This is a genomic window from Gluconobacter sp. Dm-44 (assembly GCF_018256175.1).
GTDB classification, from domain to species: Bacteria; Pseudomonadota; Alphaproteobacteria; order Acetobacterales; family Acetobacteraceae; genus Gluconobacter; species Gluconobacter cadivus.
This window is the reverse complement of sequence record NZ_JAERLZ010000001.1, coordinates 574,604-663,204: the sequence shown is the minus strand read 5'-3', so window position 1 is coordinate 663,204 and position 88,601 is coordinate 574,604. Positions and strand designations below refer to the sequence as shown.

The 88,601-nt window shown below is 59.8% G+C and carries 87 protein-coding genes, 2 tRNA genes and 1 pseudogene (1 of these 90 cut by a window edge); 47 read left to right on the top strand and 43 right to left on the bottom strand.

Going from position 1 to position 88,601, the window contains the following annotated elements; all coding sequences use genetic code 11:
• A partial coding sequence (locus JK213_RS03075) for a TonB-dependent siderophore receptor (protein ID WP_211571270.1) occupies nt 1-1,606 on the top strand: 1,606 nt, incomplete at its 5' end.
• Here JK213_RS03075 and JK213_RS03070 read toward each other — a convergent pair.
• The 5 genes from JK213_RS03070 to JK213_RS03050 all read right to left on the bottom strand — a co-directional run bounded on the left by JK213_RS03070 (nt 1,596) and on the right by JK213_RS03050 (nt 6,202).
• On the bottom strand, nt 1,596-2,972 hold the full coding sequence (locus JK213_RS03070; RefSeq protein ID WP_194261770.1) for a HAMP domain-containing sensor histidine kinase: 1,377 nt from the start codon (nt 2,970-2,972) through the stop codon (nt 1,596-1,598). The two genes, JK213_RS03075 and JK213_RS03070, sit on opposite strands and share 11 nt — an antisense overlap.
• Before the next feature lies 1 nt (nt 2,973).
• Nucleotides 2,974-3,675, bottom strand: a complete 702-nt coding sequence (locus tag JK213_RS03065; RefSeq protein ID WP_194261771.1) for a response regulator transcription factor — start codon at nt 3,673-3,675, stop codon at nt 2,974-2,976.
• 135 nt (nt 3,676-3,810) lie between these two features.
• Entirely contained in the window at nt 3,811-4,707 is an 897-nt protein-coding gene (gene yghU, locus JK213_RS03060) for a glutathione-dependent disulfide-bond oxidoreductase (RefSeq protein WP_194261772.1), read from the bottom strand.
• Entirely contained in the window at nt 4,704-5,423 is a 720-nt protein-coding gene (locus JK213_RS03055; protein WP_194261773.1) for a glutathione S-transferase family protein, read from the bottom strand. The genes yghU and JK213_RS03055 overlap by 4 nt, the downstream gene beginning before the upstream one ends.
• Before the next feature lie 101 nt (nt 5,424-5,524).
• On the bottom strand, nt 5,525-6,202 hold the full coding sequence (locus JK213_RS03050) for a peroxiredoxin-like family protein (RefSeq protein WP_194261774.1): 678 nt from the start codon (nt 6,200-6,202) through the stop codon (nt 5,525-5,527).
• Nucleotides 6,203-6,632: 430 nt separating this feature from the next.
• Between JK213_RS03050 and JK213_RS03045 the strand changes: the two genes are divergently transcribed.
• The 5 genes and pseudogenes from JK213_RS03045 (at nt 6,633) to JK213_RS03025 (ending at nt 12,341) form a co-directional block, all read left to right on the top strand.
• Nucleotides 6,633-7,529 (top strand): LysR family transcriptional regulator, encoded by an 897-nt coding sequence (locus tag JK213_RS03045; RefSeq protein ID WP_194261775.1) that lies wholly within the window; start codon nt 6,633-6,635, stop codon nt 7,527-7,529.
• Between the two features lie 174 nt (nt 7,530-7,703).
• Nucleotides 7,704-7,886: pseudogene (locus tag JK213_RS03040) on the top strand (transposase); the annotation flags it as partial.
• Nucleotides 7,887-8,211: 325 nt separating this feature from the next.
• On the top strand, nt 8,212-8,604 hold the full coding sequence (locus JK213_RS03035) for a hypothetical protein (RefSeq protein WP_194261776.1): 393 nt from the start codon (nt 8,212-8,214) through the stop codon (nt 8,602-8,604).
• A gap of 69 nt (nt 8,605-8,673) precedes the next feature.
• Nucleotides 8,674-10,986 (top strand): TonB-dependent receptor domain-containing protein, encoded by a 2,313-nt coding sequence (locus JK213_RS03030; protein WP_228125393.1) that lies wholly within the window; start codon nt 8,674-8,676, stop codon nt 10,984-10,986.
• Between the two features lie 8 nt (nt 10,987-10,994).
• The gene (locus JK213_RS03025) at nt 10,995-12,341 is read left to right on the top strand and encodes a PepSY domain-containing protein (RefSeq protein ID WP_194261778.1); all 1,347 of its coding nucleotides are present in this window, start codon (nt 10,995-10,997) and stop codon (nt 12,339-12,341) included.
• On the opposite strand, the gene JK213_RS03020 is transcribed toward JK213_RS03025, so the two are convergent.
• From JK213_RS03020 to JK213_RS02970, 11 genes are all read right to left on the bottom strand, one after another.
• Complete coding sequence (locus tag JK213_RS03020) at nt 12,342-13,001, bottom strand: SCO family protein (protein WP_194261779.1); 660 nt, start codon at nt 12,999-13,001, stop codon at nt 12,342-12,344. It abuts the gene before it with no gap.
• 269 nt (nt 13,002-13,270) lie between these two features.
• On the bottom strand, nt 13,271-14,368 hold the full coding sequence (locus JK213_RS03015; protein WP_194261780.1) for an AI-2E family transporter: 1,098 nt from the start codon (nt 14,366-14,368) through the stop codon (nt 13,271-13,273).
• A 927-nt stretch (nt 14,369-15,295) separates the two neighbouring features.
• Nucleotides 15,296-15,634 (bottom strand): transposase, encoded by a 339-nt coding sequence (locus JK213_RS16155; protein WP_211571275.1) that lies wholly within the window; start codon nt 15,632-15,634, stop codon nt 15,296-15,298.
• Nucleotides 15,635-15,726: 92 nt separating this feature from the next.
• Complete coding sequence (locus JK213_RS16150; RefSeq protein ID WP_408872057.1) at nt 15,727-15,852, bottom strand: transposase; 126 nt, start codon at nt 15,850-15,852, stop codon at nt 15,727-15,729.
• 86 nt (nt 15,853-15,938) lie between these two features.
• Nucleotides 15,939-16,682 carry a site-specific integrase gene (locus JK213_RS03000; RefSeq protein ID WP_228125395.1) on the bottom strand — a complete coding sequence of 248 codons (744 nt, stop codon included), beginning with the start codon at nt 16,680-16,682 and terminating at the stop codon, nt 15,939-15,941.
• Nucleotides 16,683-16,804: 122 nt separating this feature from the next.
• Nucleotides 16,805-16,880: transfer RNA gene (locus tag JK213_RS02995), tRNA-Glu, on the bottom strand.
• Between the two features lie 41 nt (nt 16,881-16,921).
• Nucleotides 16,922-18,721 (bottom strand): single-stranded-DNA-specific exonuclease RecJ, encoded by a 1,800-nt coding sequence (gene recJ, locus JK213_RS02990; protein WP_194261781.1) that lies wholly within the window; start codon nt 18,719-18,721, stop codon nt 16,922-16,924.
• A 10-nt stretch (nt 18,722-18,731) separates the two neighbouring features.
• Nucleotides 18,732-19,733, bottom strand: a complete 1,002-nt coding sequence (gene glpX, locus JK213_RS02985; protein WP_194261782.1) for a class II fructose-bisphosphatase — start codon at nt 19,731-19,733, stop codon at nt 18,732-18,734.
• Complete coding sequence (locus tag JK213_RS02980) at nt 19,730-21,019, bottom strand: homoserine dehydrogenase (RefSeq protein ID WP_194261783.1); 1,290 nt, start codon at nt 21,017-21,019, stop codon at nt 19,730-19,732. Before JK213_RS02980 ends, glpX begins: the two co-directional genes overlap by 4 nt.
• Complete coding sequence (locus JK213_RS02975; protein ID WP_194261784.1) at nt 21,016-22,242, bottom strand: LL-diaminopimelate aminotransferase; 1,227 nt, start codon at nt 22,240-22,242, stop codon at nt 21,016-21,018. Before JK213_RS02975 ends, JK213_RS02980 begins: the two co-directional genes overlap by 4 nt.
• 123 nt (nt 22,243-22,365) lie before the next feature.
• Nucleotides 22,366-23,361, bottom strand: a complete 996-nt coding sequence (locus JK213_RS02970) for a hypothetical protein (RefSeq protein WP_194261785.1) — start codon at nt 23,359-23,361, stop codon at nt 22,366-22,368.
• Nucleotides 23,362-23,526: 165 nt separating this feature from the next.
• Between JK213_RS02970 and JK213_RS02965 the strand changes: the two genes are divergently transcribed.
• Together JK213_RS02965 and JK213_RS02960 are read left to right on the top strand one after the other, a co-directional pair.
• Nucleotides 23,527-24,204 (top strand): ATP-dependent Clp protease proteolytic subunit, encoded by a 678-nt coding sequence (locus JK213_RS02965; protein ID WP_194261786.1) that lies wholly within the window; start codon nt 23,527-23,529, stop codon nt 24,202-24,204.
• Nucleotides 24,205-24,258: 54 nt separating this feature from the next.
• The gene (locus JK213_RS02960) at nt 24,259-25,233 is read left to right on the top strand and encodes a ferritin-like domain-containing protein (protein ID WP_194261787.1); all 975 of its coding nucleotides are present in this window, start codon (nt 24,259-24,261) and stop codon (nt 25,231-25,233) included.
• Nucleotides 25,234-25,298: 65 nt separating this feature from the next.
• Here the strand turns inward: JK213_RS02960 and recA are convergent, their stop codons facing one another.
• From recA to JK213_RS02925, 7 genes are all read right to left on the bottom strand, one after another.
• A complete protein-coding gene (gene recA, locus JK213_RS02955) occupies nt 25,299-26,336 on the bottom strand; it encodes a recombinase RecA (RefSeq protein WP_194261788.1) in 1,038 nt (345 codons plus the stop codon).
• Between the two features lie 204 nt (nt 26,337-26,540).
• Nucleotides 26,541-27,617, bottom strand: coding sequence for a flagellar biosynthesis protein FlhB (locus tag JK213_RS02950; protein ID WP_194261789.1), 1,077 nt, complete (start codon nt 27,615-27,617; stop codon nt 26,541-26,543).
• Nucleotides 27,618-27,620: 3 nt separating this feature from the next.
• A complete protein-coding gene (locus JK213_RS02945; protein ID WP_322783029.1) occupies nt 27,621-28,475 on the bottom strand; it encodes a flagellar biosynthetic protein FliR in 855 nt (284 codons plus the stop codon).
• A 59-nt stretch (nt 28,476-28,534) separates the two neighbouring features.
• Nucleotides 28,535-28,807 carry a flagellar biosynthetic protein FliQ gene (locus tag JK213_RS02940; RefSeq protein WP_194261790.1) on the bottom strand — a complete coding sequence of 91 codons (273 nt, stop codon included), beginning with the start codon at nt 28,805-28,807 and terminating at the stop codon, nt 28,535-28,537.
• 2 nt (nt 28,808-28,809) lie between these two features.
• Nucleotides 28,810-29,157: a flagellar hook-basal body complex protein FliE gene (gene fliE / locus JK213_RS02935; protein ID WP_194261791.1), complete on the bottom strand. Its 348-nt coding sequence runs from the start codon at nt 29,155-29,157 to the stop codon at nt 28,810-28,812.
• 5 nt (nt 29,158-29,162) lie between these two features.
• Nucleotides 29,163-29,570, bottom strand: coding sequence for a flagellar basal body rod protein FlgC (gene flgC / locus JK213_RS02930; protein WP_194261792.1), 408 nt, complete (start codon nt 29,568-29,570; stop codon nt 29,163-29,165).
• A 13-nt stretch (nt 29,571-29,583) separates the two neighbouring features.
• Complete coding sequence (locus JK213_RS02925; protein WP_099286187.1) at nt 29,584-29,976, bottom strand: flagellar basal body protein; 393 nt, start codon at nt 29,974-29,976, stop codon at nt 29,584-29,586.
• A gap of 225 nt (nt 29,977-30,201) precedes the next feature.
• Between JK213_RS02925 and JK213_RS02920 the strand changes: the two genes are divergently transcribed.
• Together JK213_RS02920 and fliP are read left to right on the top strand one after the other, a co-directional pair.
• Entirely contained in the window at nt 30,202-30,507 is a 306-nt protein-coding gene (locus JK213_RS02920) for a flagellar biosynthetic protein FliO (protein WP_194261793.1), read from the top strand.
• A gap of 11 nt (nt 30,508-30,518) precedes the next feature.
• Complete coding sequence (gene fliP, locus JK213_RS02915) at nt 30,519-31,271, top strand: flagellar type III secretion system pore protein FliP (protein ID WP_194261947.1); 753 nt, start codon at nt 30,519-30,521, stop codon at nt 31,269-31,271.
• A 53-nt stretch (nt 31,272-31,324) separates the two neighbouring features.
• On the opposite strand, the gene JK213_RS02910 is transcribed toward fliP, so the two are convergent.
• Nucleotides 31,325-32,743, bottom strand: a complete 1,419-nt coding sequence (locus JK213_RS02910; protein WP_194261794.1) for a gamma-glutamyltransferase — start codon at nt 32,741-32,743, stop codon at nt 31,325-31,327.
• Between the two features lie 232 nt (nt 32,744-32,975).
• Between JK213_RS02910 and JK213_RS02905 the strand changes: the two genes are divergently transcribed.
• The 10 genes from JK213_RS02905 to JK213_RS02860 all read left to right on the top strand — a co-directional run bounded on the left by JK213_RS02905 (nt 32,976) and on the right by JK213_RS02860 (nt 42,766).
• On the top strand, nt 32,976-33,734 hold the full coding sequence (locus JK213_RS02905) for a DsbA family protein (protein ID WP_228125396.1): 759 nt from the start codon (nt 32,976-32,978) through the stop codon (nt 33,732-33,734).
• Between the two features lie 415 nt (nt 33,735-34,149).
• Nucleotides 34,150-36,537, top strand: a complete 2,388-nt coding sequence (locus JK213_RS02900) for an EAL domain-containing protein (RefSeq protein ID WP_322783035.1) — start codon at nt 34,150-34,152, stop codon at nt 36,535-36,537.
• A gap of 35 nt (nt 36,538-36,572) precedes the next feature.
• On the top strand, nt 36,573-37,370 hold the full coding sequence (folP, locus tag JK213_RS02895) for a dihydropteroate synthase (protein ID WP_194261797.1): 798 nt from the start codon (nt 36,573-36,575) through the stop codon (nt 37,368-37,370).
• On the top strand, nt 37,367-38,266 hold the full coding sequence (gene folK, locus JK213_RS02890) for a 2-amino-4-hydroxy-6-hydroxymethyldihydropteridine diphosphokinase (protein ID WP_211571268.1): 900 nt from the start codon (nt 37,367-37,369) through the stop codon (nt 38,264-38,266). Before folP ends, folK begins: the two co-directional genes overlap by 4 nt.
• Nucleotides 38,263-38,937, top strand: a complete 675-nt coding sequence (folE, locus tag JK213_RS02885; RefSeq protein WP_408869888.1) for a GTP cyclohydrolase I FolE — start codon at nt 38,263-38,265, stop codon at nt 38,935-38,937. The genes folK and folE overlap by 4 nt, the downstream gene beginning before the upstream one ends.
• Nucleotides 38,938-39,055: 118 nt before the next feature.
• Complete coding sequence (locus JK213_RS02880) at nt 39,056-39,598, top strand: Rrf2 family transcriptional regulator (RefSeq protein ID WP_194261799.1); 543 nt, start codon at nt 39,056-39,058, stop codon at nt 39,596-39,598.
• Nucleotides 39,599-39,627: 29 nt separating this feature from the next.
• Nucleotides 39,628-40,020, top strand: a complete 393-nt coding sequence (locus tag JK213_RS02875; RefSeq protein ID WP_228125397.1) for a cupin domain-containing protein — start codon at nt 39,628-39,630, stop codon at nt 40,018-40,020.
• A 19-nt stretch (nt 40,021-40,039) separates the two neighbouring features.
• Complete coding sequence (locus JK213_RS02870) at nt 40,040-40,948, top strand: NAD(P)-dependent oxidoreductase (protein ID WP_194261800.1); 909 nt, start codon at nt 40,040-40,042, stop codon at nt 40,946-40,948.
• A 121-nt stretch (nt 40,949-41,069) separates the two neighbouring features.
• Complete coding sequence (locus JK213_RS02865; protein WP_194261801.1) at nt 41,070-41,675, top strand: CatB-related O-acetyltransferase; 606 nt, start codon at nt 41,070-41,072, stop codon at nt 41,673-41,675.
• A 191-nt stretch (nt 41,676-41,866) separates the two neighbouring features.
• Nucleotides 41,867-42,766: a fructose bisphosphate aldolase gene (locus JK213_RS02860; protein WP_194261802.1), complete on the top strand. Its 900-nt coding sequence runs from the start codon at nt 41,867-41,869 to the stop codon at nt 42,764-42,766.
• A 15-nt stretch (nt 42,767-42,781) separates the two neighbouring features.
• Here JK213_RS02860 and JK213_RS02855 read toward each other — a convergent pair whose 3' ends face one another.
• Genes JK213_RS02855 through queE form a run of 3 tightly spaced genes read right to left on the bottom strand, consistent with a single transcriptional unit; the run spans nt 42,782 to nt 44,684 of the window.
• The gene (locus JK213_RS02855) at nt 42,782-43,309 is read right to left on the bottom strand and encodes a 6-carboxytetrahydropterin synthase (RefSeq protein ID WP_194261803.1); all 528 of its coding nucleotides are present in this window, start codon (nt 43,307-43,309) and stop codon (nt 42,782-42,784) included.
• Nucleotides 43,306-44,040 (bottom strand): 7-cyano-7-deazaguanine synthase QueC, encoded by a 735-nt coding sequence (queC, locus tag JK213_RS02850; RefSeq protein WP_194261804.1) that lies wholly within the window; start codon nt 44,038-44,040, stop codon nt 43,306-43,308. The genes JK213_RS02855 and queC overlap by 4 nt, the downstream gene beginning before the upstream one ends.
• Nucleotides 44,041-44,042: 2 nt before the next feature.
• Nucleotides 44,043-44,684, bottom strand: a complete 642-nt coding sequence (queE, locus tag JK213_RS02845) for a 7-carboxy-7-deazaguanine synthase (RefSeq protein ID WP_194261805.1) — start codon at nt 44,682-44,684, stop codon at nt 44,043-44,045.
• A 134-nt stretch (nt 44,685-44,818) separates the two neighbouring features.
• Here queE and JK213_RS02840 point away from each other — a divergent pair, with 134 nt between their 5' ends.
• Complete coding sequence (locus tag JK213_RS02840; RefSeq protein WP_194261806.1) at nt 44,819-45,658, top strand: ABC transporter permease; 840 nt, start codon at nt 44,819-44,821, stop codon at nt 45,656-45,658.
• 4 nt (nt 45,659-45,662) lie between these two features.
• Entirely contained in the window at nt 45,663-46,433 is a 771-nt protein-coding gene (locus tag JK213_RS02835; RefSeq protein WP_099286174.1) for an ABC transporter ATP-binding protein, read from the top strand.
• 9 nt (nt 46,434-46,442) lie between these two features.
• Here JK213_RS02835 and JK213_RS02830 read toward each other — a convergent pair whose 3' ends face one another.
• Both JK213_RS02830 and JK213_RS02825 read right to left on the bottom strand, forming a co-directional pair.
• Complete coding sequence (locus tag JK213_RS02830) at nt 46,443-46,793, bottom strand: DUF3147 family protein (RefSeq protein WP_194261807.1); 351 nt, start codon at nt 46,791-46,793, stop codon at nt 46,443-46,445.
• A gap of 74 nt (nt 46,794-46,867) precedes the next feature.
• Nucleotides 46,868-46,944, bottom strand: a tRNA-Asp gene (locus JK213_RS02825).
• A 201-nt stretch (nt 46,945-47,145) separates the two neighbouring features.
• On the opposite strand from JK213_RS02825, the gene JK213_RS02820 reads away from it, so the two are divergent.
• The 10 genes from JK213_RS02820 (at nt 47,146) to JK213_RS02775 (ending at nt 55,396) form a co-directional block, all read left to right on the top strand.
• On the top strand, nt 47,146-48,075 hold the full coding sequence (locus JK213_RS02820; RefSeq protein WP_194261808.1) for a retroviral-like aspartic protease family protein: 930 nt from the start codon (nt 47,146-47,148) through the stop codon (nt 48,073-48,075).
• A 118-nt stretch (nt 48,076-48,193) separates the two neighbouring features.
• Nucleotides 48,194-49,666, top strand: coding sequence for a methyl-accepting chemotaxis protein (locus JK213_RS02815; protein ID WP_194261809.1), 1,473 nt, complete (start codon nt 48,194-48,196; stop codon nt 49,664-49,666).
• On the top strand, nt 49,666-49,935 hold the full coding sequence (locus JK213_RS02810; RefSeq protein ID WP_194261810.1) for an STAS domain-containing protein: 270 nt from the start codon (nt 49,666-49,668) through the stop codon (nt 49,933-49,935). Before JK213_RS02815 ends, JK213_RS02810 begins: the two co-directional genes overlap by 1 nt.
• Nucleotides 49,932-50,291, top strand: coding sequence for a response regulator (locus tag JK213_RS02805; RefSeq protein WP_194261811.1), 360 nt, complete (start codon nt 49,932-49,934; stop codon nt 50,289-50,291). The genes JK213_RS02810 and JK213_RS02805 overlap by 4 nt, the downstream gene beginning before the upstream one ends.
• Nucleotides 50,288-52,336 (top strand): chemotaxis protein CheA, encoded by a 2,049-nt coding sequence (locus tag JK213_RS02800; protein WP_194261812.1) that lies wholly within the window; start codon nt 50,288-50,290, stop codon nt 52,334-52,336. Before JK213_RS02805 ends, JK213_RS02800 begins: the two co-directional genes overlap by 4 nt.
• A 2-nt stretch (nt 52,337-52,338) precedes the next feature.
• Nucleotides 52,339-52,761 (top strand): chemotaxis protein CheW, encoded by a 423-nt coding sequence (locus JK213_RS02795; protein ID WP_194261813.1) that lies wholly within the window; start codon nt 52,339-52,341, stop codon nt 52,759-52,761.
• Nucleotides 52,758-53,615 carry a protein-glutamate O-methyltransferase CheR gene (locus tag JK213_RS02790; protein ID WP_194261814.1) on the top strand — a complete coding sequence of 286 codons (858 nt, stop codon included), beginning with the start codon at nt 52,758-52,760 and terminating at the stop codon, nt 53,613-53,615. The genes JK213_RS02795 and JK213_RS02790 overlap by 4 nt, the downstream gene beginning before the upstream one ends.
• Nucleotides 53,612-54,673, top strand: coding sequence for a chemotaxis response regulator protein-glutamate methylesterase (locus tag JK213_RS02785; protein WP_194261815.1), 1,062 nt, complete (start codon nt 53,612-53,614; stop codon nt 54,671-54,673). Before JK213_RS02790 ends, JK213_RS02785 begins: the two co-directional genes overlap by 4 nt.
• The gene (locus JK213_RS02780; protein WP_194261816.1) at nt 54,670-55,065 is read left to right on the top strand and encodes a response regulator; all 396 of its coding nucleotides are present in this window, start codon (nt 54,670-54,672) and stop codon (nt 55,063-55,065) included. The genes JK213_RS02785 and JK213_RS02780 overlap by 4 nt, the downstream gene beginning before the upstream one ends.
• A gap of 19 nt (nt 55,066-55,084) precedes the next feature.
• A complete protein-coding gene (locus JK213_RS02775; RefSeq protein WP_194261817.1) occupies nt 55,085-55,396 on the top strand; it encodes a hypothetical protein in 312 nt (103 codons plus the stop codon).
• A 4-nt stretch (nt 55,397-55,400) separates the two neighbouring features.
• On the opposite strand, the gene JK213_RS02770 is transcribed toward JK213_RS02775, so the two are convergent.
• From JK213_RS02770 to JK213_RS02760, 3 genes are read right to left on the bottom strand one after another with little or no spacing between them, the layout of a single operon-like run.
• Entirely contained in the window at nt 55,401-55,781 is a 381-nt protein-coding gene (locus JK213_RS02770; protein ID WP_194261949.1) for a hypothetical protein, read from the bottom strand.
• Between the two features lie 47 nt (nt 55,782-55,828).
• Nucleotides 55,829-56,743 (bottom strand): 4-(cytidine 5'-diphospho)-2-C-methyl-D-erythritol kinase, encoded by a 915-nt coding sequence (locus JK213_RS02765; RefSeq protein ID WP_194261818.1) that lies wholly within the window; start codon nt 56,741-56,743, stop codon nt 55,829-55,831.
• A complete protein-coding gene (locus JK213_RS02760) occupies nt 56,740-58,515 on the bottom strand; it encodes a tetratricopeptide repeat protein (RefSeq protein WP_194261819.1) in 1,776 nt (591 codons plus the stop codon). Before JK213_RS02760 ends, JK213_RS02765 begins: the two co-directional genes overlap by 4 nt.
• 99 nt (nt 58,516-58,614) lie before the next feature.
• Here JK213_RS02760 and JK213_RS02755 point away from each other — a divergent pair, with 99 nt between their 5' ends.
• Together JK213_RS02755 and JK213_RS02750 are read left to right on the top strand one after the other, a co-directional pair.
• Nucleotides 58,615-59,472, top strand: a complete 858-nt coding sequence (locus JK213_RS02755; protein ID WP_194261820.1) for a uracil-DNA glycosylase — start codon at nt 58,615-58,617, stop codon at nt 59,470-59,472.
• 182 nt (nt 59,473-59,654) lie between these two features.
• Nucleotides 59,655-61,619: a transglycosylase SLT domain-containing protein gene (locus JK213_RS02750; RefSeq protein ID WP_194261821.1), complete on the top strand. Its 1,965-nt coding sequence runs from the start codon at nt 59,655-59,657 to the stop codon at nt 61,617-61,619.
• Nucleotides 61,620-61,624: 5 nt separating this feature from the next.
• On the opposite strand, the gene JK213_RS02745 is transcribed toward JK213_RS02750, so the two are convergent.
• Nucleotides 61,625-62,203 (bottom strand): YqaA family protein, encoded by a 579-nt coding sequence (locus tag JK213_RS02745; RefSeq protein ID WP_194261822.1) that lies wholly within the window; start codon nt 62,201-62,203, stop codon nt 61,625-61,627.
• Between the two features lie 142 nt (nt 62,204-62,345).
• On the opposite strand from JK213_RS02745, the gene JK213_RS02740 reads away from it, so the two are divergent.
• The gene (locus tag JK213_RS02740; RefSeq protein ID WP_194261823.1) at nt 62,346-62,894 is read left to right on the top strand and encodes a cytochrome b; all 549 of its coding nucleotides are present in this window, start codon (nt 62,346-62,348) and stop codon (nt 62,892-62,894) included.
• A 75-nt stretch (nt 62,895-62,969) separates the two neighbouring features.
• Here JK213_RS02740 and JK213_RS02735 read toward each other — a convergent pair whose 3' ends face one another.
• The 3 genes from JK213_RS02735 to ccmA all read right to left on the bottom strand — a co-directional run bounded on the left by JK213_RS02735 (nt 62,970) and on the right by ccmA (nt 67,691).
• A complete protein-coding gene (locus tag JK213_RS02735; protein WP_228125400.1) occupies nt 62,970-66,290 on the bottom strand; it encodes a S41 family peptidase in 3,321 nt (1,106 codons plus the stop codon).
• A gap of 103 nt (nt 66,291-66,393) precedes the next feature.
• Nucleotides 66,394-67,059, bottom strand: coding sequence for a heme exporter protein CcmB (gene ccmB / locus JK213_RS02730; RefSeq protein ID WP_062030368.1), 666 nt, complete (start codon nt 67,057-67,059; stop codon nt 66,394-66,396).
• Nucleotides 67,056-67,691 carry a heme ABC exporter ATP-binding protein CcmA gene (gene ccmA, locus JK213_RS02725; RefSeq protein WP_194261824.1) on the bottom strand — a complete coding sequence of 212 codons (636 nt, stop codon included), beginning with the start codon at nt 67,689-67,691 and terminating at the stop codon, nt 67,056-67,058. Before ccmA ends, ccmB begins: the two co-directional genes overlap by 4 nt.
• A gap of 248 nt (nt 67,692-67,939) precedes the next feature.
• On the opposite strand from ccmA, the gene JK213_RS02720 reads away from it, so the two are divergent.
• Both JK213_RS02720 and JK213_RS02715 read left to right on the top strand, forming a co-directional pair.
• On the top strand, nt 67,940-68,686 hold the full coding sequence (locus JK213_RS02720) for an amino acid ABC transporter ATP-binding protein (RefSeq protein ID WP_062030364.1): 747 nt from the start codon (nt 67,940-67,942) through the stop codon (nt 68,684-68,686).
• Nucleotides 68,686-70,215 (top strand): ABC transporter substrate-binding protein/permease, encoded by a 1,530-nt coding sequence (locus tag JK213_RS02715; protein ID WP_194261825.1) that lies wholly within the window; start codon nt 68,686-68,688, stop codon nt 70,213-70,215. Before JK213_RS02720 ends, JK213_RS02715 begins: the two co-directional genes overlap by 1 nt.
• Nucleotides 70,216-70,236: 21 nt before the next feature.
• Here the strand turns inward: JK213_RS02715 and JK213_RS02710 are convergent, their stop codons facing one another.
• Genes JK213_RS02710 through JK213_RS02700 form a run of 3 tightly spaced genes read right to left on the bottom strand, consistent with a single transcriptional unit; the run spans nt 70,237 to nt 73,079 of the window.
• Nucleotides 70,237-71,178, bottom strand: a complete 942-nt coding sequence (locus JK213_RS02710; protein ID WP_194261826.1) for a hypothetical protein — start codon at nt 71,176-71,178, stop codon at nt 70,237-70,239.
• Between the two features lie 3 nt (nt 71,179-71,181).
• Complete coding sequence (locus JK213_RS02705) at nt 71,182-72,435, bottom strand: AAA family ATPase (RefSeq protein WP_194261951.1); 1,254 nt, start codon at nt 72,433-72,435, stop codon at nt 71,182-71,184.
• Nucleotides 72,436-72,467: 32 nt separating this feature from the next.
• Nucleotides 72,468-73,079, bottom strand: a complete 612-nt coding sequence (locus tag JK213_RS02700; protein ID WP_194261827.1) for a hypothetical protein — start codon at nt 73,077-73,079, stop codon at nt 72,468-72,470.
• Nucleotides 73,080-73,295: 216 nt separating this feature from the next.
• Here JK213_RS02700 and rimP point away from each other — a divergent pair, with 216 nt between their 5' ends.
• The 10 genes from rimP (at nt 73,296) to JK213_RS02650 (ending at nt 86,478) form a co-directional block, all read left to right on the top strand.
• Nucleotides 73,296-73,907 (top strand): ribosome maturation factor RimP, encoded by a 612-nt coding sequence (gene rimP, locus JK213_RS02695; protein ID WP_099286150.1) that lies wholly within the window; start codon nt 73,296-73,298, stop codon nt 73,905-73,907.
• 34 nt (nt 73,908-73,941) lie between these two features.
• Nucleotides 73,942-75,495, top strand: a complete 1,554-nt coding sequence (gene nusA, locus JK213_RS02690) for a transcription termination factor NusA (protein ID WP_099286149.1) — start codon at nt 73,942-73,944, stop codon at nt 75,493-75,495.
• Nucleotides 75,470-76,147, top strand: coding sequence for an RNA-binding protein (locus tag JK213_RS02685; protein WP_194261828.1), 678 nt, complete (start codon nt 75,470-75,472; stop codon nt 76,145-76,147). The genes nusA and JK213_RS02685 overlap by 26 nt, the downstream gene beginning before the upstream one ends.
• Nucleotides 76,144-78,906, top strand: coding sequence for a translation initiation factor IF-2 (gene infB / locus JK213_RS02680; RefSeq protein WP_194261829.1), 2,763 nt, complete (start codon nt 76,144-76,146; stop codon nt 78,904-78,906). Before JK213_RS02685 ends, infB begins: the two co-directional genes overlap by 4 nt.
• Nucleotides 78,903-79,331 (top strand): 30S ribosome-binding factor RbfA, encoded by a 429-nt coding sequence (gene rbfA / locus JK213_RS02675; RefSeq protein WP_194261830.1) that lies wholly within the window; start codon nt 78,903-78,905, stop codon nt 79,329-79,331. The genes infB and rbfA overlap by 4 nt, the downstream gene beginning before the upstream one ends.
• 97 nt (nt 79,332-79,428) lie before the next feature.
• Complete coding sequence (gene truB / locus JK213_RS02670) at nt 79,429-80,430, top strand: tRNA pseudouridine(55) synthase TruB (RefSeq protein ID WP_194261831.1); 1,002 nt, start codon at nt 79,429-79,431, stop codon at nt 80,428-80,430.
• Nucleotides 80,390-80,659, top strand: coding sequence for a 30S ribosomal protein S15 (gene rpsO / locus JK213_RS02665; RefSeq protein WP_011253110.1), 270 nt, complete (start codon nt 80,390-80,392; stop codon nt 80,657-80,659). The genes truB and rpsO overlap by 41 nt, the downstream gene beginning before the upstream one ends.
• A 196-nt stretch (nt 80,660-80,855) precedes the next feature.
• On the top strand, nt 80,856-83,006 hold the full coding sequence (gene pnp / locus JK213_RS02660) for a polyribonucleotide nucleotidyltransferase (RefSeq protein ID WP_194261832.1): 2,151 nt from the start codon (nt 80,856-80,858) through the stop codon (nt 83,004-83,006).
• A 65-nt stretch (nt 83,007-83,071) separates the two neighbouring features.
• Nucleotides 83,072-84,490, top strand: coding sequence for a nitronate monooxygenase family protein (locus JK213_RS02655; RefSeq protein ID WP_194261833.1), 1,419 nt, complete (start codon nt 83,072-83,074; stop codon nt 84,488-84,490).
• Entirely contained in the window at nt 84,490-86,478 is a 1,989-nt protein-coding gene (locus tag JK213_RS02650; protein WP_194261834.1) for an FUSC family protein, read from the top strand. Before JK213_RS02655 ends, JK213_RS02650 begins: the two co-directional genes overlap by 1 nt.
• 51 nt (nt 86,479-86,529) lie before the next feature.
• Here JK213_RS02650 and JK213_RS16045 read toward each other — a convergent pair whose 3' ends face one another.
• The 4 genes from JK213_RS16045 to JK213_RS02630 form a co-directional block, all read right to left on the bottom strand.
• Nucleotides 86,530-87,009, bottom strand: a complete 480-nt coding sequence (locus tag JK213_RS16045; RefSeq protein WP_194261835.1) for a hypothetical protein — start codon at nt 87,007-87,009, stop codon at nt 86,530-86,532.
• Nucleotides 87,006-87,980, bottom strand: a complete 975-nt coding sequence (locus JK213_RS02640; protein WP_322783030.1) for a VOC family protein — start codon at nt 87,978-87,980, stop codon at nt 87,006-87,008. Before JK213_RS02640 ends, JK213_RS16045 begins: the two co-directional genes overlap by 4 nt.
• A gap of 140 nt (nt 87,981-88,120) precedes the next feature.
• On the bottom strand, nt 88,121-88,540 hold the full coding sequence (locus JK213_RS02635; RefSeq protein WP_194261837.1) for a DUF1489 family protein: 420 nt from the start codon (nt 88,538-88,540) through the stop codon (nt 88,121-88,123).
• A gap of 42 nt (nt 88,541-88,582) precedes the next feature.
• On the bottom strand, nt 88,583-88,601 hold the final stretch of the coding sequence (locus tag JK213_RS02630) for a nucleoside hydrolase (protein ID WP_194261838.1). It continues 1,070 nt past the right edge of the window; only the last 19 of its 1,089 coding nucleotides appear in the window; its start codon lies beyond the right edge, outside the window; it ends in the stop codon at nt 88,583-88,585.

Genomic DNA, 88,601 nt, shown 5'->3' with positions numbered 1-88,601 from the left:
TGATATTAATCGCCAGATTGGCTCTTCCACGGCGTTTCGTTTGAATGCGATGGGGGATGATGGAGATACGGCAGGGCGGGCGCCAGCGGGTGGGCACAAATGGGGTGTTGCGCCTTCCCTGTCATTCGGGCTTGGCACACCGACCCGGCTGACGTTGGGGTATTACCATCTCTATTCATTCGACATGCCGGATTATTCAGCGCCTTACAGTAAAACGACGCATGAGCCGCTGAATATTCCCCGGCATACGGTGTTGGGATTGCAGGGTCGCGATTTTGAACGGAGCACCACGGACCTGGGGCAGATCATACTTGAGCGTGATTTGTGGCATGATTTCGTCTTTCGCAATACGTTGCAGTGGACCAGTACGCAATATGATTACATTGCGACCAACCCCCAGTGGCAGAGCGCGTCTCCGGCAAACCAGACCATTTTGCTGGAGGCGAAATCAGGACTTTTCCATACGGACAATTTTCAGGAACAAGCCATGGTGTCGGGGAAATTCGATACCGGATTTGTTCATCATGCGATCAATACGGGAATTGAAGTCTCGCGTGAGCGTCTGACCCGTAATGAATATTACATCAAGGATTCTGCTGGAAATAACCTCCGGAATGGCGGTCCATGCACCGTCGCTTATAACTGTATTCTCGCACCGAATGCAGGGCGCTGGACTTCATCAAATCCCTGGACAGGCTCTTATTCTGTTGGCGAGCCGGGGATCGCGCCTTTGAATACCAATGTCGATACCGGGTCTGCCTATGCGTTTGATACGATGAGCATGTGGCACGATCATCTGTTGATTAACGGAGGCGTGCGGTTTGATCGTTTCATGACGTCTGCCGTGCAGGGGAATGTGGGTCTGAGTAATAATCAGAGCTTCATCAATTATCAGGCCGGTGCGGTTTATAAACCGATCAAGCCGGTCAGTCTGTATTTCTCGTATGCGACCGCCTCCAACCCTGTGGGTGTGGATGCCGGTGCGGATGGGCAGATTGCTTTGTCGACGGCGAATACCAAGCTGGCGCCGCAGAATGGCAAAAACATCGAAGTTGGAGCGAAAGCGGATCTGTTCAACGGTCGTTTTTCGATCACCGGATCTCTGTTTGACGGCAAGATGACGAATGCGCAGGTTTCTGATGGATATGGCAATCAGATCAATGCGGGAACCCAGCGGGTTCGTGGTGCTGAGATCAACGTTGCGGGGAACATAACGCCACGTTGGGAAATGTTCGGCGGCTGGACGTATCTTGACAGTACGGTTCTCAATGGTGGGCCGACGCATGCGAATGTGGGGAAGCGGTTTCCGTATACGCCGGGAAATTCCGTGGCGTTGTGGAGCACATACCGCGTGTTGCCGCATCTCAAGGCGGGCGGTGGTATTACATATATGAGCAAGCGCTATACCAACGTTAATAATCTGACATGGGTGCCGGAATATGTGCGCCTTGATATGGTGGCGGATTATCAGATTACACGGACTCTGGATCTTCAGGCCAATTTACAGAACCTGACAAACAAGCGTTATTATGATCGGATCTATACCAATTACTCGCGCATTGCTGCGGGGCGTGCGGTGACGTTCCAGTTGAGTTTCAAGATGTAGGGAAAACGATCTCGCAGCGGAGGCCGGGATGATTATCCACAAGCCGGATCGAGCCTCTGTGCAGGTTCACGATGGCCCGGACCATGCTGAGGCCTAATCCGGTACCGGGGACGGTTCGGCTGGTGTCGAGCCGGACCATCTTTTCGAAAACGCGCTCATGGTCTTCGGCGGGAATGCCGGGGCCATTATCTGAAACGGTTATGATAATCCTGTTGTTCTGCATGTGAGCTGACAGGGTGATAACCGTTCCTGATGGTGAATGGTTGATGGCATTTTCGATGAGGTTGGAGAGTGTCTGCGTTAAAAGAATGCGGTTGCCGTCAAGTGTCAGGTTTTGGGCGGGGCTGAGAATTGTCAGTGTCTGTTCTTGTTCCTGTACGACGGGCTGATAGAGGTCAGCAAGCGTGTTGAAAAGATCTGCAACGATCAGTGTCTGGCGATCGGGAATACGGTCTCCGGCTTCAAGCTGTGCAAGTCTTAAAAGAGACGAGAAAATTTCCAGTGCGTCCTGAAGATTGTTTTGCGCCTGTGTGATCGCAGTGTTCTGGATGTCATGGGTCGTGGCGGTCTGGGCCTTGTCGAGATTCTGGCCCAGTCGTGCCAGAGGGCGTCGCATATCATGTGCGATGTCGTCACTGATCTGACGGACACTGGCGATCAGTGTTTCGTTTCTGTCGAGCATGGCGTTGAGGCTGTGGGCGAGATGATCGAATTCGTCGCCTGTTTCATTCAGGGCAAGCCTTTGGGAAATATCGCCTCGCATGATTTTGCGGGCCGTCTGGCTGATGACTTCGATCCTGCCGAGCACAAGGCGGCTGAGGAGAAATCCGCCGCCCAGTCCGATCAGAAGGAACATGAGTGCGCTCCAGGCCAGTGTCAGCCAGAGATCGTGCCGGAGCGACTGGAGGGGGGTTGCGTCAATTCCAACAAAGAAGTAACCGCCGTCATTCAGTGCGGTTCCGTAACCGATGACAGGATGATGGTCAGGCGGGTGCGTCCGATGCGTCCATGACAGCCATCTCCAGCCCGCGATGGGGCGCAGATGAAACATATTTCCGACGACAACCTGTTCCTGCGCATTCTGTAGCAGATAGTAAAATCCTGGTTCGTTCAGGACCAGTTCTTTGACCGTGGATTGAAGATGTATGACGTCTTGGCCCTGTGCTTCGGACAGGGCTTCGTCGCGTTCATTTGCGACAATGCGCTTTGTCTGCTGTGAGAGCAGGCGTTGGCTGTGATAGCCGGAGAACGCGGTTACGGTTATGCCTGTGAAGAGAAAGCACCCCGCGAACATGGCGATGATCCGAAAGGATGAGCTGCGTAAAACCGGCAGGCGGAGCGGGGCGCTGTGATGAGAGGCTGGCATGCTAGATGCGCTTCAACATATAGCCCTGTCCCTTGAGTGTCTGGAGGAGGGGCGGGGCGTCTCTGCCCAGACGTTCCCGCAGCCGACTGACATGGGTGTCCACCAGATTGGTATGGACTGGAAAGTCGATGTCCCACACGGCTTGCAGTATCATTTCGCGTGACAGTGTCATGTGTGGGTGCCGCATGAAATATTCCAGAAGTTTGAGTTCCTGCGCCTGAATGTAGAGTTTTTCTCCACCCCGGCGGACTTCACGCGTCAGGAGGTCAATTTCAAGGTCGGCAAAAACCAGACGGGTCTGATCATAGGATTGCTGTGTTCTGCGCAGCAGGTTTTCGAGACGTGCGGAGAGTTCCTGAACGGAAAAAGGCTTCACGAGGTAGTCGTCGGCGCCGTTTCTCAGTCCGGTGACACGGTCATGAATTCCGTCCATTGTTGTCAGGAACAGAACCGGCGTCTGAATACCGATGGCGCGCAGGTCTTTGAGGATGGAAAGCCCGTCGAGGCGTGGCAGGCGTCGGTCGAGGATAATGCAATCCCAGTGGCCTGATATGGCCGTGTCTTTCCCCTGTTGTCCATCCGCAACGATGCTGATTGTGGTGTGTGGTCCTGACAGGGCTTTTTCAATGTAATCGGCTGTATCCAGATCATCTTCGATCAGAAGGATAGTATTCTGGGGATGTGACGGAGGCGCGTTCATCATGTCCTGCCGAGTGATGGTATAAAGTTATATTTTCAGCCGATCGAGCGCTCCAGATATAATAGGAGGGTGTGCATGGAATGTCAGCCCTGCATTACAGCAAGGCTGACATCGGGAAAGCGGGCCGTAGCGGTGAGGTCAGGGCTTTGAAGAGTTTTCCTTTTGCCTCTCAAGGCGATCCTGCGTTTTTGTCTCGAAGTCGGAGGCGTCGTGACGTTCATGAAGCTGGCTGGAGAGGGCTCCGGATGTCCGGTTGACCATCCGTCCACGTTGCACGGCTGGGCGTTCCAGAAGTCGGTCTGCCCATGCTTTGAGGTGGGGATAGTCCTGTACGCTCAGGAACGTGGCCGAATCATTGTAGAGCCAGCCTTCCACCAGGCCACCATACCACGGGAAAATGGCCATATCGGCGATTGTATAGTCTGGCCCTGCTATGAAAGGACTTTCCGCAAGGCGCCGATCAAGCACGTCCAGTTGCCGTTTGGCCTCCATGGCAAAACGATTGATCGCGTACTCGATTTTCTCCGGGGCATAGGCATAGAAATGTCCAAATCCGCCGCCGATATAGGGCGCGCTGCCAATCTGCCAGAAAAGCCAGTTCAGGCACGTTGTCCGATGCGCGATATCTTTGGGAAGAAAGGCACCGAATTTCTCGGCCAGATACAGCAGGATCGACCCGGATTCAAAAACGGCCAGAGGCTGATCGCCGCTGTGATCGACAAGAGCCGGAATCTTGGAATTGGGATTGATGTCCGTAAAGCCGGAGCCGAACTGGTCGCCTTCGCCGATACGGATAAGCCATGCGTCATATTCGGCCTGCGTGTGACCCGCAGCAAGCAGTTCTTCGAGCAGGATCGTGACTTTCACGCCATTGGGCGTGCCAAGGGAATAGAGCTGGAGGGGGTGTCGTCCGACAGGGAGCGCTTGTTCGTGTGTCGCGCCTGCTGTCGGGCGGTTTGTGCTGGCGAATTTGCCGCCGCTTGGTGCCGTCCAGGTCCAGACTTTGGGCGGCGTATAATCGGAAGGTTCGCTCATGACACTGTTCCTTTTGACGCTGGGGAAAAACTGGTCGGGTACATGGCCTGACGCGCCTCTTCGTCCATTGTGGTTTTGAAGGCGTGTCCGCTCATAATGGCTTGCGCGTGTTGAACGGCCGGGCGAGCATTGATCATGTCCATGAAACGGACAAGATTGGGCCAGCGCTCAAGAGGACGGTCTTCAGTGTTCATGACCCTCATGGCCCGGTCCAGCCAGCCCCATGCGGACATATCGACGATGGTATAACGATCGCCGACGATGAAAGATCGCCCTTCCAGATGATCGTTCAGAACCTGATAATGCCGCTCTGCTTCCCGGCGATATCGATTGAGCGCGTAGTCCAGCCCTTTGGGGGCGGCATTCTGGAAATGCACAGCCTGTCCTGAGAAAGGGCCGAGACCTGTTGCAACAAACATCAGCCAGGACAGAAGCTGGGGGCGGTCCTGCGCTTCTCCGACGAATTGTCGCGTTTTTTCGGCGAGGTAAAGGAGAATGGCTGTGGAATCGAACACGATCGCAGTCCTGCCTTCTGGACCTTCCGTATCCACGAGGGCCGGCACCTTGCCATTGGGATTGAGGGCCCGAAATGCGGCATCATGCTGGGCGCCGCGATAAGTATCGACGGGTCTGGCTTTGAAGGGCAGGCCGGTTTCAGCCAGAAACAGCGCAATCTTGAGCGGGTTCGGGCCCGGACCATAGAAAAAATCAATCATGTGCCACTTCCCTTGGGCCGATACAGGAAAAATTTTCGTCTGATGGCGACCGGGATGACCCCGAACGAGAAGGTTATACCCGGACGCCAGAAGACTAAGGGTCAGTTTGCCGGAGACTGGGCTGCTTTTCGAAGGGCAGGGAGCATGTCTTCCGGTTCCGGGCGGCGGGTATAGTCCGGATTGACCTCGGCATAGAGGATCACACCGTCCTGTCCGATAACGAAACGGCCGGGCATCGGCAGGGTCCAACTGTCGTCACCGTTGAAGGATGGAAGATCGTTTTTCAGGTTGGTGTAGAGGTCGACGAGGTAGTCCGGCAGCGCGAACCGCAGGCCGAATGCGGCTGCAACGTCGTTATGCGTATCTGACAGGATCGGGAAGTCGAGATGGTTCTGACGGACCGATTTGCGGCTGTTCACGGCTGTTTGTGGGGAAATGGCAACCAGGTTCGCTCCCAGTTCGCGGAAAGACGGAAGCGCCGTTTCAAGGGCCTGAAGTTCCATGTTGCAGTACGGGCACCACACGCCGCGATAGAAGCTGATGACCAGCGGGCCTTTTGCCAGCAGATCGGCAGAGGACACCGGATTGCCATCCGGATCATTCAGCGTGAAAGGCGGCGCCTTGTCGCCAGCTTTGAGAGCTTTTTCGGCTGCACCTGAAGCCACCAGTTCAGCGGTCGCACGATGCATGACTTCGATGACTGACGTGGGAACATTGTAAGGCGGCCTGCCTGCTTCGAAGTCTGCTTTGAAGGCATCGAGTTTTGCTTGAAGAGACATTGTTCTTTCCTTTGGAATGAGGCGACGCCTGACGTTAGGGCGACTGCGTTTTTCAGGGATGATGGCATGGAGGACTATTGGTCATTCCGTGCCGGAATAATCGTCCTCTGGAGATTCCGGCGCTTGGGCAATCGGTAGGTCCGTAAAGCCTCGGTGCTGCGTCGGTAAGTTTTCCACGATCTGAAGATGACGGGCCGGAAATGACATGCCCGATTAGGATCGAGACGACGTTCAGCAGGCTGCCTGACAGGTGAAAAGCCAGAAGACTGTCTGTGACGATGGGGCCGGACATGGTGCGTATGAGTGAACCGAACATCTCTGAGATCCTGCAAAACCCGGTTTGTCCGGGGTGATGCACAAGAGATGCCTATTCCATACTCGACATGTCAGATGGCTTGGGGCGATAAGGATCATTCCCTGGAGGAATATCATGGACCGTTATCAGGCAATGGCCACGTTCATCCGCGTGGTGGATACAGGCTCGTTCTCGGCAACTGCCCGGCAGCTTGGGGTGGGGCAACCGGCGGTGTCCAAGACCATCGCACAGCTTGAAGCCCGCCTGCAGGTGAGTCTGCTGATCCGTTCCACGCATGGTTTGACGCCGACCGAGGCAGGGCAGAATTTCTACGAGCGGGCACGCAATGCCATTCAGGAGGCTGATGAAGCGGAACTTGCAGCCAAGGGAGCGGGTGCGGGTCTGTCAGGCCGGTTGCGGGTTTCGGCGGCAACGACATTCGCACGGCTGCACATTATTCCGGAATTGCCGAGGTTTTTGGCAGAACATCCCCACCTGACAGTGGAGATCATTCTTGATGACCGAATGATCGACCTTGTGGCGGAAGGCGTCGATATTTCCCTGCGGATGGGAACGCTTTCGGATTCCACCGCCATCGCCCGGAAGGTCGCAACGGGTCGACGTTCTGTTCTCGCCACGCCTGCCTATCTCAAGCATGCCGGAAGGCTTCGCTCTCCTGCGGATCTGGCGAACCATGAAGCCATTATTTATAGCCAGTTACCGAGTGTGTGGTCATTCCTGCGCGACGGTGCGGCGGTGTCGGTGTCTGTCAGCGGACGGCTCAAGGTCAGTGCGGCCGAGGGGCTGCGGGCGGCCGTTCTGGCGGATATGGGCCTGACCATTGCGTCGGACTGGATGTTTGCACCGGAACTCGAAAACGGAGCGGTCGTGCGTGTTCTCGAAGCGTGGACTCTGCCTTCGATCGATCTCTGGGCTGTCTTTCCCGCAGGGCGGATGATGACAGCCAAGGCGCGCCATTTCGGAGATTTTGTGGAAAGCATCATGAAGGCAGCGGATGCTTCGCCTGTGTGAAAGGCGCGGTGTTAGGTTGTGTTGACAGAGGGTCTTTTCAGACGGTTTGGGACGTGATTCAAAACTGGTCTTTGCGGAGACTTGTGGATACGTGGCGATCTGACGGACGAGGAATGGGCAATCATTGGCGGCTTGCTGACGCCTGAAAGTGGCCGTTGCTAACGACCAGAACAGGATAATCGTCTGTTTCTCAATGGAATGCTTCATGTCCTGCGTGTCGGTTGCCCATGGCGGGACATGCACGAGCGCTACGGAACATGGAACTCGGTCTATGTCCGGTTCCGTCGATGGGCTGAGCAAGGCGTCTGGGATGCCTTGCTGGAAACGCTGGTCGAACTCAGCCTGACCGATGACTGACAACACATGATCGACAGTATGCTCGTTCGAGGTCATAGCCAAGCAGCCGGCGAAAAAGGGGGACCCATAAGGAGAACACAGTCTCTATGGTTGTCTGATCTTCACTGTAGGCCTCGGCCGCTTCTTCTGCACGGGCGCCGGCTGGTACCACTAAGAGCGTTAGCCTACCGGGCTGAAGCTGCCCTTCGCCCGTCTCGGCACCTGCAGGCCAATGCCCCTGAATCCCCGCGTTGGCGTTATTGGGGCTTCGTGCATCACAACCCAAACGGTCGAAAAATACATTTCCATCTGGCGCAGTGTTGCAAGCCGCTTTAAATGAAGAAGAATGATGCGAAGTGCGCGGCATAGCGGAGGGAGTCTGGTCTTTTGGCCGCTGGTTCTGCTTGCCATCATTATTCGCCTCAGCGTTGGAAGTCTGCCTTTACCGCAGTTTCTGCTCAACGATCCGTTAAAACAGTTCACCAACTTGTCGACCCTTTGCGACAGCCAGGATTTTGGTCCGCATAGTCCTGATCATCATCACGCAGCGGATGTTGGTGATGGGATTGCAGTGGTCGACGACCTGTTGACGATCCTGATAATCGGATGCGTCGCTGCTGTTTTCCTCGTCCTGTCTGTGACAGGGCGGAGTTTTTTCTGGTGTTTCCCGCCCGTGCGGGGGCCTCCCCTATGGCGGCTATCGGGCATTTATGCTCAAGGACCTCCTAACCTGATCTGACAAAAACTTAGCGCCTTTATCGCATCTGCGATGGAAGGCTTTCTGCGTTTTTCAGATCAGAACGAACACATGAATACTTCTTTTGAATCAAGCCGTCCTCTCGGCTCGCTGGTGCTTGGCTGCGTTTTTCTTGGAGCCTTTCCAGCTCATGCACAACCTCTTCAGGCGCGTCCTCGTAAAACAGCCGCAGTTGCGTCTTCTGCACATCAGAATGTCGAAAGCATTCTGGTTCGCGGTACGACGCGTGGCTCTGCACGACTTCATCCAACCGGTGAAACAACCTACAGCGCGGAACGTACAGATTTCGCACACAGGGCAGCACAGTCGGTCGCTGATATGGTCGCAACCCTTCCTGGGGTAACTGTTCTGCAAGGTAATGGGCCGCGTGACAGCGTCGTTTCCGTCCGTGGGTCGGGTGCACGTCAGTCCTATGGTCTGAAGAACCTTCAGGTTACGGAAGATGGGTTTCCCATGACGCAACCAGACGGTACGGCCCGGGCAGATTTGATCGATCCGCATGCCTATGAGGGCGTGGACGTCTTTCAGGGACCAGCCTCTACGCTGTATGGTAATTACGCGATTAACGGGGCGATCAATTTCCGCACCCGGAACGGCGCTGACATTCATGGTCTGGAACTGGGTTCAGATTTTGGCAGCTTCGGCCTGTTCAATAACTACATAACGATTGGTGCAGGCAATAAACGCTACGACTTCATGCTGTTTGGCAGCGACGTGCGCAGTAACGATTTCATTGCGAACAGCCAGTACAACACGTCTACCGAGAATATGCGGCTGCGGGTTAATCTGACCTCATCAGATCGCCTCATTCTAAAGTTCGTCAATAACGTCACGGACACATCACTGCCGTTACGGCTCTCCCTGAATCAATTTCGTAGTAATCCCTATCAAAATGGTTGTGCCAATGCGGCATCGGCCGCGGCTGGATGCGCCTCGGTCAATCTTCTGGTGAATGGGTCCTATGGAGCCCGCCAGACAGTGAGCCCGCAGCAGGCAGGGCTGGGTCGTTTTGACCGACGCAGCATTGTGGGGCTTCGATGGGAGCATGACTTTGATCCGGGAACAACCTGGCATACTCAGTTTACTTACGATCAACGTCATACCGATCAGCCAACTTCGACAACGGCTTTTGTCGGACCGTTTAATTCCTATAATGTGCAGACGGATCTGACGAACCGCGGCCGTATCGGAAAGACGCCCCTCACCAGTTTTGTCGGTGCCAGCTTCGACTATATGGATTATGGCTATCAGGTCTATAATCTGACCCCGCAAGGCGGCGCGACCCGCGGTGCTTTGAATTCCACGTCATACGGACATCAGTGGAACATCGGCCTCCGCTTTCAGGAAGACTGGCAGTTTTCTCCGCTTTGGCATGCTGTGATCGGACTTGGTGGGACGCAATCTGATGTTGGAGCAGTTCAGACGCTCTACAATAGATCGGCAAGTTCAACCTTTTTGCAGAATATTACGGCCAATCGACGCTTCTTCAATCTCGCACCTGAAGCATCGCTGGTTTATACACCAACCAAAGACTGGACTTTGCACAGTCGTGTTGGAACAGCTTATGCCACACCCGGCTATTCCAGTTTCTTCGTAACCCCTCAGGGAACCTACGGGAACAATACGCAGCTTAAGAGCGAAACGAGTCTCGGTTTTGACTTGGGGGCCGAATGGCATCCGTCGCCCAGCATCAATATTCAGGCGACGGGCTTTTATGAGTTCTACCGGAACGAACTTGTCAGCCAGTCGGCGGGTGTCAATACACCCGCGGGAAGCTATACTTTCAACGCCCCGGCCTCAGAGCATCGTGGCATTGAACTGAGCGCGACATGGCAGCCATTGCGTGCCTCTCTGCCCGGTGCGCGGCTGAAGCTGTCTTATACCTATGACAACCAGATCTACACGAAATACACCGAGACCCTGTCCAACAGCACGATGGCGCGGAATTTCTCGCGGAAGGGGAACCTCATCCCCGGTGTTATGCCGCATTTTTTTGATGCGCGTGTTCTCTATGATCAGCCAGACGGATGGCTGCAAGGGCTGGGAGGTTTTGCAGAAGTGACGTGGAGGAGTTCCTTTTACCTCGACAATGCCAATATTCTGAAAGCCCCCTCATACGCATTGCTCAATCTGGAGATTCATTACGACCCTCCAGAACGTCTGGGCTGGGCTCACCGTCTGCACAGCTACTTCGAAGTACAGAATGTAACCAATCAGGTTTATGCCGCAGGTGCGACTGACATCAGCGATACACTCCTCTCGACCGGGCAGCAGGCTGGGCGAAGTGTGTTGGCCAATAAGACAGGCTCAATCTACGCCGGATCGCCAAGAGCGTTCTTTGGTGGCGTGCGGATCAAGTTCTGAAGGTATCCATGATGATGAACGCTTCCAGAGCCCCAGTCTGGCCCGATTATCGAACGATCTGGCGATGGCATTTCTTTGCGGGTCTCTTCTGTCTTCCCTTTATTGTGTTGCTGTGCCTCACAGGGTCAATTTACCTGTTCAAACCGCAGGTGGATCATTGGATTGATTGGCGTTACGATCATCTCGCAGGCGGTACGACACATTCAACCCCGTTACAGGAAGTCAGGGCCGCACTCCATGCTGTCCCTGGCAGCCATTTTCTAGCCTATGAACTTCCAGAGACGACTTTCGGTGCTGCCCGGGTGATCGTTGATCGTCAGGGTACAGCCATACGCGTGTATGTTGATCCGACATCATGCGTGGTTCTCAAACAGCTTCCTGAAGAAGACCGTTTTGAGCGCATCATCTTTAAACTGCACGGCCAGCTGTTATTGGGGAATACTGGTTCCATCATCATGGAAATGGTGGCGTCCTGGATAATCGTTCTGATTGCTACAGGCCTGTATCTCTGGTGGCCGCGCCGGATGCAGAGCCTGGCGGGTATTCTTTATCCACGGATGACCCGAAACGGTCGTGTCCGGTGGCGAGACCTCCATGCGGTAACAGGGTTATGGGTTTCCTCGTTTTTGGTGCTTTTTCTAGTTTCCGGCTTGCCGTGGTCTTTTGTTTGGGGGCACGCCCTGGCTCGTGTGGAAACACAATTCAGCCGCCTGACTTCGGTTCCTGACTGGGACATCGGAGCTGTTTCTGAACGCAATCGGATTGCAGGGCGCTCGGTCTCGCCCCAGCAGACCGATACAATGCCAGGTATGGATATGGGGCCCATGGCGATGTCGGACAGCCCCTTATCAGACAGCCTGAACCAAGTGGTCATGACGGCGTCCCAACTCGGATTTCCGGCACCTGTTCTCGTAACGCCACCTTCAGCGGGAGAAACAGCGTGGACTGTTCGTTCCGACACGCAGAACCGTCCCAACCGCATCAGTGCGATGATAGAGGCCTCTGGTCGGGTACGGTCAGTCCATCGTTTTGAAGAGAAAGCATGGACTGATCGGGTCATCGGTTATGGAGTTGCGGCGCATGAAGGGCAGCTGTTCGGGAAGGCCAATCAGTTTTTGAATTTTCTTGTAGCGGTCGGATTACTTGCGATGAGCATCGCAGCACTTGTCTTGTGGTTTAGGCGCAAACCCCCAGGGAGGCTGGGAGTGCCGCCTGTCGATCCCAACAAGAAGATGGGCGTGGGCGCGTTGGTTATCCTGATTGTACTGGGGTTACTCTTGCCAGAACTTGGAGCGTCTCTTTTGCTTCTCTGTCTTGCAACCCTGCTTTCCCGAGCTGACCGCCGTACGCCGTAACTAACTGGCAGGGACGAGGCGGCGCAATCGTGTGGCGATTTCCTCTGGGCTTGTGTCGACTGGCAGAACGGACACAAGCCGATTATCGCCATCCATTAAGTAAAGAACGGAACTATGATCCATAAGATAGCCTGAGGACATATGATCCGCCGAAGGGCCACGACGTCGCGCCATGACGTGGAAACTGTCAATAACTGCGTGGATCTGAGATTCAGTTCCCGTAAGTCCAACGATGTTGGGAGAGAAGTGACTGACATAATCGGCAACAACTTCAGGAGTATCACGCGATGGATCAACCGTGATGAAAATCGGCACAATCTGGTGTGACTCTTTTCCCATGAGATCGAGAGCCTGTGTGACCGTCGCGAGGGTTAACGGGCAGACATCTATGCAGTGTGTGTACCCAAAATAAATCAGTGTATAGCGCCCTCGGAATTGACGCTCCGTAAGAGAATGACCGTGCATATCGATGAGCGTATAAGGGCCGCCCAACGTGGCTGAGGCCCGATTTAGAAAAACTCCGCGCATTCCGATTGCCCCGAGAAAGAGGCCCGTGATGATCACCACCGGAGCGACTAGTTTCTTCGCTTCATTGAGACGAAAAGGTTTTTTCTTAACAGTCTGCTTTGGTTTTTTACGCCCTCCCTTGAGGTTTGGCATAATACCCTCCCTTGAGGATGTCTTCTTAGCACAGGAAGCATCTCAAGAGCATAACTGGCTTTAAAGGTATCGAAGAGACAACCACAATGTGGAGGGTTCGAAAAACCTCCTTTTTTTTTGGTCGATTTATAAACATAAATCATTGATATTGTTGCGTATAAAAATGCGAAAGAAGGGTTTTCCGAATCTGTCACTTATCCCGGTCGTCTCTTGGAATCAGATCAGCGCCATCCTAGGAATCCTTACCGATTCATTCAGCACAGAAAACGCTAGTGGAATGAATTGGGCGGCAAAGGCGAGATTTTAGCTCGGGAGTCGTTAATCCAGCTCTTGGTCAGGGTATAAGCGACGGAGAGGATCAGCGGACCGATGAAGATCCCGACCAGTCCCAAGCCGCCAAGACCTCCGATGACGCCAAGCATGATGAGAATGAGCGGGATATCGGCCTGCTTGCGGATCAGAAACGGGCGCAAAACATTATCGATGATGATCGTGATAATAGTCACAATTAACAGAAGCACTGCGGGCATCAGCCCCTGATCAAAATAGACCCAGATCACGGCCGGGATCAGGGTAACACCAGGGCCCGCCTGTAACAGACAGACCATGAAGGTGACTGCTGTCAGAATACTGACCCATGGCGCACCTGCGAGTTTCAGCCCGATCCCCGCCACAGCGGCTTCAACGACCGCCGTTACCGTGACGCCGAATGCAACACCCCGGATCGTATAAGCGGCAAGCTGAAGCATCTCCCGTCCCCGGCTGCCTGCGAGAATGCTCACCAGACTCTCAGCGACCGCAATTGCCGATTCAGCGCGCATGAGAAGTACGCCCAGAATGATTAACGTAAGCACGAACTGGAGGGCGAGCAGACTGAAACTTCCCGCATAAGCCAGAAAACTATGAATCAAGGTCTCAGGAGACGGCATGACTTGCCTGACCATTTCCGGAAACTGCATATGCTGCATCCTGGCCCACAACGGACCAATATGTGGTCCAATCAAAGGAAGTCGTGCAAGCCACCTGGGCTCATCCGGAAGACGCAGAATGGACGCAGACGAGGCGAGGGCGGCGATATCGTCGAAGTGACTTGAGACTGTCGTAATGGCGAGCCACAACGGCAGGATGAACAGCACCATCGCGATCAGAATGGTCAAGGAAACGGCTGCTCGTCGGCTGTTTCCAACCCAGCCTTGAAGATGGAGCAGCATGGGCCAAGTCGTAACTGCGATCGTGATGGCCCAGATCGTCGCTGGCAGGAATGGTTTGAGAATCCAGATCGCGCTAATAACAACGCCGCAGGCCAGCAGGGCGACCAGAACGGACCGGGTGCTGTCCTGCGGACCATTCTGGAAAAGATCTGGCATCTAATCGCCTTCGGTCTGAAAATGAAACCCTGAGAAACCTGTATCAGGGATACCGACCCGGACAAACCGTCAGAGTGCGACCAAATGCGCGCTTACACGAATACGCCACCAATCCAACGGCACCGATACGACTGAAAGGGCAGTAAGTGCCGCCTGCTCAGGGCCCGGGTGATCTCCATGTCCTCTCCCAAGGGCGAGCACCAGCGTGGCCCGCGCCCAGGACCGCTGCTCTAGAACAGGCAGGACTTCGGCCAAGTGGCAGGGTCGAAGGATGAGAGCGTCATGACTAAGAGTGTATAGGTGTTTCGTAACTTTCCACTAGAGACTAAAATCAATTGTTAGTCTTGGGAGCAGAATATTTGGTCTTGGGATCTGAAGAATTTTCTTCGGGCTATACTGAATAAAGTGGATCTGGTGGCATCATATTCTTACGGAATAACAGTTTTTACAAAGCCCAACAGCGTGATGTTGGGACATTCTGGTCCGTTTGCGGATTAGGAGGGGTGAGCACACAGAGAATAGTCTGACCATGCTTCTCAAGCGTGAAGAGCGCCCCAGATTCTTCATAGCTTGTGGTTGTGGTGATCCGATATCCTGTTTTTAGTAGACTGTTTAGGGAAGCTGTGACTGGGTGAAGTGTCGTTGGGACGGCAAGTGGACTGTAAGGCGATTTAACACCAGATTCCGGCAACCAGTCGTGGGAGCTTTGCGCAAAAGCGCAGACTGGGAAGAGAAGGGCGCACAGGACAGGAAGTGGGGCCAAGGGATTGATCATAGAAAGCTCCAAGAGAAGGATATATTGAGGTCAGTGACCTGCTGACATTGACAAGAAGTTCATGACCAGAAGGCCTGCAATGACAAAGCCCATTCCGGTGATGGTCGGGAGATTAAGGCTTTGGCCTAGAAAACCATCTATGTCTCTAAGATCTAGGTCACGTTGACAAAAGACCTGATCCAGAGCTTTGCGACTGCGATATGGAGAAAGCTCATGAATGACAAAGCGGTCTTGTCATGGCCCCGATCAGCCAGCATGGCTTTGAGGTTTGGAACCGGCAGCTTCATCAGAGCATTTATGGCTTTGTAGTCCGAAACCTGACCGCCGGTCAGGACAAAGCCGAGAGGGCGTCCCTGATTGTCACATCGGACATGGATTTTGCTCGTAAAGCCGCCGCGTGATCGACCAAAACCCTTCGAATAAGCCCCCCTTTTGCCCCAGTGGCCTGCGAATGGGCACGGACTACGGTGCTGTCGAGCATATGCTGTCAGTCATCAGTCAGGCCAAGGTCTACAAGGGTTTGCAGCAGGGCATCCCACACACTCTGTTCGGCCCAACGTCGGAACCGGACATAGACCGAGTTCTACTTGCCATAGCGCTTATGCATGTCCCGCCAGGGACAGCCTGTGCGCAGAACATGCAGCATACCATTGAGAAACAGGCGATTGTCTCCGGCTGGTCGAGCCCAACGTCCGCGCTCAGGCGGCAGAAGCGGACCAGTTATCGCCCATTCCCGATCCGTCAGATCCCCGCTCCACCTTATCGCCTTCGTCGAAGCAACCAGTGAATCAGATCTCAGGCCGATCGTATAGATCTTTTGTCAACGTGGCCTAATCGGGTAGCCTGCTCGATGGCCCATCTCACAAACCAGACGTCGTCCGGATGGCTTTCAGACGTGACTGCGGCAAGCAGGCGCTCATATTCGCTAGCTTCTGTCGTGTTGGTAGCAGTAGGGGGCGTTGGGCCCTCCGGGGCGTCTTCCACCAGTCGTCGGTTGCGCTTGCGATCGGCGCCCGTTGGCCGCTTGATCATACGGCCTGAAGCCGGATTCAGCGTGAGCGGAACATCCCATTCGCTCATGGCATGATTGAGGATGGAGGCCAGAAGGTTGAGCCGCTTGACGACTGTCGCAGGGGCCAGATCCTTGCCCTGGCGGTCGCGAAAGCCTCGAACTTCTGGAACCGTCAGGCGAGAAAGCTTCAGGTCTGCGATGGGATCGCGAAGCAGTGCCGGGATATGGCCTGTCCGGTCAGCGTCGCGGTGAGCCAGGCATTCGTCACGGTAGCGCTCGATCAGAGTTCGAAGCACGAGGCCGTCCAGGGCCCGGACGTCGATATGACGCCCTTCGCGGACTTTGACCGAGGTTTCCTCGAGCCACGCGCGGGCAAGACGGGCGGTGTCAAATGTTCTGATGATCCGCTGGCCGTTGAGCAGCTTCCAAGCCCTGTGTTGCCTGAGCCCGCGGCAGTTCACGCCATGAGGCAGGGGCCGTCCTGTTGCAGGATCTTTAGCATTCTCGGCGGACTTTATACGGGCCATGAGACGAACTCCGAAATGAGACGGAATCGTCATTGGTCCAGAATTGGTCAAAAATCGCTACTTAATTTTTTGGCTCTGGCGCCCGATATAGCTTTAATCTGCTGATATCATTACCAAAAATTTGGTGTCCCGTACGGGATTCGAACCCGTGTTGCCGCCGTGAAAGGGCAGTGTCCTAGGCCTCTAGACGAACGGGACTGGAGGCGTGAGCGGGTGTATAGAAGGGGTTTCGGGGGGCGTCAAGCGGCTGTTGCGTCGGAAATGAAAAAAGATAGATTTTTTCGCTCCTGCCATGTTTCGGCGCGCAATGTGCCTGCGACATGAAGCAGGGGCATGGCGCGGTCTTCCAGCAGGGGGGCGAAGGGTTTGTCGCCCGCACGGAAGATCAAACCCCGCAGGCGGGTGTTTCCGTCCTCGCCCTGAAGGATGACGCGGAGCGTGTTGCCGTCTTTGCCGATCCGTTCGCTTTTGACGCAGCGGACATTGCTGATGGCGAGGACGGGTTCTTCATTGCCGGGGCCGAAAGGTTCCAGTCGGGCGAGCTGATCGGCGACGGCGATGGAGGCTCCGGCCAGTGTCATGATGCCGTCGAGTTTCAGCGCGTCCTGTTTGGGGAGTGCCAGTGCCGTGGAGAGCTGGGTGTTCAGGGCGGCGTGAAACTCTTCGGCCCGCTCTGCGGCAAGGGAGAAACCGGCGGCCATGGCGTGTCCGCCGCCTGTGAGAAGGAGGCCGTTCTGGCGGGCGGCGATGATGGCGGTTCCGAGGTCCAGTCCAGAAACCGAGCGGGCTGAGCCCTTGATGATGCCATCGGTCAGGGCGGCGACCAGGGCAGGGCGGTTGTAGCGCTCTTTCAGGCGGCCAGCGACGATGCCAACGACGCCAGGGTGCCAGTTTTCACCGTGCAGGAAGATAACAGCGTGGCCCGCATCGAGCTGCTGCTGGGCCTGTTCCATGGCGGAGTCGAGGATTGTGGATTCGACGGTCTGGCGCTGGCGGTTGACGCGATCGAGTTGCTCCGCGAGGGCGCGGGCTTCTACGACGTCTTCGGACAGCAGGAGTTTCAAGCCCAGATCTGCCTGTGCGATGCGGCCTCCGGCATTGATGCGGGGGCCGAGGGCGAAGCCGCAGGCCATGGCGCTGGCTTCTTCCTTCACGCCTGCGACGGAAGACAGCGTGGCCAGTCCGAGGCGCTCTCCGCGTGACATGACGCGCAGACCCTGCATGACGAGCGCACGGTTCAGGCCGGTCAGGGGCATGACGTCGCAGATGGTGGCCAGCGCCGTGAGGTCGAGGCGCTGGAGCAGGTCGGGGATGGCCTGTCCGTCGTCGAACCAGTTGGTGCGGCGCAGGAGGCGGATCGTGGCGACCATAGTGAGGAAGGCGACGGCGGTGGCGCAGATGTTGTTCAGGCCCGACGTGCAGTCCAGCCGGTTCGGGTTGACCACGATGCCTTTTGGCAGGGCGGCTCCGTCGGGTTTGTGGTGATCGAGAACGATGATGTCGGCACGGTCTGTCAGGCCGTTGAGGATGTCGATCGCAGCCGTGCCGCAGTCGATGCAGACAAGCAGGGTGGCGCCTTCTGACAGCAGGTTTTCGAGGGCTGCGGTGTTGGGGCCGTAGCCTTCGGTCAGGCGGTCGGGGATGTGGGTGCTGACGGTACAGCCGAGTTCGCGCAGCGTGTCGCAGACGAGGGCCGTGCCGCAGGCGCCGTCCACGTCGTAGTCGCCGAACAGGCCGACATGCTCGCGGTTTCGGACGGCCTGTGCGAGACGTTCGGCGGCCCGGTCCATGTCCTGCAGGCAGGAGGGATCGGGCATGGCGTCGCGCAGGCGGGGATTGAGAAACGAAGAGGCGTCGTGGGGTGCGACGCCTCGTGCCGAGAGGATACGGGCCAGAAGTTCAGGAATATTGGCCTGCTGGGCGAGAGCAAGAGCCAGCCGGTTGTCTGCTTCCGCCAGTCTGGGATCGCGCCAGATCCAGCGGCGGTTTCCTGCACTTCGGGTTACGCCGAGGACGGCGCCCGTATCGTCTGCGAGCATGGTTCTCCGTTCAGGACGCGGGTTCTGCCTGTGGTTTGAAGCTGTGATGGCTCTCTATATAGCGCACCGTGCGGGATTTTGAACGCATCACGATGGAATGCGTGCGGGCACGGGTTGCGCTCGGACGTTCCACGCCCTTCAGGAGCGGGCCGGATGTGACGCCTGTTGCAGAGAACAGGACGTTGCCGGCGGCCATATCGTGCAGGTAGAGCTTGCGGGCCGGGTCGAGGCCGTTCGCCATTTCGCGGGCGCGCTGACGCTGGGTGTCGTCTTCGAACAGGAGACGGCCCTGCATCTGGCCTTCCATACAGCGGATGGCTGCGGCGGCCAGAACGCCTTCGGGCGCGCCACCGGAACCGGCGTACAGATCCACACCGCCGCCGTCCACGCAGGTTGCGATGGCGGCTGCGACGTCACCGTCGCTGAGGAGCATGACGCGGGCACCGGCTTCGCGGGCGTAGGCGATCAGCTCTTCATGTCTTTCACGGTCAAGCGCGCACAGGACCATGTCCGACACGTTGCGCTTTTTGGCCTTGGCCAGCGAGCGGAGATTGTTGCCAATCGAGGCGTCCAGATCCACCACGCCTTCGGGAAGATCCGGGCCGACGACGATCTTTTCCATGTAGATGTCAGGCGCGTGGAGAAACTTGCCGCGCTCGGCCAACGCCACGACCGTCAGGGCGTTGGGCAGGCTCTTGGCGCAGAGATTCGTGCCTTCGAGCGGATCGACCGCGATGTCCATCGCAGGGCCGCCGGAGCCGACTTTCTCGCCGATATAGAGCATCGGGGCTTCGTCCATCTCGCCTTCGCCGATGGTGACGATGCCGTCGATGGCGACGGTGTCGAAGGCGGCGCGCATGGCCTGTACGGCTGCGCCGTCCGCCTCGTTCTTCTGGCCGCGACCGGTCCAGTGTGCGGAAGCGATTGCGGCCGCTTCCGTCACGCGGACGAGCTCAAGGGCAAGGTTGCGGTCAGTGACGCGATAGGGGGGGATGTTCTGAGGGTCGATCACGCAAGGGGATCCTCGATTTTGAGCACAAGCGGCTTTCCGGTCACGACAGGAAGGACGGCGAGTGCTGTTGCGGCTGCATGAATGGCTTTTTCAGGAACCTGATGGGTGATGATTGTCAGGTCGGCGCATCCGGTTGCAGCATCATGCTGGGAAACAAAGTGAACGGAGACATCGTGGTCCCGAAGAACCGATGTCAGCTCTGCCATTACGCCCGGACGGTCCTGAACGTTTAGACGTAAATAGAAAGCGCTGTTCAAATCAGCGAGACTGGCGCAGTCGGCAGCGGGTGAAACGGAAGCTGTGCCCCACACCGGAATGGCGGTTCCCCGCGCCAGATCGATCAGATCGGCGACGACGGCGCTGGCGGTCGGGCCTTCGCCCGCGCCACGACCGGAGATGGTCATTGGACCGCTGAAGACTCCCTGCGTGGAGACGGCGTTGAACACGCCATCGACGGCGGCGATGGGGGCTTTGGTAGGAACGAGGCAGGGCCGGACCCATGCTGCGACGCTGCCGTTGTCAGCCTGCCGGGCCATGCCGAGGAGCTTGATGCGGTATCCGAGTTCGTCGGCGAACTTCAGATCGGTCGCGGTGATGTCGCGGATACCCTGAACGGAGAGCGTCTTGAACGCGATGGGGCGGAAGGCCAGACCGGCCAGAATGGCGAGTTTGTGGGCCGTGTCCCAGCCATCCACATCCGTGGAGGGTTCGGCTTCGGCATAGCCCTTGGCCTGCGCTTCGGTCAGGACGTCCGTGAAATCCCGGCCCGTGGCGCGCATTTCGGTCAGGATGTAGTTGCAGGTCCCGTTCAGGATGCCGCCGACGCTGAGGAGGCGGTCTGCGGCCAGACCTTCGCGAACGAGCTTGATGGCGGGGATGCCGCCCGCCACAGCCGCCTCGAACAGGAGGGGAGCGTTCTTTTCCGAGGACAGGCGGCTGAGGCTGTCGCCATGCAGGGCCACGAGGGCCTTGTTGGCGGTCACGACCGGCAGGCCGCGTTCGAGCGCGGTGCGGACCATGTCATGCGCCGGACCTTCGGAGCCGCCGATGAGTTCGACGGCGACGTCGATTTCCGGGTCCTGCGCCACGGCGGTGGCGCTGTCGTGCCAGCGCATGGCGGACAGGTCGGCGCCACGGTCGCGCGTGCGGTCACGGGCCGTGATGGCCACGACTTCGATCGGCCGACCGGCCCGGGCGGTAATCAGGTCAGCGTTCTCACGCAGGAGACGAATGACACCGATCCCGACAGTTCCAAGTCCAGCCAGTCCGATCCGCAGTGGTTTCACGATGATGCAGCTCCAAGAAGGTCAGCGGTTCCGGCCCCGGCGCCGTGCCGGGTCATGAAGCTTTTGATGGCCCGCGTCGCCTGACGCAGCCGCTGGGTGTTTTCGACAAGTCCGATCCGGACAAAGCCCTCGCCGTATTCCCCGAATCCGAGGCCCGGCGCAACTGCAACCCCGGCTTCTTTGAGCAGGAGTTTGGAGAAGGCGACGCTGCCCATTTCGGCGAAGGCAGGGGGGATGGGGGCCCAGGCAAACATCGAGCCCGCCGGAACGGGCACGTCCCATCCGGCGCTCTGAAGGCCACGCAGGAGAACATCCCGGCGGTCTTTGTACATGGCGCGGATTTCGGACACGTAGTCCTGCGGGCCATTCAGTGCGGCGACGGAGGCGACCTGAATGGGCGTGAAGGCGCCATAGTCCAGATAGGACTTGATGCGTGTCAGGGCTTGGATCAGCTTCGGATTGCCGACCGCAAAGCCCATGCGCCAGCCCGCCATGGAGTAGGTCTTGGACATGGACGTGAACTCGACGGCCACGTCCATGGCACCCGGAACGGCGAGGAGGGACGGCGGCGGTTCGTTCTCGTTGAAATAGATTTCCGCGTAAGCCAGATCGGACAGGATCCAGATGTTTTCCCGGCGCGCGAAGGCCACGAGTTCCTTGTAGAAATCGAGGTTCGCGACAAAGGCCGTCGGGTTGGACGGGAAGTTGACGATCAGCGCTGTCGGCTTGGGCACGGAATGGCGGACGGCGCGGTCCAGAGCGCGGAGCATGTCCTCGTCCGGTGTGGCCGGGATCGAGCGGACGGAGGCTCCGGCGATGATAAAGCCGAACTGGTGGATCGGGTAGGACGGGTTCGGGACGAGGATCGTGTCGCCGGGGCTCGTGATGGCGGCGGAGAGGTTCGCCAGCCCTTCCTTGGAGCCCAGCGTTGCGATGACCTCGGTTTCCGGGTCCAGCGAGACGTTGAAGCGGCGTTCGTAATAGTTCGCCATGGCTTTGCGTAAGCCCGGAATGCCGCGGCTGACGGAGTAGCCGTGCGCGCGCGGATTGCCGACCGTCTCGATCAGCTTCTGCACGACATGCGCGGGTGGTGCGCTGTCGGGGTTGCCCATGCCCAGATCAATGATGTCGTCACCGGCGGCTCGCGCGGCGGCCTTGGCCTTGTTCACTTCAGCGAACACGTAGGGCGGCAGGCGGCGGATGCGGTGGAACTCTTCGGTCATGACCAGCTCTGGGGCAGAGGGTGAAAGGGAGAGGCGACGATAGACAGGTTTTTTCAGGAGTGGAACAGTCTGACTGTGACAGATCTCACAATGTGTCTTTCGGCCTCTCGGTTCAGCCCCCTGTCAGCCTCCGATCGTGACGCGCACGCCGTCGCCGATGGCTTCGGCCTTGAGGATGATGGCCGAGGCCGGGACGCCGCGTTCGATCAGGGCGCGGGCGACCACGCGGGCGCGGAGCAGGCCGAGGGCGATTTCGCGGTTCTGATCCGCAGGGGCAAGAGCGGCGTCCGCGCTCATGAAAGCGCCGAAGCCCCGGATGGTCAGGGGGCGGTTGCCGCGCTGTGAGACGATATGCTGGTAATCGCCCTGAGGGTTGCCCATGACGTGGTCGGTGGCGGGCTGAAAGCGGATCAGGGTACCTTCTGGTGTTGAGGTGTCGATATCCGGCTGGACGGGATCGCTCAGTAGGGCGTCACGCGGGAGGTCGAACCCCGGAAACTGCGGCGGTGGGGGCGGGAGGTCTCCGATTTTCGGAAATTCGCCCGGAGGGGTCGGCGGGATGGATTTGGCCACCACGGGAGGGAGTTCGGCTTCCGGGGCAGGCGACTGTGCCTGAACGGGGGGCTTTTTTGCCGGCGCCTGAGCTGGGGCGGGAGAGACCGTGGCGGGTGTATCGGGTGCCGGGTTGATGGCCGACGGGCTTTCGGGCTCCGGCTGGCCAACGGTTGTCATGGTCATGCCGCTCTGTTCGGCGTTGGCGGTCGTTACGGCGGCCGGTGTGGGTTTGGGCGGCGGCGGGATGGTCGGCAGAGCGCCCTGAGCAGCACTTTCGCGCTGGGCGAGGTTGCGCTGCGCCTCAAGGCGGGTCGTCAGCGACAGGCGGGCTTCCGGGGTCGGGAGGTTCGGCGCCTGCGTGGGCGTGCGGCCGACATGGGGGTAAGGCAGGTTTTCCCCCGGCGGAGGCGCGCGCAATTTTGCGATTTCACCGCCTTCGAAGCCATGCCACCAGCCGGTGACGGTGTCGGTCATGTCCCGATGCTGGCAGGCCGTCAGAAGTGGCGCGGTCATCAGCAGGAGAAACGGGATTTTTCCCGCAGTTCTGCGTGTTGCCGCTGTCATGGGCTGCCTGCTGATCCCTGGGGCCACTGTGCCGTTCCTGCCGTCTTTGGAATGTCGAAATATGGCGGACACTAGCCGTTCGGAACGGGGATGGCGAGTGGTCCTGTCCACCTGAGACGGAAGGAGGACTTGGCACCGACGAAAACGAAGCGCAGGATAGGGGATATGAAGATGCATGCTGGATCTGGAAACGATATGGATATCACCAGAATGAACCCGACCCGCTTGGACGACGAGCCGGATGCTCCGGAGCGCGAAACCCGCGAGGAAGACAACAAGACGCTGAACAGCCCGATCAGCGAGCTTGAAGGCCGTCTGTTCGATCAGCGGAAAGTTCTGATTTTCGGCGGTATCAACGATAAGATCGCGCGTGATGTGACGGGTCGTCTGCTGGCGCTGGCCGGAACGTCCGACAAGCCGATCGATGTCTATGTGAACTCGCCGGGCGGTCATGTGGAGAGTGGCGACACCATCCATGACATGATCCGCTTTGTGGATTCGATTGCGCCGATCAACATGATCGGGACCGGCTGGGTCGCTTCCGCCGGCGCGCTGATCTATGCGGCTGGCCGTCCCGAGCGGCGCGTCTGCCTGCCGAACACGCGTTTTCTGCTGCATCAGCCGATGGGCGGGGTGCGCGGTCCGGCCACGGATATCGATATCGAGGCACGCGAGATCATCAAGATGCGCGAGCGTCTGAACCGTCTGTTCGCCAGAGAAACCGGGCAGACCTACGAAAAGATCGCCAAGGATACGGACCGCAACTACTGGATGTCGGCGCAGGAAGCGATCGAATACGGGCTTGTGAACCGTATCATCAATTCTGCGACCGATCTGAAGTAAAACTACAAGCTCCAAGGGGCACGGCGTGTCTTCGGGCACGCCGCGAAGACCATCATGAAAAGTCTGGCCGAAATCTATTCCCATCTTCCCGACGCACCGTCGGAGAAGACGCTAGAGCGCGTTGATTACGAAGCGCGCCACTGGAGCAGCCCGATTCAGGGGCCGCTCAAGCCCGGTACGGAAGAACATAAGCGGGCCGTCGCTGCGATGTTCCGCGACACGTTCAATCCGTACAAGCCCTCCGTCATCGACTGGCCTGAGCTCGATCCGGAGACGCTGCATCGCATCACGTCCCTGCCGATCTGGGATATTGCGGTCCAGACCGAGGGCAAGGCGCGCCTTCGTATGGCCGCCTATGCGGACATGATCACCGATCCGGACATGAAGGACGCGCTTTCGCGGAATGCGTGGGAAGAGAACCGGCACAAAGAGGTCCTGTCCAAGCTGGTCGAGGCTTACAAGATCCCGATGGCGCCGGAGCCTCCGTACATCACGCCGAAAGACACGGAATGGGCCTATCTGGTCACGGGTTTTTCGGAATGTGTGGACAGCTTCTTTGCGTTCGGACTGTTTGCCCTCGCTGAGCGGGCCGGGCTGTTCCCGCAGGAACTGATCGAGACGTTCGAGCCGGTGATGCAGGAAGAATGCCGCCATATCCTGCTGTTTGCGAACTGGCTGGCCTGGCATCGGGCGACCATGCCGGTGTGGAAGCGGCCTTGGTTTGAGCTGCGTGTGATCGGCGTGTGGCTGTTCCTCGCCTATGAGCGCATGGGACTGGCCCGCTCGATTGACGAGAATGGCGAAGAGCACACTCAGGACAACAATTTCACGGTGACGGGCGCCAAGGACATGACGGCCATGGACGTCAAGGTTCCGGACCTCATGCAGCTCTGTCTGGATGAGAATGACCGTCGTTTTGCAGGCTATGATCCGCGGTTGCTGCGTCCGACGACGACCCCGGCGATTGCACGCGCGATCATCAAGGGTGCGAAGCTCTGGGATCGGGTCCGCAACCGGGTTGCGGCCTGAGCGGTTCTTTTCGCAAGAGACGCAGGCAATAAAAAAGGGCTCCGTTACGGGAGCCCTTTTTCGTTTCAGTCTTCCGAAGCACCGTCTGCGTCGGGTTCGGGGTCCGTCATCAGAGCGTCGGCGAGAACACCGGCTTCGGCACGGATGCGCCGTTCGATTTCGGAGGCCATTTCCGGATGGTCGCGCAGGAACTGCTTGGCGTTCTCACGTCCCTGACCAATCCGCTGGCTGTCGAAAGAGAACCATGCGCCGGATTTCTCGACGATGTTGCCCTTCACGCCCAGATCGAGCAGTTCGCCCATCTTGCTGATGCCTTCGCCATACATGATGTCGAACTCGACCTGACGGAACGGGGGCGCCATCTTGTTCTTGACGACCTTGACGCGGGTCTGGTTGCCGACAACCTCGTCCTTGTCCTTGATGGACCCGATGCGACGGATGTCGAGGCGGATGGAGGAGTAGAACTTCAGGGCGTTGCCGCCTGTGGTCGTCTCCGGATTGCCGAACATCACGCCGATCTTCATACGGATCTGGTTGAGGAAGATCACGAGCGTGTTGGAGCGCGAGACCGTTCCCGTCAGCTTGCGCAGAGCCTGGCTCATGAGACGGGCGTGCAGACCCACATGGCTGTCGCCCATGTCGCCTTCAAGCTCGGCGCGCGGGACGAGAGCCGCAACGGAATCCACGACCAGAACGTCCACGGCGCCGGAACGGACGAGCGTATCGGCGATTTCCAGAGCCTGTTCGCCGGCATCCGGCTGGCTCAGGAGAAGATCGTCGATATTGACGCCGAGTTTGCGGGCGTAACCGGGGTCGAGCGCATGTTCGGCATCGATGAAGGCGACGGTGCCGCCTTTCTTCTGGGCTTCGGCCAGAACATGCAGGGCAAGTGTGGTCTTGCCCGAGCTTTCCGGGCCATAGATTTCGACAATGCGGCCGCGGGGCATGCCGCCGATCCCAAGCGCAATATCCAGCCCGATGGAGCCGGTGGAAATCACATTCGTTTCCACTTTTGGCCGTTGGCCCATGCGCATGATCGAGCCCTTGCCGAAAGCACGCTCAATCTGGCTGAGTGCGCCTTCAAGCGCCTTGGTCTTGTCCATTCAATCCTCGCAATAGGTTCGGGCTGGCGTTTGGAAACCACGATAGACCGGGCAGTCATTCTCGCAAAGTGCCATGTCAGTCATGGCTGTCGCCTGCCTGTGTTCGCAAATGTTCTTCTGGGACGCATATCATGTCTGCACCCTGTGACGCCAAGGGGAAGACAGGCTTTGGTGGAAGATTTTTTTCCTGTGCGAGGGGCAGGCTTACCTCAAGGGGGCGGAAAGGCCTGCGGGGCGTTTGAGTTTCCACACATAAGCGATGATGGCCGCGACAACCTTGAAGTGCTCGGCCGGGATCTCGCTTTCCAGCGGGAGGGTGAAGAGGGCACGGGCCAGAGGCGGATTGGCGACGATCGGGACGCGGTTGTCCTGTGCGATTTCCCTGATTCTGGCGGCGACGTCATCCATGCCTTTGGCTACGATTTTCGGAGCGCCACCTTTGCCTTTTTCATAGACAAGAGCGACTGCGTAGTGCGTCGGGTTGGTGACGACTACAGTGGCTGTCTTGACGGCGGCCATCATGCGTTGTCTGGCGGCTTTGGCTCGCAAGGCCTTCTGTCGGCCTTTCACATGCGGATCGCCTTCCGCATTTCGATACTCGTCCTTGAGGTCTTCGCGGCTCATTTTCAGCTTGGACATATGGCGAAAGCGCATCCAGAAAAGATCGAAGCCCGCGATCACCAGTTGTGCGCCGATCATCGAGGCCGCGGCACTGAAGCCGAGATCCGTCATCATTTTCAGGAGGGGGCCGGGTTCCAATCCGACCATGCGTGACGCGGTTGGAATGGCGTTTTTACTGATATGCCAAAGAACTACGGCGAAGATTGCGAATTTTGCGAGGGCCTTGAACGTGTCCGGCAGGGTTCCGCCGCCTGCAATGCGCTTGAAGCCGGCGAGGGGAGAGACCCGTTCGAGTTTGGGGAGCAATGAGCCGGGGTGGATGAGAAAGCCCGTTTGCAGAAATCCGGCACCGAGACAGAAGGCGGCCACGGTGGCAGCTAGGGGTACGGCGAGAGACAGGCCGGCTTCAATGGCGTGATTCGTACTGTTCAGCAAACCGCCCTGTGCCATCGGGACGGTGCCTGCATTGGCCATGAGGGCTTTCATGCTGTGGACAAAATCCGTCACGAGGTAGGGCAGGATCATGAAGATTCCCGCAAATCCTCCCAGAAGAGCCACGAAACTCATGGCCTCGCGGGACATGACGATCTGGCCGTCCTCGCGCGCTTTCTGGAGGCGGTGGGCTGACGGGGCTTCTGTTTTGTCGTCGGAGTCAGACATCGCTCAGAGGCCCGGAAGGGCCCGGAGGACGTCGAAGGCCTGTCCTTGCCAGATGGCGATCATGGTGCTGAGAGTGAGGCCGAGAAGGGCGATGCCGCCCAGAAGTTGCAGGGGACTGGCGGCGTTGTAGATCTGCAGCGTCGGCAGAAGGCGCGTCATGATGCCTAGCATACCCTGCCAGACAAGGGACAGGATCAGGAAAGGGGCGCTGAGTTCCAGCCCTAGAGCGAAGCTGTGTTCCGTGAGCTGGATGACACCCTGTGCGGAATCGCCCAGCAGATTCCAGTGTGCATGTGTGTTGGCGAGGAGGAGCGTGCCACCGGGAGGGATGAGGGTATAGCTGCCGAGGATGGCGCGGATGGGCAGGATATAGGCACCCGTCACAAGCAGTACGAGCGGCGCCAGAAGGTTGAGGAAACGGGCGGGAGCGGAACTGCCGGACCCCAGATCCGGATCGGGCTGAAGGACGCTGGAAATGCCCATGCACACCGCGATGATCTGACCGGCAATTGGCAGGGCCATACAGATCAGTCGGGCCATCCAGCCGATCAGAACCCCCGCGAAAAGTTCGACGGCGATCATGCCGCACAGGGCGACAGGCGCGAGTGCGTCCAGATGTGTCTGCATGAGCAAGGGGGCGACGAGCGGAAGGAGCAGGACCGTCAGCGTGATGGCGCATCCGGCGCGGACCATCATCGGCATGGACTGTTCGCCAACGCCCGGCATGAGCATGACGACCCCACCAGTACGGGAGAGAACCAGCACGAAAGCGAGGGCCCAGACGCTCAGAACCGGGCCGCTGAGGTCAAGGCCCTGAAGCGCTATAGGGGCTGCTGTATTGGCAAGACCCGTGTTCACAGGACGGTTTCTTTGAGTGCGCGCATGTCAGTCAAATCCGGGTCTGAAAGGCGGCAGCCTCAGGTCGTGCCGACGAGAATGAGCTGATCGAAGAGGTGTCGGGCAAAACCGATGAGCGTCGCGGTCATGAAGGACCCTGCCATCACCATGACGGCCCCGATGGCGAGAACCTTTGGAACAAAGGACAGCGTGGCTTCATTGAGCTGCGTTACGGCCTGGACCAGGGAGACCAGAAGGCCGACGCCAAGCGCGGTCAGGAGGGCGGGGGCGCTCAGTTTGAGGGCAACGATGAACGTCTGCTCCAGAATGGCGCCCAGATCGATGGCCTGCATGGTCAGATCGTCATTTTCATCACGTCCTGATACGCCTGCACCATGCGGTCGCGGATCACGGTCGTGGTCTGCAGGGCAAGCTGTGCGTTTGAAATGGCGGTAACGATCTGGGTCATGTCGCCACCGCCTGTGAGGCCCTGAGCAGCCTTGGCTTCGGCATCATGGCCGCTGTCGATTACGCTGTTGACGGACTGCGAGAGGACGGACCCAAAATCTGTTCCGGAACTGCTGCTGCCTGCTGTGGATGGAGTGCGAAGGCCGTCCGCAATATCGTCCGTCACGCCCTCAAGGCGGCTCTGGAGGCTCTGGACGGCGTAGGCGTTGTGAGCGTGGGAAAGGGAGGTGAGCATCTGTGTTACTTCAGCAGGTCGAGCGTGCGGGACAGCATGGTCCGGCTGCTCTGCATGGCGTTCAGGTTGGCTTCGTAAGAGCGCTCGGCTTCGCGCATGTCCATCATCTCGGTCATGGAATCCACGTTGGAAACCTTGACGTAACCGCGCTCGTCGGCGGCGGGATGGGACGGGTCGTAACGGGTGTCGAAATCCGACATGTCCTGACCGATATTCTGGACGCCGACGGTTGAGGCACCGCTTTCGTTGTCCACCTGTTCGGCAAAGGTGATGGTTTTGCGGCGGTAGGGATCAGCGCCCGGCTGGGAGCCGGTCGTATCCTGATTGGCGAGGTTTTCCGCAACAATACGCAGGCGCTGGGACTGTGCGTCCATGCCGCTTGCGGAAATACCGATGGTGGTGGACAGGTTCATCCGTCAGCGTCCTTTATTTGCCGAGCGCTGTCTGGAACATGCTCAGATATTTGGAATAGACGTTTACAGCGAGGTGCTGCTGGTCATTTACATCCGCGACCTGTTCCATCTGTTGGTCCAGGGAGATCTGGTTTCCGTCCAGAGACTGTTCCGACGACGTTTCGATGACATGCGCGCCAGAGGCGGTGTATCCGATATGATTGGGCTGCGTGACGGTGGGTGTGATGTCGAATTCGCCCAGAGCGGCTTCGAACGGGGAGACGTCTTTGGCCTGATAGTCCGGCGTGTCGGAATTGGCGATGTTGCCAGCCAGCACCTGCTGACGGGCCTGAAGCCAGTTCATGCGGTCACGGCCCAGAGAAAAGAGGTCGGTGCCGCCTGCGCTTGTTGAGTCGATGTTACGCATCGCGACAGTCTCCGTCATGCAGGAACCGGGAAAATGCCGGCGAGGGGCATGATGGCGTGAAATCTTTAATAAATGGTTGCCTGAGCCGCAGATTCGGGAGTGGGCGAGCGATATGCATCGCCTGTTTTGAGGAGTGCCGTCCGCCTCCTGCGTGAAATTCGTCGTCAATTAAGCGGTCATTAACCGATCTTGGGCATCATGCCGGGGAATGAGGATGACTGACCTATGACCCTGCATGAATGCGCGAACGCGATTGCCGCGCTGATTTTCATTGTTGTGCTGATTTTCTGTAGCCGGCCCCTGTTGCGGTTTCTGGAGCAGAAAAAGAGTGGTGCGCGGGGTGGGCAGGCTGGGTTGTCGCTTGTGGGACAAATGGCGCTCGACCGGACGCGGCGTCTTTCGGTTGTGCGGTATGGCACGCGGGAAGTTCTGGTTCTGACGGGGGGCAATCAGGACATCCTGATGGACTGGACGGAGCGGGAGACGTTTGCTTCGGCGCTGGATGACTCCGCTGTGGAGGACGTGGCGTGAGGCAGGCTCTGATGCGGTTTGGAGCCTTTTTGCCGTTTGTGGTGCTGCTGGCGTGCGTGTGTGTGCCGTCGCTGGCGCATGCGCAGTCCGTGAGCATTGATCTGGGACAGAACGGAGCGAACGGGGGGGCTGGGACGACCAGTCGTCTGGTGCAGCTTACGGCGCTGATTACGGTTCTCTCTCTGGCGCCGAGCCTGCTGGTGATGATTACGGCGTTTACGCGGATCGTGATCGTTCTGTCGCTGCTGCGCAGTGCGCTTGGCGCGCAGGGGACGCCGCCCAATACGGTTCTGATCGGGCTGTCGCTGTTTCTGACTCTATTTGTGATGCAGCCGACGCTTCAGAAGTCGTGGGATGCGGGGATCGAGCCGATGATGGCGGGGCGTGTTGGGGAAATGGAGGGGATGACGGCGGCGGCCCAGCCGTTTCACGACTTCATGGCGGTGACGGCGCGGCCTGCGGATGTGGCGACGTTCCTCAATATTGCGCATGAGAAGCCGCCTGCGAAGATCGGCGATACGCCCTGGCGTGTGCTGGTGCCGGCGTTCATGATCGGAGAGTTGCGGCGCGGTTTTGAGATGGGATTTCTACTTTATCTGCCGTTTCTGGTCATCGATCTGGTGGTGTCCAGCGTGTTGATGAGCCTTGGCATGATGATGCTGCCGCCGAGTACCGTGTCGCTTCCGTTCAAGCTGATCTTTTTCGTGGTCGTTGACGGATGGTCACTGGTGGCGGGAAGTCTGGTGCGAAGTTTTACCGGATAGGATCCGGATATGAAAAAGCCCCGCCGGTTCAGAAACTGGCGGGGCTTTTTTTGTTAGTGAGCGCTGTCGTTTGTGGTGCCTGCCGCGAGGCCTGCGGCGCGGGGATCGGTGACGCCGTGGCACGAATCGTCGCCGTGGCAGACAATCGCGTTGATGCGACCGGCGCCTTCATGGGGGATCGGGGCGTCATGGGCGGCGGCGCGGGCTGCGTCTCCGACGGCATTCGCGGCTTCATTCTGCCCCGAAGCGGCGATGACGGCACGCAGATTGCGCTGGTCACGCAGGATTGCAGCGGAAAGTAGGGGCTGTGGCGTCCGGGCCGGGGAGGCGCTGAGGACAACACCGGTGCTGCCAGCGATGCGGCCTGTTCCGAACAGGTTGTTTTCGCTCAGGGCGCAGGCGACGGCCATACCGGAATGGTCTGTCACGACGAAGGATGTCGAAGCCGGAAGGGACGGCAGGCTGCCGTTGCCGGAATGGCCGCTGTCGAGGGCGGCCTGAGCGGCGGCGAGGGTCGTGTTACCCGAGGCGCGCCATGCGGCGACAGCACCCTGTGCGGAAGCGCCCGTCGTGTATCGGATGGCCGCACCGAGGCCGCCATCGGCGGGCGGAGCGAGGAACGCGGCATTGATGCCACCCTGATGGGTTGTCAGGGCGTCCGTCTGGACGGGGAGGGTCTGTCGCATGTCGTCGTCGTTCAGGCCGCCGCCCGCTTTCTGGGCGGCGGTGACGTAAACATCGGCGAGGGCGCCGTTATAGAGGTCGCCGACGCCTGCGACGCGGATGCGTTCGAGGAAGCCTGCGAGACGGGGTTGGGCCAAGCTGTCGCCGGCGGCGAGCGTGTTGGCTTCGCCGCGTCCGAAAATGGCGCGCGCATTTTCATCCGCGAGAAGGGCCGTGTGGACGGCGGCCAGATCGGTTGCCAGAGCGCGGCTGACGGTGATGCCAGTGCTGGCGAGGTTCAGGGCCGGGGCGATCAGATCGTTGAACTCGACCGTGCCGTAATGAAGTTGCATCAGATACAGACCACGGAAGCTGGCAGGCGTGCCGGCCGGGCGGTCGGCGCCTTTGCTGGTGCCGGGGCGGGGCAGGAAGGAAATGGACTGCGCCGCTTCGCCGGGGCGGCTGATCAGGCAAGCTCCGCCGCCGCCATAGGAAGCGCGGGAGGGTAGGGTAACGCCGAGAGCGAGGGCCGTGGCGGTTGCGGCATCGGCAGCGTTGCCGCCGCGGGCCAGAACGTCATGGCCGACCAGTGCGGCCTGAGGCTCGTCTGCGACGACTGTGCCGATGCTGCCGCCTGCAGGGGCGGCTGTTTCGCTGATGCCCACGAGATGGGAGCCCGGGATCCATGAGCAGGCGCCCAAAAGCAGGCCCGAAGCCACCGAGGCCATGAGTGAGGCCGGGAGACGGGACGCGATGCGACGGGTCTGTGTGGCGTCCGGGGTGGAAATCTGGTGCTGACGATGCGCCACCTGGCGTTTCTCCAATGTCTGGTCACGACTGTCCGGCCTCGTGGCCTTTGCGGAGGACGGGCGCGGGCAGACGGGTCTGCGCCGTGGGTCCGGTTCCGGCTCTTGTTCCCTCATAACGGCAATCTGCGGTTTGTGGGAGGGGCGAGTTGGTGTCTTCTCTTTGCGGTGGACGTTCTTTATGGCGTATGGATCAGACATTCTGTCTTTCTTTCAGCTGATCCGGAGCTTTCCATTGAAACACCATCTGCTTGCCACGGCGTCTGCTGTTGTTGCCGGAATGGCCTTTCTTGTGGGCGGACAGGCTCTGGCGGCTCCGGCCACGTCTTTCACGCCAGCCCAGCGCGCCGAGATTGTCGGCATCATGCGCGACGCATTGCAGAACGACCCGAGCATTCTGACGGATGCTATTCGCTCGATCCGTGAAAAGGCCGAGGAGCAGAAGCAGGATTCGACGCTTGCTGCTGTGAAGGCGCATCAGTCCGAGCTTCAGAGCGCTCCTGACTTTGCCATCCGGGGCAATCCGCATGGGAAGGTCACGGTTGTGGAGTTCTACGATCCGCGCTGTTCGTACTGCCGGTCCATGATGGGCGAGGTGGATCGTTTCCTGACCCGTCATCCAGACGTGCGGCTTGTTGAGAAAGTCGTGCCGGTTCTGGGGAGTAACAGTGTTCTGGACACGCGGGCCATTTTCGCGGCCAGTGCGCAGGGCAAATATGACGTCATGCGCAAGGCGCTGATGGAAGACACCACCAAGCCCAGCATGGAGCGGATCGTCGCTCTGGCGCAGGCCAATGGTCTGGATGCGAAGAAGCTGACGGCGGATATGAGCTCGCCCCAAACCGTGGCCTTGATTACGACCAATCTGGATCAGGGACGCGCGGTTGGTCTGGATGGGACGCCGACCTTCATTTTTGGTACGGCGGCTGTCGCGCCGGGGGCGCTTGAGGCAGATCAGATGGATGCGTTTCTGGAGCGTGCGCGTAAAGCCTGAGGGTTTGGGTACGAGAAATCCTTGCTGAAAAGTTAAAAATGGCTGGTGTTTTTAACGTTCGCGAAGGGAGACTTCGTGAACGTTAAAGGAACTCGTGCGGAACCGGTTTTCCGGGGTTTGGCAAGCGCGTATTTGCCGGTATGGTTTTCCTGTTTTCGTGAAACGGCCTTCTTCTGATCCTGACGAAGTCGTTTCGGACTTTTGACGTGCTCCACTGGTATGATGGTGTATGAAAGACGACAGACAGTCCGGCGCGGGGAGCAGCGCTGGTGGGGAACGGGGATCCGGGGTTTCTGGCGCAGCAGGGTGTCAGGACGGGCCCTGTGCTGAGGAGCCGGACCGGCGGCCTTCCGGGGGAACGCGCCTGAGGCGGTGGTTCCGGCAATCGCTGGTTGTGCGATGGGCCGTCTTGAGCGTGTTTAACCGCAGCCGTTCCCCCGTTTTGAAAAAAGCCCTGTTTTTTCAGGCGACGCAGGTTCCGGCGTATTTTCAGACTGCGTTCAACAGGGGGCAGCTGCGTTCCCTGAGACTCCTTTTTCCCATTCATCTTCTGGCGCAGGCGGTGAGCGCGCCGGTGGTGGCGCTGGGTGTGTGGTCATCGAGTTGGTGGCTGGCCCTTTTCCTGTTTGTGGGGATCGAAGGCGCTTTACTGCTCTGGTTTTCCCGGGTTCAGCCAAACATCAGAAGCATGCGGAGTTTTGCGGATTACGCGGCGATCCGCAGGGCGTTGCGGATGTTGAACGGGGCATTGGGGCTCGTCTGGTTCGTTTTCATTATTCTGGTGTTTCGGCTGCATTGTGAAGACATCCATCTTCTGACGCTTGGTGTGTGTTTTGGGCTGATGGCGCCCCTTCTGCTCTGCGCTCCGGTGAGTGGAGCCGTTGAGGCCATGGTCGTCCCGATCATCGCAGGGGCCTATGGGGCGCTGCTGGAGGGCTGTTTTTACCGGTCGGTCCTGTTTACGGCGTCGTTCTTTCTTATGGCGACGGTGTGCGGGCTTTTCGTTGTGGGGATCAGCCGGCTGGTGGGTGTTCTGTTGTGGCGGATGCAGATGGCGCGTCTGAAACAGCGGGAGCAGGCAGATATCCTGTCGCTTCTCACGCGGCGCTCTGCGGCACCGACCGGGCGCTGGCTCTGGGAGACGGACGAGGCGGGTGTTCTGCGCAACCCATCGGCGGGGCTTTGCCGGATTCTGGGGCGTGATGAAACGCAGATCGCGGGCAGGACGCTGGCAAGCCTGCTGGAGATACCCGCGGCCAGCTTTGATCAGTCTGGTTCGATCTCTTCAGAACGACATCTGGCGTATTGTCTGACGCATCGGCTGGCGTTTCGGGAACTGGTGGTTCGGGCCGTGGCCGGGTCAGACGCGCGCTGGTGGATGCTGACGGGAGAGCCGGTGTTCCGGGGCGGAGTGTTTCGGGGATATCTGGGAGTGGGCGCCGACGTGACGGCTCTCCAGCGTGTGCGGGAGCGGCATTTTCATCGCGTGCGGCATGATGCTCTGACCGGGTTGCCGAACCGGCTGGCCTGTCAGGAGCATCTTCAGAAAAGTCTTCTGGAGACGATGCGTGGCGCTCAGGCGTTCGTGGTCGTTCTCATCTCGCTGGATGTTTTCAGTCTCGGGCGGCGACGTGTGGTGACGCCGGACGAGGCTGCAGAGGTTCTTCAGAAGAGCCTTTCGCGACTGAAGGCCTGTCTTGCACGGAATGTGCCTGACGATCTGAACGGCGCGGAGGAATGTTTCGTAGCGCGGTACGGCGCGATGGATCTGGCGGTTGTGACAGGAATTCCGGTCGAGCGGAAACGCCAGTTTCTTGAGGCGCTGGCGCTGGAGATCCTGTTGACGCTGAGCGGCGCTGTTAGCATAGCCGGGGATGTCATCGACGTGGAGCCCGCGATTGGTATGGCGGTATCGACGACCGGTGACGGTGAGGTGCTGGTGGAGGCTGTCGAGACAGCGCTGCGGGATGCGCGGGGAGAGCGGGTCGGGCGTTACAGCATTTTTGATCCGTGCGAGGAGATGGCGGGAAGCCGTCAGCAGAGTCTGTTCAGGGATGTGCGTCAGGCTTTGCGGCAAAAAGCATTCGCGCTGGTGTATCAGCCCATCGTCAATGCCCAGACCGGAATGGTGATCGGATTTGAGGCGCTGTCCCGCTGGAAAGGGGCAGGGCAGAGGAATCTGTCGATCGGGAAGGTCATCGACACGATTGCCGAGACGGGAAGCGGGCTGGAGTTCGATTTCTGGGTTCTGGAAAATGCGTGCCGGGCGGCGCGGCGTTGGCCTGTGCCCTTATGGGTTTCGGTCAATATGACGGCGACGCATTTTTCTCTCCCCGATATTGCGGGGCGTATTTTCCAGGTTCTGGCGCATACGGGGCTGGAGGCGTGCCGGTTGCAGATCGAAGTGACGGAGACGCAGGCGCTTGAGGTGGGGCCCCGTGTACACCATGCTTTTCGCGAACTGGAATTCAGGGGTGTTGGAATTGCGCTGGATGATTTCGGCAAGGGATTTTCGACGCTGATGTATCTGCGACAGTTTCCGTTTTCCAAGATCAAGCTGGATGCGGCCTTTATTCAGGACATGTTGCAGGATGCGCGCAGTGCGGCGGTGGTGCGGAATGTGATTGCGCTGGGACGGGATCTTGGCGTCGCGGTAACGGCGGAGGGCGTCTCGTCGCCGGAGCATTGCCGCCATTTGCAGGAGCAGGGCTGTACGGAAGTTCAGGGGTTCTATCTGGGGCGTCCGGTTCCGGAGGAAGACGTACCGCTCTTCTGGGGGCGCCGGGTGGCGGACCTGTCCTGAAAAGATATGTGGAGACTGTGGATGGGAACGGCAGCATGAACCGGTTTGGAAACGGGCAGGTGGCGGTCATGGGGATTGTGAACGTCACGCCGGATTCCTTTTCCGACGGAGGCCGCTTTTTTCGGCCTGAAGCGGCTCTGGCCCATGGGCGGGCGCTCGTGGCGGATGGGGCGGACCTGCTGGATATGGGGGCTGAGTCCACGCGGCCGGGTTTCGTGCCGGTTGCGGCGGAAGAAGAATGGGCGCGTCTTGCACCGGTCGTGGGGCAGTTGGTCGAGGACGGGGTGACCGTTTCGGTGGATACGACCAAGGCGTTCGTTGCGAAGCGGGCGCTTGAGGCTGGTGCGGCGGTCATTAACGATGTCTGGGGGTTGCAGGCGGACCCGGACATGGCTTCGGTGGTGGCGGATTCGGACGCGACGGTGGTTGTGATGCATAACCGTCATGACGTGGACGAGGCGCTGGATCTGCGGGCGGACTGGCGGCGTTTCTTCGATCGGTCGCTGGAACTGGCGGAAAAGGTCGGGATTATGCGCGATCGGATCGTGCTGGATCCGGGTGTGGGGTTTGGCAAGACGCAGGCGCAGAATGTGGAGGCCGTGTCGCGGTTGGGGGATTTGAGAACCGAATATGGGTTGCCGGTTCTGCTGGGGGTGTCGCGCAAATCCATGTTCGGGCATTTTCTGGGGCGTGCGGCGTCCGAGCGGCTGGCGGGGACGCTGGCGACCCATCTGTATGGGGTGGAGCTGGGCGCTGCGATGCTGAGGGTGCATGACGTGCGCGAGCATGTGGATGCGTTGAAAATGCGCCAGATTTTGAAGGATGTCCGATGATCGTGCCTGCCCTGACCTCCGTTTTCGTGCGGGATCTGTGTCTGTTTGGCTATCATGGTGTCCTGCCCGAAGAGACGCGGATTGGGCAGCGTTTCGTGGTGGATATCGAGATCCGTGCGGACCTGTCGGGTGCGATTGCAGGAGATGATTACGAACAGGCCGTCTGTTACGGGACGCTGTGTGATATCGCGTCGGACATCGTGACCGGAAAACCGCTTCAGCTCATCGAGACGGTCGCCGGGCGGATTGCGGAGAGTGTGCTGGCGAAGCTGGAGCGTGTGGAGTGGGTTCGGGTTGAAGTTCGCAAACCGTCCGCGCCGGTGCCGTATGTGGTGTCGGGAACGGCCGTGGTGGTGGAACAGGCCCGGGTTTACGAGGTTGCGCTCTCTCTGGGTAGCAATCTTGGAGAAAAGGAGGCTGTTCTGGCGGCGGCTGTGGATCGGCTTTCGCTTGTGGGAGGGCTGGAGATCGTGAAGGTGTCGTCGCTGTATGACAGTGCGCCCTGGGGCGGCGTGGAGCAGCCGACATTCGTCAATATTTGTGCGACCGGACGGACGACGCTGGCGCCTCATGCGCTCCTGCGGGAGTGCAAGGCGATCGAGGCGGAGCTGGGACGTGTGCCGGGCGTGCGCTGGGGCGCGCGGGCCGTGGATATTGATGTTCTTTATTATGGCGCGCGGGAGGTTCGGGACCGGGTTCTGAGGCTGCCGCATGCCTGTCTGTTCGAGCGGGCTTTTGTGCTGGAACCGCTGGCGGAAATTGATCCAGATCATGTCATTGGTGGACGTCGCGTGCGGGACGCGCTAGCAGTCCTGCCGCGGAGCCCGGGGGATGTGACCCGGCGCGTCCCTGATGGCACGGGCCGTTGGGGCATAGAGGAGCCTGAACCCGCATGACCAACCTGAACGCCACGACCGTAGCCATTGCATCGGCCTATCAGTCGGACAATCAGGAGAGCCTCTCGTCCGAGGAGCGTCGTCCGATGGGAGCGTTGCCGCTGCCTGCGGATGCGGAAGTGCGGATTGCGGGGGCCGTGCGGGAAATTCTTGAGGCGCTGGGTGAAAACCCGGAGCGCGAGGGACTGCTCGATACGCCGCAACGCGTGGCGAAGATGTATCTGGAAGTGTTCAGCGGGCTGCATCAGGACCCGCGGGATCATCTGAAGACGCAGTTCTCGGCGGACCGGCATCATGGTGCGGTGATCGTCAAGGATATCCGCTTCCATTCGATGTGCGAGCATCATCTGCTGCCGGTTTATGGCAAGGCGCATGTGGCTTACCTCCCGGCGGGGGGCCGTCTGACGGGACTGAGCAAGATTGCGCGGCTGGTGGAAGGCTTTGCGCGTCGACCGCAGCTTCAGGAGCGTCTGACGGACCAGATCGCGCAGGGCATGGAAGATGTTCTGGCGCCGGAAGCTGTGCTGGTCGTGATTGAAGCCGAGCATATGTGCATGAGCATGCGCGGCGTGCGCTCGCCCGGTTCCACAACCGTGACGTCCATCGCACGGGGAAGCTGGCAGCACGACAATGCGGCCCGGATGGAGATTATGTCCCTTCTACGCGGATAATCCGCGCCGGGCATTTCGGGACAATCTGAAAAACGGATGATTTTTCAAGGCTTTTGAAGCCTGCGTTTCTGCGCGTGGATGACTTGCGAATCAAAACGCGGACTTATATGGTCTGCGTATGGCACTTTATGGCGCAAGCACCGAATATGTCCTGCACAGCCTGTTGTGGCTCGTGGAGCATCCCGAACCGGTCAGCAGTCTGGATCTGGCGGAGCTTCAGGACATTCCGGCGGCCTTTATCGCCAAGCAGCTTCCGAAGCTGGAGAAGGCCGGGATTCTTGCGGCTTCCGAAGGGCTGAGGGGCGGCTACAGGCTGGGCCGCCCTCCGACGCAGATCAGCGTGCTGGATGTTGTGGACGCGGCTGAGGGGCGGAAGAGCCTTTTTAACTGTCAGGAAATTCGCGGGCGCTGCGTCCTGTTCGATGACGCGCCGCCGCAATGGGCCACGAAAGGCGTGTGCAGCATTCATGCGGCCATGCTGCGGGCCGAGCAGACCATGCGCGAGGAACTGGCGCGGACATCTCTGGCCGATCTTGCAGGCTCCATGCGGAACAAGGCGCCTCCTGCGTTTCTGGGACAGGCGCAGGGATGGCTTGAGAACCGCTCCCAGACACGCCGGACCAGTAAAGTCCGGCAGCGGCGGTCTGCGGATACGGACTGATTTTTTCACATCCAACATCGGGATACAGAATGATGCGTCGTTTTATTGCGCTTGGCGCCTTGGCTTTGTGCGTCTGCACGTCTTCCCTTCATGCCGCGACGAAGGTCACGCCGCTTCTGGCCCATGATCTGCCGGGTATACCGGGAAAAGAAGGAGCCATGCTGACCGTCGATTATCCGCCCGGCGGGTCGGACCCGATCCATCGGCATGGGGCTTCGGTGTTCGTTTATGTGTTGCAGGGCAGTGTCGTCATGCAGGTTCGGGGCGGGAAGCCTGTGACCCTGCATCCGGGGCAGACGTTCTTTGAGGGGCCGGATGATGTGCATCTCGTCGGACGCAATGCCAGCCAGACCGAGCCTGCCCGTTTTCTTGCGTTTTTCGTCAAGGACAAGGCTGCGCCGTTCGTCTTGCCTGCGAAGTGACGTCTGAAGGAGCCGGATCATGAAAATTCTGCTGGCCGGGGCAAGCAGTGCTGTGGGGCGCCCTCTGATCGCGCGTCTGGTGAAGGCCGGGCATGAGGTTTGGGGGATGGTGCGTCGGGTTGAAAATGCTTCCATCATTCAGGAGCTTGGCGCGCGGCCGGTGGTGGGGAATGCGCTGGATCGGACGGAGATGTTCGCTCTTCTGGAGCGCGTGCGGCCGGAGGCTGTGATCGATCAGTTGACGTCCCTGCCGTCCAGTCCGTTCGATCTGGCGCAAAGGCTGCCTGGGGATCGGGTGCTGCGTCTGGCGGGCGGGGGCAATCTTCATGATGCTGCCCGGGCTGTAGGTGTGCGACGTTATGTGCAGCAGTCTTGCGGGTTTTACCTGAATGGTGAGGGAGGACTTGCGACTGAAGACTCGCGGTTGAGAACGGAGGCTCCCGGCGGGATCGGGGAGAGTGCGCGGATGTATGAAATGCTGGAACGGCGCGTTCTGGGTGATGGCGTCATGGACGGTGTCGCGCTTAGATACGGGTTTTTCTACGGGCCGCGCACCTGGTACTGGCCGGATGGTGCGTTCAGCCTGCATGTCCGCAAGGGTGAGGTGCCTGTGATTGGAGCCGGGCGGGGCGTGTTTTCGTTCATTCATGTGGACGATGCGGCGCAGGCAACGGTTGCGGCTCTGGAGGCACCTGCTGGGGTCTATAACGTGGTTGATGATCAGCCGACCGCGCTGTCCCGATGGTTGCCAGCCTATGCGGCGTGGGTTGGGGCCGATGCTCCGCCGCATGTGGATGAGGCCGATACTGTCAGGCATGGCGGAGAAGAGAGCGTCTATTATCAGAACAGTCTGAGCGGGGCTTGTAATCGCAAGGCGAAGGCGCTTCTCGGGCTTGAGCCAGCAAGAGTGCCTTGGTTGAACGTCTGACATCACGTTTTCTCGAGGCGCATGGACTTCCGGTACGGCAGGGGCATGCTGGCCTTCCGGCTGCGGTTCTTTGTGTTTGGCTTCGGCTTTTCCGCAGGCATCAGCATGAAGGAATGAGTCCATGTCGTTTGGAAATCGCGCCTTTCAGGCCCTGACACGTTATGCGCTGGCGTATCAGCAGGATGAGTGGGGTTGGGAGATAGGCCCGCATACTTACGGCGTTCCTACTGTTCTGGAAGCCGGAGAGGCCGGACTGCGGATTGGCGACTACTGTTCGATCGGACCCGGTGTCACGATCATTCTGGGGAATCACCGGGCCGATCTGGTGAGCACCTATCCGTTCAAAACGCTCTCGCATTTCTGGCCTGCTGCCGACGAAGGGCAAGACGATCACTCCAGCAAGGGAGAGGTCGTGATCGGCAATGACGTCTGGATTGGAGCGCAGGCTACGGTCATGTCGGGCGTGACGATTGGCGACGGGGCCGTGATTGCCGCGCAGGCGCTCGTGACGAAATCGGTGCCGCCTTATGCGATTGTGGGGGGTAATCCGGCAAAAGTGATCCGGTACCGGTTTCCCGAAAGCATCATTGCGCGGCTTCTGGTGCTGGCCTGGTGGGAATGGCCGGAAACTCTGGTGAAAGAGCGCTGCGGAGCGCTGATGAGCGACGATATCGAGGCGTTTTTGGCGCTTTATGAAAATGGTCAGAACGGCTCTGAAGACGGCTGATCCTGATTTGGTGAGCGGTGAGTCGCTTCATCGGGTGTCGGGGGTGCGCTATGACTTTCCGCAGCTGTCGGGCAGGAACCATTCCGGGCATCGGCGCGATTGGACTGTGTCGGGAAACGCACTGCGAGGCGGGGTGATCCGTGGGGTCCTTCGGGAGCGGTGATGGTTTTCCTGTATCGAAGGGGATCTTGATGAGCACCGCAGACAAGATGATGTCACAGATGGCCGACAAAGGCGGGTTTATTGCCGCTCTGGACCAGAGTGGCGGTTCCACGCCGGGCGCGCTGAAGCAGTATGGTATTGCCGAGAGCGACTATTCGGACGAAAGCCAGATGTTCGCGCTCATGCATGACATGCGGGTTCGGATCATCACGGCGCCTTCCTTTACGGGCGACAAGGTGATCGGCGCCATTCTGTTCGAGCGCACGATGGACGGCGACGTGAACGGTGAGCCTGTTCCGGCCTATCTGTGGCGCGAACGAGGCGTCGTGCCGTTTGTGAAGATCGACAAGGGGCTGGAGGCGGAAGCGGACGGCGTTCAGCTTATGAAGCCGATGCCCGATCTGGATGCCCTGCTGGCGCGTGCGGCCAAGCTGGGCGTTTATGGAACGAAAGAACGTTCAACGATCCGCCTGCCATCCGAAAGCGGCATCCGGGCCATTGTTCGCCAGCAGTTCGCGGTGGCCGAACAGGTTCGCAAACATGGGCTGGTGCCTATTCTGGAGCCGGAAGTGCTTATCAAGAGCCCGGACAAGGCCGCGTGTGAGCAGCTTCTGCATGATTATGTCCTTGAAGAGCTGCAAAAACTGCCCGAGGACGCCCGGACCATGCTGAAGGTCACGATTCCGGAAGTTGCGGACCTCTATGACGATATTGCGCGTGATCCGCGGATGGTTCGGGTTGTGGCGCTGTCAGGAGGCTATCCGCTGGATCAGGCCTGCGAGAAGCTGCGGCACAATCACCGGATGATTGCGAGCTTCTCTCGCGCGTTGATCGGGGATCTGCGGCATCAGATGGATGATGCACAGTTCGATGCTGCGCTGGGAGAGGTGATCGGGGAAATTTACGACGCTTCGGTCCATAAGGCCTGAAGCTTGGTGCGGGCGTCAGGAAATGCTGGCGTCCGCTTTATTCCACCAGCACTGTTCCGGGGGCCTTGAGACGGCGGGCAGGTAATGCTGCGGATTGCCGCCGAGGCGCACAGTGTTGGTGGGGGTTTCTTCCAGTTCGATTTCATGAACGCGCAGAATGTCGCCCTGATCCGCGAGAATGGCGGTCAGTTTGGCGAGCATGAGGGCGGCCATCAGTTCCGTTGTCGGGTCGCCGGGCGTGACGACGATCCGGCTGGCGCGTTCGGGTTCATTGGCGCGGAACCATGCGAGAAGCGGGTCTGTTTCCGAAAGCTGGAGCGCGTGATCGAGGCTGTTGTCCACAAAATGGTGCCAGCGCGTTTTGGCGTCCGCAAAGGGGAGGATCATGTTCGCATGACCGTCCAGTCGGGTCTGTTTGGCCGGACGCAGCGTGACGCGGACATATTCGTTATGGCCATGCGGGATGGCGCAGCGTTCGCTTGATCCGGTAATGAGCCTATGGCCCATGCAGAAACGCCGCGTAAAGACGAGTTCGGCGGTCATACGGCGCCTCCATGACGGCTCTGCTGGTAGCGGCGCCATCCGTCGGCCCGCAGGTTGCAGGCCGGGCAGGTGCCGCAGCCATAGCCCCAGTCATGCTGGTGCGTACGGTCGCCCATGTAGCAGGAATGGCTGTCCCGGTTGATCAGGTTCACGAGGGGCTGGCCGCCAAGCTGCTCGGTCAGGTCCCATGTCTGGGCCTTGTCGATCCACATCAGCGGCGTATGCAGCACGAAACGCTGGTCCATGCCGAGGTTCAGGGCGACCTGAAGGGCCTTGATCGTATCATCGCGGCAGTCCGGATAGCCGGAATAGTCGGTTTCGCAGACGCCGGTGACGATGTGGCGCGCATTGCGGCGAACGGCGAGGGCGGCGGCGAAAGTCAGGAAAATGATGTTGCGGCCCGGCACGAACGTGTTGGGCAGACCGTTTTCGCTCAGTCCGATCTCGGCTTCACGGGTCAGGGCCGTTTCGGAGAGCGCGCCGAGGGAGGCGAGGTCGATCGTGTGATCGTCGCCGAGGCGTGCTTTCCACTCTGGCGAAAACGCGGCCATCTGCTCGCGCAGGGTGTCGCGGCATTCGAGTTCGATGGCGTGGCGCTGTCCGTAGGCGTATCCGACCGTCTCGACGCGGTCGAAGCGGGAGAGGGCCCAGGCGAGGCAGGTTGCGGAATCCTGCCCGCCGGAGAACAGGACGAGCGCGGTGTTGCTGCTGATGGCCGTGTTCGTGCTCATGGTCAGGGGATTCCGATCAGCTTGTGCGTTTGGAGCGACAGGCGCCAGCGCGGGTGGCGCAGACAGTATGCGACGGCGGCCTGTGTGTTGGCGATGCGGTCGGGGCCGTCCATGGGCTGAAGCCAGAAATGGCGAAAGGACAGTGTCTCGAAAAGTTCGGGCGGCAGTTCCGGCTGGGGGTAGATCAGCTTGAGTTCCGCGCCTTCGGTCTGGACGAGCGTGCTGTTGGGTTTGGGGCTGACGCAGACCCAGTCGATTCCGGCAGGGGCTGCGATCGTGCCGTTGGTTTCCACGGCGATTTCAAAACCCTGAGCCTTCACGGCGGCGATCAGCGAATCATCAAGCTGGAGCAGAGGTTCGCCGCCGGTGAAAACGACATAGCGGCGACCGCTGTCATCGGCGGTGCCGGTCCAGCAGGCCGCGATGGTGGCGGCCAGAGCCTCGGCGGTGTCGAAACGGCCACCGCCTTCGCCATTCGTCCCGATGAAATCGGTATCGCAGAACGTACAGGCGGCGGTGGCGCGATCCTGTTCGCGGCCCGACCACAGGTTGCAGCCCGCGAACCGGCAGAACACCGAGGCACGGCCTGTCTGTGCACCCTCGCCCTGGAGGGTCACGAACATTTCCTTCACTGCATAAGACATGACCGCAGCATGTCGGCGAGGTTGGCGCAGGATGCAAGGGAAATCATCATGTCGGGCTGAAGGTGTTCTGCGAAGTGGGATGTTTCGCGGGCAAGGGGGATGGGCAGCGCCTGCTTTCATGGTAGGGAAGGCGCATGGAAGACATGAATGCCCGTTCTCCTGTTCTGACCCTTGAGCCTCTGCGCGGCTGGGGGCTCGTCCGCGCCGCGTGGAGTGATCTGCAGGCGGGCCTGCGGCTGTTGCCGCTGGCCGTGACGCTCGGCTGGCTGGATATCAAGATGCGATATCGCGGCTCCATTCTGGGGCCGCTGTGGCTGACGCTGTCCACGGCTGTCATGATTGGCGCGATGGGGGTGGTGTACGGCTATCTCTTCCACATGGATCTGAAAGCCTATCTGCCGTTCCTGTCACTTTCGATCGTGTTGTGGGGATATGGCGGGACTGTCATCAACGATGCGGGAACAGTCTTTACGCAGAGCACATCCCTGTTCCATGCGATGCGGATTCCGGTCAGTCTGCCGGTCACGCAGGTGATCGTCAGGAATCTGCTGATTCTGCTGCATAACATGGTTGTCGTTGTCGTCGTGTTTGCGGTCTTCCATGTCTGGCCGCAGCAGATCTGGAGCCTGCTGTTCAGTCTGCCGCTCTGGATCGTGGACAGTTTCTGCGTCATTCTGCTGATCGGGATGTTGGGCGCGCGGTTTCGGGACATTGCGCCCATCGTGGCGTCTCTGATGCAGATTTTCTTTTTCGTGACGCCGGTGATCTGGAAGCCGGAACTGATCACGACCGGACGGCACTATCTGTTGCTTGATCCGTTTTATCCGCTGCTTGAAATCGTGCGTGCGCCGCTTCTGGGCCAGACGGTGGAGTCCATCGTCTGGGAAGCGGCTCTTGGGCACAGTGTGCTTCTGTGGCTTCTGGCGGCCATTCTGTTCTGCCGGATGCGGTCGCGCATTCCTTACTGGATCTGATCTGATGCCCGGTATTGTTGTTGATCGCCTCTGTATCGATTTTCCGCTGTATCATGGGCAGAGCCGCTCCCTGAAGCGGCAGGTCGGCAAAACGCTGGCCCGGTTTGCGCCATCATCGCCTTCGGCGCATCTGATGCATGATCTGCGGGAGCGCACGATCGTGAGCGTGCTGCGGGAGATCAGTTTCACGCTGAATTCCGGCGAGCGGCTGGGGTTGATCGGCAGCAACGGCGCCGGAAAAACCACATTGTTGCGTGCGCTTGCGGGCATTTACGAACCTGTTGCGGGACGCGTACAGCTTGATGGAACGATGCGGACGCTGCTGGACAGCAGTCTGGGCATGAATCCCGAACTGACGGGGCGTGAAAACATTCGCCTCAAGGGACGCTATGAGGGCCTCTCACGCCAGCAGATTGAGCGGATCGAGCAGGACGTACAGGATTTTGCCGAACTCGGTCCTTATATGGACATGCCAATGAAGGTTTACAGTGCGGGCATGAGTGTCCGACTGGCCTTTGGTCTGGCAACGGCGTCTTCTCCACAGATCCTTCTGATGGATGAATGGTTTCTCGCGGGGGACGGGGTGTTCATGAACAAGGCCAAGGCGCGCCTTGAGGAACTTGTCCAGCAGGCAGAAATTCTTGTGTTGTCCACGCACCAGCCCAAGATCATGCGGCAATGGTGTACGCGCGTCATCTGGCTTGAGAACGGACATATCCGCATGGACGGCACGCCAGACGAGGTTCTGGACGTCTATCTGGAAGAGGCGGGCTGAGGGCCTGTCTCAGCCGCCTGTACCGAAACGGGCGAGTGCCCATGTCGTGCAGAGATACAGAACGATCGTCAGCGCGCATCCTGCCAATAGGGCGAACCAGAACGGCAGCCCTGCCCGGAGCAGTCGCGGGATCAGCAGAAACATGGGCAGCGAGGGCAGCACATACCAGAATGTCGCTTCCGCATGACGGCTCATGACGATGCGGTCCGGCTTTTCCAGCCACAGCCAGATCATGCCCAGAACTGATACGAGCGGCAGGGACGCAATCAGCGCACCAAAGCCGGGATAGCGCCGCGCAATACTGGAGGCGGCGGCAATCAGGAGCCCTGAAATCAGGCATTTCAGAATGAAGAACAGCATAGTCTTCCCTAAAAACGGGCAGTGGCTTCTTCTGAGTTTTTTTTTGGAGAATGCGGCCAACTCCATAAGAGGAGTGGCGCGAGTGACGGGGCTCGAACCCGCGACCTCCGGCGTGACAGGCCGGCGCTCTAACCAACTGAGCTACACCCGCAGAGACACTTTTCAGTGTCTTGGGACCTTCCGTCTGGAAGCTGTTTGGCTTCCTCTTGGTCGGTGGCGGTGATGTATCAGCCTGCCTGTGGGGTGACAAGAGGGTTTTTTCAAAAAAAAGCCTTTCGGATCAAAAAACTGCCTTGCCTGGGAGGAAAGGGGTGTGTCCTGTGTAACGGAACGATACAGGCGGGAGAGCCTCATGAAGTTGGGACGACTGGCGGCACTGCTGTTTCTGGGGACGGTGCTGGCCGGGTGCGAGACGGGGCCGCACCAGTGCAAGCTGATCACGAGCGGGAACATGCCGGTGCTGAATGACTGGGGTAGCCCGATCGTGCGGGCCGCGATCAACGGGCACCCGGTTGCACTTATTGTCGATACGGGGGCGTTCGCCACGACGGTTGGACAGAGCTTTGTCGAACCTCTGGGTCTGAATGATATGGGGAGAACGGTTCTGATCCATGGTGTCGGAGGTCAGGACTATGGGCGTGTCGTGACGATCGACACGCTGGACATGGGGAGTTCCAAAGCCACCAACATCGCAGTTGCCGGTGCCGGAAAATTTGTCGGGAAGGTTGCTGGCCTTCCGGTCGTGGGGGTGTTCGGGCGTGATTTTCTTGGGCGCTACGATACGATTGTGGACATGCCTTCACACCGTGTCCGGCTGGTTGAGACGGAAGACTGTGATATCCCCACGCCGGGATGGGAGGGGCATATCCACGTCGTGCCGATCAGCCATATCTATAATGAAGGCCATAAAACCACGCTGGAAATACGTCTGAACGGCCATCCGGTTGATGCAACGCTGGATACGGGAGCCTCGACCACCCTGATCAGTCTGGACGCGGCCCGGGCAGCGGGTGTGACGCGTGCGATGCTGGAAAAAGATCCTGTTTCAACCGGATATGGGCTGACGCGAGATCCTGTGAAAAATTATCTCCATCATTTTGAGACACTTCAGGTGGGGGATATCGTTTTTCACGATGTCTCTCTGAAAGTGGGGGGAGGGTTGCCCGATACGGATGCGCTCCTCGGGGCGGATGTTCTGAAACATTACCGGATCTGGATCCCCCGTTACGGCAACCAGATGTTTGTTCAGCACGATGTCGATATTCCGGCCCCCTCTTACTGAGACTGTCTGGAGGCGCATTAACGGAGTTTCAATCAACTGTTCTCTAGGAAGGAGATTATCTGGCCGGCTGCCTGTGGCCGGCATGGTGTGATCTGTGTTTCTGGAGAGACAGCCTGGCATGTCCGACATACGCTCTGTTCCCGTACAAGGGAGTTTCCTGCTGCGTCGGCGGCTGCTTCTGATATTTGCCATTCCTGTAATCGTCGGAGTCTGTGGGGTGCTCTGGGGGATGAAGGTGAGCGGCCTCTCTGCTGCATCTGCCAGGGCGTTTCTTGTCCCTGAAATCGCGCTTCTTGGACTGTTTGTCGTTTCGGGAATTTTTGCGTTTGTTCAGGTCGCGGGACGCGGGGATGCTCTGACAGGGGCTGTCAGGCAGCTTGCCGCCCAAGGGACCCTGCCGAAAGATGCTCATGAAGCCAGTCTGGTCCGGTTACAGGTCATGCTGGGCGAGGCGCGCACCAATTCCGAGAGAAGTGAAATCCTGGCATCTCAGGCGCAGTCTGCGCTTGCCGCTGTTCGGATCGAAGCTGAAGACGCACGGCAGTCGGCCCAGCAGGAAGCTGCCGAACATGAGCGGGTGATTGAGATTGTTGGGAATGCCATGGCGAATCTGCGCGATGGTGAACTGGGATTTCGCCTCGAAGAGGCCTTGCCTCCCCGCTACGACCGACTGCGGCAGGATTTCAACGAAACGGCGTTGAGCCTTCAGAAAGTGATGGTTTCGCTGAACGACAGCATTTCGACGATTTCATCGGGGTCTGCTGAAATTGCATCCGCGGCAGACGATCTGGCCCGTCGTACGGAACTTCAGGTTGCGCGTCTTGAAGAAACGACGATTTCTGTCGGCAATGTCACGGAAACCGTCCGCAAGACGGCTGCTGCCTCGGTTCATGCGAGCGAAGTCGCCAGTCAGACGCGTGATCGTGCAGAAAGATCTGGAGAAGTGATGATGGCTGCTACGGCAGCCATGCAGGACATTCAGAAATCGTCCATCCATATCGCACAGATTCTCGGGCTGATTGACGATATTGCTTTTCAGACAAATCTGCTGGCGCTGAATGCCGGTGTCGAAGCTGCCCGAGCGGGGGACGCGGGTAAGGGATTTGCGGTTGTCGCGGCCGAGGTTCGTGCGCTGGCGCAGCGATCAGCGGATGCGGCCAAGGAAATCAAGGGGCTGATCACCTCCAGCACACAGCAGGTCAGTCGTGGCAGTTCTCTGGTCGAAGAGACGGGGGTCGCGATGAAATCCATCGTGGAGAACGTCAGTGAAATCAGTGTTCTGATCGGTGAAATTGCTACGGCTGCACGGAGCCAGGCGAATGACCTTTCGGAAATCAGCGTTGCGGTCAGCCAGATGGATCAAAATACTCAGCAGAATGCCGCAATGGTCGAAGAAGCCACGGCTGCCAGTCATAATCTGAGTGCGGAAGCCAAGGAACTTGTAGGAAGCCTCCAGCGGTTTCACTTGCAGGATTATGGTGATGACCCGTTTGGCTTGGCAAAAGAAGACTCCATTCTGTCACCTGCCACCACGCAGTGGGGAGAAAGTCCTTTTCAGACGTCTGATGAAGGTTGGGAGGAATTCCGGTAATGGACGCCCTCATTCTCCCTGAAATATTGGATACCAGATATGCGGTTCCGTTTTCAGAACTTCTGAAAAAACAGGAGGGCGCTTTTCTTCTGGATGGAGAGAGTGTGCAGCGTGTTGGGGGACTCTGCTTTCAATTGCTGGTCTCCGCATTTGCGACTGCGCAGACGCTGGGCACGTCTTTTGAAATCAGAAACGTCTCCGATGAAATGAAAGAAAATCTTACCCTGTTTGGCGGAGATTTTCTCCTCAAGGGGGAAGGCGCAGCATGAATATTCTGGTTGTCGATGATTCCAGAACCATGCGGGATCTGGTCAGTCGTGAGCTTCGCGGAGGCGGATACGACGTCGAAACGGCTGAAGACGGCGTGGATGCTCTGGAAAAGATCAAGGGATTTTCCCCTGCCGTTATCATAACGGATCTGAACATGCCGCGTATGAACGGTCTGGAACTGACGCAGGCCCTGCGTACTCGGGATGAAACAAAATTTGTTCCGATCATTTTTCTGACGACGGAATCTGGTGATGAGCTTCGGCGTGCTGCGCGCGAGGCCGGAGCGACAGGATGGATCGTCAAGCCATTTGACGGCCCTAAACTGCTTGCGGCAGTCAGGCGGGTCAGCGCATGAGTGCGACAGAGTTTACGGATGATATGGATGCCATCCGACAGATTTTCTTTGACGAGTGCGACGAACAGCTCGCTCTCCTTGAAGAAGAACTGACGACGCTGAGCGATGAGCGGGAAGACAAAGAAAAAATCAACACGATCTTTCGGTGCGTTCATTCCATCAAAGGGGGAGCAGCGGCCTTTGGGATGGAGGAGCTGGTAAAATTCTCCCATCTATTTGAGAGTGTGCTTGACCTGTTTCGGTCAGGAGACTTGTCCGTCACAACTGAGAGCATCGCGACGTTTTTAAAGTGTAAGGATGCTCTGTTCGATATCGTGACAGCTTTTAAAAATGAAGGGACGGCCTGTGAGGCTGCCTCCGATACTGTGGCTGAACTGGAGCGATATCTTGATTCAGGAGCGCCCGAACCGGAGCCGTCCCCCGAGGATGTCGAGATGGATGACATCTTTGGAATGGCGTTTGCGCCAGTCAAAATTGAAATCGAGGCACCGGTCGACCAGCGGTTTTCGATTTCCCTGAAAGTAACGACTGAGTTTTACGAACGCGGCGATGATGTCCGAAATATTCTGATCGCATTGAAGGAACTGGGGGCGCTTCAGGTTGAAGTGGATACTGACGCGGTTCCACTGATTGGCGATATTTCACCTGGACGGAGTTATCTGACGTGGAATCTCCTGCTGGAAACTCAGAAGTCGCGTGGTGACATCGAGGAAATTTTCGAATGGTCCGGAGACGATCTTCAAGCGACGGTTAGGCTCTTAGCCGACAATGTTACTGACGGCCCCGCATCTCTGCCTGTGGAGGTTGAAGAAAAAATAGACCTTCAGATCAAGAAGCCTGCTGAGCGCAAGGAATCCGCGACTGTCCGTGTCGACATCCAGCGGATCGACAAGCTCGTCGATCTGATTGGGGAGCTGGTGATCAATCAGGGTGCCATCCAATCACAGATGCGGCGTAACAAGGTTCACGGAGATTCTGTTCTGGGAAATGTCGTGACGGCGCAGGAGCAGCTTATTCACGAGCTTCAGGAAAACGTCATCACCATGCGGGCCTATCCGATCAAAACCGTTTTTCAGAAGCTGGGCCGGGTCGTCCGCGAGACGGCAAGGCTTACGGAAAAGCAGGTTCGGCTTGTGCTGGAGGGAGAAGACACTGAGGTGGATCGTTCCATTCTCGAAAAGCTGTCCGACCCTCTGACGCATATGGTCCGTAATGCGATTGATCATGGTATCGAAAGTCCCCAGGCCAGATCGCTGGCTGGCAAGGATCCGGAAGGGCTGCTCAGACTTCGGGCGTTTCAGCGCTCTGGGCGGATCATCGTCGAAATTCAGGATGATGGCGCTGGTCTGGATGCCGACAGGATTTACGAAAAAGCGGTTGAAAAAAAGATTATTGAAAGAGGTCAAAGACTGGATCGGGAGGAAATTTATTCCCTGATTTTTGAGCCCGGTTTCTCCACTGTCGCAGAAGTCACCGATGTTTCGGGACGCGGCGTGGGAATGGACGTGGTCAAGCAGAGTCTTCAGCAGATCAACGGGAGGATTTTTATTAGCTCTGCTAAAGGAAAGGGGACAACGTTTTCGATTTCACTGCCGTTTACGTTGTCAGTTATTGAAGGAATTATTTTCAAGGCCGAAGGCCAGGATTTTGTAATTCCGGTCAATAACGTCCTTGAGACAATTATCTTCGACGCGAAAAAAGCTTTTCATGTTGGAGAAGGGAAATACGGATATCCTTATCGGGACGGCTATTTATCCGTGATTTATGCCTCTGATATTATTGGAACGTCTTCTGATGGACTGAATCAGAAGATATGCTTTGTCATTGAGAATGAAAACGAAGAAAAACTTGCATTTATTGTTGATAAAATCATTGATCATTCAAGGTTTGTAGTAAAGAATCTTGAAGACAACTATAGAAAAATCGCCTGCTTTTCAACGGCGACCATTCTTGGGGATGGGAACGTGGCATTTATTCTGGACGTTGAATTTCTCTTTGGTGAGCTTCTGAAAAAACGGGAAGGTTCGTTGGAGGAAAGGGTATGATCATGGAAAAAGCTCTGGTCTTTTCCTTGGGGAGCCAGGAATTTTCTGTTCAGATTTCTGCCGTGAAGGAAATCAAGGAATGGGCGAAAGCGACGCCTTTTCCGGCAGCTCCGGCTTTTGTGGAGGGAGTGGTCAATGTCCGGGGTTCCGTGATCCCGCTTGTGAACATGGCCCAGATGATGGGGGTTTCTGATGATAACGATGAAAAAAAGGCTATTATTTTTCTGAAAGACGACAAGAAGATTATTGGTTTTTCGGTTTCGAATGTGACGGATATCTCGGATATTGACGAAGAAGACTTTCGACCCCTACCAGAGCTTTCCAGCGATAATCTCAAATACTATTCAAACGGCATTCTGTCCTTGGGAGGGCGTCTGGTTTTTTCTGTGAATGTGGCCTCGCTGTTTGAAGGAAGTTTGCAATGACAGTGATGGAGCTTCAGGACCAACAGGAGATATCGGACGAAAATTTCCGGATTATTGCAGGGATTGCCAAGACATCTGCTGGAATTTCTCTATCGGATAAGAAGAAAAGTCTTGTTTATTCGAGAATTTCACGCCGTGTCCGGCAGGAAGGGTTTGGCTCTTTTGATGAGTATTGTGATTTTCTGGTAAGTGGCGCCGGAGTTAATGAAAGAAATCATCTTGTTTCGGCGCTGACGACAAACGTTACCAGCTTTTATCGGGAAAAGCATCATTTTGCGTATCTTGAGCAGTTATTGCGCCAGAAATTATACTCGCGCATTGAACGTGGCGAGGAACTCAGGATCTGGTCGGCAGCCTGTTCGAGCGGCGAAGAAGCTTATTCCATCGCTATGACAGTCTTGAAGTGTCTGTCTGGCATTTCGGGACTGAAAGCAAAGATTCTGGCGACAGATATTGATGCCGACATCCTCAGTCAGGCCAAGCTGGGCAGTTATAATTCTGTGGAAGCGGAAGCCTTGTTTGAGGCCGGCGTGCTGTCGTTCTGTCGGCTCGAAAGCAATCGGGTCGTCATGTCTGAAAGAATTCGGGACATGATCCGGTTTCGCCGCCTCAATCTGGTGGAGCCATGGCCGTTTTCATCGCGGTTTCACGCCATTTTCTGTAGGAATGTCGCGATTTATTTCGACCGGGAAACTCAGGACAGGCTCTGGGGCAATCTCTCGGCGCGCATTTTTCCAGGTGGTGAGCTTTATCTGGGACATTCGGAACGTATTGCTCATCCTGAACGCTTTGGAATGGAAAGCATTGGGTATAATGCCTATCGCAAGGTTTCGACCGGAGAGATGTCTCCATGAGTGGTTCAAAGCCTTTGACGGTCGTGGTCGTCGACGACTCTTTGACAACGCGGGCGCTGATCGCGGCAGCTCTCAAACGTGATCTCCGCGTCAAGGTTGTTGGAACGGCTGGAACGCCTTTTGAGGCACGCGATCTGATCGTGCGGCTGAATCCTGATGTGCTGACGCTTGATTACGAAATGCCGTCCATGAATGGATTGCAGTTTCTCGAAAAGATCATGCGGTTGCGCCCGATGCCTGTAGTGATGGTGTCGGGTCGTCTCTCCAGTCATCAAGGGCTGGTGGAGCAGGCGCTCCGGATGGGGGCTGCCGAGTGGTATTCGAAAATGGCGCTCGGGAGCGGAGAGGAGCCCTTTGCCGGGTTGGGAGACGCGATTGTTCGAGCAGGCGCCACAAAAGGGCAACCTGCCGTATCGGTAGGGGGGAGTTTGGGAGCCAGAGTGATGGCTGCCACGAAAACCGGAACTGTCGTTGGCATCGGTGCCTCGACCGGTGGCGTGGAAGCTCTAACGGATGTGCTCGAGCATTTTCCGAAGGATTGCCCCGCGACAGTCATCGTACAGCATATGCCAAAACAGTTTTCCGAGAGCTTTGCGCGCCGTCTGGACAGGGTTGTGAAACCGGATGTCAGGCTGGCGGAAGAGGGCGATGTGCTGAAGCCGGGTGTTGTGTATGTCGCGCCCGGTGGGGGGCGTCATCTGCGTATCAGGGGTGGGGTGCGCCCCGGTGAGTATGTCTGCCAACTGGTAACGGCGCCCCCCGTTAACGGGCATCGGCCATCCGTGGACGAACTGTTTTATTCTCTTGCCGCCACAGTGGGGAAAAATGCTGTGGGCGTCATCCTGACCGGGATGGAGTGCGATGGCGCGCAGGGTCTGCTGGCCATGCGTCATGCCGGTGCCTGTACGATCGGTCAGGACCGGGCAAGTTCTGTCATCTATGGCATGCCACGCGCTGCTTTTGAACTGGGTGCGGTGGACACGCAGCTTCCGCTATCCGCCATTGGCCCCGCTATTCTCAATCTTTGTGAACGCCGTTCTCTGGAGACGTATCCATGATTTCCGCATCTTCCATGTCCGTGCTCCTTGTGGACGACCAGACCTCTATCCGTTCGATCCTGCGCAATACGCTTGCCCAGATCGGTTTTGTGCAGATTGCCGGCGTCCGCAACGGGGTAGAGGCTCTGGAGCATCTGAAGAGCAATTCGGTTCATCTTATCATTTCGGACTTCAACATGCCGGACATGGACGGGCTTGAGCTTTTGAAGGCCGTCAGGAGCAATGCGCGCACTGCGAAAACAGGTTTCATCATGTTGACCGGGCAGGCGAGCAAGGAACTGGTGCAGCAGGCGATCGCGGAGGGCGTGAACAATTTTCTGGCCAAGCCTTTTACGGCCAGCTCGCTTAAATCCCGCATCGAAGCTGTTTTCGGGCCGATCTGCGGTGCTTGAGGCTTCGAAGGGACTTCCGTTGCCTCAGGTCCTTGAAGGGCTTGGTGTACAGCTCGTCGTCAGTCTTCAGGAACTGCGCAGACTGGAGACCGTCTGTCTGAAGGCGCTTCTGGGAGAAAATCCTCTGGAGTTGCAGGATTTCGACAGGATCGCCCAGGTTCTGGATCAGGTGGCGAGCTGCTGTGCAGGGCTGAGCCGTGAGCCTGAGGTAGAGACTGTGCAGGTTCAGCGGTCAGTTGTGGATCGTTTGACGATGGGAGAGATCCGTCAGCGTCTGCTGGCGGAAGCCCCCCAACCGGCAGTAAGTTCCGGAGAGGTTGAACTCTTCTGAGAGATCAGCTTGGTGTGCTGGCATCCTGAGGGTTCGAGCGGATCATGGTGCGCTGTTTTTGCAGGCCGTGAATAATCTGTTCGACGTCCTGAGGGCCGAAGACAACACCAACCGGCCCATAGGCCGGATGCTGGAACGCCAGCATTGATCCTTCGGTCAGGGCATCGATCTGAAGGGCCCAGTTTGTGGTGTAGACCGGCGTAAAGCGCGCGCCTGCAATGGGGGCTGGCGGGCGTTTTTCGATCAGGGCGGCATGAGCCAGACCCAGGCTTGTGATCAGCTGGGACAACTGGGTCTCGTCTAGAGACAGGCTGCCTGAAACGCCGCTGCCTTCAAGAAAGGACAGGATGGCCGTCTTGCCGTCTTCGGAACGTGTGACCTGCATGCGTGGGGCTGTCATGATGTTCGGCTCCCTGCCCGGTTGTGATGTGATCAGGTTGAAGACCCAGTGTGATGGAAGCCTCCGGCCCATGTCCACCAATTCAGACGCGCGCTCTGTTCGTTCAGGATCCGTGCGGCATTCTTAGCGCTGTCGGGATTGGGGAAAATGCCGAAGCAGGTGGCGCCTGAACCGCTCATACGCGCGAGAAGACACTCGGGAAGGCTGCCGATGGACGCCAGAACAGTGCCGATGACCGGGCATTGTGACAGGGCCGGAGCCTGAAGGTCGTTGGTTGTGGCGTTCAGGTCGGCGACCATGGCTTCTGCGCTGTCCCAGCGGGTGGGCAGGAAGGCTTGAGGCCGCTCCGTAATGCCGCCGCCCGCGGCGAAGGCCCGGAAGACCTCGGGTGTCGAAACGCCGACGCCGGGATTGACAAGCAGGAGGCCCGCATCAGGCAGGACCGGGGCCGGTGCGAGGATTTCTCCAATCCCCTGCATCCGAGCCGGACGCTGCGCGATACAGACGGGAACGTCTGCGCCCAGTTTTTCGGCGATCGGAAAGAGTGTGGCCTGATCCGCGTTCCATTCGCGGGCCAGCAGGCGCAGCGTTCCTGCGGCGTCCGCAGAACCGCCGCCGATACCGGAAGAGACGGGCAGATTCTTTTCCAGCTTCAGACGAAAGGATTCGGTCAGGCCATTAAATGCTGTGCCGGCCTTGGCCTGAAGGGCGCGGGCGGCGCGTAGCACGAGGTTCTGATCGTCCGCTTCCAGCCCTTGGCCGAAGGGGCCGTCGATCGTCAGCGACATCGTATCGGCGGGGCCTTCAAGCGTGATGCGGTCTGCGGCGCCTGCGAAAACCGCGAGGCTGTCGAGCAGGTGGTATCCGTCGTCGCGTCGGCCGGTGATGTGCAGGAACAGGTTGATTTTGGCGTGTGCTGTGGCTTGGGGGGCGTCTGGGAAGGTCATGGTTTCTGTTCGAAAGCTGCGAGATGGGGGCCGCCGTTCTGGAGCGCCTGTAGCAGAAGGGCTCGGTCCTGCGGCTGGGGATTGTCGTCGAGGGACTGGTTCCACTGGTCCTGTGCCTCGGTGTGCCGTCCGAGATACCAGTAGGCGACGCCGAGATGGTAGCCGATTTCGGCATCGCCGGGCGCGTGTTCTGCGGCCTGTACCAGTATGGGAAGCGCGGTTTTGAGGTCTGCGCGGTATTTGAGAAGGGCCCAGGCGTAGCTGTCCTGAATGGAGGCATCCGCAGGCTGGAGGTCGACAGCTTTTTTCAGCATGGCGAGGGACTGCGCCTGATCGGTATCATGCTCGATATTGGCATAGCCGACGAAGTTCAGGACTTCGGGCTGGTCCGGAGCGAGTTCCAGCGCATGTTTCATGTCGTCCTGCACCATCGGCCAGTTGCCGCTTTCCTGAGCGGCCATCGCGCGGCCCAGCAGGATGGGCCAGAGGATTTCTTTGCGGGGTGGGGAGGCCTTGAGCGCGCGGGTATAAAGGGCGATGGCGTCTGTATGATGGCCGCGCTGGTCTTCGACTTCGGCAAGCTGGATCAGGAATTCCGGATTCTCGGGACGTAGGACGAGAGCGCGGTGCAGGGCATCGGCTTCCTGTGCGAGGTCTCCTGAGCGCAGGGCAAGGTTGATCCGTTCCTGTGCGGCCAGGGCAGCAAGGGGATCGGACGGCGAAATACTGTTTAGTTCGGCCAGACCGCTGGCGATCTGGTTGGCTTCGCGGAAAGTATCGGCCAGAAAGATGCGCGCGAGTGTCAGGCCGGGATCGAGGAAAATGGCCTGTTGCAGGGCGATGATGGCTGGATCGCGTGGAATGCCGTCCTGTTGGATGGCGTCCGTAATCATGAGGGCCATCTGAAGATTGAGAACGGCCCCGCCGAGTGCCGGCGTTGGTTTTTTAAGGTTTTGAAGATCCTGCTGGAGCGGGCCGATGACGAGTGCAGCCAGCGGAGAGGTTACGCCCAGCGCGGCGACGGCGTCGCTGGCCTCCTTGTGGTGGCCATGTCGTTCGAGCCAGCCGCTATAGAGCTGCGCATAGAGGATCTGGAGCGTCAGTGGATCTCCGGACGCGTTTCCTGTGCGGTGATAGAGCTGTCCGGCGAGTAGGGGAGTGGGCAGGTGTTCCGCCACCATGGCCGCATGCAGCAGATAGAGCCTGCGGGTCGTAGGCTGCCCTGCGGCTTCCGCCAGCAGGTTCAGGGCTTTGTCGGGGTGGCCCTCGGCGGCGAGGCTCCAGCCCATGAGAACGGGTGCTGCGATTGTGACGAGCGGACCGTGATGGGGACTTCGGGTGAGGATGCGGCGCATCGCGGCCCAGTCTTGCCGGGCGAAGGCGTCCTGCGCGAGAATGAGGGTGCCGATATCGCTGCCACCGCCCTGATCGGGCAGGGCGATGGCGAGTTTGACGGCTTCGGTCTGACGACCGGCCATGGCGGCATAACGCAGGGCGTCGTGTTGTAGCTGAAGGTTATGCGGTGCGAGCGGCAGGGCATGGGAGAGGGCCAGATTGGCGGCGGGAACGTCTCCGCGTTCCATCATGACCGTTGCCGCCAGCATCCAGCCGGTCAGGGAATTTTCCGGATTGACGGTGGGCTTTATGGTGGGAGGCAGGGCGGCCAGCGCGCTCCCTGTCAGGCCGCTGCCCAGCGCGAGAGCGGGAAGCACCAGACGGAGCGGGCGGGAAAATTCCTCGAATGATCTGGGCCAGCCGCGTGTGATCTGCATAATGGAAGAAACTCTAGCCCTCTTGAGGCTCCACGCCAACCGGCATCCCTTTGGGGTCTGTGTGGCGACGGAGTGAGAGGCCATCAGGACGGATCAACCATGACGCCCCCAGTCAGTGATGTGTCGGCAGTTCTGAGCCGGGCCGATCTGCTGGCCGCGCTTCAACTCCAGTATGACTGGGGTGTGGACGAGGCCCTGTGTGAAATGCCGGTGGACCGTCTGTCCGAGGCGACGCCGCAACTGCCGCCGCGTGTCGGGACGGAGCGGCAGGATTTTGCGCAACATTTGCCTGCGGCTCTTTCGGGAGGCGACGGAGCGCGCCGGATGCCTGCGAAGGCGGCTGGCGTGTCGGCGAGCGGGCTGTCCGGGCGGGCGGTGGAAGAAGCGCCCGATCTGCCGACACTGATGCGCCTGACCGAAGCGCCGGGCGATCTGTTTCTGGCCCGAACCGCCACACATCGGCTGGAGCCGGTTTTCGTCGAGGGGGCGCCGTTCATGCTGATCGGCGAGGCGCCCGATGCGGATGAAGACCGTTCCGGCACGTTGTTTGCGGGCGAGGGCGGGGCATTGCTGGAGAAAATGCTGCGGTCTGCGGGACTGGAGCGCGGGGGGATTTCGATGGCGCCCGCCTTGCCGTGGCGGCCGCCCGGCGGGCGAACACCGAGTGATGCGGAGATGCAGGCCTGTCTTCCGCTCTTGTTGCGGACTATTGCCCTGTGTCGGCCGGGGTTTCTGGTGACGATGGGGGTGACGCCGCTCAAGATGCTGGTGGGTCCGGATGCTGCTGTCGGGCGAATGCGGGGGCGGTGGACGGACGTATCGGTTCCGGGGCTTGCGACTCCGGTGCCACTTCTGCCGATGCGGCACCCTCTGCAACTGCGGGCAAGCGCGGCTGCGCGGCGGAATGCCTGGCAGGATCTGCTGATTCTGATGGAGAAACTCTCTCCAGAAGAATGAGGACTAATTGGGTACAAATACTACCGTTAAAAAACTTCGGAAAAACGTAAAAAAACGCGCGATGACAGGTGTTTGCCACTGGATTGTTTTGGGGTTGGGTTATATCATTGCCCAGTCCAAGGATGTGTAGAACTTAACAAGTTCTTGCCAAGGCCCTGCAAAGCGGGTAGCAACCCGCTGCTATGCGAAGGACACCCCCTTTCATTTCAGGCAGTAGCGCTCGAGCTTTGCTCGTCAGCGTACTGATTCTGGCCGGTGGCTCACTGTCTCCGGCGCGTGCGGACAGCACACGCAATCTCAGCCCCCAGCCGGAACCGGCCGGGGACGAGACTGCGTTTGCCGAAGCCCGGCCGTCTCTGGGTGGGGATGGCGTTGTTTCGCTGCCCCATCCGCTGACGGCGGCCATGGCCAACCGCTATCGGCTGATCTTTCAGGCGCAGCGCGAAGGCAATTCCCGTATTGTTCAGGAACAGATGCGTCTGCTGACGGATCATGTCCTGCTGCCGGATGTGCTGGCTGAGCGTTATCTTGCGCCGGGCGCGCATCCTGCGGCCGAACAGCTTCGGGAATGGCTGCATGACTATGCGTCCCAGCCCGATGCATCGACCATTCAGGCTCTTCTGCTGAAAATTGCACTTCCGGGAACGGTTCAGATGCAGTCTTTCGTTCGTCCGCTTGCTGCTGATGCGCGGGCTGACGATATGAAGGGCGCGGTCGCTCCTGTTGATCCGCTGATGCATGCATTTGCTCGTAATCCGCTGCTGGACCGGACGGTTCAGGAACGGGTTCTGACGGGTGTGCGGGGGGCGGAAAGTGCGTTGCATCTCGTGGACATTACGCCGGGGATGAGCGCCCCTTACGCGGCGCAGCTTTACGGCGAGATTGCACTTGGTCTACTGTCGCAGGGGGAAACCCTTGCGGCGTTGCGGAATGCAAGTGCTGGATTTGGTCGTGGGGACCATCAGGTTGGGCTGCCCGCTTATGTTGCCGGGCTTGCTGCCTGGCGTGAAGGGCATGTCGAGGCGGCCTATGAGCTGTTCCAGTCTGCGGCCAATGCGCCTGTGACGGCGCTGGAAATCCGTGCGGCTGCCGCGTTCTGGGCAGCGCGGGCCGAGGGACGGCGCCATGACATGGCCGGCTATGTGAAGTGGCTGCATCGCGCCGCCACGCATCACGAAACCTTTTACGGCATGCTGGCTTCCCAGACGTTGGAACTTGGGCGTCATGGCCATGCGCGTCTGCCCGGTGGGCGGATCGAGGTCACGCTGCATGATCCGGTGCCTGTACTTGCGGAAATTGATGTCGAGGCTGTGGGCGCCCTTCCGCAGGGGCGTCAGCTTTTTGCGCTGCTTCAGATCGGCGAACGGATGCGGGCCGAAAACCTGATCCGGCGTATGTGGGTGGATGTCGCTTCCGACAGCGCGCGGTCGCGGTCGCTTCAGCTGGTTGCTCAGGCGGCGGGTTATGAGGATCTGTCCGAGCAGCTTGCCTCTCTGGTCATGCATCGGGAAGCTGAGGTGACGCCACCGACGCCGCTGCCTCTGCCCGCCCTGAAGCCCAGCCATGGTTTTCGGATGAATCCGGCGCTGGTCTATGCGCTGACGCGGGTGGAATCCAACTTCGATCCGTCGGCGACGTCAGGGGCCGGTGCGCATGGTCTGATGCAGATCCGCCCGGTGACGGCGAGCTTCGTCACCACGTCGCACATGACGTATGATTCGCATGGCGTGGCGGTGATTCCGGTGGCTCCCGATATGGTCAGCCGTCTGCACAATCCGTCTTCCAATCTGGAGATCGGACAGCTTTATGTGCTGTATCTCGCGAACCAGTCGAGCCGTGTTGCGACGGTGACGCCGCCTGAAGGGGGCGATCTGGTTCGGGTTCTGGCGTCCTATAACGCCGGGCCGGGAGCGATTGCGCGCTGGGAAGGTGCGCAGAAGGCGGACATGCATGACCCGCTGTTTTTCATGGAAACGCTGCCGAATAACGAGACGCGCGATTATGTCCATCGCGCCCTGACCTATACGTGGCTGTATGCGCACCGTATGGGGCTGCCGTCTCCGTCTCTGAAGGCATTGACGCGTTCGGAATGGCCGTCTTTTGGTGAAGAGCAGGCCATGGCGCATGAGCGCATGGCCCTGAACTAAGGTCCTTAAAGAAATTCGATCAGGGCGATGCCGCCTGCGATCAGGATCAGGGCGCCGAACAGAACGAGTGCCAGACGTTTTTCGATGAAATCGCGGATGGGTTCTCCGAACGCGCGGAGCAGGGCGGCTTCGAGAAAGAAGCGTGCGCCCCGCGTGACGATACTCGCGGCAATGAATGGAAGCAGCGGGAAATGCGCCGCTCCTGCCGCCAGCGTGACGAATTTGTAGGGCAGCGGGGTCAGGCCCTTGGCGAGGATGATCCAGACGCCATAGCGGCGGAACAGGGCTTCCAGATTCAGGATGCGCTGGTCGGCATGATAGAAATGCGCGATCGGCATCCCGATATGTTTCATCAGAAACGCCCCCAGCAGCCAGCCGATCAGCCCACCCACGACGCTGGCGGTCGTACAGACAAATGCCAGAAACCACGCCCGTTCACGGTTGGCGAGCAGCATGGGGACAAGCATCAGGTCCACGGGTAATGGAAATACGGAAGATTCCGCCACGGCGACAACAATCAGCCACCAGACGGCACGCGGCGAGGCGGCCAGTTCGGTGATGCGGGTGTAGAGCAGTGTCAGCATAGCGGCCTGATGTTCCTGTGAATGTGCGTACTGTCCTACCCGGCCTGCGGGAGCTTGCAAATCCGTAACTCTGTGCAACATGTGTTTCGGCAAACGAACGGCTATAGGACGTGGAACCGTTCTTCCGGAGTAGTGCCGTTTCATGGACAACACCCCAGCGCCGTTTCAGCGTTATTCCCTTGTCGCCAGACTGTTCCACTGGAGCATGGCGGCCATCATTATTCCGCTGTGGCTGCTGGGGTTTTATGTGGGACGGATCATGCCGCATGCGGCAACCCCGCAGAAGGCGCTTCTGCTGCTGATCCACAAGGAAATCGGGCCGTTCATCATTATCATGACGGTTTTGCGGCTTGTCTGGCGGGCAACACACCGGCCGCCCACGATGTCATCGGATATTCCGGAAGAGGAGCGTCTGGCGGTGCAGGTCGGGCATTTTGCGCTTTACGCGATGATGCTGGTGGTGCCGCTGACGGGATGGGTTCGGAGTTCGGTGCATGGGCTGCCGATCCCGATGATGTGGGTCGTCGATCTGCCGCCATTGGCCCACAAGGCGCCTGTGTTTGTGCCGCTGGTGAATGTGTTGCACCAGTTTTCGTCATGGATTCTGGGGGTATTGATTGCCGGGCATGGCATTGCGGCTCTGCTGCATCGTTATGGTCGCAGGGATACGGTTATGGACCGGATGCTCTGAAGACCGGCATGTCATGAAAAAGCCCCTGTCCGAGTGCTCGGACAGGGGCTTTTTTTTGTGGAGAGACGCTCCGGTTTATTTCGGGGCAGCAGGCTGCTGGGGCGGGAAGGGAGCGGGTTTCAGGGTTGGGCGCGGATGGTCGGCCATATCTTTGCGCAGCCATGTGAGGGCGGCGTCGAGCTGCTGGTCCTGTCCATTGAAGGTGGCAACCGGCATGTTCTCGACTTCAATGTCCGGAGAGACGCCCTTGTTCTCGACCAGCCATTGTCCGTTCAGGTCGAAATAAGGATTTTCGGCTGTACGGGCATTGCCGTTGTCGATCAGGCGGTCTCCGTCCGAGAGCCAGACGCCCGCGCCTGCGGTCCGCTCACCCAGCAGTGGGGCGATATGCAGGGACTTGATGCCCTGCGAGAAGGTCTCGCCGTCCGAGTAGGTCATCTCGTCGGACAGGACGATCAGGCGGCCTTGGAAGGACTGCTGCATGTCTACCGACGGCGCGTTGCCGTAGCGGCCCCAGAACATCCACGGACGACGCATGAGTTGTGTGAGAACCCAGCTGTCGATATTGCCGCCCGTGTTGCCGCGGACGTCCACGATCAGGCCGTCCTTGTCGATATTGGCGTAGAACTCGCGGGCAAATGCTTCCATATCGTCGCCGACCATGGATTGCAGATGCAGATATCCGATACGGCCGTGGCTGGCGCGGTCGACGATCTCCGCTCGGCTGACTTCCCAGTCGCGTGCGCGCAGGTCACGCTCCTTCATATAAGACACGGGCGTTACGATGATCTTATGGTCTTTCCCGCCGCGCGCGAGCGTCAGGAGAACCTGCTTTCCGGCCTGATCGGCAAGCAACGAGCCGAGATCGGGCTGGCCTGCGGTCGGCTGGCCGTTGATTGCGGTGATGAGATCGCCGTTCCGGGCGTCCACACCGGGCGCGGCCAGCGGGGACTGCTGGTCGGGAAGGTCGCGGTCGCCCTGATAGATGTGGTCTATCCGGAAGCCTTTGTCCTCATGCGTCAGATGCGCGCCGAGGCCTGCAATGAGGCTGGAAGCGGGCTGGTCGAATGTCGTGGGCGCGTGGAGCTGCGAGTGCATGGCGCCGATTTCCGCAACCATCTGGCCGAGCAGATCATCGAGATCCGCACGGTCTCCGAGACGGTCCACGAATGGGGCGAAATGGGCGCGTACGGCTTTCCAGTCCACGCCGTGCAGGTCGCGGTCATAGTAATGGTCGCGGTGCAGGCGCCAGGCGTCCACGAACTCGTCCGACCATTCCTGTCCGGGGTCGATCCGCAGACGCAGATGGTCGAGGTCGATCTTCTTGCCGTCCAGTTCCTTGGGCTGCTTCTCGCCAGCGGGCGTCAGGAGCAGTTCCGGCGCGTTTTTGCCGCGACGGCTGAGGGTCAGAAGGGTTTTGCCGTCCGGGGTGATGTCGAAGCCCGAGATCTTTGTCGCGTAGGTTTCGATCTTGTGTTCGTTATTGTCGATGTGGATCGACTTCAGATCGCCCGGACCATCGCCTGAGCCGGAATTGTCGATCGTGAAGAGATAGTCGTCAGAAACGCCGAGGCCTTCATAGTCTCCGGCCGGAACCGGGGCCTGATAGAGACGTGTGGCGATCCCGGCCCATTCGATGGCGGGAAGGGATTTTTTCTTGTCGCCGTCTTTCTTCTTGTCGTCCTTTTTATCGGCGTCGGGCTTCTTATCCGTCGGGTCCAGCTCGGTTGCGGGCTGGAACGGGAAGCGTTCGCCGGACTGGAGGGCGAGGGCATAAATGCCGGTGCGCTTGGGGAAGGCTGGTCCGATATTACGGTCTCCCCAAGGCGAGCCGTTGGCGAGCGAGAACGTGCGGTCTGACAGGAACCACAGCCATTTTCCGTCTGGGGAGAAGCTGGGCGTATAGGATTCGTAGCGCCCGTCCGTCACCCAGTTCGACTGGCCCGTTGCGGGGACGTAAAGGGCGATCTGGCGACGCAGGTTCGTACCGCGTGTGCGGACATAGGCCAGAACATGTCCATCCGGGGACCACGAGACGGAATCAAAGACGTTGGTGCCGTCCAGCGTGGCGTTATCGACCAGCTTGTCGGCCTTGGTGGACAGGTCCGTCAGCCAGAGGCGGCCCAGAAGGTCGGTATGGGCGGCGTATTTGCCATCCGGGGAAAGAGATAGTGCGACGGGTTCGGTGGAGGACGGCTGGGTGATGGCCTCGCCCTTGCCGCTGCCATCGGCTGCAAAGCGCCACAGGGCGGAATCGCCGCCCGCATCGCTGAAGGCAATGACGGATTTGCCGTCTGGCGTGATCTGCGCGAGACGCAGGCGGACGTTATCGGGGGTGGCGAGAACGACGACGCGGCGGGGCGAGGCCCCGGCGACCACGACATGACCGCGCATGGTGAAGGCGGCGGCATCGCCCTTGGGGGAAATGGTCGAGGACGTCAGGAAGCGCGTCGGCTTTTCCAGCCAGTACGGGCTGCGGGGCAGGTTGTCGGAGGTCAGGTCCACCTTGACCGGCGTGGTCTCACCGCTGGCCAGATTGAAATCGAACAGGTCCGCGCCTTTGCGGAAGACGATATGATCGCCGGAAATGGCGGCTTCGAGAACGCTGTAATCCGTGAAATGGGTGAGCTGTTTCGCGTCAGAGCCGTCGGTGGCGAGGCTCCACAGATTGTAGCGGCCGTTCTCGTCGGAAATGACGATCAGGCGGTCGCGCCAGGGCATCGGGCGGATCAGGTTGGCGTCACGCGTGCCGATGCGCTCGGCTTCCTTGCCATTCTGAAGATCGAAGCGCCAGAGCTGGGACAGCGCGCCGCCGCGATAGGCGCGCATGTGATCGCCGGTCGTGGCGAGGCCGAAGCGGACGGCGTAAAGCCAGCGCCCGTCCGGGCTGAGCGCGGCATCGTTCGCGCCGGAAAGCGGGAAGACGCGCGTTGCGCCGGTTTTCGGATCAATGGCCGAGACGGTCTGGCTGTAATAGGGGCCGGTTGCGGCGGGGCTGGCATAGAGCACCCCGGCATGGGCGTCCCAGCCGATGATCTTCAGACGCGCGACGTTCTCGAAGGTCAGGCGGCGCGGCGTGCCGCCGCTGCGGGGCATGATGTAGATTTCGGTCGGGCCGTCGAAATTGGCGGCGAAGGCGATCTGGGTACCGTCTGGAGAAATGACAGGATGCGGGTCGATGGCATTCGCGCCCTGCGGTACGGTCGTCAGGCGCTGGGCCTGCCCGCCTGCAAGAGGAACGCTCCAGACGGATTGTTCGGCGTTGAACAGGACGGTCTGGCCGGAAATCGAGGGTTCACGCAGATAGCCCGGCTCGGCCTGAGCAACGCCGAGCCCCAGCCCCATCAGGGCGGCGCAGGACAGGAGGGAGTTTCTGAGCGAGGGGCGTAGGGACATGGCGATGATCTCGATATGAAACGAATATGGTCCAGTCGTTTCATAAAGGTGTCATCGCGTCAAAGGCCCCCGGATGACATCCTGTTAAGATATAACACTTCTCTCAGCCCACGGCGGCCTTGAGGCCCTGTCCAGCGGCGAGGGGGCAGAGCGGCAGGCAGGCGAAAAGACATGCTCCCAGCAGATCGAGGCTGGCGGCAGGGGATGTGGCGAGCTGTCCGGCATAGGATGAGGCTGCGCCGAAGATCAGGACGGGCGTTGCCAACGGCAGAACGAGCAGCGGGAGCAGAACGCCACCACGCCGAGCGCCAAGCACGATCGAGGCTGCCATGCCGCCGAGAAGTGAGAGGGACATCGTGCCCATCGCAAGGCCGGCCAGCAGGAGCGGGAGTTCGGAGCCTTTGACGCCGAGCATGATGCCAAGCGGGATGCTGGCAATCAGAAGCGGCAGGCCCGTCGTCAGCCAGTGCGCAGCCATTTTGGCGAAGGCCACGGCGGCGGGAGCTGGGCCGGTCAGCATCAGCAGATCGAGGGAGCCGTCTTCGAGTTCGGCTCCGAACAGACGGTCCAGTGGCAGGAGGCAGGCCAGCAGCGCGCAGACCCAGATAATGCCCGGCCCCATATGTCGCAGAAGGTCGGGTGAAGGACCAAGGGCGAGCGGGAACAGGCTGCCGCATAATATAAAGAACAGTAGAGAGGCCAGCGTGTCGGCGCCGAAGCGGAAAGCCAGACGAAGGTCACGGTCGATCAGGGCGAGAAAAGCGGTCATGACAGCCAGAAGGAGTCCACATGCGCGAGCGAAGGCAGCTCGTGCGAGCGGGTATTGTCGAGAGGAAGGGGCACATGCGTCGTGACGATCATCGCACCGCCTCTGGCGCGATGGGCGGCCATGACGGCGCCGAGGCGTTCGATACTGGCGACGTCCAGTCCGACCGTTGGTTCGTCGAGCAGCCAGAGCGGGGCGCCGGACAGCACGACGCGGGCAAAGGCCGCGCGGCGCTTCTGCCCCGAGGACAGAAGCCGGGCCGGAAGATCGGTCAGATGGGTAAGATCAAGAGCGTCAAGCGCGTCGGGCAGGCTGGTTGTCCCGAGTTTTTCTGCCAGAGCAAGGTTCTGCGCCAGCGTCAGGCCCGGCTTGAGGGCATCCTGATGACCAAGCCAGGCAAGGGCGCCATACCGGATAACCTCGCCTGAATCGGGACGGCGCAGGCCGGAGATCGTGCGCAGGAGGGTTGATTTCCCGGCCCCGTTTGGACCCGTGAGGATCATGGCGTCCCCGGCGTCCAGCGTCAGGGACACCCCGTCAAGCACCAGCCGGTCTCCACGGAACACCGTGACGTCCTCGACATCGAGCAGGCGTCCGGGTGTGGGAGGTGGCGGAAAATCAGACGGGGTGGTCATTGAAAAGTCTCATGCGCGGGGTTCGGTTCTGTCCCGGTGTGTGTCTTTCTGTTTTAGAGACCCTGCGGGCGTGCTTCGCAAGGGCTGGTGTGGCGCCAGTGCGTGGGGAGGGCGGAATGTGATGATCGTATGAATTGTGCCGCGCGCTGCATTAAGGTCTCGATACCCGTGCTCAGGTCCGTTATGAGGGCTGCACGGTCGTGTGATCGTGCGTCTTTTTTCAAGGGTTTCCGGAACTGGCTGATCTGGTGCTGCAGGCGAGTGGTATCGCCAAATCTTTTGGTGGGAACGAGGTTCTGAAGGGCCTGTCGCTCGATGTGGAGCGCGGCGAACTGATCTCGATGATCGGGCCTTCGGGATGTGGTAAGTCCACGTTCCTGCGCTGCCTCAACTTTCTGGAACATCCGGATGCGGGTTCTGTCCGCATCGAGGATGTGACGGTTGCATGTACGGGCAAGCACTGGAGCCGCGCCAACGAGGCCGAGGCCCATAAGCTGCGCGCGCATGTCGGCATGGTGTTTCAGGCCTTCAACCTGTTTCCCCATCGCACGGTGCTTGATAACGTCATGATGGCGCCGATCCAGGTCAAGAAGATGTCCCGGGACGAGGCGCAGTCCATTGCGTGCGAACTGCTGGAAAAGGTCGGTCTTGCCGCGACCAAGGACCGCTATCCGGACAGTCTTTCGGGAGGCCAGAAACAGCGCGCGGCCATTGCGCGCGCGCTCGCGATGAAGCCCTCCGTCATGCTGTATGACGAGCCGACTTCCGCGCTGGACCCCGAGCTTTCCGAGGAAGTCCTGTCCGTAATGCGGGCGCTGGATGATGATGGCATGACGCAGCTTGTGGTGACGCATGACATGCGTTTTGCGCGTGCGGCTTCGGACCGTGTTCTGTTTGTCGAAGGCGGTGAAATCGTCGAGAGCGGTGATCCGGACCTGATGTTTGCCAACCCCAGAGAGGGACGCACACGCCAGTTCCTGCGGACGCTGCTGTGATGAAGAAAATTCTTGCGCTTGTGCTGGCTCTTGCGGTCAGCCCCGTTTCTGTCGCGCTGGCCGACGCGCCTGCTGCCGCGTCGCAGGATCTGCTCTGGGCGTCGGATGGTGAGGCGAATGTGCCTTACGTTTTCCATGATCCGGCCCATGAATCGCGAATGACCGGCTTTGAATATGAGCTGGCTGACGCGATTGCCGAGCGTCTGCACCGCAAGGCGAAGTTTGTTCAGAACGACTGGGACGGTCTGATCCCCGGTCTGTCGCGCGGGCTTTATGGAATGGTGCTGGACGGCATCGAAATGACGCCCGAGCACAAGGCGGCCGTCCTGTTTTCGCGTCCGTATTATGTGACGAGCGAGCGGATCATCGTCCGGCATGATCAGACCGGGCTGGACACGATGGAAGCCCTTAAGGGCCATACCGTCGGGACGATCAAGGACACGACGGCGGAACGGATGCTGCGTCGGCAGGGTGGTTCGAACGTCCGGTCCTATGAAGAAGAGACGAATGCATTCTCGGATCTGCGGAACGGGCGGCTGGATGCGATCCTGCTCGATGCGCCGATTGCGCTGTATTATGGCAGTATCTCGCCGGATATGAAGCTCGTGGGCGAGCCGATCGGCAGCATGGAATACGGGATTGCGTTCTCGCCCGAAAACCGGGAACTGCGTGATCAGGTGGATGCGGCGCTCGGCGAGATCATCAAGGACGGAACGCTGCATCGCATTCTGGCGCGCTGGAACCTGTGGACGCCGCTGATGGCGAACTACACGGGCGACAACAGCCAGCCTGATATCGCACCGACGGAGTGGAACCGTTATCAGGAGGCTATGGCGAACACGACCGGCAGCGGCTGGCGTGTTCTGATGCGGCGTTATGTCAGTTTCCTGCCGCTGATCGGGCAGGCGGCGCTGATGACGCTGGCGGTTTCGGCGCTGGCCATGGTTCTGGCTGTGGCGCTCGGCCTTCTGCTCGCGCTGGCGCGGCATTATGGCGCGGCTCCGTTACGGTTTGTGGCGGGCATTTATGTCGAGGTCGTGCGCGGGACGCCGCTTCTGATTCAGGTACTATTCATTTTCTATGGGCTGCCCGCCTTCGGAATCCGGCTGTCGCCTTTCGTGGCCGGTGTGATTTCGCTGGGTCTGAATTATGCGGCCTACGAAGCGGAAAACTATCGCGCCGGGCTTTTGTCCGTGCCGCGCGGGCAGATGGAAGCTGCGATTGCGCTGAACATGACCCACTGGCAGGCGCTGCGGCTTGTGATCGTGCCGCAGGCGTTCCGGACGGTTGTGCCGGTCATGACCAACGATTTCATTTCGCTGCTCAAGGACAGTTCACTCGTCTCCGTTATTACGCTGACGGAGCTGAGCCAGACCTATGTGCGGCTGTCCTCGACTTATTACGATTATTTTGGAACGGGGATCATGGTCGGCATGGCATATCTGCTGCTCGGACTGCCGTTCGTGCGGCTGGCGCGCATGGCGGAACGGCGGCTGGGTCGCGGCTTCTCGGGAGCCGGGCACCACTAAAATCGGGTGCCCGGGCTCGGTTCAGGACGGCTGGGGCGCGGATGGATCGTTGATGAGCGGGGGCACGAGCGTTGCGGTATTCAGCGTTCCGTCAAAGCCCTGACGCAGAACCCGTGACCAGCCGATCATCCACCGGTCCAGCGCGTCAATGAACTGGGAAGCCTCCGGGTTTTTGTGAACTGAGGCTTTGTTCCAGTATTGCGGCGGTGCCAGAAGCTGGCGCGATCCGCGTTCAATGGGCGCAACGAGCGTTTCGACTGTTTCGATGTGAGCGGTGCCCTTGCCTGCCGCTGCGGCATAATACCAGCCGACATTGATCATCAGGCTCGGGACCGGAAAGCCGAGTGTGTGCATTCGGTTAAACGCGGCTGTGATGAATGGGTCACTGCTGACGCTCTGGTTCTCGAGGACGGCATTGCTGGTGTAACTGCATTCCTGTGAGACGCCGGGTTTGTCTGAAATATGCGCGGCGTAGTCACGGTCGTCATGGCAGGGGGTTTCGAGCTGTTCGGCCAGATCGGCCGGGACGGGCTGCTGCGTGGCGCGCACGACGATGACGCCCGAGACGACACCACGATCAGTCCGGGCCAGAACCTGCTGGGAGAGTTCGCCATGCGCGCCGCTTCGGGCGGTCAGGATTGGGTGCCAGTCTCCGGCCGGAAGCGGGAGGATGCGTCCGGCAATGGTGAGGCTGCCGTGTTCGGTGATGCCCGGATCGGGAACGCCGATCTGGTCTCCGAGGCCGGGTGCGCCATTGGACTGTGCCCCCTGCGCGTCCGGCTGTGATGCGCCGGAAGCGGCGTTATCGGGTGCCGCGCCCGGCAGATGTCCCGGAAGCCACGGCATGGCTTTCTTGAGCGCCGGGGTGGGGTAGAAAGCCGCCATGCCAAGCGCGCCGACCGTTACGATCACGCTGGTGCGCCAGAGTGGCGCACGCCGCCAGAGCCGTCCGAATGCCGTCATGGATCAGTGACTCACCCGACCAAGCTGGACTTCGGAATCACTGGCGATTTCCGTGATGACGGTGCCGTCGTCCTGCGTAACGAGGCGGACGCGCTTTGCGCCCTGCTGACGCGCGACGATCAGGCTTTCACTGACCATGTCCTCGATAGAGCGAACAAGATCGCGTGCGCTGGCGCCGGTGCCGAGGTTCTTCTGCTTCATCATGACCTGGAACAGGACACCAGCGTCGATGCCGCCGGTTTCCACATGCAGGCCGTAACCTTCGATCATGGCCTCGATTTCGAGTGCGGCAACGCGGGCGAGATCCAGACCGCGCAGGGCACGGAAAATGAAAATCCGGTCCAGACGGTTGAGAACTTCGGGGGCGAAGCCGGATTTGCGCAGGGCCTCGACCGATTCGGCACGCATCTTCTCGGGCTCGTTTGCGAGGCGATCAGAGATTTCCGTCAGGGCTTCGGTGGCGATGTTGGAGGTCAGCATGAAGATCGCGCGCGTGGTCGAGACCTGCTCGCCGGTGGAGGCCTCCGTGACGTGGCCATCATTCCATGCGGTCAGGAACTTCTTGAAGACGTCCGGATGGGCCTTCTCGATTTCGTCGAGCAGGACCACGGCGTCCGGATGGTCCTTGAGGCCGCCTGTCAGTTTGCCGAACGTGTCGGAGCCGACATAGCCCTTGGGCGATCCGAAAAGCTGTGTTGCGGCATGGGCGCTGGACATCTGCGTCATGTCGAAATGCAGCAGGGGGCGTTCCATCTGCTTGGCCATCTGCTTGGCGAGATAGGTCTTGCCGGTACCAGGAGGGCCTGCGAGCAGGAAAATCCCCACGGGCTTGCCACGGACCTGAAGGGCCAGACGGCGGCGCATCTGCTGGGCGATATCCTCGCAGACCTGATCCTGTCCGATGACGCGGGCGCGGAGGGACGCGGCCAGTTCGTCGGCGTCGAGAACGGTTTCGCGCTGTTCGCGGGCCATGAGTTCTTCAAGGGCTCCGCGGTTCGTCAGACGGCTGAGAACATCCATGATGAGACCTTTCCTGCGGCGCAGTCCGCGACGCGCCAGTTTTTCGGCTGATGTTTCATACGCCAGCCCCGTGACTGCCAGAAGGGCGCTAATGCCTGCCAGTGGAAGATAGAACCGCCGTCCCCATTCGATGGCGGCCCACAGCCCGTTCAGCGACAGGTGTAGCATGACCGCGACCTGAATGACCGCCAGAATAAGAAAGGCGGCCATCATCAGCGGCATGGCCCGGTTGAGCATGGGCACGAGAGACTTGAACACCGGGCGGTTCCTTACTGGACGATCACATTGAGCAGGACGCGCTGGTCCAGCGTCGTCAGGGCAGGCAGGGCTTCGGGGCCAAGGGCTGTGAGGGCGCCAACGATCAGGGCAGGCGCATGCGGGATACTGACCGGGGCTATGAGGATCTGTCCGGCTTCGACGATCGGAATGATGAGATGCTGGAACCTGCCGTTCAGGATCACGCGCTGTGTCAGGCCTGAGACCGTGACGTCAATGGTCTGACCGACGGCACCTGAAGCATCCAGAACCGGCATTTCCACGAGGCGCATCTTGCCATCTTTTACGGCTGCCAGGATGCGGGCGCGGTCAGCCGGGCTAAAACCGCTCTTTGCAAGGGCGGCAGGGGCCTTTGTGGGCGGTAGCATTGAGAGCTGAACTGCGGCGGTCTGGGCTGCGGGGACGGCTGGGACGTTCTGGGACGGTGGGGCCACAGCGGGGGCAAGGGGTGTGGCTGTATTATGTGTGTAGAAAAAAGCGCCGGCCCCGACTGTCAGGGCCGCGATCAGGCCACCTCCACCCCACAGAGCCCGGCTCCGGGAAGCGGGATCGGCGGGCAGAGGCTGCGGGCGCGGTTCTGGACGGGGATCGGGCTGCACGGTCATTTCGAAACTATCTCACTCCCGACAGCGTCCGAAGACAAGGGCTTTCGAGGCATCGGAATGTAAACAAATCTTTCGACTCGCCGAATGGACAAGCTGTTCAGGAATAAAGGGATTTGCGTTCCTCTTGCGTCTTGAGGGGAGGTGACTTACATAAGGCACATTCCATTCATCTTCCGCTCATTTGGGGGGTGGCCCTGACGGGCCGCCTTTTTTGTCTTGTCTCAGCAGCACGCCTCTTCCGACATCGAACTGCCTCACCTTACGGGGCTGGAAGCCCGTATCGCGGAACGGATCGCGCCGACTCTGGCCGATCTGGGCTACGAACTCGTGCGTCTTTCGGTGCTGGGGCGCGATACCCCGACGATCCAGATCATGGCGGACCGTGCGAACGGCTCCCTGATTTCGGTGGAAGACTGCGAACAGATCAGTCATGCCGTCGGCGCCATTCTGGACGTTGACGATCCGATCCCCGGTGCATGGATGCTGGAAGTGTCGTCCTCCGGGATCGACCGTCCGCTGACGCGGGCCAAGGACTGGGAACGATTCGCAGGGCATCTGGCGAAGGCGGAACTGGACGTGCCGCTCAATGGCCGTCGCCGCTTCTCGGGGACTGTTATGGGCGCGCGGGATGGCAATGCCCTCATCCGTCTGGATGACGGAACCGAGGCGGTTCTGCCGCTGACGGATATCCGCAAGGCCCGTCTGGTCCTGACCGATGCGCTGATCGAGGCGAGCGCTGCTCTTGCAGGGCTCAATCCTGAAGGGGAAGATGGCGGCGAAGCGCGCCAGGCGCCCAAACTGAATCCGAAAAAGCCGGGAAAGAAGTGATGACCCGTCTCATGCTGGCTGGAGGTCCGATCTGATGGACACGTCTGTTACACGTCCCGAACTGCTGCTGGTTGCCGATGCAGTTTCCCGCGAGAAGAATATCGACCGCGAGGAAGTGCTCGAAGCGATGGAGCAGGCCATCCAGAAGGCTGGCCGCGCAAAGTACGGGCATGAAAAGGACATCCGCGCGACGATTGATCGCAAGAGCGGTGAGGTCCGTCTGAGCCGCTGGACCGAGGCGGTCGAGCAGGTCGAGAACGAAGACACGCAGATCCCGCTGCATATCGCCCGGAAGTTCCAGCCGGAAATCAAGGCTGGCGAGCATCTGGTCGATCCGCTGCCGCCGATTGATTTCGGGCGTATCGCCGCACAGACGGCCAAGCAGGTCATCGTACAGCGCGTGCGCGAATACGAGCGCAAGCGCCAGTATAATGAGTTCAAGGACCGCGTAGGTGAGATCGTCAACGGGACCGTCAAGCGGACCGAGTACGGCAATCTCATGGTGGAGATCGGTCATACCGAAGCCCTGCTTCGTCGTGACGAGCTGATCCCGCGCGAATCCTTCCGCAACTCTGATCGCATCCGCGCCTATATTTATGACGTGCGTGACGAGCCGCGTGGCCCGCAGATCTTCCTGTCCCGGACGCATCCGGCCTTCCTCGCCAAGCTGTTTGCGCAGGAAGTTCCGGAAATCTATGACGGGATCATTGAAATCAAGGCTGTGTCCCGTGATCCGGGGTCGCGCGCCAAGATGGCCGTGATTTCGCGCGATGCCGCCATTGATCCGGTCGGTGCGTGCGTGGGTATGCGTGGCTCCCGCGTTCAGGCTGTCGTGGCCGAATTGCAGGGCGAAAAGATCGACATCATTCCCTGGAGCCCGCAGGCTGCGACGTTTGTTGTCAATGCACTGGCGCCTGCTGAAGTCAGCAAGGTGGTGATGGATGAGGAAGCTGGCCGCGTTGAAGTCGTGGTGCCGGATGAGCAGCTTTCGCTGGCCATCGGTCGCCGTGGACAGAACGTGCGTCTGGCCAGCCAGTTGACCCGCTGGGACATCGACATTCTGACGGAGGCCGAGGAATCGGAGCGTCGTCAGGAAGAGTTCCGCAAGCGCTCCTCGCAGTTCGTCGAGGCGCTGGACGTCGATGACGTGATTGCGGGCCTGCTGGTGACGGAAGGCTTCCACTCCATCGAGGAACTGGCCTACACGGATCCGGGTGAGCTGAACGATATCGAAGGCTTTGACGAGAGCGTGGCTGAAGAGCTCATGCATCGCGCCAATGATTATCTGGCCAGCAAGGAGCAGGCTCTGGACGATCAGCGCAAGGCGCTGGGCGTTACGGACGACGTGGCCGAACTGGGCACCTTTACGAACCAGATGCTGGTGACGCTGGGTGAGAAGGGCGTGAAGACGCTCGACGATCTGGCGGATCTCGCAGGTGACGAACTGGTGGAGATCCTCGGTGACGAGGCTATCGACGAGGATGCCGCCAATGAGATCATCATGGCAGCCCGTGCGCATTGGTTCGATGGCGAAGAAGCCGACTCGGTAAAAACGGAAAACGATGACGGGGAGTCGACCGACGTCTGATCTTTCTGATACTGATAATGGTCCCGTTCGTGGTGCTCTAGGGCGTCGCGGCTCGGAGCGGCGATGCCTTGTAACGCGAGAGCAGAAGCCGCCCGAAAGCATGATCCGCTTCGTGGTCAGCCCCGATAACAGGGTTGTCCCCGACCTCGCCGGAAAACTTCCGGGCCGGGGAATGTGGTTGAGTGCCAGCCGGGATGTGTTAGATAGCGCCCGAACACGACAGGCTTTCGCCAGAGCGGCAAAGGCTCAGGTGTCCGTACCGGAAAACCTTGCCGATCTTGTTGGTGGGGCTCTGGTACAGCGGATGCTGGATGCAGTCAGTCTGGCCCGGAGAGCCGGTCAGACGGTCTGCGGGTTTCAGAAATGCCGGGAGTGGCTTACTTCCGGCAGGGTAGGGGTGGTGATCCGTTCGGAAAGTGCAAGTCCGGACGAATTTTCCAGACTGGTGTCGGGCCGGCGTTCTCTGCCGGTTGTGACAGTTCCCGATCGGGTCCTGGAATCGGCGTTCAGCCGGGACCGGGCGGTCTATGCGGTGATGGCGCCCGGTGCGCTGGCACAGCGCCTGATCGCCGAACATGAGAGATTTTCGGGAGTGGCAGGACGTCCGCTCCCAGACCCTGAAGGGGTCAGTAAGGAACAGGCGGAACTATGAGCGACGGCAACGAGCGCAACCAGGACGGAAACAACACCCCATCACAGGGCGGCGAACAGACCAGAAGCAGCCGCCTGTCGCTTCGCCCCGCTGGACGGCCGGAGGTCGGGCGTACTGTGGATGCTGGCTCCGTGCGTCAGAGCTTCAGTCATGGCCGCTCCAAGGTCGTGCAGGTTGAGGTGCGTAAACCCAAGCGCAATGCTACTGGCCCAGGTGCCGGTGCAGCGGCCCGTGGTGGTCGGCCGGGTGGTCGCGCCCTGACAGCAGCCGAACTGGCCGCCCGCCAACGCGCCCTGGAAGGGCAGCGTCAGGCTGCGGCTGAAGAAGCGGCACGGCGTGAAGAAGAAAAGATCCAGATCATGTCTGCCGCCGAGGCTGCGCGTCGCGCCGCTGAGGAAGAGCGTCTGATCGCCGAGCAGAAAGCGGCGGAAATCGCTGCTCTGAAGGAAAGCGAGCAGCAGGCTGCGCGGGAACAGGCTGCTGCCGAAGCTGCTGCACGTGCTGCGGAACAGGCTGCTGCTGAAGCTGCCGCGCGCGCAGCAGAGGAAGCCGAGCGTTCGGCTCCGCTGGACCCTCGTACGCATTCGACCGGCGGTGTGCAGCTTGCCGCTCCGGTTCAGCGTCTGCGTCCGCTGGCCGAGCGCGCCATCATGCCGCCGCGTCCGGTTCAGCCGTCGCGTCCTGCACCCTCTGCTGCGCCTGCTGCCCGCAATAACGAGACACTTCATCTGCGTTCCGGCGCAGCCGCCGCTGGTAGTGAGGACGAGCGTCGTCCTGCACCCCGTCGTACGGGTCCGGGGGCGCCTCCTGCAGCGGCACGTCGTCCGTCGGCACCGTCCCGCAAGGCCGGTGGCAGCGATCGTCGCTCGGGACGTATCGACGTCCGCGCTGCGATCGAAGGTGATGACGACAAGACGCGTTCGCTGGCTTCGGTCCGCCGTCAGCGCGACCGCGAGCGGCGTCAGGCCGAACTGGAGCGTCTGCGTTCCGATCAGGTCCGCGTCGTGCGTGATGTCATCGTGCCGGAAACCATCACGGTGGCAGAACTGGCCAACCGCATGGCGTCCCGTCAAGGTGAAGTCATTAAGGCACTCATGAAAATGGGCGTCATGGCGACGGCTGCGCAGAGCATCGATGGCGACACGGCGGAGCTGGTGGTTGAGGAATTCGGCCATCGCATCAAGCGTGTTTCCGAGAGCGACGTCGAAATCGGTATCGAAGGCGTGGAAGACAGCGCCGACGAACTGCTGCCGCGCGCTCCGGTCGTGACGGTCATGGGTCATGTCGATCACGGCAAGACCTCCCTGCTTGACGCGCTCCGCACCACGGACGTGGCGGCAAGCGAAGCCGGTGGCATCACGCAGCATATCGGCGCGTATCAGATTACGGCTCCGTCGGGGAAGAAAATCACCTTCATCGATACGCCGGGTCATGAGGCCTTTACCTCCATGCGTGCCCGTGGCGCGTCCGTCACCGATATCGTGGTGCTGGTCGTGGCAGCCGATGACGGTGTGATGCCGCAGACGATCGAGGCCATCAAGCATGCCAAGGCGGCTAATGCTCCGATCATCGTGGCGATCAACAAGATCGACAAGCCGGGTGCCAATCCGAACCGTGTCCGTCAGGAACTTCTGAGCCACGAGATCGTGGTCGAGGAAATGGGTGGCGACACCCAGGACGTCGAGGTTTCGGCCCTCAAGCGGACCGGGCTGGACAAGCTGGAAGAGTGCATTCTGCTTCAGTCCGAGATGCTGGATCTGCGCGCCAATCCGGACCGCGTTGCCGAAGGTGTGGTGATCGAAAGCCGTCTGGATCGTGGACGTGGCCCTGTGGCTTCCGTTCTCGTCCAGAAGGGCACGCTGCGTCGGGGCGACATTCTGGTGGCTGGCTCTGAATGGGGTCGTGTCCGTGCGGTGCTTGATGACCGTGGTCGTCAGCTCAAGGATGCTGGTCCGTCCATGCCGGTCGAGGTTCTTGGCTTGACGGGTGTGCCAGGTGCGGGTGAGCCGTTCGTCGTTGTCGAAAACGATGCCCGGGCCCGTGAGATCAGCGAGTTCCGTCAGCGGAAGATCAAGGACAAGGAAGCAGCTTCGCAGGTTGCAGCCCGTGGTACTCTCGATCAGATGCTGGCCCGAATTCAGGCTGGTGTGCAGAAGGAGGTTGCTCTCCTCGTCAAGGCAGACGTTCAGGGTTCTGCAGAAGCGATTTCCGCGACGGTGCAGAAGCTGGCTCATGAGGAAGTCGCGGTTCGCGTTCTGAACGCCAGTGTCGGTCAGATCACGGAAAGCGATATCCAGCTTGCCAAGGCTTCGGACGCCATCATCGTGGCGTTCAATGTCCGTGCCACCACGCAGGCCCGTGAACTGGCCCAGCGCGAGGGTGTGGATATCCGCTATTACTCGATCATCTATCAGGTGGCTGATGATGTGGAGCAGCTGGTCAAGGGCAAGGTCGCGCCGAAGCATCGCGAGAAGTTCCTGGGCTACGCCGAGATCCGTCAGGTCTTCAACATCACCAAGACCGGCAAGGTCGCGGGTTGCTACGTCACGGAAGGCCTCGTCAAGCGCGGCTGTGGCGTGCGTCTGCTGCGTGACAACGTGGTCATTCATGAAGGCGAGCTGAGCCAGCTCAAGCGCTTCAAGGATGATGTCAAGGAAGTGGCGCGCGGTTACGAATGTGGTCTGTCGTTTGCGGGTTACAATGACCTGCGCGAAGGCGACGTCGTCGAGTGCTACGAAATGGAAGTGATCCCGGCTTGAGTTCGCGTTCGAAGCATGACCTGAAGGGCCCGGCAGGTGTTGTTGCCCAAGGGCCTAGCACTCGCCAGCTCCGGGTCGCCGAAGAGGTCCGCCGTGTTCTGGCGGAACTGTTCGCCCGGACGGAGTTCCGCGATCCCGAACTTCTGGATGTGCGGATCACGGTCACGGAAGTCCGCATCTCCCCGGATTTCAGACACGCCACGGCTTTCGTGACGCGTCTGGGGCGGAGCGATGTCGAGGTTCTGCTGCCTGCCCTGAAGCGGGTGGCACCGTTCCTGAGAACGGGGCTGTCCAAGGCCCTCAATCTCCGGACGGTTCCGGAAATCCACTTCCAGCCTGACACGGCGCTGGATAACGCCATGGAACTCGACGAGATCATGCGGTCTCCGGAAGTCCGGCGGGATCTGGAAAAAGATCTGGAATAATTTTTTAAAAACGCTCCTCCCTTCCGGTGAGGGGCGTTTTTTGCATTCTGCCCCCTTGCTGGTTTATCAGCGGCCTTCACAAGCAAGGACGGGATGTATGGGCAGGAAACGTGGACGTGATATCGACGGGTGGCTGATTCTCGACAAGCCGCTGGGTCCGACCTCCACGGATATGGTCAACAAACTCCGTTGGGCGTTTGATGCGAAAAAAGCGGGACATGGCGGGACGCTCGATCCGCTGGCGTCCGGTGTGCTGCCGATTGCGTTCGGCAAGGCGACGCGGACCATTCCCTACATCATGGATGCGACAAAACGTTATCGTTTCACGCTGACTTTCGGGGAAAGCCGGACGACGGACGACCTTGAAGGCGAGGTTCTGGCGACGTCGCCGAACCGTCCGACCGATGAGCAGATTCTTGCCGTTCTGCCTGCGCTGACAGGTAATGTCATGCAGGTACCCCCCGTGTTTTCGGCACTTCGGGTCGGGGGAGAGCGGGCCTATGACATGGCGCGCGCAGGTCGTCCGCCCGAGCTTCCGCCCCGTCCGGCGCGGATCGATTCGATAACGCTGGTGGAACGTCCGGATGCGGATACGGCCGTTTTTGACGTGCAGTCGGGCAAGGGCGTCTATATGCGCTCGCTGGCGCGGGACATTGCGCTGGCTTGTGGAACGGTCGGGCATATTTCCGTGCTGCGGCGGACGAAGTGCGGGCCATTCGATCTGAGTCATGCCCTGACGATCGATCAGATATCACTGGACAAATCGACTCAAACTGTGGACAACGCCGATGCTCTTCCGGCTCCTCTGCTGGATGCGGCGACCGCGCTGGTCGACATCCCGGCGCTGGCCGTCACCGATGCGGAGGGAAGGGTGCTTGTCTGGGGGCAGTCGATAGACCCTTCGGACCTCGTGCATCCTCTGCCGGCATCGTCACAGGGGGAAGACCATCTGTGGCGCGCGATGATCGGAGAGCACGTGCTGGGTCTGTGTCATGTCCGTCATGGGCGGCTCAGGGCAGCGCGGATGCTGGAAAACCACGAGTTTTTTGGAGAACACGATGTCGATTACCGCAGAACGCCGCACGGCACTGATTTCTGAGTACAAGCAGAGCGAGACGGATACGGGTTCGCCGGAAGTACAGGTTGCCATCCTGTCCGAGCGTATCGTCAACCTGACCGAGCACCTCAAGACCCACAAGAAGGACTTCCACTCCCGTCGTGGTCTTCTGATGATGGTCGGCCAGCGTCGTAGCCTTCTGGACTATCTGAAGCGCAAGGACCAGGCCCGCTACCAGAGCCTGATCGAGCGTCTCGGCCTGCGTCGCTGAGTTGATCTGTCCGGGAGCATGCTCCCGGACACCCTCGCCATCGCCTGTCCGGCGGTGCGGGTGCGCGACCGGCGTTTCAGGCCACATGGTGTCGTGCCGGGGACTTCCCGCCATCACCGCCATGCCGTCCGAAACGCTGCTCCGCCACCTGCCGGACGCCCGGGGATGGTTTCACCCTTAATTTGGGAAAACATGCATGTTTGATTATTTCCGCAAGGAAATCGAATGGGCCGGACGCCCCCTGATCCTGGAGACCGGCAAGGTCGCACGCCAGGCAGACGGCGCCGTCATGATCACCTATGGCGATACGGTTGTGCTCTGCACCGCCGTTGGCGCCAAGAGCGTCAAGCCGGGACAGGACTTCTTCCCGCTGACGGTCAACTATCAGGAAAAGGCTTACGCCGCCGGCAAGATCCCGGGTGGGTTCTTCAAGCGTGAAGGCCGTCCGTCCGAAGCCGAAGTCCTGAACGCCCGTCTGATCGATCGTCCGATCCGTCCGCTGTTCCCGGAAAACTTCCGCAACGAAGTTCAGATCACCGCAACGGTTCTGAGCTACGACAACGAAAACGATCCGGCGCTCGTGTCGCTGATTGGCTGCTCGGCTGCGCTGACGCTTTCCGGTATTCCGTTCTTCGGCCCGGTTGCCTGCGCCCGTATCGGCCGCATTGATGGCAAGCTGGTCGTGAACCCGGTTCATGACGAACTCAAGGACAGCACGCTCGACCTGATGGTCGCTGGTACGGCCGAAGGCGTGCTGATGGTCGAATCCGAAGCCAGCGAGCTTTCGGAAGAGACGATGCTTGAAGCCGTCACGCTGGGACACACGTCCTTCCAGCCGGTCATCGACGCCATCATCGCGCTGGCCGAGCACGCTGCGAAAGCTCCGTGGGATCTGCCGTCGCTGACGAAGGAAGAAATTGCCCTTCGCAAGCGCGTCGAGAAGGTCGGCAACAAGCTGATGGCGGACGCTTACAAGGAGCGTCAGAAGCAGGCCCGTTACAAGAAGGTTGCCGAAGCCAAGGACCGGATCAACGAGATCCTGGCCGAGGAAGGTCTGGACGTCGAACTCGCCAAGCCGATGCTCAAGGAGCTTGAGGCGCAGGTCGTTCGTGGGTCCATCCTCAAGACCGGTATCCGCATCGATGGCCGTGACCTGAAGACGGTTCGTCCGATCCTTGCCGAAGTCGGCATCCTGCCGCGCGCTCATGGATCGTCCCTGTTCACGCGTGGCGAGACGCAGGCCCTTGTGGTCGCGACGCTCGGCACGGGTCAGGACGAGCAGATCATCGACGCGCTGGAAGGTGAATACCGTTCCAACTTCATGCTGCACTACAACTTCCCGCCGTATTCGGTTGGCGAGTGTGGTCGCATGGGCTCCCCGGGTCGTCGTGAGATCGGTCACGGCAAGCTGGCATGGCGCGCGATCCATCCGCTGCTGCCGACCAAGGAAGCCTTTCCGTACACGATGCGCGTTGTCTCCGAGATCACGGAAAGCAACGGTTCGTCCTCCATGGCGACCGTCTGCGGCTCGTCGCTTGCGCTGATGGATGCCGGCGTTCCCCTGCCGCGTCCGGTGGCTGGCATTGCCATGGGCCTGATCAAGGAAGACCGTGGCTACGCCGTGCTGTCCGACATCCTGGGTGACGAAGATCACCTCGGCGACATGGACTTCAAGGTGGCTGGTACGGCTGACGGCGTGACCGCGCTGCAGATGGACATCAAGATCACGTCCATCACGCCTGAAATCATGAAGATTGCGCTGGAGCAGGCCCGTGAAGGCCGGATCCATATCCTTGGCGAAATGTCCAAGGCGCTGACGGAAGGCCGTTCGGATGTTTCGGGCAATGCTCCGAAGATCACGACGATTTCCGTGCCGAAGGAAAAGATCCGCGACGTGATCGGCTCCGGTGGCAAGGTGATCCGCGAGATCGTCGAATATTCGGGTGCAAAGGTCGATATCGGCGACGATGGTACCGTGACGATCGCCGCTGCGAACGACGAGCAGGCCCAGAAGGCCATCTCCCGGATCGAAGGCATTGTCGCCGAGCCGGAAATCGGCCGCATCTATGACGGTAAGGTCGTCAAGACCGCCGATTTCGGTGCGTTCGTGAACTTCCTTGGCCCGCGTGACGGTCTGGTTCACATTTCCGAACTGGCTGAAGGCCGCGTTGCGAAGACGTCCGATGTCGTCAAGCAGGGCGATGCCGTGAAGGTCAAGGTCATCGGGTTCGATGATCGCGGCAAGGTCAAGCTCTCCATGAGGGTTGTCGATCAGGCCACGGGTGCCGATATCACGGAGAGCGTGGGGGCCCGACCGGCCCGTCCGCCCCGTCGCGACGCCGAGTGAGTGTTGGGGCGGGGCTCACAAGGCCCCGCCCTTTTTTTTCTGAGTTTCGGAGACAGCCAGTCCCCATGAAATCTATTGATACCCTCCGTTTTGGTGGTCAGGACGTGCTGCCTCTGATCGAAGGGGGCAAAGGTGTCTCCGTCTCTACGGGCGTCTCGGCCGGACACTGGGCCGCTGCGGGCGGGATTGGGACCATTTCGGCTGTCAATGCGGACAGCTACGATCAGGACGGTCATCCGGTTCCGCAGGTCTATCATGGTCGCACGCGGCGTGAGCGCCAGCAGGAACTGATCCGTTACGCAATTGATGGCGGTATCGCGCAGGCGAAGATCGCCCACGAGATTTCGGGTGGCAGAGGCCGGATCAACGTCAATATCCTTTGGGAAATGGGTGGAGCCGAAGAGGTCATCATCGGGATTCTCGAAGGCGCTCCCGGGCTCGTGCATGGCGTGACCTGTGGCGCGGGCATGCCGTACCGCCTGTCTGACATCGCGGTCCGTTTCGGAATTCCCTATTATCCGATCGTCTCTTCGGGACGGGCGTTCAACGCTCTGTGGCGGCGTGCGTACAGCAAGGCGCCTGAACTGCTGGGCGGCGTGGTTTACGAAGATCCATGGCGTGCGGGTGGCCATAACGGTCTGTCCAACACGGAAAATCCCTTTTCGCCAGAAGATCCGTATCCGCGCGTTCTCGAACTGCGCCGTGTCATGCGGAATTATGGTCTGGGCGAGACGCCAATCATCATGGCCGGTGGTGTCTGGCATCTTGAGGACTGGCAGGACTGGATCGGCAATCCGGAGCTGGGGCCGATCGTGTTCCAGTTCGGAACCCGCCCGCTTCTGACGCAGGAAAGCCCGATCCCCGATGCCTGGAAGCGCCGTCTGCTGACGCTGAAGGAAGGGGATGTGTATCTCAACCGCTTCTCCCCGACCGGTTTCTATTCCTCGGCCGTCCGCAACAGCTTCCTGCAGGATCTGTGTGAGCGCTCCGAGCGTCAGGTGCCGTACAGTCAGGAAGCTGGCGACGGCTACGAGGCGTCCTATGGCGTTGGTGCCCGCAAGCGCGAGGTTTTCGTTCCCGCCGCCGACCGTCCGCGGATTGCGGACTGGGAAGCCGCAGGCTTTACCGAGGCTCTGCGGACGCCGGACGATACGCTGGTCTTCGTGACGCCCGAAAGCGCGCGCGAAATCCTTGCCGACCAGACGGCCTGCATGGGATGCCTTTCGCAGTGCCGCTTTTCCAACTGGATGCAACGCGAGCCGTATACCAACGGCCAGAAGGCGGATCCGCGCTCTTTCTGCATTCAGAAGACGCTCCAGACCATTTCCCATATTCCGCCCGGTGCTGATGAGGATAATGTGGTCGACCATAACCTTATGTTCGGCGGCACGAATGCGTGGCGTTTCGGAACGGACCCGTTCTACGCGAACGGCTTTGTCCCGACGGTCAGCCAGCTCGTGGAGCGTATTCTGACCGGTCGCTGATGGCCTCTGACCCGCCGCTTCCTCGCCAGACGCCTCCCGCCCGCGCCTCACAGGGGCGGGAGAGACCGCTTGATTTTCTGAAGCAGTTTCTGGCGCGTCATTCGGTTCCCGTCAGCCCGGAGCAGATTGCTCCGGCAGAAGGAACCCGGGCGGCGGTGGCGACGGTCGTAGCGCTGCTTCCCGCGATTTATGAACATCAGGCCGTTCTGGCCTGGGCTGGCTTTGCCGCCTTCTGGAGCTGCCTGATCGAGCCGGGCGGGACGGCGCGTGAGCAGTTTCGTATTCTTGGACTTTTTACGGCGTGCGGCACGATCCTTGGAGGCGTGACGTCGCTGATTGCGGTGTACCCACTTTGGGGTGTGCTGCCCTGGCTTGCGCTGACGGGGCTGATGGCGGGTCTGGCTAGGGCGCTGTCGCCGTCCATCGCGCTGCTTTGTGCGCTGCTGGGCTGTGTCATGCTGGCGGGCACCGGGTTTCCGGCGCATAGATTTCAGGACGCTCTCGTCGTTGCTCTTGCGTTTGGTGGCGGGGGACTCTGGGCGGCATTTCTGTGCCTTGTGGTCTGGCCGCAGCATCCTTACGCCCCTGCGCGACGGGCTGTTGGAGCCTGTTACCGGCTGCTGTCGGTCATGGCGGGCGAGATCGCAGCGGGGCGGCTGCAGGAAACCGTACACCGGCAGAATGTGCGTACGGCCATCGAGCGGGCCCGGGGGCTGGCGCTTCAGATCGATGCCGGACATGCGAGTTACGGTATGCGCGGGCGGCTGATTGCCTCGCTGGCCGGGGCTGAGCGTCTGTTTACCGCCATGCTGGCCGTCGAGCATCTTGTCGAAACCCGTGGGCTGGATTTTGAGGCGCGGGGTACGCTGGCGGCTTTTTCCGCTCTCTGTCAGCACGCGAGCGACGCGGCGCTCGAACCTGCGCCTGATCTTGAACATCTGGCCGCTGAAGGGCTGGCGTTGGCGGGGAGTATTCCTGTCACGGCAGGGCCGGTTGGCGAACTTGTGGCGACCAGTGCGCGGACGCTGGGAACACTGGCCGAGGGGTTGGCGCAAAAGGCGCGGCTTCCGTTCGATGCTGAACTGCCACGTCATGCGGCGCGTCTGACGCCGACGATCTGGCAACATGCGCTGCGTCTCGTGGTGGGTCTGCTGGCGACCTATCTGACAAGTTGGTGGCTGGATCTGGATTATGGTTTCTGGGCGCTGGTGGCGGTGCTTCTGGTGATCCAGCCCTCCGGTCAGACAACGCTGGTGCGCGCGTTAGAACGCGTGCTGGGGACGCTGGGTGGTGGTGTGCTCGCGCTCTTGCTGACGCCGTTTCTGCCGGGTTCTGCGCAGATGCTGGCGGCGGTGGCGCTCTTTGTGATCGGGGCGATCGCGATGCGCGCTGTCAATTATACGATGTTGGTCGTGTTCATCAGCGCGCAGTTCATTGTCGTGACGGAAATGCTCATGCCGTCGCAAGGCATTGCGTGGATGCGGGTTCTGGATAACACGCTCGGCAGTGTCATCGGACTGTTGTGTGCGTTCATGGTCTGCCCGCAGCGCCGAGGACAGGACATGGATGGCCTGTTGCAGGCGGCAGTGATCGGCAATCTGCGGTACGTCTCGGCTGTGTTGAAGCGGGAAGATCCCGTGATGACAGATCGTGTCCAGCGTCAGGCTGGGATCGATACCACACGGGCCGAGTTTGCTCGTGGCTCGCTTCCCGTTCTGGGTGGGGTTTCTGCAGTGGGAGAACGCGCGACACAGGCTCATGCCCTGTTGCGGGCGCTGCGTCGTCTGAGCGGGGAGGCGACGTTGCTGCGGTTCGATATTTCGGCTGGGTTATGTGAAGGTGATGCTCAGGCCGGGGAGCACTGGAGTGCTACGGCTGCGGCTCTTGAGGCGGGGGCACCCTTCGCAGACATTGCCCAGAAGATCGAAAATGGAGACGTCATGGCCGAGATCGCCGCTCTGGAGCGTGCGGGACGCAAGACTGTCTGATCCCGGAGGCGGATAACCGCCTCCGGTTTTCATGAGCAGATATGATAGGGTTCAGCGGCGCCCACCGGGGCCATGACCGCCACCGGGTCCACGCCCCCCCTGGCCACCGCCATGGTTGCCACCGCCCATTCCTCCGCCGCCCGGCCTTCCCAGTCCCTGATCGCCTCCGGGTCTTCCGCCACCAGGTCCATGGCCAAACCCACCTCCCGGTCTGCCATCGGGCCTCCCTTGTCCACCCGGACCATGGCCGGGTCCTCCACCAGGGCGGGGACCGGGACGTACGCCGGGAGGCCGCCCCGGACCGCGTCCGGGATAGGGGCCGACGTAATAGCCCGGTCCCCAGCCCCAGCCGGGCCCCCATGTGCTGCCCCAGCCGCGATTATAGGTGCTGCTGTAATAGCCCCCGCCGCCATAATAGGTGCCATATTGGCCGGGACCGCCATATTCATAGTCACCGCAGCCCGACAGCATTCCCAGAAGGCAGAGCGTACCGCCAAGGCGCAGGAAGGTTTTTGTTGTCCAACGGGTCATTGCGCATCTCCTGCCGCGCTGGGATCATGCCATTCCATGACGCCGAAGGCGGCGCCGCTTGGGTCGGCGAGGACGGCGATCATGCTGTTCTGATGATCGGGGTGGGGTTGCACGAGAACACGTCCTCCAAGCTGCACGGCTTTTTCGGCGGCACTCCCGACGCTGTCCACCTGAACGAAGCCGATCCAGCGCGCACTCGCATCCGCAGGCAGGCGGGCCGGTAGGGGGTTGACGGTCGCACGGGCGATGGACTGCGAGTCCAGAATATAGCGCTGGTGCGTGTCGGGAGGGGGGGCGTCTTCAACCTGATAGCCGAAGAGTTTCTGATAGAACCCCGCGCTTGCGGCGGGAGCCGGGGTCAGGATTGCATGCCAGATCCAGTCGCCCTGAGCCGTGTCGTCCGTATCGTCACGGTCGCCGTGAGGGGCGTGCAGAGCGGCGAAAAGCGCGCCTTGCGGGTCGGCGATGATGGCCTGCTCGCCACGGCCCGGAACAACGGTCGGACGGTACAGGATTTCTCCGCCCCACTGGAGCGATTCTTTGGCCACTGTCGGGACGTCTAGTGCCGAAATGAACGGAAGCCAGAGTGGCTGGGGCGGATTAGCCGTATCGGGGAGAGGACGTTCGACCAATCCTGCTACGACATGGCCGTTGACCAGCGCCTCGGCATAATGGCCGCGCGAGACGGGGCGGTCCTGAAAAGTCCAGCCCAGAAGCGGGCCATAAAAGGCCTTGGCTTTGGCCAGATCGGGCGTTGTGAGCTGTGTGTAGACGATCTTGCCGGGGAGGGTTTTTGAGAGCGCGGCTGGCGTTTCAGCGGTGTTGGTCGTCTGCGCAGAGGCATCGGGAGCGCAGGCTGTCAGGCCGAAGCCAAAGGTGAGGGCTGCTGACAGCGTGACGGCGACCGTGCCTGTTCGGGAGAGGCGGGAAAAGGGCGGCAAAGGCGGCACTCCTTCTGTTCTGATCTGCACGGTGCGCCTTCGGGACGATCGGCAGGCCGGAGGGGAGCATCCTGTGGCTCCCCGCAATAAAGGCATGACGTTTCACGTCCCATTCCGTTCCCGGAATGCAGCAAAAATGTGGCGCCGCCCTGGGGGCAGATCTTGGGAGATCAGATCAGGGCGAGCTCGGCCAACTCCTTCCGAAGCTGTGGCGGGAGATCGGCAATGCCGTCATGACCAAGGCTGCTGCCCAGATCGGGGGGCGCGTCCTTGGGGTACAGATAGCGCCAGCCCTGAAACGGGCGCATCGGGCGTGGCTGGACCGGGATGATCTCGTCGGACACGACGATCAGTGTGCCTGTGCTGCCATCGGCGCGCTGGGCGCTTTCCAGACCGATGATGGGCTGTCGGCACAGGACCATGCCGTCCATCACGCGATACAGGGAACCGCCGTCCAGAACCTCCTCGGCTCGTTTGGGCATGGTGCGGGTCTGGACAGTGGCGCGGCCGTTGATGCGATAGTGGTTCAGCCGTTCGCGCAGGACTTCGATGCTCGGGCAGCCGACGGCCAGTTTGATGATGTTCAGCATAGATGTCGGGTGCCCTCTTTCAAACTCTTAATGTGTGCTTGGTCAGTGCGTGCCCACGGCG

Excerpts from the sequence above, each read along its gene's own strand:
- JK213_RS03070 (WP_194261770.1), bottom strand. The coding sequence starts at position 2,972 with ATGCCAGCCTCTCATCACAGCGCCCCGCTCCGCCTGCCGGTTTTACGC.
- JK213_RS03065 (WP_194261771.1), bottom strand. The coding sequence starts at position 3,675 with ATGATGAACGCGCCTCCGTCACATCCCCAGAATACTATCCTTCTGATC.
- yghU (WP_194261772.1), bottom strand. The coding sequence starts at position 4,707 with ATGAGCGAACCTTCCGATTATACGCCGCCCAAAGTCTGGACCTGGACG.
- JK213_RS03055 (WP_194261773.1), bottom strand. The coding sequence starts at position 5,423 with ATGATTGATTTTTTCTATGGTCCGGGCCCGAACCCGCTCAAGATTGCG.
- JK213_RS03050 (WP_194261774.1), bottom strand. The coding sequence starts at position 6,202 with ATGTCTCTTCAAGCAAAACTCGATGCCTTCAAAGCAGACTTCGAAGCA.
- JK213_RS03045 (WP_194261775.1), top strand. The coding sequence starts at position 6,633 with ATGGACCGTTATCAGGCAATGGCCACGTTCATCCGCGTGGTGGATACA.
- JK213_RS03035 (WP_194261776.1), top strand. The coding sequence starts at position 8,212 with ATGATGCGAAGTGCGCGGCATAGCGGAGGGAGTCTGGTCTTTTGGCCG.
- JK213_RS03030 (WP_228125393.1), top strand. The coding sequence starts at position 8,674 with ATGAATACTTCTTTTGAATCAAGCCGTCCTCTCGGCTCGCTGGTGCTT.
- JK213_RS03025 (WP_194261778.1), top strand. The coding sequence starts at position 10,995 with ATGATGATGAACGCTTCCAGAGCCCCAGTCTGGCCCGATTATCGAACG.
- JK213_RS03020 (WP_194261779.1), bottom strand. The coding sequence starts at position 13,001 with ATGCCAAACCTCAAGGGAGGGCGTAAAAAACCAAAGCAGACTGTTAAG.
- JK213_RS03015 (WP_194261780.1), bottom strand. The coding sequence starts at position 14,368 with ATGCCAGATCTTTTCCAGAATGGTCCGCAGGACAGCACCCGGTCCGTT.
- JK213_RS03000 (WP_228125395.1), bottom strand. The coding sequence starts at position 16,682 with ATGGCCCGTATAAAGTCCGCCGAGAATGCTAAAGATCCTGCAACAGGA.
- recJ (WP_194261781.1), bottom strand. The coding sequence starts at position 18,721 with ATGCTCGCAGACGATACGGGCGCCGTCCTCGGCGTAACCCGAAGTGCA.
- JK213_RS02975 (WP_194261784.1), bottom strand. The coding sequence starts at position 22,242 with ATGACCGAAGAGTTCCACCGCATCCGCCGCCTGCCGCCCTACGTGTTC.
- JK213_RS02970 (WP_194261785.1), bottom strand. The coding sequence starts at position 23,361 with ATGACAGCGGCAACACGCAGAACTGCGGGAAAAATCCCGTTTCTCCTG.
- JK213_RS02965 (WP_194261786.1), top strand. The coding sequence starts at position 23,527 with ATGAAGATGCATGCTGGATCTGGAAACGATATGGATATCACCAGAATG.
- JK213_RS02960 (WP_194261787.1), top strand. The coding sequence starts at position 24,259 with ATGAAAAGTCTGGCCGAAATCTATTCCCATCTTCCCGACGCACCGTCG.
- recA (WP_194261788.1), bottom strand. The coding sequence starts at position 26,336 with ATGGACAAGACCAAGGCGCTTGAAGGCGCACTCAGCCAGATTGAGCGT.
- JK213_RS02950 (WP_194261789.1), bottom strand. The coding sequence starts at position 27,617 with ATGTCTGACTCCGACGACAAAACAGAAGCCCCGTCAGCCCACCGCCTC.
- JK213_RS02940 (WP_194261790.1), bottom strand. The coding sequence starts at position 28,807 with ATGCAGGCCATCGATCTGGGCGCCATTCTGGAGCAGACGTTCATCGTT.
- fliE (WP_194261791.1), bottom strand. The coding sequence starts at position 29,157 with ATGCTCACCTCCCTTTCCCACGCTCACAACGCCTACGCCGTCCAGAGC.
- flgC (WP_194261792.1), bottom strand. The coding sequence starts at position 29,570 with ATGAACCTGTCCACCACCATCGGTATTTCCGCAAGCGGCATGGACGCA.
- JK213_RS02925 (WP_099286187.1), bottom strand. The coding sequence starts at position 29,976 with ATGCGTAACATCGACTCAACAAGCGCAGGCGGCACCGACCTCTTTTCT.
- JK213_RS02920 (WP_194261793.1), top strand. The coding sequence starts at position 30,202 with ATGACCCTGCATGAATGCGCGAACGCGATTGCCGCGCTGATTTTCATT.
- fliP (WP_194261947.1), top strand. The coding sequence starts at position 30,519 with ATGCGGTTTGGAGCCTTTTTGCCGTTTGTGGTGCTGCTGGCGTGCGTG.
- folP (WP_194261797.1), top strand. The coding sequence starts at position 36,573 with ATGAACCGGTTTGGAAACGGGCAGGTGGCGGTCATGGGGATTGTGAAC.
- folK (WP_211571268.1), top strand. The coding sequence starts at position 37,367 with ATGATCGTGCCTGCCCTGACCTCCGTTTTCGTGCGGGATCTGTGTCTG.
- folE (WP_408869888.1), top strand. The coding sequence starts at position 38,263 with ATGACCAACCTGAACGCCACGACCGTAGCCATTGCATCGGCCTATCAG.
- JK213_RS02880 (WP_194261799.1), top strand. The coding sequence starts at position 39,056 with ATGGCACTTTATGGCGCAAGCACCGAATATGTCCTGCACAGCCTGTTG.
- JK213_RS02875 (WP_228125397.1), top strand. The coding sequence starts at position 39,628 with ATGATGCGTCGTTTTATTGCGCTTGGCGCCTTGGCTTTGTGCGTCTGC.
- JK213_RS02870 (WP_194261800.1), top strand. The coding sequence starts at position 40,040 with ATGAAAATTCTGCTGGCCGGGGCAAGCAGTGCTGTGGGGCGCCCTCTG.
- JK213_RS02865 (WP_194261801.1), top strand. The coding sequence starts at position 41,070 with ATGTCGTTTGGAAATCGCGCCTTTCAGGCCCTGACACGTTATGCGCTG.
- JK213_RS02860 (WP_194261802.1), top strand. The coding sequence starts at position 41,867 with ATGAGCACCGCAGACAAGATGATGTCACAGATGGCCGACAAAGGCGGG.
- JK213_RS02855 (WP_194261803.1), bottom strand. The coding sequence starts at position 43,309 with ATGACCGCCGAACTCGTCTTTACGCGGCGTTTCTGCATGGGCCATAGG.
- queC (WP_194261804.1), bottom strand. The coding sequence starts at position 44,040 with ATGAGCACGAACACGGCCATCAGCAGCAACACCGCGCTCGTCCTGTTC.
- queE (WP_194261805.1), bottom strand. The coding sequence starts at position 44,684 with ATGTCTTATGCAGTGAAGGAAATGTTCGTGACCCTCCAGGGCGAGGGT.
- JK213_RS02840 (WP_194261806.1), top strand. The coding sequence starts at position 44,819 with ATGGAAGACATGAATGCCCGTTCTCCTGTTCTGACCCTTGAGCCTCTG.
- JK213_RS02835 (WP_099286174.1), top strand. The coding sequence starts at position 45,663 with ATGCCCGGTATTGTTGTTGATCGCCTCTGTATCGATTTTCCGCTGTAT.
- JK213_RS02830 (WP_194261807.1), bottom strand. The coding sequence starts at position 46,793 with ATGCTGTTCTTCATTCTGAAATGCCTGATTTCAGGGCTCCTGATTGCC.
- JK213_RS02820 (WP_194261808.1), top strand. The coding sequence starts at position 47,146 with ATGAAGTTGGGACGACTGGCGGCACTGCTGTTTCTGGGGACGGTGCTG.
- JK213_RS02815 (WP_194261809.1), top strand. The coding sequence starts at position 48,194 with ATGTCCGACATACGCTCTGTTCCCGTACAAGGGAGTTTCCTGCTGCGT.
- JK213_RS02810 (WP_194261810.1), top strand. The coding sequence starts at position 49,666 with ATGGACGCCCTCATTCTCCCTGAAATATTGGATACCAGATATGCGGTT.
- JK213_RS02805 (WP_194261811.1), top strand. The coding sequence starts at position 49,932 with ATGAATATTCTGGTTGTCGATGATTCCAGAACCATGCGGGATCTGGTC.
- JK213_RS02800 (WP_194261812.1), top strand. The coding sequence starts at position 50,288 with ATGAGTGCGACAGAGTTTACGGATGATATGGATGCCATCCGACAGATT.
- JK213_RS02795 (WP_194261813.1), top strand. The coding sequence starts at position 52,339 with ATGGAAAAAGCTCTGGTCTTTTCCTTGGGGAGCCAGGAATTTTCTGTT.
- JK213_RS02790 (WP_194261814.1), top strand. The coding sequence starts at position 52,758 with ATGACAGTGATGGAGCTTCAGGACCAACAGGAGATATCGGACGAAAAT.
- JK213_RS02785 (WP_194261815.1), top strand. The coding sequence starts at position 53,612 with ATGAGTGGTTCAAAGCCTTTGACGGTCGTGGTCGTCGACGACTCTTTG.
- JK213_RS02780 (WP_194261816.1), top strand. The coding sequence starts at position 54,670 with ATGATTTCCGCATCTTCCATGTCCGTGCTCCTTGTGGACGACCAGACC.
- JK213_RS02770 (WP_194261949.1), bottom strand. The coding sequence starts at position 55,781 with ATGCAGGTCACACGTTCCGAAGACGGCAAGACGGCCATCCTGTCCTTT.
- JK213_RS02765 (WP_194261818.1), bottom strand. The coding sequence starts at position 56,743 with ATGACCTTCCCAGACGCCCCCCAAGCCACAGCACACGCCAAAATCAAC.
- JK213_RS02760 (WP_194261819.1), bottom strand. The coding sequence starts at position 58,515 with ATGCAGATCACACGCGGCTGGCCCAGATCATTCGAGGAATTTTCCCGC.
- JK213_RS02755 (WP_194261820.1), top strand. The coding sequence starts at position 58,615 with ATGACGCCCCCAGTCAGTGATGTGTCGGCAGTTCTGAGCCGGGCCGAT.
- JK213_RS02750 (WP_194261821.1), top strand. The coding sequence starts at position 59,655 with ATGCGAAGGACACCCCCTTTCATTTCAGGCAGTAGCGCTCGAGCTTTG.
- JK213_RS02745 (WP_194261822.1), bottom strand. The coding sequence starts at position 62,203 with ATGCTGACACTGCTCTACACCCGCATCACCGAACTGGCCGCCTCGCCG.
- JK213_RS02740 (WP_194261823.1), top strand. The coding sequence starts at position 62,346 with ATGGACAACACCCCAGCGCCGTTTCAGCGTTATTCCCTTGTCGCCAGA.
- JK213_RS02735 (WP_228125400.1), bottom strand. The coding sequence starts at position 66,290 with ATGTCCCTACGCCCCTCGCTCAGAAACTCCCTCCTGTCCTGCGCCGCC.
- ccmB (WP_062030368.1), bottom strand. The coding sequence starts at position 67,059 with ATGACCGCTTTTCTCGCCCTGATCGACCGTGACCTTCGTCTGGCTTTC.
- ccmA (WP_194261824.1), bottom strand. The coding sequence starts at position 67,691 with ATGACCACCCCGTCTGATTTTCCGCCACCTCCCACACCCGGACGCCTG.
- JK213_RS02715 (WP_194261825.1), top strand. The coding sequence starts at position 68,686 with ATGAAGAAAATTCTTGCGCTTGTGCTGGCTCTTGCGGTCAGCCCCGTT.
- JK213_RS02710 (WP_194261826.1), bottom strand. The coding sequence starts at position 71,178 with ATGACGGCATTCGGACGGCTCTGGCGGCGTGCGCCACTCTGGCGCACC.
- JK213_RS02705 (WP_194261951.1), bottom strand. The coding sequence starts at position 72,435 with ATGCTCAACCGGGCCATGCCGCTGATGATGGCCGCCTTTCTTATTCTG.
- JK213_RS02700 (WP_194261827.1), bottom strand. The coding sequence starts at position 73,079 with ATGACCGTGCAGCCCGATCCCCGTCCAGAACCGCGCCCGCAGCCTCTG.
- nusA (WP_099286149.1), top strand. The coding sequence starts at position 73,942 with ATGGACACGTCTGTTACACGTCCCGAACTGCTGCTGGTTGCCGATGCA.
- JK213_RS02685 (WP_194261828.1), top strand. The coding sequence starts at position 75,470 with ATGACGGGGAGTCGACCGACGTCTGATCTTTCTGATACTGATAATGGT.
- infB (WP_194261829.1), top strand. The coding sequence starts at position 76,144 with ATGAGCGACGGCAACGAGCGCAACCAGGACGGAAACAACACCCCATCA.
- truB (WP_194261831.1), top strand. The coding sequence starts at position 79,429 with ATGGGCAGGAAACGTGGACGTGATATCGACGGGTGGCTGATTCTCGAC.
- rpsO (WP_011253110.1), top strand. The coding sequence starts at position 80,390 with ATGTCGATTACCGCAGAACGCCGCACGGCACTGATTTCTGAGTACAAG.
- pnp (WP_194261832.1), top strand. The coding sequence starts at position 80,856 with ATGTTTGATTATTTCCGCAAGGAAATCGAATGGGCCGGACGCCCCCTG.
- JK213_RS02655 (WP_194261833.1), top strand. The coding sequence starts at position 83,072 with ATGAAATCTATTGATACCCTCCGTTTTGGTGGTCAGGACGTGCTGCCT.
- JK213_RS02650 (WP_194261834.1), top strand. The coding sequence starts at position 84,490 with ATGGCCTCTGACCCGCCGCTTCCTCGCCAGACGCCTCCCGCCCGCGCC.
- JK213_RS16045 (WP_194261835.1), bottom strand. The coding sequence starts at position 87,009 with ATGACCCGTTGGACAACAAAAACCTTCCTGCGCCTTGGCGGTACGCTC.
- JK213_RS02635 (WP_194261837.1), bottom strand. The coding sequence starts at position 88,540 with ATGCTGAACATCATCAAACTGGCCGTCGGCTGCCCGAGCATCGAAGTC.